Annotated in this window: 105 protein-coding genes and 2 tRNA genes (2 of these 107 running past the window's edge); 63 read left to right on the forward strand and 44 right to left on the reverse strand. The window is 65.1% G+C overall.

Going from position 1 to position 112,472, the window contains the following annotated elements:
• Together GA0071312_RS04710 and GA0071312_RS04715 are read left to right on the forward strand one after the other, a co-directional pair.
• A protein-coding gene (locus GA0071312_RS04710) for a response regulator transcription factor (RefSeq protein WP_074443790.1) crosses the window boundary here: on the forward strand, positions 1–446 show its 3' portion. Its footprint begins 169 nt before the window's first position; the window shows 446 of its 615 coding nt (coding positions 170–615); the start codon falls outside the window, past its left edge; the stop codon is at positions 444–446.
• A 140-nt stretch (positions 447–586) separates the two neighbouring features.
• Entirely contained in the window at positions 587–2,326 is a 1,740-nt protein-coding gene (locus tag GA0071312_RS04715; RefSeq protein ID WP_083204312.1) for an NAD(P)H-dependent oxidoreductase subunit E, read from the forward strand.
• 9 nt (positions 2,327–2,335) lie between these two features.
• Here the strand turns inward: GA0071312_RS04715 and GA0071312_RS04720 are convergent, their stop codons facing one another.
• Both GA0071312_RS04720 and upp read right to left on the reverse strand, forming a co-directional pair.
• The gene (locus GA0071312_RS04720; protein ID WP_165603952.1) at positions 2,336–2,875 is read right to left on the reverse strand and encodes a retropepsin-like aspartic protease family protein; all 540 of its coding nucleotides are present in this window, start codon (positions 2,873–2,875) and stop codon (positions 2,336–2,338) included.
• Between the two features lie 156 nt (positions 2,876–3,031).
• Positions 3,032–3,661, reverse strand: a complete 630-nt coding sequence (gene upp, locus GA0071312_RS04725; protein ID WP_238947098.1) for a uracil phosphoribosyltransferase — start codon at positions 3,659–3,661, stop codon at positions 3,032–3,034.
• A gap of 206 nt (positions 3,662–3,867) precedes the next feature.
• On the opposite strand from upp, the gene GA0071312_RS04730 reads away from it, so the two are divergent.
• From GA0071312_RS04730 to GA0071312_RS04760, 7 genes are all read left to right on the forward strand, one after another.
• A complete protein-coding gene (locus GA0071312_RS04730) occupies positions 3,868–4,509 on the forward strand; it encodes an I78 family peptidase inhibitor (protein ID WP_074443792.1) in 642 nt (213 codons plus the stop codon).
• A 329-nt stretch (positions 4,510–4,838) separates the two neighbouring features.
• A complete protein-coding gene (locus GA0071312_RS04735; RefSeq protein ID WP_074443793.1) occupies positions 4,839–6,830 on the forward strand; it encodes an AMP-dependent synthetase/ligase in 1,992 nt (663 codons plus the stop codon).
• Positions 6,827–7,723: an ABC transporter ATP-binding protein gene (locus GA0071312_RS04740; protein WP_083204315.1), complete on the forward strand. Its 897-nt coding sequence runs from the start codon at positions 6,827–6,829 to the stop codon at positions 7,721–7,723. Before GA0071312_RS04735 ends, GA0071312_RS04740 begins: the two co-directional genes overlap by 4 nt.
• A gap of 37 nt (positions 7,724–7,760) precedes the next feature.
• Positions 7,761–8,717 (forward strand): branched-chain amino acid ABC transporter permease, encoded by a 957-nt coding sequence (locus GA0071312_RS04745; protein ID WP_074443794.1) that lies wholly within the window; start codon positions 7,761–7,763, stop codon positions 8,715–8,717.
• Positions 8,718–8,802: 85 nt separating this feature from the next.
• Positions 8,803–9,888 (forward strand): branched-chain amino acid ABC transporter permease, encoded by a 1,086-nt coding sequence (locus GA0071312_RS04750; RefSeq protein ID WP_074443795.1) that lies wholly within the window; start codon positions 8,803–8,805, stop codon positions 9,886–9,888.
• Between the two features lie 80 nt (positions 9,889–9,968).
• The gene (locus GA0071312_RS04755) at positions 9,969–11,291 is read left to right on the forward strand and encodes an ABC transporter substrate-binding protein (protein WP_074443796.1); all 1,323 of its coding nucleotides are present in this window, start codon (positions 9,969–9,971) and stop codon (positions 11,289–11,291) included.
• Between the two features lie 93 nt (positions 11,292–11,384).
• Positions 11,385–12,242, forward strand: coding sequence for an ABC transporter ATP-binding protein (locus tag GA0071312_RS04760; protein WP_074444227.1), 858 nt, complete (start codon positions 11,385–11,387; stop codon positions 12,240–12,242).
• A gap of 16 nt (positions 12,243–12,258) precedes the next feature.
• Here GA0071312_RS04760 and GA0071312_RS04765 read toward each other — a convergent pair whose 3' ends face one another.
• Entirely contained in the window at positions 12,259–13,182 is a 924-nt protein-coding gene (locus tag GA0071312_RS04765; protein WP_165603953.1) for a protein-disulfide reductase DsbD domain-containing protein, read from the reverse strand.
• Between the two features lie 156 nt (positions 13,183–13,338).
• On the opposite strand from GA0071312_RS04765, the gene GA0071312_RS04770 reads away from it, so the two are divergent.
• Positions 13,339–13,941: a YqgE/AlgH family protein gene (locus GA0071312_RS04770; protein ID WP_074443798.1), complete on the forward strand. Its 603-nt coding sequence runs from the start codon at positions 13,339–13,341 to the stop codon at positions 13,939–13,941.
• Positions 13,942–14,094: 153 nt separating this feature from the next.
• Here the strand turns inward: GA0071312_RS04770 and GA0071312_RS04775 are convergent, their stop codons facing one another.
• Positions 14,095–14,283 carry a YdcH family protein gene (locus GA0071312_RS04775; RefSeq protein ID WP_074443799.1) on the reverse strand — a complete coding sequence of 63 codons (189 nt, stop codon included), beginning with the start codon at positions 14,281–14,283 and terminating at the stop codon, positions 14,095–14,097.
• Between the two features lie 254 nt (positions 14,284–14,537).
• On the opposite strand from GA0071312_RS04775, the gene GA0071312_RS04780 reads away from it, so the two are divergent.
• A complete protein-coding gene (locus GA0071312_RS04780) occupies positions 14,538–14,759 on the forward strand; it encodes a YdcH family protein (protein WP_074444228.1) in 222 nt (73 codons plus the stop codon).
• Positions 14,760–14,791: 32 nt separating this feature from the next.
• On the opposite strand, the gene GA0071312_RS04785 is transcribed toward GA0071312_RS04780, so the two are convergent.
• Positions 14,792–15,091, reverse strand: a complete 300-nt coding sequence (locus tag GA0071312_RS04785; RefSeq protein WP_131817708.1) for a hypothetical protein — start codon at positions 15,089–15,091, stop codon at positions 14,792–14,794.
• 240 nt (positions 15,092–15,331) lie between these two features.
• Between GA0071312_RS04785 and GA0071312_RS04790 the strand changes: the two genes are divergently transcribed.
• A tRNA-Thr gene (locus tag GA0071312_RS04790) sits at positions 15,332–15,407 on the forward strand.
• Between the two features lie 195 nt (positions 15,408–15,602).
• Here the strand turns inward: GA0071312_RS04790 and GA0071312_RS04795 are convergent.
• The gene (locus GA0071312_RS04795) at positions 15,603–15,845 is read right to left on the reverse strand and encodes a hypothetical protein (RefSeq protein ID WP_074443801.1); all 243 of its coding nucleotides are present in this window, start codon (positions 15,843–15,845) and stop codon (positions 15,603–15,605) included.
• A 207-nt stretch (positions 15,846–16,052) separates the two neighbouring features.
• On the opposite strand from GA0071312_RS04795, the gene clpB reads away from it, so the two are divergent.
• On the forward strand, positions 16,053–18,716 hold the full coding sequence (clpB, locus tag GA0071312_RS04800; RefSeq protein WP_083204387.1) for an ATP-dependent chaperone ClpB: 2,664 nt from the start codon (positions 16,053–16,055) through the stop codon (positions 18,714–18,716).
• A gap of 196 nt (positions 18,717–18,912) precedes the next feature.
• The gene (locus tag GA0071312_RS19875) at positions 18,913–19,056 is read left to right on the forward strand and encodes a hypothetical protein (RefSeq protein WP_165603954.1); all 144 of its coding nucleotides are present in this window, start codon (positions 18,913–18,915) and stop codon (positions 19,054–19,056) included.
• A gap of 291 nt (positions 19,057–19,347) precedes the next feature.
• On the opposite strand, the gene GA0071312_RS04805 is transcribed toward GA0071312_RS19875, so the two are convergent.
• A tRNA-Gly gene (locus tag GA0071312_RS04805) sits at positions 19,348–19,422 on the reverse strand.
• A 209-nt stretch (positions 19,423–19,631) separates the two neighbouring features.
• On the opposite strand from GA0071312_RS04805, the gene GA0071312_RS04810 reads away from it, so the two are divergent.
• From GA0071312_RS04810 to GA0071312_RS04825, 4 genes are all read left to right on the forward strand, one after another.
• Positions 19,632–20,186: a prolyl-tRNA synthetase associated domain-containing protein gene (locus tag GA0071312_RS04810; RefSeq protein WP_420819949.1), complete on the forward strand. Its 555-nt coding sequence runs from the start codon at positions 19,632–19,634 to the stop codon at positions 20,184–20,186.
• A gap of 104 nt (positions 20,187–20,290) precedes the next feature.
• Complete coding sequence (gene trxA / locus GA0071312_RS04815) at positions 20,291–21,226, forward strand: thioredoxin (RefSeq protein WP_108721800.1); 936 nt, start codon at positions 20,291–20,293, stop codon at positions 21,224–21,226.
• Between the two features lie 12 nt (positions 21,227–21,238).
• Complete coding sequence (locus tag GA0071312_RS04820) at positions 21,239–21,934, forward strand: LON peptidase substrate-binding domain-containing protein (protein ID WP_074443803.1); 696 nt, start codon at positions 21,239–21,241, stop codon at positions 21,932–21,934.
• Between the two features lie 29 nt (positions 21,935–21,963).
• Positions 21,964–22,203, forward strand: coding sequence for a Trm112 family protein (locus tag GA0071312_RS04825; protein ID WP_074443804.1), 240 nt, complete (start codon positions 21,964–21,966; stop codon positions 22,201–22,203).
• On the opposite strand, the gene GA0071312_RS04830 is transcribed toward GA0071312_RS04825, so the two are convergent.
• The 3 genes from GA0071312_RS04830 to GA0071312_RS04840 all read right to left on the reverse strand — a co-directional run bounded on the left by GA0071312_RS04830 (position 22,188) and on the right by GA0071312_RS04840 (position 24,799).
• Positions 22,188–23,090, reverse strand: coding sequence for an HpcH/HpaI aldolase/citrate lyase family protein (locus tag GA0071312_RS04830; protein ID WP_074443805.1), 903 nt, complete (start codon positions 23,088–23,090; stop codon positions 22,188–22,190). The genes GA0071312_RS04825 and GA0071312_RS04830 overlap by 16 nt on opposite strands.
• Positions 23,091–23,150: 60 nt before the next feature.
• Positions 23,151–24,083, reverse strand: a complete 933-nt coding sequence (locus GA0071312_RS04835; RefSeq protein WP_074443806.1) for a DMT family transporter — start codon at positions 24,081–24,083, stop codon at positions 23,151–23,153.
• An 86-nt stretch (positions 24,084–24,169) separates the two neighbouring features.
• A complete protein-coding gene (locus tag GA0071312_RS04840; protein ID WP_074443807.1) occupies positions 24,170–24,799 on the reverse strand; it encodes a MarR family winged helix-turn-helix transcriptional regulator in 630 nt (209 codons plus the stop codon).
• Between the two features lie 273 nt (positions 24,800–25,072).
• Here GA0071312_RS04840 and ureC point away from each other — a divergent pair, with 273 nt between their 5' ends.
• Positions 25,073–26,788 carry an urease subunit alpha gene (gene ureC, locus GA0071312_RS04845; protein ID WP_074443808.1) on the forward strand — a complete coding sequence of 572 codons (1,716 nt, stop codon included), beginning with the start codon at positions 25,073–25,075 and terminating at the stop codon, positions 26,786–26,788.
• A 36-nt stretch (positions 26,789–26,824) separates the two neighbouring features.
• On the opposite strand, the gene GA0071312_RS04850 is transcribed toward ureC, so the two are convergent.
• From GA0071312_RS04850 to GA0071312_RS04880, 7 genes are all read right to left on the reverse strand, one after another.
• Entirely contained in the window at positions 26,825–27,490 is a 666-nt protein-coding gene (locus GA0071312_RS04850; RefSeq protein ID WP_074444230.1) for an alpha/beta hydrolase, read from the reverse strand.
• On the reverse strand, positions 27,490–28,428 hold the full coding sequence (locus tag GA0071312_RS04855; protein ID WP_074444231.1) for a VOC family protein: 939 nt from the start codon (positions 28,426–28,428) through the stop codon (positions 27,490–27,492). Before GA0071312_RS04855 ends, GA0071312_RS04850 begins: the two co-directional genes overlap by 1 nt.
• A gap of 124 nt (positions 28,429–28,552) precedes the next feature.
• The gene (locus GA0071312_RS04860) at positions 28,553–29,356 is read right to left on the reverse strand and encodes a GNAT family N-acetyltransferase (RefSeq protein WP_074443809.1); all 804 of its coding nucleotides are present in this window, start codon (positions 29,354–29,356) and stop codon (positions 28,553–28,555) included.
• Between the two features lie 276 nt (positions 29,357–29,632).
• Complete coding sequence (locus GA0071312_RS04865) at positions 29,633–30,433, reverse strand: enoyl-CoA hydratase/isomerase family protein (protein ID WP_074443810.1); 801 nt, start codon at positions 30,431–30,433, stop codon at positions 29,633–29,635.
• A gap of 121 nt (positions 30,434–30,554) precedes the next feature.
• Positions 30,555–34,007: a DNA polymerase III subunit alpha gene (gene dnaE / locus GA0071312_RS04870; protein ID WP_074443811.1), complete on the reverse strand. Its 3,453-nt coding sequence runs from the start codon at positions 34,005–34,007 to the stop codon at positions 30,555–30,557.
• A gap of 203 nt (positions 34,008–34,210) precedes the next feature.
• Entirely contained in the window at positions 34,211–35,155 is a 945-nt protein-coding gene (locus tag GA0071312_RS04875; RefSeq protein ID WP_074443812.1) for a flagellin N-terminal helical domain-containing protein, read from the reverse strand.
• A 236-nt stretch (positions 35,156–35,391) separates the two neighbouring features.
• Positions 35,392–36,249, reverse strand: a complete 858-nt coding sequence (locus GA0071312_RS04880) for an EipB family protein (RefSeq protein WP_074443813.1) — start codon at positions 36,247–36,249, stop codon at positions 35,392–35,394.
• A gap of 190 nt (positions 36,250–36,439) precedes the next feature.
• On the opposite strand from GA0071312_RS04880, the gene GA0071312_RS04885 reads away from it, so the two are divergent.
• From GA0071312_RS04885 to GA0071312_RS04895, 3 genes are all read left to right on the forward strand, one after another.
• Complete coding sequence (locus tag GA0071312_RS04885; RefSeq protein ID WP_074443814.1) at positions 36,440–36,925, forward strand: RidA family protein; 486 nt, start codon at positions 36,440–36,442, stop codon at positions 36,923–36,925.
• Positions 36,926–36,949: 24 nt separating this feature from the next.
• On the forward strand, positions 36,950–37,909 hold the full coding sequence (gene tal / locus GA0071312_RS04890; RefSeq protein WP_074443815.1) for a transaldolase: 960 nt from the start codon (positions 36,950–36,952) through the stop codon (positions 37,907–37,909).
• A gap of 134 nt (positions 37,910–38,043) precedes the next feature.
• Positions 38,044–38,352 (forward strand): hypothetical protein, encoded by a 309-nt coding sequence (locus GA0071312_RS04895; RefSeq protein WP_074443816.1) that lies wholly within the window; start codon positions 38,044–38,046, stop codon positions 38,350–38,352.
• On the opposite strand, the gene GA0071312_RS04900 is transcribed toward GA0071312_RS04895, so the two are convergent.
• Complete coding sequence (locus GA0071312_RS04900; protein ID WP_074443817.1) at positions 38,334–40,049, reverse strand: PHA/PHB synthase family protein; 1,716 nt, start codon at positions 40,047–40,049, stop codon at positions 38,334–38,336. The genes GA0071312_RS04895 and GA0071312_RS04900 overlap by 19 nt on opposite strands.
• A gap of 243 nt (positions 40,050–40,292) precedes the next feature.
• Entirely contained in the window at positions 40,293–42,719 is a 2,427-nt protein-coding gene (gyrB, locus tag GA0071312_RS04905) for a DNA topoisomerase (ATP-hydrolyzing) subunit B (RefSeq protein ID WP_074443818.1), read from the reverse strand.
• 286 nt (positions 42,720–43,005) lie between these two features.
• Between gyrB and GA0071312_RS04910 the strand changes: the two genes are divergently transcribed.
• Entirely contained in the window at positions 43,006–43,326 is a 321-nt protein-coding gene (locus GA0071312_RS04910; RefSeq protein WP_074443819.1) for a YbaB/EbfC family nucleoid-associated protein, read from the forward strand.
• A 16-nt stretch (positions 43,327–43,342) separates the two neighbouring features.
• Complete coding sequence (gene recR, locus GA0071312_RS04915; RefSeq protein WP_074443820.1) at positions 43,343–43,948, forward strand: recombination mediator RecR; 606 nt, start codon at positions 43,343–43,345, stop codon at positions 43,946–43,948.
• A 43-nt stretch (positions 43,949–43,991) separates the two neighbouring features.
• On the opposite strand, the gene pal is transcribed toward recR, so the two are convergent.
• The 3 genes from pal to GA0071312_RS04930 form a co-directional block, all read right to left on the reverse strand.
• Positions 43,992–44,501, reverse strand: coding sequence for a peptidoglycan-associated lipoprotein Pal (pal, locus tag GA0071312_RS04920; protein WP_074443821.1), 510 nt, complete (start codon positions 44,499–44,501; stop codon positions 43,992–43,994).
• Between the two features lie 264 nt (positions 44,502–44,765).
• Positions 44,766–45,926, reverse strand: coding sequence for an aminotransferase (locus tag GA0071312_RS04925; protein ID WP_420819950.1), 1,161 nt, complete (start codon positions 45,924–45,926; stop codon positions 44,766–44,768).
• Positions 45,927–46,075: 149 nt separating this feature from the next.
• The gene (locus tag GA0071312_RS04930; RefSeq protein ID WP_074443823.1) at positions 46,076–46,771 is read right to left on the reverse strand and encodes an SDR family oxidoreductase; all 696 of its coding nucleotides are present in this window, start codon (positions 46,769–46,771) and stop codon (positions 46,076–46,078) included.
• A gap of 352 nt (positions 46,772–47,123) precedes the next feature.
• On the opposite strand from GA0071312_RS04930, the gene tkt reads away from it, so the two are divergent.
• The 9 genes from tkt (at position 47,124) to GA0071312_RS04975 (ending at position 56,093) form a co-directional block, all read left to right on the forward strand.
• Positions 47,124–49,085 carry a transketolase gene (gene tkt, locus GA0071312_RS04935; protein WP_108721801.1) on the forward strand — a complete coding sequence of 654 codons (1,962 nt, stop codon included), beginning with the start codon at positions 47,124–47,126 and terminating at the stop codon, positions 49,083–49,085.
• A gap of 53 nt (positions 49,086–49,138) precedes the next feature.
• Positions 49,139–50,146 carry a type I glyceraldehyde-3-phosphate dehydrogenase gene (gene gap, locus GA0071312_RS04940; protein WP_074443825.1) on the forward strand — a complete coding sequence of 336 codons (1,008 nt, stop codon included), beginning with the start codon at positions 49,139–49,141 and terminating at the stop codon, positions 50,144–50,146.
• 90 nt (positions 50,147–50,236) lie between these two features.
• Positions 50,237–51,433, forward strand: coding sequence for a phosphoglycerate kinase (locus GA0071312_RS04945; protein ID WP_074443826.1), 1,197 nt, complete (start codon positions 50,237–50,239; stop codon positions 51,431–51,433).
• A gap of 46 nt (positions 51,434–51,479) precedes the next feature.
• The gene (locus GA0071312_RS04950) at positions 51,480–52,499 is read left to right on the forward strand and encodes a class I fructose-bisphosphate aldolase (RefSeq protein ID WP_074443827.1); all 1,020 of its coding nucleotides are present in this window, start codon (positions 51,480–51,482) and stop codon (positions 52,497–52,499) included.
• Between the two features lie 216 nt (positions 52,500–52,715).
• The gene (gene rplU, locus GA0071312_RS04955) at positions 52,716–53,138 is read left to right on the forward strand and encodes a 50S ribosomal protein L21 (RefSeq protein WP_074443828.1); all 423 of its coding nucleotides are present in this window, start codon (positions 52,716–52,718) and stop codon (positions 53,136–53,138) included.
• Between the two features lie 53 nt (positions 53,139–53,191).
• Positions 53,192–53,458 (forward strand): 50S ribosomal protein L27, encoded by a 267-nt coding sequence (rpmA, locus tag GA0071312_RS04960; protein ID WP_074443829.1) that lies wholly within the window; start codon positions 53,192–53,194, stop codon positions 53,456–53,458.
• A gap of 198 nt (positions 53,459–53,656) precedes the next feature.
• Positions 53,657–54,295 (forward strand): GNAT family N-acetyltransferase, encoded by a 639-nt coding sequence (locus GA0071312_RS04965; protein WP_074443830.1) that lies wholly within the window; start codon positions 53,657–53,659, stop codon positions 54,293–54,295.
• Between the two features lie 71 nt (positions 54,296–54,366).
• Positions 54,367–55,404, forward strand: a complete 1,038-nt coding sequence (gene obgE, locus GA0071312_RS04970; protein ID WP_074443831.1) for a GTPase ObgE — start codon at positions 54,367–54,369, stop codon at positions 55,402–55,404.
• Between the two features lie 47 nt (positions 55,405–55,451).
• Positions 55,452–56,093, forward strand: a complete 642-nt coding sequence (locus GA0071312_RS04975; RefSeq protein WP_074443832.1) for a non-canonical purine NTP pyrophosphatase — start codon at positions 55,452–55,454, stop codon at positions 56,091–56,093.
• Positions 56,094–56,121: 28 nt separating this feature from the next.
• Here GA0071312_RS04975 and GA0071312_RS04980 read toward each other — a convergent pair whose 3' ends face one another.
• On the reverse strand, positions 56,122–56,940 hold the full coding sequence (locus tag GA0071312_RS04980; RefSeq protein ID WP_074444232.1) for a metallophosphoesterase family protein: 819 nt from the start codon (positions 56,938–56,940) through the stop codon (positions 56,122–56,124).
• 51 nt (positions 56,941–56,991) lie between these two features.
• Complete coding sequence (locus tag GA0071312_RS04985; RefSeq protein ID WP_074444233.1) at positions 56,992–57,468, reverse strand: Lrp/AsnC family transcriptional regulator; 477 nt, start codon at positions 57,466–57,468, stop codon at positions 56,992–56,994.
• A 95-nt stretch (positions 57,469–57,563) separates the two neighbouring features.
• Between GA0071312_RS04985 and doeA the strand changes: the two genes are divergently transcribed.
• Together doeA and doeB are read left to right on the forward strand one after the other, a co-directional pair.
• On the forward strand, positions 57,564–58,745 hold the full coding sequence (gene doeA, locus GA0071312_RS04990) for an ectoine hydrolase DoeA (protein ID WP_074444234.1): 1,182 nt from the start codon (positions 57,564–57,566) through the stop codon (positions 58,743–58,745).
• A gap of 10 nt (positions 58,746–58,755) precedes the next feature.
• On the forward strand, positions 58,756–59,778 hold the full coding sequence (doeB, locus tag GA0071312_RS04995; RefSeq protein ID WP_074443833.1) for a N(2)-acetyl-L-2,4-diaminobutanoate deacetylase DoeB: 1,023 nt from the start codon (positions 58,756–58,758) through the stop codon (positions 59,776–59,778).
• 13 nt (positions 59,779–59,791) lie between these two features.
• On the opposite strand, the gene GA0071312_RS05000 is transcribed toward doeB, so the two are convergent.
• The 9 genes from GA0071312_RS05000 to GA0071312_RS05035 all read right to left on the reverse strand — a co-directional run bounded on the left by GA0071312_RS05000 (position 59,792) and on the right by GA0071312_RS05035 (position 66,757).
• Positions 59,792–60,490 carry an urease accessory protein UreF gene (locus tag GA0071312_RS05000; protein ID WP_074443834.1) on the reverse strand — a complete coding sequence of 233 codons (699 nt, stop codon included), beginning with the start codon at positions 60,488–60,490 and terminating at the stop codon, positions 59,792–59,794.
• Entirely contained in the window at positions 60,490–61,035 is a 546-nt protein-coding gene (ureE, locus tag GA0071312_RS05005; RefSeq protein ID WP_074444235.1) for an urease accessory protein UreE, read from the reverse strand. Before ureE ends, GA0071312_RS05000 begins: the two co-directional genes overlap by 1 nt.
• Positions 61,036–61,193: 158 nt before the next feature.
• Positions 61,194–61,763 (reverse strand): HNH endonuclease, encoded by a 570-nt coding sequence (locus GA0071312_RS05010; RefSeq protein ID WP_074443835.1) that lies wholly within the window; start codon positions 61,761–61,763, stop codon positions 61,194–61,196.
• Between the two features lie 163 nt (positions 61,764–61,926).
• Positions 61,927–62,169 carry a hypothetical protein gene (locus GA0071312_RS19570; protein ID WP_131817709.1) on the reverse strand — a complete coding sequence of 81 codons (243 nt, stop codon included), beginning with the start codon at positions 62,167–62,169 and terminating at the stop codon, positions 61,927–61,929.
• A gap of 114 nt (positions 62,170–62,283) precedes the next feature.
• Positions 62,284–63,159, reverse strand: coding sequence for a 3-hydroxybutyryl-CoA dehydrogenase (locus GA0071312_RS05015; RefSeq protein ID WP_074443836.1), 876 nt, complete (start codon positions 63,157–63,159; stop codon positions 62,284–62,286).
• An 83-nt stretch (positions 63,160–63,242) separates the two neighbouring features.
• A complete protein-coding gene (locus tag GA0071312_RS05020; RefSeq protein WP_074443837.1) occupies positions 63,243–64,187 on the reverse strand; it encodes an electron transfer flavoprotein subunit alpha/FixB family protein in 945 nt (314 codons plus the stop codon).
• A 2-nt stretch (positions 64,188–64,189) separates the two neighbouring features.
• Complete coding sequence (locus GA0071312_RS05025; protein ID WP_074444236.1) at positions 64,190–64,939, reverse strand: electron transfer flavoprotein subunit beta/FixA family protein; 750 nt, start codon at positions 64,937–64,939, stop codon at positions 64,190–64,192.
• Positions 64,940–65,243: 304 nt separating this feature from the next.
• A complete protein-coding gene (locus GA0071312_RS05030; RefSeq protein WP_074443838.1) occupies positions 65,244–65,825 on the reverse strand; it encodes a cob(I)yrinic acid a,c-diamide adenosyltransferase in 582 nt (193 codons plus the stop codon).
• A 188-nt stretch (positions 65,826–66,013) separates the two neighbouring features.
• On the reverse strand, positions 66,014–66,757 hold the full coding sequence (locus GA0071312_RS05035; RefSeq protein ID WP_083204320.1) for an acyloxyacyl hydrolase: 744 nt from the start codon (positions 66,755–66,757) through the stop codon (positions 66,014–66,016).
• Positions 66,758–67,070: 313 nt separating this feature from the next.
• Here GA0071312_RS05035 and GA0071312_RS05040 point away from each other — a divergent pair, with 313 nt between their 5' ends.
• The 5 genes from GA0071312_RS05040 to GA0071312_RS05060 all read left to right on the forward strand — a co-directional run bounded on the left by GA0071312_RS05040 (position 67,071) and on the right by GA0071312_RS05060 (position 72,896).
• Positions 67,071–68,384 carry an ArgE/DapE family deacylase gene (locus GA0071312_RS05040; protein ID WP_074443839.1) on the forward strand — a complete coding sequence of 438 codons (1,314 nt, stop codon included), beginning with the start codon at positions 67,071–67,073 and terminating at the stop codon, positions 68,382–68,384.
• A 209-nt stretch (positions 68,385–68,593) separates the two neighbouring features.
• Positions 68,594–69,640, forward strand: coding sequence for a TRAP transporter substrate-binding protein (locus tag GA0071312_RS05045; protein WP_074443840.1), 1,047 nt, complete (start codon positions 68,594–68,596; stop codon positions 69,638–69,640).
• A 75-nt stretch (positions 69,641–69,715) separates the two neighbouring features.
• Entirely contained in the window at positions 69,716–70,987 is a 1,272-nt protein-coding gene (locus GA0071312_RS05050) for a flavin-dependent oxidoreductase (protein WP_074443841.1), read from the forward strand.
• A complete protein-coding gene (locus GA0071312_RS05055; protein WP_083204321.1) occupies positions 70,984–71,577 on the forward strand; it encodes a TRAP transporter small permease in 594 nt (197 codons plus the stop codon). The genes GA0071312_RS05050 and GA0071312_RS05055 overlap by 4 nt, the downstream gene beginning before the upstream one ends.
• Positions 71,574–72,896: a TRAP transporter large permease gene (locus GA0071312_RS05060; protein ID WP_074443842.1), complete on the forward strand. Its 1,323-nt coding sequence runs from the start codon at positions 71,574–71,576 to the stop codon at positions 72,894–72,896. Before GA0071312_RS05055 ends, GA0071312_RS05060 begins: the two co-directional genes overlap by 4 nt.
• 79 nt (positions 72,897–72,975) lie before the next feature.
• On the opposite strand, the gene GA0071312_RS05065 is transcribed toward GA0071312_RS05060, so the two are convergent.
• Positions 72,976–74,154, reverse strand: coding sequence for a flagellin N-terminal helical domain-containing protein (locus tag GA0071312_RS05065; protein WP_074443843.1), 1,179 nt, complete (start codon positions 74,152–74,154; stop codon positions 72,976–72,978).
• 128 nt (positions 74,155–74,282) lie between these two features.
• Positions 74,283–75,068 carry an HAD family hydrolase gene (locus GA0071312_RS05070; RefSeq protein ID WP_238947099.1) on the reverse strand — a complete coding sequence of 262 codons (786 nt, stop codon included), beginning with the start codon at positions 75,066–75,068 and terminating at the stop codon, positions 74,283–74,285.
• Positions 75,069–75,269: 201 nt separating this feature from the next.
• Here GA0071312_RS05070 and GA0071312_RS05075 point away from each other — a divergent pair, with 201 nt between their 5' ends.
• The gene (locus tag GA0071312_RS05075; protein ID WP_074443844.1) at positions 75,270–76,349 is read left to right on the forward strand and encodes an Ldh family oxidoreductase; all 1,080 of its coding nucleotides are present in this window, start codon (positions 75,270–75,272) and stop codon (positions 76,347–76,349) included.
• 85 nt (positions 76,350–76,434) lie between these two features.
• Positions 76,435–78,075 (forward strand): CYTH and CHAD domain-containing protein, encoded by a 1,641-nt coding sequence (locus GA0071312_RS05080; protein WP_083204322.1) that lies wholly within the window; start codon positions 76,435–76,437, stop codon positions 78,073–78,075.
• 20 nt (positions 78,076–78,095) lie between these two features.
• On the opposite strand, the gene GA0071312_RS05085 is transcribed toward GA0071312_RS05080, so the two are convergent.
• Positions 78,096–80,777, reverse strand: a complete 2,682-nt coding sequence (locus GA0071312_RS05085) for a bifunctional acetate--CoA ligase family protein/GNAT family N-acetyltransferase (protein WP_074443845.1) — start codon at positions 80,775–80,777, stop codon at positions 78,096–78,098.
• Positions 80,778–80,909: 132 nt separating this feature from the next.
• A complete protein-coding gene (locus GA0071312_RS05090) occupies positions 80,910–81,803 on the reverse strand; it encodes an SDR family NAD(P)-dependent oxidoreductase (RefSeq protein WP_083204323.1) in 894 nt (297 codons plus the stop codon).
• Between the two features lie 89 nt (positions 81,804–81,892).
• On the opposite strand from GA0071312_RS05090, the gene GA0071312_RS05095 reads away from it, so the two are divergent.
• The 7 genes from GA0071312_RS05095 (at position 81,893) to cimA (ending at position 90,434) form a co-directional block, all read left to right on the forward strand.
• Positions 81,893–82,306, forward strand: coding sequence for a VOC family protein (locus GA0071312_RS05095; RefSeq protein WP_074443846.1), 414 nt, complete (start codon positions 81,893–81,895; stop codon positions 82,304–82,306).
• A 124-nt stretch (positions 82,307–82,430) separates the two neighbouring features.
• Complete coding sequence (locus GA0071312_RS05100; protein WP_165603955.1) at positions 82,431–83,939, forward strand: NfeD family protein; 1,509 nt, start codon at positions 82,431–82,433, stop codon at positions 83,937–83,939.
• 26 nt (positions 83,940–83,965) lie between these two features.
• Entirely contained in the window at positions 83,966–84,832 is an 867-nt protein-coding gene (locus GA0071312_RS05105; protein ID WP_083204324.1) for a slipin family protein, read from the forward strand.
• A gap of 170 nt (positions 84,833–85,002) precedes the next feature.
• On the forward strand, positions 85,003–86,352 hold the full coding sequence (gene hisD / locus GA0071312_RS05110; RefSeq protein WP_074444243.1) for a histidinol dehydrogenase: 1,350 nt from the start codon (positions 85,003–85,005) through the stop codon (positions 86,350–86,352).
• A 273-nt stretch (positions 86,353–86,625) separates the two neighbouring features.
• Complete coding sequence (gene cysS / locus GA0071312_RS05115) at positions 86,626–88,161, forward strand: cysteine--tRNA ligase (RefSeq protein WP_074443847.1); 1,536 nt, start codon at positions 86,626–86,628, stop codon at positions 88,159–88,161.
• A gap of 177 nt (positions 88,162–88,338) precedes the next feature.
• On the forward strand, positions 88,339–88,845 hold the full coding sequence (locus GA0071312_RS05120; protein ID WP_074443848.1) for a GNAT family N-acetyltransferase: 507 nt from the start codon (positions 88,339–88,341) through the stop codon (positions 88,843–88,845).
• A complete protein-coding gene (cimA, locus tag GA0071312_RS05125; RefSeq protein ID WP_074443849.1) occupies positions 88,842–90,434 on the forward strand; it encodes a citramalate synthase in 1,593 nt (530 codons plus the stop codon). Before GA0071312_RS05120 ends, cimA begins: the two co-directional genes overlap by 4 nt.
• Before the next feature lie 31 nt (positions 90,435–90,465).
• On the opposite strand, the gene arfB is transcribed toward cimA, so the two are convergent.
• Positions 90,466–90,885: an alternative ribosome rescue aminoacyl-tRNA hydrolase ArfB gene (arfB, locus tag GA0071312_RS05130; protein WP_074443850.1), complete on the reverse strand. Its 420-nt coding sequence runs from the start codon at positions 90,883–90,885 to the stop codon at positions 90,466–90,468.
• Positions 90,886–90,950: 65 nt separating this feature from the next.
• On the opposite strand from arfB, the gene GA0071312_RS05135 reads away from it, so the two are divergent.
• From GA0071312_RS05135 to GA0071312_RS05165, 7 genes are all read left to right on the forward strand, one after another.
• A complete protein-coding gene (locus GA0071312_RS05135) occupies positions 90,951–91,256 on the forward strand; it encodes a hypothetical protein (protein ID WP_074443851.1) in 306 nt (101 codons plus the stop codon).
• 531 nt (positions 91,257–91,787) lie between these two features.
• Positions 91,788–92,051, forward strand: a complete 264-nt coding sequence (locus GA0071312_RS05140; protein WP_074443852.1) for a DUF4212 domain-containing protein — start codon at positions 91,788–91,790, stop codon at positions 92,049–92,051.
• Between the two features lie 10 nt (positions 92,052–92,061).
• Entirely contained in the window at positions 92,062–93,834 is a 1,773-nt protein-coding gene (locus tag GA0071312_RS05145) for a sodium:solute symporter family protein (RefSeq protein WP_074443853.1), read from the forward strand.
• A 60-nt stretch (positions 93,835–93,894) separates the two neighbouring features.
• Positions 93,895–95,727: a DUF294 nucleotidyltransferase-like domain-containing protein gene (locus GA0071312_RS05150; RefSeq protein WP_074443854.1), complete on the forward strand. Its 1,833-nt coding sequence runs from the start codon at positions 93,895–93,897 to the stop codon at positions 95,725–95,727.
• Between the two features lie 73 nt (positions 95,728–95,800).
• On the forward strand, positions 95,801–96,322 hold the full coding sequence (locus tag GA0071312_RS05155) for a hypothetical protein (protein ID WP_074443855.1): 522 nt from the start codon (positions 95,801–95,803) through the stop codon (positions 96,320–96,322).
• Positions 96,323–96,336: 14 nt separating this feature from the next.
• On the forward strand, positions 96,337–98,661 hold the full coding sequence (locus GA0071312_RS05160) for an exonuclease domain-containing protein (protein WP_238947100.1): 2,325 nt from the start codon (positions 96,337–96,339) through the stop codon (positions 98,659–98,661).
• 356 nt (positions 98,662–99,017) lie between these two features.
• Positions 99,018–99,629: a TSUP family transporter gene (locus GA0071312_RS05165; RefSeq protein WP_074443856.1), complete on the forward strand. Its 612-nt coding sequence runs from the start codon at positions 99,018–99,020 to the stop codon at positions 99,627–99,629.
• A gap of 85 nt (positions 99,630–99,714) precedes the next feature.
• On the opposite strand, the gene GA0071312_RS05170 is transcribed toward GA0071312_RS05165, so the two are convergent.
• The 3 genes from GA0071312_RS05170 to GA0071312_RS05180 all read right to left on the reverse strand — a co-directional run bounded on the left by GA0071312_RS05170 (position 99,715) and on the right by GA0071312_RS05180 (position 102,797).
• A complete protein-coding gene (locus GA0071312_RS05170) occupies positions 99,715–101,364 on the reverse strand; it encodes an IS1634 family transposase (RefSeq protein ID WP_074443290.1) in 1,650 nt (549 codons plus the stop codon).
• Between the two features lie 145 nt (positions 101,365–101,509).
• A complete protein-coding gene (locus GA0071312_RS05175; protein ID WP_131817710.1) occupies positions 101,510–101,731 on the reverse strand; it encodes a hypothetical protein in 222 nt (73 codons plus the stop codon).
• 139 nt (positions 101,732–101,870) lie between these two features.
• Positions 101,871–102,797, reverse strand: a complete 927-nt coding sequence (locus GA0071312_RS05180) for a LysR substrate-binding domain-containing protein (protein ID WP_074443858.1) — start codon at positions 102,795–102,797, stop codon at positions 101,871–101,873.
• A gap of 151 nt (positions 102,798–102,948) precedes the next feature.
• Between GA0071312_RS05180 and GA0071312_RS19880 the strand changes: the two genes are divergently transcribed.
• Together GA0071312_RS19880 and GA0071312_RS05185 are read left to right on the forward strand one after the other, a co-directional pair.
• Positions 102,949–103,134, forward strand: a complete 186-nt coding sequence (locus tag GA0071312_RS19880) for a hypothetical protein (RefSeq protein WP_165603956.1) — start codon at positions 102,949–102,951, stop codon at positions 103,132–103,134.
• Between the two features lie 4 nt (positions 103,135–103,138).
• Positions 103,139–104,089, forward strand: a complete 951-nt coding sequence (locus GA0071312_RS05185; protein WP_165603957.1) for a DMT family transporter — start codon at positions 103,139–103,141, stop codon at positions 104,087–104,089.
• 114 nt (positions 104,090–104,203) lie between these two features.
• Here the strand turns inward: GA0071312_RS05185 and GA0071312_RS05190 are convergent, their stop codons facing one another.
• On the reverse strand, positions 104,204–104,653 hold the full coding sequence (locus GA0071312_RS05190) for a thiol-disulfide oxidoreductase DCC family protein (protein ID WP_074443860.1): 450 nt from the start codon (positions 104,651–104,653) through the stop codon (positions 104,204–104,206).
• Positions 104,654–104,860: 207 nt separating this feature from the next.
• Between GA0071312_RS05190 and GA0071312_RS05195 the strand changes: the two genes are divergently transcribed.
• The 3 genes from GA0071312_RS05195 to GA0071312_RS05205 are packed head-to-tail and all read left to right on the forward strand — an operon-like array spanning position 104,861 to position 107,006.
• Complete coding sequence (locus tag GA0071312_RS05195; protein WP_074443861.1) at positions 104,861–105,409, forward strand: sigma-70 family RNA polymerase sigma factor; 549 nt, start codon at positions 104,861–104,863, stop codon at positions 105,407–105,409.
• On the forward strand, positions 105,406–106,035 hold the full coding sequence (locus GA0071312_RS05200; protein WP_074443862.1) for an NrsF family protein: 630 nt from the start codon (positions 105,406–105,408) through the stop codon (positions 106,033–106,035). Before GA0071312_RS05195 ends, GA0071312_RS05200 begins: the two co-directional genes overlap by 4 nt.
• Before the next feature lie 44 nt (positions 106,036–106,079).
• Positions 106,080–107,006, forward strand: coding sequence for a 50S ribosomal protein L11 methyltransferase (locus tag GA0071312_RS05205; RefSeq protein ID WP_074443863.1), 927 nt, complete (start codon positions 106,080–106,082; stop codon positions 107,004–107,006).
• Here GA0071312_RS05205 and GA0071312_RS05210 read toward each other — a convergent pair whose 3' ends face one another.
• Entirely contained in the window at positions 107,007–107,684 is a 678-nt protein-coding gene (locus GA0071312_RS05210; protein WP_074443864.1) for a DUF3800 domain-containing protein, read from the reverse strand.
• A gap of 230 nt (positions 107,685–107,914) precedes the next feature.
• On the opposite strand from GA0071312_RS05210, the gene GA0071312_RS05215 reads away from it, so the two are divergent.
• Complete coding sequence (locus tag GA0071312_RS05215; protein WP_074444245.1) at positions 107,915–109,147, forward strand: NAD(P)/FAD-dependent oxidoreductase; 1,233 nt, start codon at positions 107,915–107,917, stop codon at positions 109,145–109,147.
• A 104-nt stretch (positions 109,148–109,251) separates the two neighbouring features.
• Positions 109,252–109,989: a hypothetical protein gene (locus GA0071312_RS05220; protein ID WP_074443865.1), complete on the forward strand. Its 738-nt coding sequence runs from the start codon at positions 109,252–109,254 to the stop codon at positions 109,987–109,989.
• A gap of 4 nt (positions 109,990–109,993) precedes the next feature.
• Here the strand turns inward: GA0071312_RS05220 and GA0071312_RS05225 are convergent, their stop codons facing one another.
• Positions 109,994–112,472 carry the 3' portion of a NahK/ErcS family hybrid sensor histidine kinase/response regulator gene (locus GA0071312_RS05225; RefSeq protein ID WP_338056803.1) on the reverse strand. 587 nt of this gene lie beyond the right edge of the window, so only the last 2,479 of its 3,066 coding nucleotides appear in the window; the start codon falls outside the window, past its right edge — the gene reads right to left on this strand; the stop codon is at positions 109,994–109,996.

Here is a 112,472-nt window from a genome sequence, read left to right on the forward strand (position 1 = left end):
TGCACATGCCGGGCCGCTCCGGTCTCGAAGTACTCGAAGCGCTGGGCGGCCACCATTACACGCCGCCGGTCTTCGTGATCTCCGGCCAGGGCGATATCCCCATGGCCGTGACGGCGATCAAGAACGGCGCGCATGACTTCCTCGAGAAACCCTTCGATGCCGACGAGGTGATCGCCGCGGTGCGCGAGGCGGTGGAGGCCACGCGCAAGCGCGCTGCACAGGGCAATGACAAGCTCAGCCTGAACTTCACCGGCGCCGACAGCCTCACCCCGCGCGAGAAGGACGTGCTGGCCCAGATCGCCCATGGGGCTTCCAACAAGGAAGCCGGGCGCACCCTCGGCATCAGCCCGCGCACCATCGAGGTGCATCGTGCCCGCATCATGGAGAAGCTGGGCGCGCGCAACACCGCCGATCTGGTGCGCATCGTCTTCACGGATGGCGGCTGAAGGCGCACTTGTGTCGCCTGCGGGCAGGTGCGATCGTCACACGGCCTTACCCTTTGCGCATGATGCCCGGGTAAGCGCGAATCGGGACCGATGACGCGCGCGGGCGTCGCGGATCGGCGCGGGTGACGCGGGAGGCGTGGATGAGCCAGGGCGAGACGGGCCGCAGCAATGGCGATGACGCGGGAGCGGAGCGGAGCGGGAAACGCCCCGGATTGCGTCCCAAACTGCGCCCAAAGGGCCGCGCCCTCGATCGTGATGCGCTTGTCCGGGTGCGGGGCCTCCTCGCCGAGATGCCGCGACGGCGCGATCTGCTCATCGAGGCGCTGCATCGCCTGCAGGACGGAACCGGCCATCTCGCGGCGCCGGATCTGCGCGCGCTGGCGGAGGAATTCTCGATCCCGCAGGCGGAAGTCTTCGAGGTGGCGAGCTTCTACCACCATTTCGATATCGTGAAGGAAGGCGAGACCCCGCCGCCGGCGCTGACCATCCGCGTCTGCGACAGCGTCGCCTGCATGATCGCCGGCGCCGAGGCGCTCGCCACCGCGCTCGATGCCAGCGTCGATCCGCAGACGATCCGCATCCAGCGCGTGCCCTGTATCGGGCGCTGCGCCGAGGCGCCCGCCGTGCATGTCGGCACCCGCGCCATCGCGCCCGCGACGACGGACAGCGTGCACGCGGCGATCGCGGCGGATGATATCCGCGAGCCGATCCCGGATCATGCCTGCGGCCTCGCCGCCTATCGCGCCGCCGGCGGCTATGCCCTGCTGGAGGCCTGTCTCGCAGGGAAAAAGACGCCGGAAGAGGTGATCGCCATGCTCTCCGATGCCGGGCTGCGGGGCCTCGGCGGCGCCGGATTTCCCGCCGGGCGCAAATGGGAATTCGTGCGCGCTGCGCCCGCCCCGCGCATGGTCACCGTCAATGCCGATGAAGGCGAGCCCGGCACTTTCAAGGATCGCCACCATCTTGAACGCGACCCGCATCGCATGATCGAGGGCGCGCTGATCGCTGCCTGGGCGGTGGGCGCCGCGCGCACCGTGATCTATCTGCGCGACGAATATGCCGGCGTGCGCGCGCTGCTGGAGCGCGAGATTGCTTTCCTGCGCGAAGCCGGGCTCGATTCCCACGCGCCGATCGATCTGCGGCGCGGGGCCGGGGCCTATATCTGCGGCGAGGAGAGCGCCATGCTCGAATCGATCGAAGGCAAGCGTGGCCTGCCCCGCCACCGCCCGCCCTATATCGCGACGAAGGGTCTGTTCGGGCGCCCCACCCTCAACCACAATGTCGAAACCCTGTTCTGGCTGCGCGACATCATCGAGGAGGGTCCCGCCTGGTTCGCCAGTCAGGGAAGGCGCGGGGCGAAGGGATTTCGCTCGTTCTCGGTTTCGGGGCGCGTGCGCGATCCCGGCGTCAAGCAGGCGCCGGCGGGGATCACCGTGAACGAGCTGATCGGCGAATATTGCGGCGGCATGCAGCCGGGCCATGCGCTCGCCGCCTGGCTGCCAGGTGGCGCTTCGGGCGGGATTCTGCCCGCGTCACTGGCAGACGAGCCGCTGGATTTCGGCCTGCTCGACCGGCACGGCGCCTTCGTCGGCTCGCATGCGATCGTGATCTTTTCCGATCATGATGATCTGCGCAGTGTCGCGCTCAACCTGATGCGCTTCTTCCGGCACGAGAGCTGCGGCCAGTGCACGCCCTGTCGCGCGGGCACGCAGAAGATCGTGCAGCTCCTCGAAGACGGGCGCTGGGAGGCGCCGCTTCTCGATGATCTCGCGCTGGTCATGCGCGATGCCTCGATCTGCGGGCTCGGCCAGGCAGCGGCCAACCCGGTGACGAGCATGCTGCGGCATTTCCCCGAATGCGCGCCGCAATCAACGAACTGACGCGCCGCATCAGCCCCGCAGCCAGAGCGCCCCGTCGCGCACCTCGAAGCTGCGCAGCCGGCGCAGGACGCTCATGCCCAGAAGGTTCTTGCCGAGTTGTGCGTCGGGCATGATCACGGCTTCGACGTCATGCAGGATGATCGGGCCGAGGCGGAATTCGCGGATCGTGGCGCCATGCGCCTCGACGACGCCATTGGCAGTCGAGAGGCGGTGAGGCGCGCGGGCGCGGTCGATCTGCAGGCCGGCGGCGCGGGCATCGCTCTCGCGCAGGGCGACGATGCTCGCGCCCGTATCCACCAGCATCGCCATGGGCATACCGTTAACCTGCGGGTCGGCATGGAAATGGCCGCGCGTATCCGCAGCAAGGCGCAGGTCGTGAGAGGGTGGGGCAGAGACTTCGCTGCGGCTCAGCGATGGCCTGTCCGGGGCCGTCACCCGTGCCGCCTCGCCGGCAACCGAACGGGTTTGTTGCGACAGGCGCTCGACCGTGGTCACCCCGGCGAACGCGCCACCGACCAGGACGAGACTCGCCCAGATGAGGGGGCGCATGATCAGACCTCTTTCTCGCTGCATTGAGCCCGACCATGGTCCCACCCGGTTAATCGCCGGCTTCGCGGGCTGCGAAACTGTCACCGATCAGGCAAAAGCGTCATACATGGTGAATGCAGCCCTGCCGTAACCCCGGCAATTCCATGGATCGGATCGTCAACGCGTGCCGAAGATGCGATCCCCCGCATCGCCCAGACCGGGGACGATATAGGCGTGGTCGTCGAGACGCGCGTCGATCGCCGCCGTCCAGATCGGCACGTCGGGATGCGCCTCGTGAAGGCGGGCAATGCCCTCCGGTGCCGCGAGCAGGCAGACGAAGCGCAGGTTCCTGGCGCCCTTGCGCTTGAGCAGATCGATCGCCGCCACCGCCGTGCCGCCGGTTGCCAGCATGGGATCGAGGACCAGGATGAGGCGCTGGTCGAGCCCGCCGGGCGCTTTGAAATAGTATTCCACTGCTTCGAGACTGTCCGGATCACGATAGAGCCCGATATGGGCGACACGGGCAGTGGGCAGAAGCGCGAGCAGCCCGTCGAGAAAGCCGATCCCGGCGCGCAGGATCGGGGCGAGAACGGGCTTCTTGCCGGCGAGCCGTGGCGCCTGCATGGTCTGCAACGGCGTCTCGATGGTGACCGTCTCCAGCGGCAGGTCGCGCAGGGCCTCGTAACCGAGCAGCATGCCGACTTCGCCGGCCAGCGCGCGAAATTCCCGCGTGGGCAAGTCCTTGTCACGCATCAGGGTCAGCTTGTGACGCACCAGCGGGTGTTCAACCACATTCACATCCTGCATCGACGGGCCTTCCATTCCGATCCGGGGTCCGGGATCGCTTCTGCTTCGGTACCGCTTGTGTCATGCGTCACATGGCTTCCAAGCGCACAGTCTGGCAAGCTTTTGCGCCACACTCAATCGCCGTTTCACGGACATTGTCCCGAACCATCCCGACGCTGAAGCGTTCGTTCATCCAGGGGTCATCTCACGCCCGGCATGATGTCGGCATGATCGAACGACACGCGAAAGGTGAAGCGATGACAATCATCACGCTCGATATCGGCAAGCGCCTGGCATCTGTCGCGCTGGTGGCCGCCCTGTTCATCCTGATCGGCGCAGGAGCGGCCATGGCCGCGTCCGCATCCGCCTCGGTCGACCTCAACATGCGCTCGGGACCCGGAACGCAGTATCGCGTCGTCGCGACCATCCCGCGCGGCGGACGGGTCGAGGTTCTCGGCTGCAGCCGTGGCTGGTGCGACGTGATCTGGCGCGGACGGCGCGGCTATGCCAGCGGTCGCTATCTGAGCCGTGGCGTGGCGCCGCGCAGCGGCGGCAGCTTCGAGATCATCATTCCCTTCCCCGGTATCGAGGTCCGCCCCGCCCCGCCGCCCCGGTATCGCCCGGCGCCGCCGCATCGCGACTGGCGGGATGATCGCCGGCATCGCGCCGAATGCACTGATCGCCGGCTGCGCCGTTTCCTCGGAGAGCGTGCGACACGCAATACGGTCGCGCGCGCACAGGACCGCTCACGTGCCCGTATCGTGCGCGTCGTACGCCCGGATGAATTCATTACACGGGACATGCGCCGCGATCGCCTGACGATAGAAGTCAACCGGCGCAACCGGATCGTTGATTTGCGCTGTTACTGAATCGGAGGACGAGCGCGTCGTTATCCCGATCCCCGCGCGGTTCGCCTAAAGTCGAACCCTGCGGTTTACGGCCTGGAATCACCAAAAAATCCTTTTATCGCAATGGCAACAAAGCAGCGCTCTCGGAGAATCCGGGTTTGGCCGCACAGATTGATGCTTGCAGTTGGAAAATTGCCGGTTACTAATAGCAACATTCGACGGTACGGCTTGGGGATAACGCAAGCACAAGCCGCAAAACAAGGGCGATAAAGCGGGAAAACCGCACCGTCCGGAGAGGAACGCATTAAGCCGCGCGAGATATTTGGTATCCGCCGGCGCCGAGGAGGGAGATGCCCGTGACGACGGTCGACGTCGCGCGCGAGGACACGTTTCCGAAACTGATCGCGCGGAATGCACGCCTGCGCCCGGACCGGGTGGCCTTTCGCCACAAGGATCTCGGGATCTGGCAATCCTGGAACTGGCGTGAGATGCACGAGACCGTGCGGGCCATGGCCATCGGCCTGCACAGGCTCGGTCTGGAGCGTGGCGACAGGATCGCCATCATCGGGAACAACCGCCCGCGTCTCTATTGGGCCATCGCCGCCGCGCAATGGATCGGCGTCGTGCCGATCCCGGTCTATTCCGACAGCGTCGCCGAGGAAATGGCCTATGTGCTCGGTCATGCCGAGGTGAAGCTCGCGGTGGTGGAGGACCAGGAGCAGGTCGACAAGGTTCTCTCCATCGCCGATGAGGTGCCGACCCTGACCCATCTGCTCTATGACGAGGAAAGGGGCCTGCGCGATTATGACCATACGCGCATGCAGGCGCTCTCGGCCTTCATTGATGACGGGCGCAAGATGCTCGCGGAGGATGCGAAATCCGAGGCCTGGCTCGGCGAGTCGCTCGCGGCGGGCAAGGGCGAGGATCTCGCCATCATCCTCTACACGTCGGGCACCACGGGGCGTCCCAAGGGCGTGATGCTCAGCTATGACAACGTCATTGCCGCAGCGAAGATCGGCTGCGATTTCGACAATCTCAACGACCATGACGAGATCATCGCCTATCTGCCACTGGCCTGGGTGGGCGATCACATCTTCTCCTATGCCCAGGCGATTCTCGCAGGTCTGTGCGTCAATTGCCCGGAAAGCCCGGAGACGATCGCGGAGGATCGCCGCGAGATCGGCACCACCTACGCCTTTGCGCCGCCGCGCGTGTTCGAGAACATGCTCACCCTCACCATGGTGCGCATGGAGGATGCCAGCCGCGTCAAGCGGGCGATGTTCAGGTATTTCATCGACCATGCCGGCAAGGTCGGCGAGCGCATCCTGAATAAAGAGAGCGTCAATCCCTGGGATCGCTTCGTCTATGCGATCGGTGATTTCCTGGTCTATGCGCCCCTGCGCAACCGCTTCGGTCTCGACAAGACCAAGGTTGGCTACACGGCAGGCGAGGCGATCGGCCCGGAGATCTTCAGCTTCTACCGCTCCATCGGGGTCAATCTGAAGCAGCTCTATGGCCAGACCGAGGCTTCGGTCTACGTCACCATGCAGCCCGACGGCGAGATCCATGCCGATACGGTGGGCCGCCCGGCGCCCGGCGTCGAGATCCGGATCGACGAAAACGGCGAGGTGCTGTTTCGCTCGCCGGGCGTGTTCCTGGGTTATTACAAGGATCCGGACAAGACCGCCGAGACCAAGACGGCAGACGGCTATGTGCGCTCGGGCGATGCCGGTTTCTTCGATCCGCAGACCGGCCACCTGCGCATCATCGACCGCGCCAAGGATGTCGGCAAGCTCAATGACGGTTCGCTGTTTCCGCCGAAATACGTCGAGAACAAGCTGAAATTCTATCCCAACATCAAGGAAGTCGTCGCCTATGGCCACGAGCGCGACTTCGTCACCTGCTTCATCAATATCGATCTCACCGCCGTGGGCAACTGGGCGGAGCGCAACAACGTCATCTACGCCTCCTATCAGGAGCTGGCGCAGCATCCGCGTGTCTACGAGATGATCGCGGCGCATGTGGACGAGGTGAACCGCTCGCTCGCCGCCGAGCCGCGCATGGGCGGCGCCCAGGTCAAGCGCTTCCTGATCCTGCACAAGGAGCTCGATGCCGATGACGGCGAGCTGACGCGCACGCAAAAAGTCCGACGCGGCTTCATCGCCGAGCGCTACGCGCCCCTCGTCACCGCTCTCTACGACGGTTCGGACGAGGCCGATATCCGCACGGAAGTGACCTTCGAGGACGGGCGCAAGGGCGTCATCGCGGCGCGGGTGAAGATCCGCGACATGCCGATCCACCCCGTCACAGCCGAAGCCGCCGCCATGGAGGAGGCCGCATGAGCGTGGATCAGACCAGCGCCGCAATTGCCGACAAGGCCGCCGAGAAATCCGCGGGCGAGACCCTCGAACCGCAGGGCGCCAGGGGTGATGAACCGTCAGCGGCAGCGCCGGCACCGCGCCATTTCGAGGAAGTCCTGCTTGCCGTCGACAATGTCTCGCTGGGTTTCGGTGGCGTGAAGGCCCTGACCGACGTCTCCTTCGATATCCGCAAGGGCGAGATACGGGCCATCATCGGGCCCAACGGGGCCGGCAAGACCTCGATGCTCAACTGCATCAACGGATTCTATCATCCCACCGAGGGCAGGATCACCTTTCGCGGCGAGACGCGGCGCAAGATGCGTCCGTATGAGGCCGCTGCGGGCGGGATCGCGCGCACCTTCCAGAACGTGGCGCTGTTCAAGGGCATGTCGACGCTCGACAACATCATGGCCGGGCGCTCGCTGAAGATGAAGGCCAACCTGTTCTGGCAGATCCTGCGCTTCGGCCCGGCCATGCGCGAGGAGGTCGCGCATCGTCGCGTGGTCGAGGATATCATCGACTTCCTGCAGATCCAGGCCATCCGCAAGACGCCGGTGGGCAAGCTGCCCTACGGGTTGCAGAAGCGCGTCGAGCTGGGCCGGGCCCTGGCCATGGAGCCCGATCTGCTGCTTCTCGACGAGCCCATGGCGGGCATGAATCTCGAGGAGAAGGAGGATATGAGCCGCTTCATCCTCGACGTGAACAACCATTTCGGCACCACCATCGCCCTGATCGAACACGATATGGGCGTGGTCATGGATCTGTCGGACCGCGTCGTCGTGCTCGAATACGGTCGCAAGATCGCGGACGGGACGCCGGATGAGGTGAAACGCGACCAGAAGGTCATCGACGCCTATCTCGGCGTGCCGCATTGAAGCCTCGAGCCAGAAGCAAAGCCGCGAGTCAACGCTCATGAACCTCCTGCACCAGATCTTCATCGAACCCTTCGCCTTCATGGGCGAGGCCCCGGACCTGCTTCTGCAGGTTCTCTGGGAGGGCTTCGTTTCCGGGATCCTCTATGCGCTGATCGCCCTCGGCTTCGTCCTGATCTTCAAGGCATCGGGCGTGTTCAACTTCGCCCAGGGCATCATGGTGGTGTTCGCCGCGCTGACGCTGGTGGGCTTCCATGCCATGGGCGTGCCGGCCATCCTCGCGCTGGCGCTGGCGATCGGGGTAATGTTCCTGCTTGCCGTCACGGTCGAGCGGGTGGTGCTGCGACCCCTGGTGAACCAGCCCGATATCATTCTCTTCATGGCCACGTTCGGGATCACCTATTTCCTGATCGGTTTCGGCGAGCTGATCTTTGGCGGCGAGCCCAAGCAGATGATCACCTCGGAGCTGATGCTGCCGGAAGGGCGGACCAGCTTCGACATGGCCGGTGGCTTCGTCACCATCCAGCACATTGATATTGCGGCTGCGGTGATCGCGGTGATCATGATCGCCACGCTCGGCGTTTTCTTCTCCAAGACCCGGATCGGACGTGGATTGCGGGCCGTGGCCGACAGTCACAAGGCCGCGCTCTCCGTCGGCATCTCGCTCAACCAGATCTGGGTCATCGTCTGGTTCGCCGCCGGCATCGTCGCGCTGGTCACGGGAATCATGTGGGGCGCGCGCTCGGACGTGTCCTTCGCCCTCCAGATCATCGCGCTGAAGGCGCTGCCGGTTCTGATCCTCGGCGGCTTCACCTCGATCCCGGGCGCCATTGTCGGCGGGCTGATCATCGGCTTCGGCGAGAAGCTGGCCGAGTTCTACTGGGGCCCGATCGTGGGCGGCGGCATCGAGAGCTGGTTTGCCTATGTGATCGCGCTTCTTTTCCTCGTCTTCCGGCCCCAGGGGCTGTTCGGCGAGAAGATCATCGAACGCATATGACGATGCGCAGGAAGAACAAGACGCATTGCTTGCAGCCGGGGCCGGTCCGGGCACCGCATAACGAGACCAGGAAGGGAATCGCGCCGTGATCTATCGTGAGGCCGGGCAATTCAAATCGAGCTATGCCGCAGACATGGCGGTGTTCCCGCTGAAGCAGGACCGGATCGGCATCCTTGTGATCATCCTGCTGGCCTATTCCATGGCCTTCTTCGGCTCGACCTTCATGCTCCAGGCAGTGCTGATTCCGTTCCTGATCTTTGCGCTCGCGGCGATCGGGCTGAACATGCTGGTCGGCTATACCGGCCTGCTGTCCCTCGGTACCGGCGCCTTCATGGGGGTGGGGGCCTATGCCTGCTACAAATTGATGACGATCTTCCCCGAGGTGAATGTCGTCATCTGGATACTGGTCTCGGGCTTCTTCTCGGCCGGGATCGGGATCCTCTTCGGTCTGCCGAGCCTGCGCATCAAGGGCTTCTATCTCGCCGTGGCGACACTCGCCGCGCAGTTCTTCCTGCAATGGACCTTCAACCGCGTTCCCTGGCTGGTGAACTATAATGTCTCCGGCGCGATCGAGGCGCCCCGGCGCACCCTGTTCGACGTCCAGATCGTGGGTGCAGCGGCCACACCGCAGGCGCGCTACATCGTGGTGCTCACCCTCGTCATCCTTCTCACCTGGATCGCCTCGAACATCGTGCATGGCCGCATCGGCCGGCAATGGATGGCGATCCGCGACATGGATATCGCCGCCGAGCTGATGGGCATTCGCCCGTTCAAGGCCAAACTCATGGCCTTTGCGGTCTCGTCGTATTATTGCGGCGTGGCCGGGGCGATGATGGTCTTTCTCTGGTATGGCGGGGCGGAATACAACGTCTTCAATATCGACCAATCCTTCGAAATCCTGTTCATGGTGATCATCGGCGGCCTCGGCTCGCTGATCGGCTCCTTCTTCGGCGCGGCGCTGATCTTCATGCTGCCGATCGCCATGGGCGCCCTGCTGCCTGCGATCTTCGAGCCGCTCGGGATACGGGTCGGCTCCGAGACGATCGAGCATCTGCGCTTCATGATCCTCGGCGCCATGATCATCTTCTTCCTGATCGTCGAGCCGCACGGCCTCGCGCGGCTATGGCAGATCGTCAAACAGAAGCTCCGGGTCTGGCCGTTCCCCTATTAGGGCGGCCGGAATCACAAGGAGACGTCGCAGCAGACTGAAACCGGCCGGTCAACGGCCACGACCCTGGGAGGGGAACGCTCATGTCACTCAGATTATACGGTATCGGCGCTCTGGCCGCTTCCGTCTTTGCCGCATCCGCTGCGGTGACGGCGGCGCAGGCGCAGGACGGCATCTATGTGCCGCTCCTGACCTATCGCACCGGCGCCTTCGCCGGCTCCGGCATTCCGATCGCTGACGGCATGCATGATTATCTCACCATGCTCAACGAGCGCGACGGCGGTATCGGCGGCGTGCCGCTGATCATCGAGGAATGTGAAACCGGCTACGACACCACGCGCGGCGTGGAATGCTACGAATCCGTGCGCGGCAACAATCCGGTGGTGGTGAACCCCTATTCCACGGGCATCACCCTGCAACTGATCCCGCGCGCAGCGGTCGACGAGATTCCCGTGCTGTCGATGGCCTACGGCCTTTCGGCGGCGGCGGATGGCACCACGTTCCCCTGGGTGTTCAACCCGCCGGTGACCTATTGGGACGGCGCTTCCGCCTTCGTCAAGCACGCCGCCGATGTCGAGGGCGGCTTCGAGAATCTCGCGGGCAAGACCATCGGCCTCCTGCATCTCGATGCCCCCTATGGGCGCGAGCCGATCCCGGTGCTCGAGGCGCTTGCCGAAGAACATGGTTTCGAGGTCAAGCTCTACCCGGTTCCCGCACAGGACATGCAGAACCAGTCCTCGGTCTGGCTCAATATCCGCCGCGATCGTCCCGACTGGATCTACCTGCAGGGCTGGGGCGCCATGAACCCCACCGCCGTGCGTGAAGCCGTGCGCACCAATTTCCCGGTGGATCGCCTGGTCGGTGTCTGGTGGGCCGGTGGCGACGAGGATGCCCGCGCCGGCGGGGCCGAGGCCGCTGGTTACAAGTCGCTGAACTTCCATGGTGTGGGCTCCGACTACCCCTTCATGGACGACATCATCACCTATGTGCACGAACGCGGCCTCTCGGAGTTCCCGCGTGAGCGCATCGGCGACAACCTCTACAATCGCGGCATCTACAACTCGATGCTGGTCGCCGAGGCGATCCGCACGGCGCAGGAAATCACGGGCAAGGACGTGATCGATGGCACCGATATGCGGCTCGGCCTCGAAGCGATGAACATCACGCAAGAGCGGATTGCGGAGATGGGCATGGAAGACTTCATGGCCCCGCTTGGCATCAGTTGCGAAGACCATAGCGGCCATAATCAGGTCTATGTGGCCCAATGGGGCGGTGACGCATGGACACAGGGCACCGACTGGATGTCGCCGATGACGGAATTCGTGCGGCCCCTGATCGAAGACGCTGCTCAATCCTACGCGGCGGCGGATGCCGGATGGCCCGAGCGGACGGAAGAATGCCCCTGAGGCAGGCCGTTTGCCACTGACGAATTCCCGGCGGAGCGCCATCTGCAGTTCCGCCGGGCCCCGATCGCGATGACCCTGCAGGATGAATCCGAGATGAGCGCCACGACCGAAACCGCGCCTGAACAGATCACGACCGATCCCGAAAAGAAGGATCTGATCCTGTCGGTCAACAATATCGAAGTGATCTACGATCACGTCATCCTGGTTTTGAAGGGCGTCTCCCTGAACGTGCCGCGGCGCGGCATCGTCGCCATTCTCGGCGCCAACGGCGCCGGCAAGACCACGACCCTCAAGGCCGTCTCCAACCTGCTCCATGCCGAGCGTGGCGAGGTGACCAAGGGTTCGATCGAATTCGAGGGCGAGCGCATCGAGCGCCTCTCTCCCAACGACCTGGTGCGGCGCGGCTGTATCCAGGTGCTGGAAGGCCGCCACTGCTTCGGCCACCTCACCATCGAGGAAAACCTCCTCACCGGCGCCTTCACCCGCAAGGACGGTTCCGCCGCCATCAAGGCGGATATGGAGAAGGTCTACAATTATTTCCCGCGCCTGCGCGAGCGCCGCAGCGCCATGGCGGGCTATACTTCCGGCGGCGAGCAGCAGATGTGCGCCATCGGGCGCGCCCTGATGAGCAAGCCCAAGATGATCCTGCTCGACGAGCCCTCCATGGGGCTGGCGCCGCAGATCGTCGAGGAAATCTTCGAGATCGTGCAGGATCTCAACGCCAAGGAAGGCGTCTCCTTCCTGCTGGCGGAGCAGAATACCAACATGGCGCTGCGCTACGCGACTTACGGCTACATTCTGGAGACCGGGCGCGTGGTCATGGACGGCGAGGCGAAGATGCTGCGCGAGAACGAGGATGTGAAGGAATTCTACCTCGGCATCTCGGATAGCGGCGCACGCTCATTCCGTAACGTCAAGACCTACAAGCGCCGCAAGCGCTGGCTCGCCTGAAGTCAGGCCCGCAGCATCAGTGTCCGGCAAGAGTGCGCAAGGCCTCCTGCGGGATCTCGATCAGCGTCTCGATGGCCGCGCCATCCCCGACCAGCGTGAAGCGGAAAGGCGTCGCGCCCGTGATTTCACGCGGGGTCTCGGCAAAATCGACCGTGAAGACCTGGCGGCCCGACGAATCGGGCCGGGCTGCCTCATCGGGATCGAGGAACCAGTGATAATCCGGGCCTTCCGCCATCAGCAGGGCATCAGGCGGGGCCTCGACGGTCAGTGCGAGCTTGCCGTCATCGGTCAGGTCGTGGTCATGGAAGGCGAGCCCGGCATAAGGCTCGCCCGGTGTGACGCGGCGGGGCACCTGCCTCGACGCGTCGGCGAGGCGGGGCGCATGACTCCCGCTCTGTGCCACGGGAATGGTCAGTTCGAAATCGGCGAAGGCGGGAATGCAGACATCCTTGCACACGCCGTAGCTGAGGCTGACGCTGAGCGTCACCGGCTCGCCGGTATCGGTCGGGGTGATCATCACCGGCAGGAGCACCTCATCCTGGTAACCGAAGAACGTGCCGCTCGCATCCCTGAAGCGCCCCGGGGCGGGAAATTCGAGTGAAAGATCCGCGACGTTGCGCGAGCCGGACCAATCGATCTCCGGCGGCAGGCCCGAATCACCGGCATGGCGCCAATAGGTCTTGTAGCCCTCAGTGAGTTCGATCTCGATACCGGCGAGCAGCTGTGTCCCGTCGCCGGCGCCGGCGATGAGCCGTGCGCGGGAGGCATGGCCTTCTTCCCAGGCGGTTTCCTGTGCGACGGCCGATCCGGCCATACCCGCCGACAGCGCGAGCAGCATCACCAATGCCGCTGCCGAGGCATACGATGGCTGAAACCGGTTGCGCCGCCCGGCGCGCGCCATGCCGCCATCAAAGAATTCACCACATCGCGCAAACGTCATCCGCATTGCCCTTCCGTTTTGAAATCTACAGGTAACCATCTCCCGCCCGGCCTCCAAGCCCGCCGCGCTCAAGGATGCGTGACCGGGGATCATAAATCGATGGACATCGGCATCCGGTTTCGCGATTCTGGCTCCTGCAGAGAGGATTGTGTCACCATGGACAAGGACCGGGTCAGCGCATTCGACAATCTCGAAGGGCATCTGCTCATCGCCATGCCCGGCATGCCGGATGAGCGTTTCATGCGTGCCGTGATCTATGTCTGCGAGCATTCCGCGCGGGGCGCGATGGGTATCGTCATCAACAAACCGGCCTCCGATCTGCGGCTGCCCGATCTCCTGGTGCAACTTGAGATCATCGGGGATGATGATGCGATGCATCTGCCTGATGCGCTCGATCGCGTGCCCGTCCTGATGGGCGGGCCGGTCGAGACCAGCCGCGGATTCGTGCTGCATTCCCCCGATTACCGCGTGGCGCAATCGACCCAGGCCGTCGCCCCCGGGATCTGCCTGACGTCAACGGTCGATATCCTGCGCGCCATCGCCCGCGGGCATGGACCACGCGATGCGGTGCTCGCGCTGGGTTATGCCGGGTGGAGTGCAGGACAGCTCGAGAATGAAATCCAGAGCAATGGATGGTTGAGTTGCCCGGCGGATCCGGATGTTGTCTTCAACCATGCTGCCGATGATCAATATGCGCGCGCTCTGCGCCTTCTGGGTATCGATCCGGCATTGCTGTCATCATCGGTGGGCCATGCCTGACCGGGCGCTCCCGATCATTGTCGGGCGCATCGGTTTTTTCATTGCGCCGGTTTCCGCCTGCTGAAACTCGTCCCTGAAACGAAACCGCCGCATCTCGTCACGGACGCGGCGGTCAGGCCCGCCGCGCGCGACGGGGCCGGTCATGAAACAATCTCAGTGGACGGTGGCCTTGCCATTGGCCTGTTGCAGGCGCGAGATCTCGTCCTTGAGCTGGAGCTTCTTGCGTTTGAGTTCGGCGACTTCGCGGTCATCCGAAGAGGGGCGGATCTGGGCTTCGTGAAGCGCCTTCTCCAATGCCTGATGCTTCTTTTCCAACTCCACGAGATGGCTCTGCAGCGACATGTCGGGTCCTCCATTCGTTCGTGCCGACGTCATCATACTGTCACACGAAACGTGGCGATTCAAAGATAATCGCATCATTCGGATTTGATCGATTTGCCGAATTCTGCGGGCTGGACGCCTGCTGTGGAAAGGCTTACTGTACGCTTCGACAGCAAGTGAGGCGTCGCGGAGCGAATATGGTCGGCGAAGAAGAGACTTACCGCAATGCGGGAGATTGCGGGAATGACAATGTCGACAATCTGGTCGCCGACAACATCGTCGCCTTCGGCGGTCCCCGTGACGAGGAGCGGGTGCTGCGCCGCGAACTGGCGCGTCTGCGCCAAGAGCATCGCGACCTCGATTCGGCGATCGACGCGCTCGAGACAATGAGCACCAGCGACAAGCTGCAGCTGCAGCGCCTGAAGAAGCGCAAGCTCGTCCTGCGCGACCGGATCATCGATCTCGAAGACCGGCTCAACCCCGATATCATCGCCTGAACGCGCCGTTATCGAAGGCGCCAGACAGCGCGTCAGCGCACGGCGCGCACGGCCTCGTCATCCTCGATGACATAAAGCACGGGTTCCGCGACGGGTGGCCGGCGAATGCCGGGGCGCACGGGATCGGCGATGACGATGCGGATCGTCTGATCGCTCCGGGTGCCGGCAAGCTCTGATTGATTTGCCTGCGCCCCGGTCAGGACCGTGATCCGGCTGGTCTCGGCAGTGGCCGGTGTGGCGACGACGGCAAGCGGGACGACAGCAAGGGAGAGCAGCGCGGCAGCGCAAAGGGCGGCGCCTGTCAGGCTGCGGCTGATCGGTGCAAGCGACATGGCATTCATCCTTCGATCCCCGATTTTCTGCAATACGGTTAACGAAGTGTAAACGCCATTAGCCATCGCGTCAGCACGAATCTGACCCGAATCACGCTTGCGATGAAACTATTGCGAATTGTATCGTGGCGCTCCGGACGCCCCAGCACACGGGAACTCCCACACATTTACGATCCTGGCCGGACACCCCATCGGAATTCTTGCATCCGGTACCGAAAACGGGGTAATGGCTTGCGCGATGCCGGTTTAGCTCAGTTGGTAGAGCAACCGCCTTGTAAGCGGTAGGTCGTCAGTTCGAGTCTGACAACCGGCACCATTGCCTCTCCCTCGGCCAACAACCCTCGTCCGCCCTGCGATCATCGGGGATCTGCTCCGCAGTCGCGGTTTCGCGCTTGCTATCCAGCGCCTTCTCCATGCTCTTCTGCATCCCGGGCTTCGGGGTTTGCGCGCTCATGGCGCCATATCCGCTGCCGGCGTTGCGCGTTCGGATCATCCTCGCACGCCGAGCGCCTCACTCCTTCGCCTTGTCGATTTCATCTTCGCCGGCGCTTTCGGGCGGCTTGTCCTTGCCGGTCACCAGACGTTCGGCCTCGCCGAGCCATTTTGAATGCGCGTGGCCCATCCGGGTATCGGCATGATGGAACCCGCCCTGCCCCGGGGAATTATCCGTGCCAGGCTGCTTGCGCTTTTCGCTTTCTGCAGGCGCTTGTGTTGCGGCGTCTTCCCTTTTCCTGCCGTCGGATTCCTCGGCCATGCACGCCTCCTCTCATGAACTTGCAATGCGTTTGATCAACGCGCCGACCGCGACCGCGTTCCATGATGACACCGGGTCTTGTGTGGCGCATCAGCAACACCTAGATCAGGGATGCCGGTCGCTTGTCAGGAAGGGCCGGCGCGACAGACGAGCATCATGAGGCGTGCCCGTTCGGGGCGTCGGTGGGTGGCTTGAAAGGACGAGATGATGAATATCGAAAAATATACCGAACGCGCCCGCGGTTTCCTCCAGGCGGCGCAGACCATTGCCCTGCGCGAGGGGCACCAGCAATTCGCGCCGGAGCATGTGCTGAAAGCCCTGCTCGACGATTCCGAGGGCATGGCCGCAGGCCTGATCGCGCGTGCCGGCGGCGACGCGAAAACCGCGCTCCAGCTCACCGACCAGGCGCTCGCCAAGCTGCCGAAGGTCGAGGGCGGCAGTGGCCAGCTCTATCTCCAGCCCGGCACGGTGCGCGTCTTCGACGCAGCGGAAAAGGCCGCCGACAAGGCCGGCGATTCCTTTGTCACGGTGGAGCGGCTCTTGCTCGCACTCGTCATCGAGAAGGATACCGAGGCTGGCAAGGCGCTCGCCAAGGCCGGGCTCAGCGCGCAGAATCTCAACGCCGCGATCAACGCCCTGCGCCAGGGCCGCACTGCCGACAACGCCTCGGCGGAGAACGCCTACGAGGCCTTGAAGAAATACGCCCGTGATCTCACCGAGGCGGCGCGCGACGGCAAGCTCGATCCGGTGATCGGTCGCGACGAGGAGATCCGCCGCGCCATCCAGGTGCTCTCGCGCCGCACGAAAAACAATCCCGTCCTGATCGGCGAACCCGGTGTCGGCAAGACCGCCATTGTCGAGGGGCTGGCGCTGCGGATCGTCAATGGCGACGTGCCCGAAAGCCTGCGCGACAAGCGCCTGCTGGCGCTGGACATGGGCGCGCTGATCGCGGGGGCGAAATATCGCGGTGAATTCGAGGAGCGGCTCAAGGCCGTCCTGCAGGAGGTGACATCGGCGGAGGGCGAGATCGTGCTCTTCATTGATGAAATGCACACCCTGATCGGCGCCGGCAAGGGCGACGGGGCGATGGACGCCTCCAACCTGCTCAAGCCGGCGCTGGCGCGCGGTGAGCTGCATTGCGTCGGCGCCACCACGCTCGACGAATATCGCAAGCATGTGGAAAAGGATGCAGCGCTCGCCCGCCGCTTCCAGCCCGTCTTCATCTCCGAGCCCACCGTCGAGGATACGGTCTCGATCCTGCGCGGGCTGAAGGAGAAATACGAGCAGCATCACGGCGTGCGCATTGCCGATTCGGCGCTCGTCGCGGCGGCAACCCTGTCGAATCGCTACATCACCGACCGCTTCCTGCCCGACAAGGCCATCGATCTCGTCGACGAGGCCGGCGCGCGGCTGCGCATGCAGGTGGATTCGAAGCCTGAAGAGCTCGATTCCATCGATCGGGAAATCATCCGCCTCAAGATCGAGGGCGAAGCGCTGAAAAAGGAGGCGGATACCGCCTCCAGGGATCGCCTCGCCCGGCTCGAGAAGGAACTTGCCGATCTCGAGGAGCAATCCGCGCAGATCACCGCGCGCTGGAATGCCGAGAAGAGCAAGCTCGGCGCAGCGGCGGAGCTCAAGCGCCGCCTCGACGAGGCCCGCACCGAGCTCGCCCAGGTCCAGCGCGAGGGCCAGTATCAGCGCGCCGGCGAACTCGCCTACGGGATCATTCCCGATCTCGAGAAGCAACTCGCCGAGACCGAGGCTGCAGAGGACGCCGCTCCCGCAGATGGCGCCCTGATGGAAGAGGCGGTGACACCCGATCACATTGCCGGCGTGGTCTCGCGCTGGACCGGCGTGCCGGTGGATCGCATGCTCGAAGGTGAGCGCGAAAAGCTGCTCGCCATGGAGACGGAGCTCGCCAAACGGGTCGTCGGCCAGCGCGAGGCGGTGCGTGCCGTCTCGACCGCCGTACGCCGCGCGCGCGCCGGATTGCAGGATCCCAACCGCCCGATCGGCTCGTTCATGTTCCTCGGCCCCACCGGCGTCGGCAAGACCGAACTGACCAAGGCGCTGGCGTCGTTCCTGTTCGACGACGAGAGCGCGCTGGTGCGCATCGACATGTCGGAATACATGGAAAAGCACTCCGTCGCCCGCCTGATCGGCGCGCCTCCCGGCTATGTCGGTTACGATGAGGGCGGGGCGCTGACGGAAGCGGTGCGCCGGCGGCCCTACCAGGTGGTGCTCTTCGACGAGATCGAGAAGGCCCATCCGGACGTGTTCAACGTGCTGCTCCAGGTACTTGATGACGGACGCCTCACCGACGGCCAGGGCCGCACGGTGGATTTCCGCAACACGCTGATCGTGATGACCTCGAATCTCGGCTCGGAATTCCTCGTGGCCCAGAGTGAGGGCGAGGATTCCGATGCCGTGCGCGACGAGGTGATGGGTGTGGTGCGCGGCCATTTCCGCCCCGAATTCCTCAACCGCGTCGATGAGATCATCCTGTTCCATCGCCTGCAGCGTGAGCAGATGGGCGCCATCGTCGCGATTCAGCTCAAGCGCCTGCAAAAGCTCCTCGACGAGCGCAAGATCAGGCTCGAACTGACCGAGGAGGCGCGCGACTGGCTCGGCCAGAAGGGCTATGACGCGGCCTATGGGGCGCGTCCGCTCAAGCGCGTCATCCAGAAATCGGTGCAGGATCCGCTGGCCGAGGCGATCCTCGCCGGCGCCATCAAGGATGGCGAGACGGTGCCCGTCAGCGTCGGTCCGCTGGGGCTGATGATCGGCGGAATCGCGGCGGCGCCGGGTGCGCTGCCGCCCGGCCCGGACAATCCGGTCGACAAGCCGGGCGACGGCTCCGCGCTGCACTGAGAGCCGTGTTGCGCTGCATCAACACACTGCGTCGGGAAACCGGCGCAGTGGTCGCAAAGCTGCGTGAAAGCTTGACAGGACGATGCAATCCTGCGCATTCATGCGGATATTGCGCCGCAAAAAATTTTGTTAAGGAATTCTGGAACCGATCTTGCTTCGGCAGTGTTGTCGGAATGCGAAACGGGAGGTCAGAATCATGAACGTGTTCAGGATAGCCAACAGGGATCTCATGCCGATGCTCGGCGTTTCCATTGTTTTCGGCGCGATCGGCGCGGCGGCCATGATCAGCCTCGCGACACTCTCCGCCCCGAGCTTCTCTCTGGCGGCATTGCTGCCCTGATAACGAGGTGCACAAACAGGCGGCATTTGCCGCCTTTTTATTGTCTATCGGACGGTGCAGCTGCTGGTTCGGCATGCGGGCGTGATTGAAATCCAAGTGGCCGGGCCGGTATATCCGGCGCGCGAATTCGGATAGTGGTGCTGCGCAAATCCGTCTCGCACCATAGTCGCGGTCGTGTGATTGCCGGATTGCGAGAAGCAATACCCGGGTACCGGGCCTCCACATGATGCACGAGGCCCACATTGCAGCAGCCCAAGCTGCATACGTCGAAATTTCATCAATGAGGGAAACTGGAGCGGGCGATGGGATTCGAACCCACGACCCCAACCTTGGCAAGGTTGTGCTCTACCCCTGAGCTACACCCGCACGCTCCGTGACGGCCCTGAAACCGTCTGCGGTGGTCGCCACCGCGTCGATGGCGTTGATATGAACCAGACGCGCGGGCTTTGCAAGAGGATTTTTTGAGGATTTTTTGAGGAATTTCTTGCGGATTTTCTGCCGATTTCCCGGCACAGGCGCCTGCAGAAACGCCGTACGCCTTGAGGCCGGGCCCTTGCATGGTTACAAGCGAAGCCATGATGACACCGCAACAGCTTCTCGACGCCCTTGATCAGCGCGGCTACGCGATCACCACCACCGAGCACGAAGCCGTGTTCACGGTGGCCGAATCGCAGCATGTCAAGGCCCGTATTCCGGGCGGGCATACGAAAAACCTCTTCCTGAAGGACAAGAAGAGCCGCATCTTCCTGGTGACGGCGGAATCGGAAAGTCCCGTCGATCTCAAGCGGCTGCATCCGGTGATCGGGGGCTCCGGCCGTCTGTCCTTCGGCTCGGCGGAACTCCTCGGGGAATTGCTCGGCGTCGCGCCGGGCTCGGTAACGCCGCTCGCGCTGGTGAATGCACCGCCGGAGAAAATCTCCTTCGTGCTCGACCGGCGTCTGGCCGACCAGGAGATCATCAACGCCCATCCGCTGATCAATACCATGACCACCTCGATGCGTGTGGCGGATCTGATCAGCTTCCTCGCGGAGCATGGCCACGAGACACGGATTCGCGATCTGCCGGTGCCGCCGGAAGAGGAATCCACTGATGCCGGGGCTGGTCAAAACGATGCGGCGATCCCATCTTGAGGGCAACCGGTTGCACGGCAACCTCGAACAACCCTGCGCCGATACCCGGCGCGATCACGCCAACGGACCGCGCAGCGGTTGAAGAGCCAGAGAGTGAGACGAGCATGTTCGGCAATTCGATGACGGGACAGGCGACCCCGGCCCCCGGCGCGGCGCAACAGGCGGGCGCCGATCTGATCAAGGAGACGACCACCGCGACGTTCCGCGAGGACGTGATCGCCGAATCGATGAACCAGCCGGTTCTCGTCGATTTCTGGGCGCCCTGGTGCGGCCCCTGCAAGCAGCTCACCCCGGTGATCGAGAAGGCGGTGAGCAAGGCGGCCGGCAAGGTCAGGCTCGTCAAGATGAATATCGACGATCACCCCGCCATTGCCGGCCAGCTCGGCATCCAGTCGATCCCCGCCGTGATCGCCTTCGACAAGGGCCAGCCCGTTGACGGCTTCATGGGGGCTGTGCCCGAGAGCCAGATCGATGCCTTCATCGCCAAGCTCGGCGGTGGCGCGCAGGGGCCCTCGCCCGTGGAGCAGGCTCTGGAGGAGGCGCAGAAGCTTGCGGCCTCGGGCGATGTGCAGGGTGCCGCGCAGCTCTTCGCCGCCGTGCTGCAGCAGGAAAACGACAATGCCCCGGCCATCGCCGGCATGGCGCGGCTGCATCTCGAGATGCAGGATGTGGAGGGCGCCCGGCGCTTCCTCGACATGACACCGGAAGACAAGCGCGACGACCCCGCCATCACCGCAGTGCGCAAGGCGCTGGAGCTTGCCGAGCAGGCCGGAAAGCTGGGCGATACCGCCGAACTCGAGGCGAAGCTCGCCGCCGATCCTGATGATCATCAGGCGCGTTTCGATCTCGCCACCGCCCTGGCCGGAGCCAACAGACGCATGGAGGCGGCGGAGCATCTTGTCGAGATCGTCAAGCGTGATCGTGAATGGAACGAGGACGGCGCGCGCAAGCAGCTCCTGGAATTCTTCGAGGCCTGGGGGCCCAAGGATCCCGCGAGCATTGCCGGACGCCGCAAGCTTTCGGCTGTGCTCTTCAAATAAGCGGAGGGCACCATGCCCACGAATATCGCCTATCGCGGTCCGCAGGATTGCCCCGACGTGATCCCGATCTTTCCCCTGCCCGGCGCGCTGCTTCTGCCGCGCGGCCAGATGCCGTTGAACATTTTCGAGCCGCGTTACATGGCGATGATCGACGATGCGCTGCGCGGCGAGCGGCTGATCGGCATGGTACAGCCGGAATCAGACGGTATTCCGGGCTCCGGCGAAGGCGGAAACGCCACGCCCGGGCGGCTCTATCGGGTCGGCTGTGCCGGACGCATCACCCAGCTCGCCGAGACCGGTGACGGGCGCTACCTGCTCACGCTCACCGGCATCGCGCGGTTTCGCGTGGTCGAGGAGCTCACGGTGATGACGCCCTACCGTCAGGTGCGCGCCGATTTCTCCACCTTCGAGACCGATTTCATCGCCCGTGCCGGCGAGAAGGAGGTCGATCGCGAACGCCTGATCGCGGCCCTTCGCCAATTCGTCAAGGTGATGGAGATCGAGGTCGACTGGCGCGGTGTCGAACAGGCGCCGAACGAGGCGCTGGTCAATGCGCTTTGCATGATGACCCCGTTCGGGGCGGCGGAAAAACAGGCGCTGCTCGAAGCGCCGGATCTGAAGAACCGCGCCGAGGCGCTGATCGCGCTCACCGAGATAGAGGTGTTGCGCGGTGGTGACGACGAAGATTCCTCGCCGACCATGCAATAGCCCGACCGGGCCTTCAGGGATATCGATCCATGTCCGAACACCAACCCGTCCCGGAACATCAGGACGCATCACCCGAGACTGCAGCGGCAGCCCCTTTCGGGATCGATCCCAAACTGCTGGAGATCCTCGTATGCCCGCTGACCAAGGCGACGCTGGAATATGATGCGGACAAGCAGGAATTGATCTCCAGACAAGCGCGGCTCGCCTATCCGATCCGCGACGGGATTCCGATCATGCTCCCCGAGGAAGCGCGTCAATTGCCTGATTGAGGCATGCTTGTCGCGCGTTCGGCGATGGCATCGGCGAGGGCGATGACGCGCTCGGCCATCCGCGCATGCAGCCGCTCGACCATGCGCCCCTCAAGCGCGATCACGCCCTTGCCGGCATTCTCCGGCTGCGCGAAAGCATCGCGGATCGCACGCGCCTGTGCGACCTCTTGCGGATCAGGCGCGAAGACCGTGTTGGCGGGCGCAATCTGGGCCGGGTGAATCAGGCTCTTGCCGTCGAAGCCGAGATCGCGCCCCTGCCGGCATTCAGCCTCGAAAGCCTCGGTATCGTGGATGGCGTTGCAGACACCGTCGAGAATATCGAGCCCATAGGCGCGCGCGGCGATCAGCGTGGTCTGCAGCCAGGACAGCATGCCCTCGCGTCCCGGCGTGAGCCGTGCGCGGGTCTCCTTGGCCAGATCGTTGAGCCCCATCACCAGACAATCGAGCCGCGTCGCGGGATCCTCCGCACAGGCTGTTATCTCGGCGATGCGCAGGATCGCCCCGGGCGTCTCGATCATCGCCCAGATGCGCATATGCGGGCTCGCATCGGCTTCGCGCAGCCGGATCGCGATATCGAAAAGGGTGCAGGCGGTTTCGACCTTGGGGATCAGGATCGCATCGGGCCCTGCCGCGCAAGCGGCCTTGAAATCCGTGTCGAACCACGCGGTTCCGGGGGCGTTCACGCGGATCACGGTCTCGCGTCCGGGCCAGGCGCGCGCCGCCACCATGGCGCAGACTGTCTCGCGTGCAGCTTCCTTCGCTGTCGGCGCGACCGAATCCTCCAGATCGAGGATCAGCACATCGGCATCGAGGCCGCGCGCCTTGTCGAGAGCGCGGGAATTGGCGCCGGGCATGTAGAGCGCGCTGCGACGAGGGCGAATGCTCATGATGCGATCAGTCTCCTGCCTGTTATTGCGGCGCAATGCCCGTGATGCCGTCAGGCCCGATCAGCCCGTTCGCCGCAGACGCTCACGATAGAGCAGGTAGAGCCCGGAGGCGATGACGATGCTCGCGCCGACAAGCGTCCAGGGATCGGGCCAGTCGCCGAAGACGAAATAGCCCAGGAGCAGCATCCAGAGAAGCTGGCTGTAGATGAAGGGTGCCAGAATCGGCGCCGGTGCGCGGGCATGGGCCAGAATCAGCAGCCAGTGTCCGAACCCGCCATAGAAACCGACGGCGCAGAGCAGGAACCAGATCAGCGGCTCGTCCGGCATCTGCCAGACGAAGGGCAGGATCGGCGTCATCAGCGCGACCCCGGCAAGCCCGGAATAGACCATCGTGGTGCGCGAGGAATCGGTGGCGGCCAAGAGGCGCGTCGAGATGCCGTAGAGCGCGTAGCAGATCGCCCCGGCCACCGAGAGGAAGGCGGCGGGATGCATGCCGCCGAAGCCCGGACGCGTCACCACGAGCACGCCGAGAAAGCCCACGCCGATGGCGATCATCCGGCGTGGGCCGGCCCATTCACCCAGGATCGGGCCCGCGAGCAGCGCCACGAGGAAGGGCGTGGCGAAGAGGATCGAGATGGTTTCGGCCAGTTGCAGATATTGCAGGGCGATGAAGTTGAGGATGGTCGAGGCCATCAGCAGGATCGAGCGTGCGACCTGGAGAACCGGGCGGCTGGTGCGCAGCACGCCGGGGCTGGTCCAGTGGTTGACGAAGAACGAGACCAGCACCACGCTGACCGTATAGCGCGCCCAGACCGTCTGGAGCGGATCGACCCCCTGGCTCGCGAGCCATTTCGCGGTCGCATCGAGGCAGGAGAAACAGGCCAGAGCGCCGCTCATCAGGGCGATGGCGATCAGCCTGCTGCGGCGCTCCTCGGGGGAGGCGGGCGCATCGAGATTGCCGGAAGATGCGGGGTGGCGGGCTGGTTCGTCCATGAGGCGAGCATAAACCTGTGCGCAATGTGCTGGCCTTGCGATTGCGCACAGGGCGATCGGAAAGTTTCGAAAGGCCTGCTGCAGCGTCAGGCGGAAATCGGATCCCGATCCGGCGCCCCGGAGGCGAGGGCGATCGCTTCCGGGCTGTCGGCATCGACGGCGTCGTCGCCATCCTCGTCATCATCGCCATCGGCCAGTGCGGAATCATCGGCGGCGGCAAGGCGCGCGAGATTACGCCCGACCTTGCGCAGGAGCTTGCGCAGGCGCTTGCGATCCTTGCCGTCGAGCCCGGCGAGCAATTCGTCCTCGACCTCGTCCCAGAGCCCCGTGATCGCCTCGGCGCGGTCTTGCCCCGCCTCGGTCAGCGCAACGCGCACGACACGACCATCGCGATCACGGTCCTGGCGCGCGACGAGGCCCATCGCCGAGAGGCGCGAGACCGTCTTCGAAGCGGTGGGCGGACGCACCTGCAGGATGGCGGCGAGTTCGCCCATGCTCATGCCGGCGGGAGTGTTCACGCCATCGGTTCCGGTCTCGTCCTTGACAATATTCTTTGCAGTATCCTTGCCGGCGCCTCTGCCAGCCAGCGCCTGAAGCACCTGCTCCTGGCCCGGATACAGCCCGAGTGCGACGAGTTTCTCGCCCATGCGGGCACGATGCAGACGCGCCGCCCGCATCAGCACCCAGCCCACGCTCTTTTCGCCCGGATGTTTCATTCCAAACCCGCCGATATCTCCGGTCCGCCCTTCGTATCAGGGCGCCCGGTTCAAAGCATGTCACGGCAATCCTTTGCCGCATACAGTTTGTCACGGCCACGATGACGCCCGCATGACAATGCAGGCCATCATCCGCCATGGCAGGAGTCGATTCTTCTCATCCGGCATGGCAGGGGCCGGATCGTGCCGGATTTCTGGCACGGTTCGTGTATGCTCCTGTTGCCAAAAAAGCGACCAGAGCAAGCCGCCAGAGCAAACCGCCGGAGAAACCCCATGCCTTATTCCATCCCGCGCGCCGATTACGCCGCCATGTTCGGCCCCACCACCGGCGACACGGTGCGGCTGGCCGATACCGATCTCGTCATCAGGATCGAGCGCGATTTCACCAGCTATGGCGAGGAGGTGAAATTCGGCGGCGGCAAGGTGATTCGCGACGGGATGGGCCAGAGCCAGCGCACCCGCGCCCAGGGCGCCGTCGATACGGTGATCACCAATGCCACCATCATCGACCATTGGGGGATCGTCAAAGCGGATATCGGCATCAGGGACGGGCGCATCGCCGGCATCGGCAAGGCTGGCAATCCGGATATCCAGCCGGGCGTCGACATCATCATCGGCCCGGGCACCGAGGCGATCGCGGGCGAGGGCAAGATCATCACCGCAGGCGGCTTCGACGCGCATATCCATTTCATCTGTCCGCAGCAGGTGGAAGATGCGCTGATGTCGGGGCTGACCACCATGCTCGGCGGCGGCACCGGCCCCGCCGACGGCACCAACGCCACCACCTGCACGCCGGGCTCCTGGCATATCGCGAAGATGCTTGAAGCGGCCGATGGGCTGCCCATGAACCTCGCCTTCGCCGGCAAGGGCAATGCCGCCCTGCCCGGCGCCCTTGTCGAGATGATCGAGGCGGGCGTCTGCGCCATGAAACTGCACGAAGACTGGGGCACCACGCCGGCTGCGATCGACAATTGTCTTTCGGTCGCCGATGAATACGATGTGCAGGTGATGATTCACACCGACACGCTGAATGAAAGCGGCTTCGTCGAGGATACCGTGGCCGCCTTCAAGGGGCGCACCATCCACGCCTTCCATACCGAGGGCGCCGGCGGCGGTCATGCGCCGGACATCATGAAGGTGGCGGGGCTCGAGAATGTCATCCCCTCCTCGACCAATCCGACGCGCCCCTTCACGGTCAACACGATCGACGAGCATCTCGACATGCTGATGGTCTGCCACCATCTCGACCCGTCGATTCCGGAGGACCTCGCCTTCGCCGAGAGCCGCATCCGCAAGGAGACGATCGCGGCGGAGGATATCCTGCACGATCTCGGCGCGCTCTCGATCATGGCTTCAGACAGCCAGGCCATGGGCCGGGTCGGCGAGGTGATCACCCGCACCTGGCAGACCGCCCACAAGATGAAGACGCAGCGCGGCGCGCTTGCCGAGGATGCCGGCACCGGGGCGGATAATTTCCGGGTCAGGCGCTATATCGCCAAATACACCATCAACCCCGCCATCGCGCACGGCATGGACGCGCATATCGGCGCGGTCGAGGTCGGCAAGCTCGCCGATCTCGTGATCTGGGACCCGGCCTTTTTCGGCGTGAAGCCCAAGCTCGTGATCAAGGCCGGCACCATCATCGCGGCGGCGATGGGCGATCCCAACGCCTCGATCCCCACGCCGCAGCCCGTGCATTACCGCCCGATGTTCGGCGCCTTCGGCAAGGCGCTGCAACGCACGAGCTTCACCTTCCTCTCGCAGGCAGGCATCGACAAGGGCGTGCCGCAGGCGCTCGGACTGGCAAAAACCTGCCTGCCCGTGCGCAACGTGCGCTCCGGCATCTCCAAGAAAAGCATGATTCACAACGATGCCACGCCGCAGATCGCGATCGATCCGGAAACCTATGCGGTGACGGCGGACGGGGAACTGCTCGTCTGCGAGCCGGCGAAGGCGCTGCCGCTGGCGCAACGATATTTCATGTTCTAGCGTATCATTCCGTCAGGTCGGACGCTCCAATCAGGATCAGTCCGCGCCGGCCTTGCCCACGCTTGCCAGAAAACGCGCGGTGATCGTGATATCCGCCTGGGTCAGGCCATGGCTTGCGGGCAGGATCTCGAGGCTGACGGCGGCGCCGGCTTCGCCCAGCGCTGACGCCAGTTCCTGCGAACGCGCAGCCGGGATCAGCGGATCGGCGGCGCCAGCCACAATCAGCACGGGTTTGTCGGCAAGCGCTATTCCCGGTGCTTGCGGAAACGGGCGCATGACCCGCCACAGGGCCGCACCCGCGAGTCGATCCGGGGCGAGCCAGAGCAGGGATGCCGCGATGTTGGCGCCGTTGGAAAAACCCAAAGCGACGGGCCGGGTCAGCGCATAGGCCTCGCAGGCCTGATCGATGAAGGCTGCGAGCGCCTGCGTCTGCGCGCGCAGATCCGCTTCGTCGAACACGCCTTCAGCAAGGCGCCGGAAGAAGCGCGGCATGCCGTTTTCGCTGACGTTTCCGCGCGGCGACAGGATCGCGGCACCCGGCGCGATCTGAGCGGCCAGCGGCAACAGATCGCGCTCATCGCCACCGGTGCCGTGCAGAAGCAGCAGCGGCGGCGCCTGTTCCCCGCCCTCCGAGGCCGGCACGAATATGTGCCGGAAGCCGAAAGCATCGCTCACCTGTGAACTGGAGGGTATCGCATTCATCACGCGTCCTCCCGCTCCAGCGAGGGCAGCCTCGCCGCGATCGTCTCGCGACGCGCTTCGAGGCCCGGTGGCAGCTTCAGGCTCTCTCCGAGATGACCCGGATCCTCGTCCACGGCGAAACCCGGACCGTCGGTGGCGATCTCGAACAGCACGCCGCCGGGTTCGCGGAAATAGATCGAGCGGAAATAGTTCCGGTCGCGCTGCTCGGTGGCTGCGATCCCGAAACGCTCACGCAGGGTCTGCGCCATCGCCGCCTGCGCCGCATCGTCGGCGGCGCGGAAAGCGACGTGGTGCACCGATCCGGCGCCGAGACGCGGACGGGTGCCGTAAGCGGATTGCGCGATCTCGACGGCGGTCAGCGGCGAATCGCTGCCGGCGAGGCCGAGATAGCCGGGACGCGCTTCGCTGTGGCGAAAACCGAGCACGTCGCGCAGGATGGCGGCCGTGGCTTCCGGATCGGGCACGGCGAGGGTGACGCTCTCGAAACCGCGCAGCGCCTGCGCCTCATCGATCCCGGGGACGGTCCAGGCCGGCTCGTCCTCGGCGCCCGCGACGCCGATAATGGCGAAAGCCATACCGTCGGGATCGCGAAAGGTCAGGGCGCGGCGTCCCTGGCGTTCGTCTTCGGCGCAGGCGACGCCATGCGACTCAAGCCGTTCGCGCCAGAACCCGATTGCCCCTGCCGGCGCGCGAAACGCCGTCTCGACGGTCTCGCCGTCACCAGGGTGACCGGGCGCGATATGGGGCCAGGGAAAGAAGGTCAGCGCCGAACCGGGGCGCCCCGCCGCATCGCCGTAATACAGATGCCAGGTGGAAGGATCATCGAAATTGACGGTGCGCTTGACCAGACGCTGGCCGAGGATCTCGGCGTGAAAATGCCGGTTGCGCCAGGGCGCGCCCGCCATCGCCGTGACATGATGAATACCCGCGACGCTCATGGCCGTCTCCCGAAGCGTGGCGCCCATGCGCCTCAACTGATGCTCTACAGATCGTCAGCCGATTGCGCATCGGTAAGCAGAGCAAGCGAAATCTTGCAAAAATGCAAGATGCGACCCGCGTAATTCACCCCGAGCTTGTCAAAGCCGCAAGGACGGGCGACAAAGGCGTGTTCGGGAGCACCTCCCGCAGGCGGCGCGCGCGGCGTGGCGGGATCCGGTCAATTTCGAGCCCTGTGAAGACATGCAAGGTATCGAGATCGGTATCGATCACCGCGTGATCCGATACCCGGCCGCCCAGCCCGAGATATGAGCGCAGGAGCGGCGGAAGCGCCGCAAACGCCTCACGGGGATCGCCTTCGTGATGGCGCGCCCTTTCTGCAAAAGAGACGATGCGCGGCGCCTTGATGCCCGGCATCCAGTGCGCCGGAGCCTGATAACGGGCGGCGAGCAGGTCGAGTGCCGCAGCATGCGCTGCATGGGAGGCGCCCGTGAAGGAGCTGCAGCCGAACAGGAGGCCGGCATCGTACTCATCCACGACATTCGCGACCGCACCCCAGGCCAGCCGCAGGATCGCGGGATCGCGCCAGCCCGGACGTGTGCAGAATCGCCCCATCTCGATAACCGGTGCACCATAGTTGCGCAGCGCGGAGAGATCGTAGAACTGCGCCGTGTAACTGCGCCCGATCTCCTCCCCGCAGTGCAGCGGCAGCAAACGGAAACACGCAACGAGCGTTCCGCTGACCTCGTCCTCGATCAGGAGATGCCGGCACATGTCATCGAAGGCATCCCGATCGAGCCCGTCGGGGCGTGGGCGCGCACCGGGTCGGTTCGCGATGAAGGCAACGTGGCGCAGTTCCTGGGCACGCACGAGATCGGCGTGGTCCTCGGCGAACCGGATCCGGTAATGGCTGCGGTGGATCGCATGCATGCCGCGCCCTCCGGGCTGGTGACGGATTTGTCGCCGTGCCAAGATGCGCCGGGCCAATGTGCGCGGGCCAAGATGCGCCGGGAAAAACCGATCCGCGCGCATGACCATGCAAGTCAGCGACGGTCCGAGGTGTCCGACTACCGTCAATCCGAACACCAGACTTTCAATCTACAGCAATTCCAGTCGAATCGCGACAGGAATCAGCTTTCTTGCCTTGCAGTGCGCAAAACGCACGCCCTTGCGCAAAATCAGCATTCTCGCGTCGAAGATCGCCCTTCACGCCCCGCGAAATTGCGGATCGCGCTTCTCGGCGAAGGCCTTGCGGCCCTCTGTATGATCGGCGGTGGCGAAGAGCATCGGCTGGCCGTCCAGCTCACAGGCGAGCACGCGGTCGAGATCATCCGTGCCGCGCGCGAAGGCGGCCTTCGTCATGGCGATGGAGAGCGGCGCGAGGCGGGCCATGTCGCGGGCGCGGGCGAGCGCGATGTCGCGCACGGTGCCGGCGGGGGCGAGCACATCGACGAGCCCGAGCGCTTTCGCCTCCTCGCCGCCGATGACGGGGGCTTCGAGCATCATGCGTTTGGCCGTGCCGAGCCCGACGCGCGGCGGCAACGACCAGATCAGTCCGGCATCGGGCATAAGCCCCACCTTGGCGAAGGAGGCGCAGAATTTCGCACCCGGATCGGCCACCACCACGTCGCTTGCCGTGGCGAGCGCGAGTCCGGCGCCGAAAGCCGCGCCCTCGACGGCGGCGATGACGGGTTTCGGCCCCGCCGCGATGCGGCGCACGATATCATGGATGATGCCGATGCGCCGGCGCGCGCCCATCGGATCGTCTGGACGCATGGCGGAGAGGTCTCCGCCCGAACAGAAAGCCCCGCCCTCGCCGGTGAGCACAATGGCGCGGCAGGCGGGATCTGCGATCAGTTCGTCGAGCGCTTCGAGCAAGGCAAGCCGCAGATCCATGGACAGCGCGTTGCGCTTGGCCGGCTCGTTGAGGGCGAGGATGGCGACGGCGCCGTCACGGTTGACGAGCAACGGTGCACTCTTGGAAGAATCGGCGGGTTTCTGGCTCATGGCTGAGGGTCCGGACTGTGACGGCAGATGCCAGGACGATAACCCGGACGCGCCGCCGCGCCAGCGTCATTGGCCCACATCCGTTGCGGGATTATGCCTGTGATGCGCCCTGCAGCCCGCCTCAGCTGATCTCCACATCGACCACGCCGGGCACGGCGCGCAGCGCGCCTGCGATCTGCGGCGTGGCGAGATACTTGCCCGGCAGCCTGACCTCGACCTCCTGCGCACCCTCGTCGAGGATCAGCACCAGCGAGACCTCGCCCTCGCCGCGCGCCGCAAGCCGCTGCTGTACGGACGGGATCGGACGCGCGTCGCGCAGATAGATGCGCATGCCCTTCTGGTGCTTGGCAATGGCCTCGTCGAGGGGCTCCGCCGTGCCGATCCGCGCGCGCACCTCCTCGCCCTCGATGCCCGCCTGCATCATCAGGATCACGGCGGCGCCGGGTTCGAGAATGTCGCGATAGCGTTGCAGGCCTTCGGAGAAGATGATCGCCTCGAAATGGCCGCTCTGGTCCGAGAGCTGGTAGATCCCCATTTTCGAGCCACTCCTGGTGCGCCGCTCCTGCTTGTCCAGCACGGTGGCGGCCACCCGCCCGACGCTGGAGCCGCTCTTGACGGCGCGCACGAAATCGCTCCAGCGCTGCACCCTGAGCTTGTCGAGCAGGCCTTCATATTCGTCGAGCGGGTGGCCCGAGAGGAAGAAGCCGACCGCGTCGTATTCGCGCTGCAGCCGCTCTGATGCGGTCCAGGGCGTGTATTCGGGGATGCGCAAGGCGACATCGGCGGAGGCGACGCCGCCGAACATGTCGATCATGCCGCCGGCTTCCGCCTCGCTCGCCTGCTGGGCCAGCGCGAAGATCGGATCGACCGCCGCCATGGCGCGGGCGCGGTCGGGCTCCAGCGCATCGAAGGCGCCGGCGGCCACGAGATTTTCCAGGGTGCGCTTGTTGAGGGCGCGCGGCTTGATGCGCCGGGCAAAATCCGCGAGATCCTTGAAGGGCTCGTCCCCGCGCGCCGCGACGATGCTCTCTACCGCCTGGCGCCCGACGCCCTTCACCGCAGCCAGCGCATAGATGATGGTGCCCTCGCGGACGGCGAATTCCACCCCCGATTCGTTGATCGAGGGCGGCGCCACGGTGATGCCGAGCCTCTGCGCCTCGCGGCGGAATTCGGAGAGCTTGTCGGTATTGTCGATATCGAGCGTCATGGAGGCGGCCATGAACGCGACCGGGTAATTCGCCTTCAGCCAGGCGGTCTGATACGAGACCAGCGCATAGGCGGCTGCGTGGGATTTGTTGAAGCCGTAATCGGCGAACTTGGCCAGAAGGTCGAAGATCTCGTCGGCTTTCTCCTTCGCGATCCCGCGCTCGGTGGCGCCGGAGACGAAGCGCCCGCGCTGGGCATCCATCTCCGCCTTGATCTTCTTGCCCATGGCGCGGCGCAACAGGTCGGCATCGCCGAGCGAATAGCCGGCGAGCTCCTGAGCGACCTGCATCACCTGCTCCTGATAGACGATGATGCCGAAGGTCTCGCGCAGGATCGGGGCGAGTTCGGGCAGCGGATACCACTTCGCCTCGGGCTCGCCGCGCCCGTGCTTGCGCTCGCAATAGACCGGGATATTCGCCATCGGGCCCGGACGGTAGAGTGCCACCAGCGCGATCAGGTCCTCCACCCGGTCGGCGGCCATCTCGACGAGCGCCTTGCGCATGCCCGCCGATTCCACCTGGAAGATGCCGATCGTCTCGCCCCGGCGCAGCATGTCGTAGGTGGTCTTGTCATCGAGCGGGATGGAGGAGATGTCGATGCGCTCCCCGCCATCCTGCGCGATCAGGCCGATGGCGCGGTTGATCACGGTGAGCGTCTTCAGGCCGAGGAAATCGAATTTGACGAGGCCGGCCTGCTCCACCCATTTCATGTTGTACTGCGTCACCCGCATCCCGGTCTTCGGGTCGCGATAGAGCGGCACGAGCTCCTGCAGCGGGCGATCGCCGATGACCACGCCCGCCGCATGGGTCGAGGCATGCCGGTGCAAGCCCTCGAGCTTCTGGGCGATGGCGAGCAGGCGCTGCACCACCGGCTCCTCCTCCGCCGCAGCCTGGAGGCGGGGTTCGTCGGCGATGGCCTGGGGCAGGGTGACAGGCTTGGCCGGGTTCTGCGGGACGAGCTTGGTCAGCTTGTCGACCTGCCCGTAGGGCATTTCGAGCACGCGCCCGACATCGCGCAGCACGCCACGTGCCAAAAGCGTTCCGAAGGTGATGATCTGCGCGACATTGGTCTCGCCATAGCGCTCCTGCACGTAACGGATCACGTCCTCGCGGCCCTCGACACAGAAATCGATGTCGAAATCCGGCATCGAGACGCGCTCGGGATTGAGGAAGCGCTCGAACAGCAGGCCGAAGCGCAGGGGGTCGAGATCCGTGATGGTGAGCGAATAGGCCACCAGCGAGCCCGCACCCGAACCGCGCCCGGGGCCGACCGGGATATCGTGATCCTTGGCCCATTTGATGAAGTCGGCCACGATCAGGAAGTAGCCGGGAAACTGCATGTTCTGGATGATGCCGATCTCGTAATCGAGCCGGGCACGATAATCCTCCTCGGTGAAACCCTCGGCCAGGCCATGGGCCCTGATGCGGCGGGCGAGGCCCTCCTCGGCCTGGCGGCGCAGTTCCGCATTCTCGTCCGCGCCCGGTTCACCGGGCCGCGCGAAATTCGGCAGGATCGGCTTGCGCGTGCGCACCCGCCAGGCGCAGCGCATGGCGATCTCGACGCTGTTCGTCAGCGCATCGGGCAGATCGGAAAACAGCGCCTGCATTTCGGCGCGGGTCTTGAAACCGTGTTCCGGCGTCAGCTTGCGGCGCTGATCCTGCGAGACGACCTGGCCTTCCGCCACGGCCATGAGCGCATCATGCGCCTCGTAATCGTCGGGGCCGGGGAAGAACGGCTCGTTCGTGGCGACGAGCCCCACCCCGTGCCGGTCGGCCATGGCGATCAGGGCGCCCTCGACCGCGCGCTCCTCCTCCATGCCGTGACGCTGGATCTCGACATAGAGCCGGTCACCGAAAATGGCGTGCAAGGTCGCAAAGCGCTGCTCGGCCAGCTCCGAGCGCCCGTGAAACAGCGCCCGGTCGAGCGGTCCGCGCAGGCCTCCGGTCAGCGCGATCACGCCTTCGCCATGCGCGCGCAGGGCCTCAATCGCGATACAGGGCTCGGCGCCGAGATCGACATCGAAATAACCCCGGCTGACGAGGCGCATGAGATTGACATAGCCCTCCTCGCAGGTGGCGAGCAGAACGAGATCGGCGGTGCCGGGCGCGCTGATGCGCTGCGTCGGATCGGCGGGCTCGAAGGCGGTGGTGATCTGCACGCCGGGAATCGGCTGGATGCCGGCGCCCGAGAGCTTTTCGGAGAATTCCAGCGCGCCGAAGAGGTTGTTGGTATCGGTCAGGGCGAGCGCGGGCTGACGGTCGGCCTCGGCGAGTTTCGCGAGTTTCGCGATGGGCAGCGCACCCTCCAGCAGAGAATAGGAGGAATGCACATGCAGGTGAACGAATCCCACTTCGCGCAGCACGCTCATTTCCGCTCTCCCCGATCCGCGACGCCCAGCCGTTTGTGACAAAGCGGGAAGGCGAAGTCGAGGGGGCGCGGGAGGCCCGTCCCGCTCGCCTGTGGACGAAAGCGGCCGCGATCGCGCATCAAAGAGGGGCCGCGTCGGTGTGACGCGGCCCCCAAGTTCAAGGTATCGAAGTCCAGGGTATCGAACCAGTGAGGCGTTTTCGATCAGCGGAACAGCGAGAGGATGTTCTGGCTGTTGCCATTGGCGATCGAGAGCGCCTGGATACCAAGCTGCTGTTGTGTCTGAAGGGCCTGCAGACGCGTGGATTCGGCGTTCATGTCTGCATCCACCAGCTGGCCGACGCCGCGATCGATGGAGTCCTTCAGTTCGGAGACGAAGTCCTGCTGCAGGCCAATGCGGTTCTTGATCGCGCCGAGATTGGTGGCGGCATCGGTGATGTCGGAGAGAACCGCATCGACGAGGCCCACGGCCACTTCCATATCCGCCGAGAAGTCGCCATCGGCGGCGGCCGCATTGACGTCGATATCCACCAGGCTGGTACCCGTCACCGAAGCGCCGGCGAAGGTGAAGGTCCCCGAGCGATCCTCATCGAGAATGCCGGCATTGGCGCCACCGGTATCGACAAGCTGCGTCCCCGTGATCTCGACGGTCGTCGTCTCAAGGCTCACGGCACCCGTAGCGGTGCGTGTGAACGAGCTGACGATCTCGCGATCGGCGGCAGCGCCCGCATCGGTGGAGTCGAATTGCAGCCAGTTCTCGCCGTTGAACACGGCCGAGGCGGCGATGTTCTGCAACTGGTTCTGCAATTCGTCGATCTCGCCCTGGATCTTGCCGCGATCGACGCCGGGCTGCGCGGCGGCGGTGACCTTGGCCTTGATTTCGGAGACGACATCAACCGTCGAATTGAGGGCGGTATACATCACATCCACGGTCGCGGCGCCGAGGCCGAGGGCGTCCTGGACGGCGCCGAGTGCCTTGTTGTCCGAGCGCATGGTGGTTGCAATCGACCAATAGGCGGCGTTGTCGGCGGCATCGGACACACGGTAACCGGTCGAGATCCGGTTCTGCGTGGTATCCATCTGTTTGTTGGTGCCCGACAGCGTCTGGAGGGCGGTCATTGCGGCGGAGTTGGTGAGAAGGCTAGACATGGTAAGTCCCTTTCAAGAAATGCAGAGCGAAGGGACATGCCGGGTTTTCACCGGTATGGCGGGAGCGGCGTCATGCCTTTGAGCCGGTCTTCATGCTGCGGCCCAACCCGTCATGGGAAAGAGATTGCCAGCCGAAGCTTGCGCGAAGCTTAAAAGTCGTCGCGCAATTCGACGGGTCGGTCGATTTCGCGCCCTTCGGCACGCGCCGGCGAGCGTATCACCTTGACGAGCAAGGCTTACGGGCAGGGGCCGGTCTCGAGGAACTCGATCGACGTCATCGTGCCCGCCAGCGCGAAATCGCCGAAATCCATCGTCAGATCGGTGGTGACCCCGTTCTCGTGCAGATCGAAACCGGCCACATAGCCCGGCATACCATCGCCAGCTTCGCCGCGATCGAAATAGCTCAGGGTGACGCGCCAGCGCTGGGTCCGGGTGAGCCGGGAAAATGCGCTGCCCTCATCGGGGCCGAGCGGGGCGCCGATCACGGCGAGGGTGTCGTGAATGTCGTCGCCTTCATCGCCACCGTCGAACAATGCTGATTCGAGGATCGCCTCACCGCCTTGCGCGGCATCGAGGATCGCGATGATGTGCTGCGCTGGGAAGGCGGGCGCCTCCGCATGCATGACCTCGTCGCTGCGCGGCTCCTCGAGCAGGATCCGCAGCCCGCCATCGATGATTTCCGCCTCGCCCTGCGTGCGCATCGTCGGCATGCCGTCGAGCAGGGTGCGGGTGTGGAAGCTGAACGCGCCCGCCTCGCCATCCTCGAAGGTCGTGACGTTGGTGTCGAGGGTCATCGCGCCGGCCTCGCCGATCAGCGTGGTAAGCTGGCGCACATTCGTGGTGTAGCCCTCGCAGGCGCTGCCGACGAATTCATAGACGATCCGCCCCTCGGCATCGATCACGTCGCCGCCACCGCGCAGGAGGCTCAGATCATAAACCGCCCGGTGCGAGGCGAGGGCGACAGCCTCCTGCGGCGCCGACCAGGCTCCCGAGGGGGCGACAAGCGCGCCGCCGAGCATTGCGGCGGCGATTGCGATCCGGGCGGAGCGCGAGAGCAGGGGGGATGACCCGCGTGACGGCAGGGAAACGGACATGCGCAAACAACCTTCGATTCGACGCGCCGACTGTAAGCGGCGTGCGGGTGCGGCGCAAACACCATCGTATCGCGCAGCGCTTTCTCCTCTCTTGCTCTGCCCTCTTGCTCTCGCGCCCGCGATCCGCCACAAGCGCAGATCAGGCGGGACGCTGTTCCGCAGCGGAGAGCCAGAGCAACGGGAGCGCATCATGAGCAACGCCACGCAGGGCCGGATCGAGGCCCGACTCGCCGAAATCGGCATCAGCCTGCCTACACCCGCCGCACCGGTCGCGAATTACGTGCCCTTCGTGCGCAGCGGCAATCTGGTGATCATTTCCGGCCAGATCTGCCTGGGCCCCGACGGCAAGATCGCGCCTGCGCATCAGGGCAAGCTCGGCGATGTCGTGGACGAGACCGCCGGACGCGCGGCGGCGCGGGCCTGCGCGATCAATCTGCTGGCGCAGCTGCGCGCCGCGATCGGCGATCTCGACGCGGTGACCCGCGTCGTGCGCCTTGGCGGCTTCATCAATTGCGTGCCCGATTACGGCGCGGTCGCCCAGGTCATGAACGGCGCCTCGGATCTGATGGTTGAGGCCTTCGGCGATGTCGGGCGCCATGCCCGCTCCACCATCGGCGTCGCGCAACTGCCGCTTGATGCCGCCGTCGAGGTCGAGGGCATGTTCGAGGTGCGCTGAGCGCCGCCATCCGGGGAGACAATCATGACATCCAAGCTCGAGCGCCTGCGCGAGATGACCGTGGTCGTGGCCGATACCGGCGACATCGCGGCGGTGCGCCGCCTGAACCCGCAGGATTGCACCACCAATCCGACACTGCTTCTGAAAGCCGCCGGCGATCCCGCCTCCGCGCCGCTGGTCGACGAGGCGATCGCCTGGGGACGGAGCCTGTCGGGGCCGATCGAGGCGCGGGCAGAAGCGGTCTGCGACCGGCTGGCCGTCTCCTTCGGCGCGGAGCTCGCCGGGATCGTGCCGGGCCGGGTCTCGACGGAGGTCGATGCCGATCTCTCCTTCGACACGCAGGCCACGCTCGCCAAGGCCCGCGCCATCATTGCCGCCTATGAGGCGCGCGGCATCGGACGCGAGCGCATCCTGATCAAGATCGCCGCGACCTGGGAGGGCATCCGCGCTGCCGAGATCCTCCAGAAGGAGGGAATCGACTGCAATCTCACGCTGCTCTTCTCGCTGGTCCAGGCGGTGGCCTGCGCCGATGCAGGCGTCTTCCTGATCTCGCCCTTCGTCGGGCGTATTCTCGACTGGCACAAGGCGCGCGGCGGCGGGCCCTATACGCCCGATGACGATCCCGGTGTGGTCTCGGTGCGGGCCATCTACGCCTATTACAAGGCGCATGGCATCGACACGGTGGTGATGGGCGCCTCCTTCCGCAATGCCGGCGAGATCGAGGCGCTGGCCGGTTGCGACCGGCTGACCATCTCCCCCGCCCTGCTCGACGAACTCGCCGCCGATGAAGGCGATCTGCCCCGGCGCCTGTCGCCTGACACGATTGCCGAGGCCCCGGCCCGGCTCGCGCTGGACGAGCCGCATTTCCGCTATCTCCTGAACGCGGATGCGATGGCCACCGAGAAACTCGCCGAGGGCATCCGTGCTTTCGTCAAGGATCTGCACGCCCTGCGCGCCCTGGTGACGGAGCGCCTCGCCGGCTGATGTCGCGGACCGGCCCCGCAGATTCCGCGCTTGCGCAGGATCAATGCGCGGAGCGCCGCCCCGTGATCATGTGTCGCTCTCGAGCCCGGCCCCCGCGGGCTGATCCCGGACATGCGACATGCGGGGGAAAGACGATGAGCGATCAACTGACGCGGCGGGTCGTGGCGCACCGCGATTATCTCGACGACATGCTGCGCAGCCTCGGCTACGCCATGACCGATCTCGACGGCACACCGGCGCTGCCCGTGGCCTGCGGCGATTGCGGGCAGAGCCGTGATTGTGGCACCTGGCGCGATGCGCGCGTGGCGGATAGGGTCATGCGCCGGTCCGGTGTGACCGATTGCGCGGATGTTCCGGCATCGGTCTGGCCGCGTTTCTGCCCGAACCGCGATGCCGGGGAGGGCCGCGTAAGCCCCCTTCCGGTTCAGCGTTGCAGCACGTAGGTTCCCGGCGCATCGCAAAGTGGCGGATAGCCATTCTCCGGAGCGCCGGTCGCGGGTGGCGTAACGGGTTCTGCGGAACGCGCGGCAAGCCATTCCGCCCAGGCCGGCCACCACGAGCCCTGCCGGACCGGCACCTGCTCCATCCAGCTCTGCGCATCAACGAAGGGCGCATCGTGCTCGGTGGTATGGATGCGGTAATGACGGCGCGGATGGTCGGGACGCGAGACGATCCCGGCATTATGGCCGCCATTGGTGAGAATGAAGGTCGTCTGCGTTTCGGTCAGGCGCTGGAACTTGTAGACCGAGGACCAGGGTGCGACATGATCCGTCTCGGTGCCGACGCCGATCACCGGGATGCGCAGATCATTGAGTGCGACCGGGCGCCCGTCCACCTCGTAACGCCCGTGCGCGAGCCGGTTCTCGAGGAAGAGCCAGCGCAGATATTGCGCATGCATGGCATAGGGCATGCGCGTCGCATCGGCATTCCAGGCCATCAGCGCATTGGGGCTGACCCGCTCGCCCAGCAGATAATCACGCACCATCCGCGTCCAGAACAGGTCGTTTGAGCGCAGCATGGTGAAGGCACCGGCCATCTGGCTGGAATCGAGATAACCCTGGCGCCACATCATGTCCTCGAGCAGCGCCACCTGCCCCTCGGTGATGAACAGGCTCAGTTCGCCCGCTTCGGTGAAATCGGTCTGGGCGGCGAAGAGCGAGAGTGAGGCGAGGCGTTCATCCCCGTCCCGCGCCATCGCGGCGGCGGCGATCGCCATCAGCGTGCCGCCCAGACAATAGCCCGCCGCATGCACGCGCTCGGCCCCCGTGATCGCGGTGATCGCGTCGAGCGCCGCGCGCGGGCCGAGATCGAGGTAATCCGCCATGCCGCAATCGCGATCATCAGCATCGGGGTTGCGCCAGGACAGCATGAACACGCTAAAGCCCTGATCGACGAGATGACGCACCAGTGATTCCTGGGGCGTCAGGTCGAGAATGTAGTATTTCATGATCCAGGCCGGGACGATCATCACCGGCTCTGGATGCACCTTCTCCGTTGTCGGCGTGTACTGGATCAGCTCCATCAGCCGGTTGCGCGCCACCACCTTGCCCGGTGTCGTGGCCATGGTCTCGCCGACACGGAAATCACCGGCCTCCGGCGCCACATCCGCCTTTGCCTGCACCGCGCGCGTCGCATCCTCGATGGCATGCAGGGCGCCCTCGACGAAATTCGAGCCGCCGGTCTCGCGGGTGCGGGCGAGTACTTCCGGGTTGAACGGCACGAAATTCGACGGCGCGACCGCGTCGAGCATCTGCCTGACCATGAAGCTCAGCATGGCTTCGTTCTGCGGCGCCACACCGCGCGTCTGCGTCGTCGCCACGCGCCACCAATCCTCACTGGCGAGGAAACTGTCGCGCATCAGGCGAAACGGCGCATCGTCCCAGGACGGCGCAGCGAAGCGGCGGTCGGTGCCGGTCGCGGTTTCCGGCTGCATGCCGAGGGCGAGGCGGGATGCGTCACGCCATGCCTTGTCGACCAGATCGGCCTGTTTTCCGGGCGAAAGCGCGAAATGCAGGGCCCAATCCGTCCAGGCATTGATCAGCGCCGTCGGCGCGATCCCGCCCGTTGCCTGTGCAATCCCGGCGCCGGCCATCCGGTCCAGGATCTGTGCGCGTTCTGCGTTCTTCTGAAAATTGACCATGTGTTGCCTCTTCCCGCAGCATCCTGCTGCCGTTCATGCCTTCAAAGCATGGTTTCACGACGCTTTTGCGTCATCGGCGCCGCCGGAATGCGAGTCAGGCAAGATCGACGCCACTTTCGTTGTCGCCCGGGCGCCATGACGGGAGAGCCCGAGCCGCCGGTTCGAGGCCGACCGCGCGCGCAACGCCAACGGTCGCTCTGCCGGGGAAAGCGACCGGTTCGTCATGTCGGGGGCGATATGCCGTCAGATGTCGAGATTGGCCACGGTGAGCGCGTTGTCCTGGATGAATTCGCGGCGCGGCTCGACCACGTCGCCCATCAGCTTGACGAAGAGATCATCGGCATCGGCGACGTCCTTGACCTTCACCTGCAGCAGCGAGCGCGCATCGCGATCAAGCGTCGTCTCCCAGAGCTGATCCGGGTTCATCTCGCCCAGACCCTTGTAACGCTGCAGATTGACGCCACGCGCACCGAAACTGGTGGCGGCCTCGAACAGGGCCATCGGGCCGTAGATCGCCTTGGCATCGCCCTTGCGCACGAGCTTCGCCGGCTGGCCGTAGACTTCCTGCAGGGTGGTGGCGAATTCGTCGATCCGCTTGGCTTCCTGCGATTCCAGCAGTGCGGCATCCAGCACCTGGGCTTCGGTCACGCCCCGCACCATGCGGGTGAAGACGTAGCCGCCATTCTCGATGCGCCCCTGCCAGCCGCGCTCGGTCTCTTCCGAGAGGATGTCGAGGCGCCGCGCGACATATTCCGCCGCCTGGGGCCCGCGCTCGGGATCGTCGACGATGTCGGCGCGCAGAACACCCGCGATCGCCGCCTGCTCGACGACGAAATGCGAATAGCGCGAATGCAGGGCGCGGATGGTGTTGCGCACGATGCGCGCCTCCTCGACCAGCTTCACCAGCTGCTGGCCCTGGAAGGAGGTGCCGCTGGCGAGATCGAGGCTGGCTTCGACGGTGCCGAGATCGATCAGGTAATCCTCGAGCGCGCGCTCGTCCTTGACGTAGATCGCGTTCTTGCCACGCGAGACCTTGTAGAGCGGCGGCTGGGCGATGTAGAGGTGCCCGCGCTCGATCAGTTCCGGCATCTGGCGGAAGAAGAAGGTCAGGAGCAGGGTCCGGATATGGGCGCCGTCGACATCGGCATCCGTCATGATGATGATCTTGTGGTAGCGCAGCTTGTCCGGATTGAATTCCTCGCGCCCGATGCCGGTGCCCAGCGCCGTGATCAGCGTGCCGATCTCCTGGGATGAGAGCATTTTATCAAAACGCGCACGCTCGACATTGAGGATCTTGCCCTTGAGCGGCAGCACCGCCTGGTATTCGCGTGCGCGGCCCTGCTTGGCCGAGCCGCCTGCCGAATCACCCTCGACGATGAAGAGCTCGGATTTGGCCGGGTCGCGCTCCTGGCAATCGGCGAGCTTGCCGGGCAGGGAGGCGATGTCGAGCGCGCCCTTGCGCCGGGTGAGCTCGCGGGCCTTGCGTGCCGCCTCGCGGGCGGCGGCGGCCTCGACGATCTTGCCGATGATGATCCGCGCTTCCTGCGGATTGAGCTCCAGCCAGTCGCGCAGGGCTTCGTTGACGCCATTCTCCACAGCCGGGCGCACTTCCGAGGAAACCAGCTTGTCCTTGGTCTGGGAGGAGAATTTCGGATCCGGCACCTTCACCGAGACCACCGCAGTGAGCCCCTCGCGGCAATCGTCGCCGGTGAGGGAGACCTTTTCCTTTCTGGTCAGACCCGAACTCTCGGCATAGCTTGTCATCTGGCGCGTCAGCGCGCCGCGGAAACCCGCCAGATGGGTGCCGCCGTCGCGCTGGGGAATGTTGTTGGTAAAGCAGAGCACGTTTTCGTGGTAGCTGTCGTTCCACCAAAGCGCGACCTCGACGCCGATCCCGTCGCGCTCGGCGCGCAGCATCAGGGGCTCCGACACGAGCGGCTGCTTGGCCCGGTCGAGATAGCGCACGAATTCGACGACGCCGCCCTCATACATCATGTCCTCACGCTTCTTTTCCGCGTGGCGGTTATCGGTGAGGATGATGTGGACGCCGGAATTCAGGAAGGCGAGTTCGCGCAGGCGGTGCTCCAGCGTGTCGTAATCGTATTCCGTCATGGTGAAGGTTTCGGGGCTGGCCAGGAAGGTGAGTTCCGTCCCGCGCTTGCCCTCGGAATCCCCGACCACGACGAGCGGCGAGACCGGCACGCCGTGGCGGAATTCGACGAAATGCTCCTTGCCGTTGCGCCAGATGCGCAGTTTGAGCCAGGTGGAGAGCGCATTCACCACCGACACGCCCACCCCGTGCAGGCCGCCGGAGACCTTGTAGCTGTTCTGGTCGAACTTGCCGCCCGCATGCAGCTGGGTCATGATCACCTCGGCCGCCGAGATGCCCTCACCCTTGTGAATGTCGGTGGGGATGCCGCGCCCGTTATCGTTGACCGTGACCGAACCATCGGCATTGAGGATGACGTTGACCTCCGTGGCGTGGCCCGCCAGCGCCTCGTCGATGGCGTTGTCCACCACCTCGTAGACCATGTGATGCAGGCCCGAACCGTCATCGGTGTCGCCGATATACATGCCCGGACGTTTGCGGACCGCGTCGAGCCCCTTGAGGACCTTGATCGATTCCGCGCCATAGGCGTCGTCATTGGGTGATACTGCTGGTTCAGCCATCAATCTTTCCCTGGGAAGCATCCGCGCAACTGCGCTGCCCGGCGGGCGCTTCGTCTGATTCGCTTACGCTCAATCTAATCATGGATCACGACTTTTTCACGGTCTCAAGCCCTGACGAACCATGCTCGGAGCGCAGGTTCAACAGCTTTCTTTCACCGAAGCGTCATTCCATCCCCTCGCAATGCGCCCCGGCGCCCCCGGCGCGGCCTCGCGCCCCCTCGACCGGCCCGGCGCGAGCGCGTATAGCTGTCCCGAGGGCCGGTCACGGCGCAGGCGGAGAATCGCGATGAAGGATCTGATGGGTTTGATGAAGCAGGCACAGGCCATGCAGGAACGCATGCAGTCGATGCAGGCGGAGATGGACGAGATCGAGGTCGAGGGCCAGGCCGGCGGCGGCGCGGTCAAGGTGACGATGAGCGCCAAGGGCATGATGCGCGGCGTTTCCATCGATGCCAGCCTGATGAATGCCGACGAGAAGGAAATCGTCGAGGATCTCGTCGTCGCCGCCGTCAACGATGCCCGGGCCAAGGGCGAGCGTCAGGTGCAGGAGCGCATGGCCGAGATCACCGAGGGCCTGCCGCTGCCTCCGGGCATGAAGCTGTTCTGAGGCACGCGCCAACGCCATGCCGAAAGCCTCTGCCGGGCCCGAAATCGAGCGCCTGATCCAGCTGCTCGCGCGCCTTCCCGGGCTCGGGCCCCGCTCGGCCCGGCGCGCGGCGCTGCATCTGGTCAAGAAGCGCGAGCAATTGCTGACCCCGCTCGCGGACGCCACGCGGGCGGCGGCGGAACGGATCGTCACCTGCTCGGTCTGCGGCAATATCGATACCAGCGACCCCTGTGCCATCTGCGCCGATGGTGAGCGCGATGGGCGTATCATCGTGGTGGTAGAGGATGTCGCCGATCTTTGGGCGCTCGAGCGCGCCGGCATCCTGAATGCGCGCTATCACGTGCTCGGCGGCGTGCTCTCGCCCCTGGACGGAATCGGCCCGGAAGAGCTCAGCATTGCCGGCCTCGTCGCGCGTGCATCCGAGCCGGGCGTCGAGGAGATCATCATCGCCCTCAACGCCACCGTCGACGGGCAGACCACGGCGCATTATCTCACCGATTCCCTGCGCCACCTGCCGGTGAAGATCACCCGGCTCGCCCACGGAGTGCCCGTGGGCGGCGAGCTCGATTATCTCGACGAGGGCACGCTCGGGGCGGCCTTGCGCGCCCGTACCGCCTTTTAGAGAGCCCCGGGCATGCATTCGCGCCCCGGGGCGTCATGCCTGATCAGGAACCCGCAGCACCGTCGAGCAGGGTCACGGCGCGGCGGTTCTGGGCCCAGCACCCCGGTTCGGCGCAGGCGACGACGGGGCGCTCCTTGCCGTAGGAGACCACGCGCATGCGATCGGCATCGACGCCGCGCGAGGCCAGATAATCGCGCACGGTCTGGGCGCGGCGGGCGCCGAGGGCGAAATTGTACTCGCGGGTGCCACGCTCGTCCGCATGACCCTCGATCAGGAAGGTATAGCGCGGATAGCGGTTGAGCCATTCCGCTTGCTGGTTCAGCGTGGCGATGGCGCTGGCATTCAGATCGGTCGAATCCGTGTCGAAGAAGACGCGATCACCGACATTGACGGTGAAATCCTGCGTCGAGCCGGGCGTGCCCGCCCCGCCCGCACCGAACCCGCCGGCGCCGGCGATATCCTCCGCACCGCGCGCACAGGCGGCGAGTGTCAGACCGAGGGCAAAGAGCGCGGCGATACGCAGGCCGCGCGACAGGGTGATGGAAGCAAACATGACGAGACCGACTCCTTGACGCAGGTCCGATGGGGCGTCGCGGCTGTTGTAGCGTGAAGACGTTAAGCGAAGATTTCATCAACCTTGATGAAGTGTTTCCCGCAAGCGTTGCGGCAGTCACTTTGTCGTGAAACCGCAATAGCATGGCTTTCGCTCGGCTTTGCGGCAAAAGCGCGACGGTTTCCGGACCGGCATCGGGCGGGGGCGGGGCGAAGTTCCGGCAGGGGCTCTTCCGCCTCCCTGCAGCAGCATGCCGGCGCCCTGTCAGGCGGCGTCGACGCCCAGACCCTGCAAGCGCGCGAGGGCGGCATCGAGGGTCGCATCGCGTTTGGCAAAGCAGAAGCGCACGACATTGCGCACCGCGCCCTCGGCATAGAAGGCCGAGACGGGAATCGCCGCCACACCGTATTCGCTGACCAGCTGCCGGCAGAAGGCGACGTCGTCTTCCCCGCCGATATCGATATTGAGGAAGTAGGTGCCCTGTGCCGGGATCACGCGATAGCCGAGCCGCTCCAGCCCGGCGGCGAAGAAGTCGCGCGAGCGTTGCAAGTCGCGGCGCAGCCCATGGAAGAATCCGTCTTCCTTCGATAATCCGTAAGCCACCGCCTCCTGCAGGTTGGGGGGCGTGGTGAAGGTGAGAAACTGGTGGGCTTTCGCCAGCACCTTGAGGATCTCGGGCTGGGCGCAGACGAAACCGACCTTCCAGCCGGTGAGGCTGAAGATCTTGCCGGCAGAGCCGATCTTGACGGTGCGATCACGCATGCCCGGACGCGCGATCAGCGGCAGATGCTGCAATCCGTCGAAGACGATATGCTCCCAGACCTCGTCGCACAGGGCGATCGCGTCGAAAGCGACGCAATAGCGCGCCAGCAGATCGAGCTGCGCGGCGGGAAACACGGTGCCCGTCGGATTGAGCGGGTTGTTGAACAGCACGACCTTCGTTTTTTCCGAGAAGACCGCGGCGAGCGCTTCCTCGGTGATGGCGAAATGCGGTGGCTGCAGGGTGACGAAGCGCGGTACACCACCGGCGCGGCGCACCAGCGGCAGATAGGCGTCATACATCGGCTCGAACAGAACCACTTCGTCGCCCGGTTCGATCAGCGCCATCAGCGCCCCGGCCAGAGCCTCGGTGGCGCCGGAGGTGACCATCACTTCGTTCTGCGGATCGAGATCGAGGCCCTGCCAATGCTTGTAATGCGCCGCGATGGCCTCGCGCAGGACGGGCAGGCCGAGCATGGGCGGATACTGGTTCCAGCCCTCGATCACGGCTTTTGCCGCGCGCTCGCGCACATCCTGCGGGCCCGGATCATCGGGAAAGCCCTGGCCGAGATTGACCGCATCGGTCTCGCGGGCGACGCGCGACATTTCCTCGAAGATCGTCGTCGGCATGCCGGAGAGAACCGAATTCATGCGTGGCTGGACCATGGCCTCGTTCCTTCATTCAAACGCCGGGTCCGTTATATCGAACGCATCGCCTCCATGCCAAGTGGAAATTCTCGTCGGATGGAAATTCTTATCGCCGTGAAATACTCACCCGGAGTCCCGCCACCGACGCCAATGCAGGCTCGCGCCCGTCACAAACTCGCCGATCCCACCGTCATGCCGCCGCAGACATAGAGCACCTGCCCGGTGATGAAGCCGGAGCGGGCATCAAGCAGGTAGCTCGCCGCATGCGCGATATCCTCCGGCTCGCCGACACGGCGCACCGGCACCGCGTCGATGATCGCCTGGGTGCGCGGATCACCGGGCGGGTTGGCGCGCTCGAACAGTTCCGTGCGGATCGGGCCGGGGCCGATCGCGTTGGCGGTGATGCCGTGCGGGCCGAGCTCCAGCGCCCAGGTCTTGGCCATGCCGACCAGGCCGGCCTTGGTCGCGGCATAGGCGGTGCGCAGTTCCTTGCCGAGCGCCGCGCGCGACGCGATGTTGACGATGCGCCCGAACCCTGCGGCCTTCATCCCCGGCAAGAGCGCCTGCGCGCATTGCATGGCACAGCGCAGATTCAGCTGCACCGTGGCATCGAGATCGGCGAAGGTCTGCTCTTCCAGCGTCGCGGGGCGCACCACGCCGACATTGTTGACGAGCCGGGTGATGGAGCCGCCCGATAATGCTTTCTCGATCGCCTGCGCCGTCGCCTCCGGATCGGACAGGTCGGCCTGGATGTCCCCGCCGACGCGATCGATGACGATCGGCTCGTATCCGTCCTCGCGCGCCCGCTTTGCGCAGGCCGCGCCGATGCCTGAGGCGCCGCCCGTGATCAGAATCCGTTCCATATTACCGTCCTCCCGCTGGATTTTTCGCAAGCAGGATAGACGCTCACAAGCCGGGGTCACCGCGCGCGCTGAGACAGGCCGCATGCGTGCTATCCCCATCCGCAGGCCGTGGATCGGTCGATCACGGGCCTGCGACCGGTTTTCGCGTTTGCGGCACCGGTTTTCGTGCGCGCGGCGTTGACTCGCGCCCCGGCCATGCTAATCACCCCGCACGCCTTGCAGCGCCGCGATTTGCAGCGCCGCGATCTGCGAGGATCAGGCGGCAGCACCGGATGCGCCGCGCCACGCGAGCAAAACGGATAGCGAACCAGTGACCGACCAGACCTCTTCGACGCCCGTCTCCCATTCGCAGATGGCCAATGCCGTGCGCGCTCTTGCCATGGATGCCGTCGAGAAAGCCAGATCCGGCCATCCCGGGCTGCCCATGGGCGCTGCGGATATTGCCACCGTGCTGTTTGCCGAGCATCTGAAATATGATGTCGCCGATCCCGCCTGGCCCGATCGCGACCGTTTCGTGCTCTCTGCCGGCCACGGCTCGATGCTGCTCTACGCGCTGTTGCATCTGACCGGCGTGAAGGGCGTAACCATCGACGAGCTGAAGAATTTCCGCCAGCTGCATTCGCTGACGCCGGGGCACCCGGAGAATTTCGTCACTCCGGGTGTCGAGACCACGACCGGCCCGCTCGGGCAGGGCATTGCCACCGCCGTCGGCATGGCCTTGGCCGAGCGCATGCTCGCCGCCGAATACGGCGCCGATCTCGTCGATCACCACACCTTCGTGCTGGCTTCCGATGGCGATCTGATGGAAGGGGTGAGCCAGGAATCGATCGCGCTCGCCGGCCATCTCAGGCTGAATCGGCTGATCGTGCTCTTCGATGATAACGGCATCTCCATCGACGGGCCGCTCTCGCTCGCCGATTCCACCGACCAGATCAAGCGCGTCGAGGCTTCCGGCTGGCGCGGTATCCGCGTCGACGGGCATGATCCGGAGGCGATTTCGCAGGCCATCGCGGAGGCGAAGACCTCCGACCGCCCGGTCCTGATCGCCTGCAAGACCACGATCGGCTACGGCGCCCCCAACCGCGCCGGCACCTCCAAGGCCCATGGCGAGCCGCTCGGCGCCGAGGAGATGGAGGGCGCGAAGAAGGCGCTCGACTGGCCGCACGCACCGTTCGAGATCCCGCAGGAGATCAAGCAGGCCTGGGAAGCAGCCGGGCGCCGCGGCGCACAGGCCCGCGCCGACTGGCAGGCCCGGATCGGCAAGCTGGAATCGTCTGCGCGCGCCGAATTCGAGCGTCGCCTGAAGGGCACGGTTCCCGCCGGTCTCGCCGGTGCGGTCACCGCGCTCAAGGACAAGCTCGCCGCCGAGCCGGCCAAGGTAGCGACCCGCAAGGCCAGCGAGATGGCGCTGGAAGCGATCACCCCGGTCATGCCGGAACTGACGCTGGGCTCCGCCGATCTGACGCCGTCGAACAATACGAAGACCAAGGCCGCCGTGCCGGTGAAGCCCGGTGATTTCGCCGGTCGCTATATCCACTACGGCATTCGCGAGCACGGCATGGCTGCGGCGATGAACGGCATCGCCCTGCATGGCGGGCTGCGTCCCGCCGGCGCGACCTTCTTCGTCTTCACCGATTACGCCCGCCCGGCGATCCGCATCGCAGCGCTTTCCGGGCTGCCTTCGGTCTTCATCATGACGCATGACTCCATCGGTCTGGGCGAGGACGGGCCGACGCACCAGCCGGTCGAGCATCTCTCCGCCTTCCGCGGCATGCCCAATATCAGCGTGTTCCGCCCCTGCGACGCGATCGAGACGGCGGAATGCTGGCAGCTCGCGCTGGAGCGCACGGACGGGCCGAGCATTCTGGCGCTCACCCGTCAGGGTCTCTCCCAATCGCGTGAGACGGGCGGGGCGGATAATCTGTGCGCTTTCGGGGCCTACGAGATCGCGCCGGCGAAGGGCGAGGCACAGGCGAGCCTGTTCGCTTCCGGTTCCGAGGTCGAGATCGCCTTGCAGGCAAAGGCGGTTCTGGATGAACGCGGAACGCCGACGCGCGTTGTCTCGGTGCCTTCGCTTGATCTCTTCCTGGCGCAGCCCGAAGAGGTGCGCGCACGCATCATCGGCAAGGCGCCGGTGCGGGCGGCGGTGGAAGCGGGTGTGCGGTTCGGCTGGGATGCCGTGATCGGGGAAGACGGCATCTTCGTCGGCATGGCGAGCTTCGGTGCGAGCGCGCCCTACAAGGATCTCTACCAGCATTTCGGCATCACGCCGGAGAAGCTGGCGGATGCGGTGACGGCGCGCCACAACGGCTGAGGGCCGGTTGAGCGCAAAGCGGTTGAGACAGATTTGACAGGGAGATTGACGTCATGACGGTTAAGGTCGCCATTAACGGCTTCGGGCGCATCGGGCGCAACATCCTGCGCGCCATTGCCGAGAGCGGGCGTACGGATATCAAGGTCGTCGCCATCAACGATCTCGGCCCGGTCGAGACCAATGCGCATCTCCTGCGCTATGATTCGGTGCATGGCCGCTATCCCGGCGAGGTCAAGGTCGATGGCGACACCATCGATGTCGGCTCCGGCCCGATCAAGGTGACGGCGGTGCGCAATCCCGCCGAATTGCCGCACAAGGAACTCGGCGTCGACATCGCACTCGAATGCACCGGCATCTTCACTGCCCGCGACAAGGCGGCGGCGCATCTGGAAGCGGGCGCGAAGCGCGTGATCGTCTCCGCGCCGGCATCGGGGGCGGATCTGACGCTGGTCTATGGCGTCAACCACGACAAGCTGACGAAGGATCACCTCGTCATCTCGAACGCATCCTGCACCACCAACTGCCTCGCGCCGGTGGCCAAGGTGCTCAATGATGCGGTGGGGATCGAGCATGGTTTCATGACCACGATCCATTCCTATACCAACGACCAGCCCTCCCTCGACCAGATGCACAAGGATCTCTATCGCGGACGCGCTGCGGCGGTCTCGATGATCCCGACCTCGACGGGCGCGGCCAAGGCGGTCGGGCTGGTCCTGCCGGAACTCGACGGCAAGCTCGACGGAGCTGCAATCCGCGTGCCGACGCCGAATGTCTCGGTGGTCGATCTGAAATTCGTCGCCGCGCGCGAGACCACGATCGACGAGATCAACGACGCGATCAGGCAGGCCGCAGACGGCCCGATGAAGGGCGTGCTCGGTTACACGCTCGAGCCCAACGTCTCCATCGATTTCAACCATGATCCGCATTCCTCGGTCTTCCACATGGATCAGACCAAGGTGACGGGCGGCAAGCTGGTGCGCGTCGTTTCCTGGTACGATAACGAATGGGGCTTCTCCAACCGTATGGCCGATACCGCCGTGCTGATGGGCAAGACCCTCTGAAGCCGTGAACGTGCCGGGCGGCCTGCAGGTCGCCCGGAAGCCTGCGCCGGCCCGCTTCCCTTTTCCGCTGATAGTTCCGGAGCCCTGTTGATGAGCGATTTCAAGACCCTCGACGACGTCTCGTTTCAGGGCAAGCGCGTATTGCTGCGCGTCGATCTCAACGTGCCCATGGAGAAAGGCCGCGTCACCGACAAGACGCGGATCGAACGTGTCGCATCCACCATTCGCGAGATTGCCGGCAAGGGCGGGCGTGTGGTGCTGCTGGCGCATTTCGGACGTCCCAAGGGGAAGAAGGTCGAGAGCGAGAGCCTCGCCCCGGTCGCGGACGCAGTGGGCAAGGTGCTCGACCGCAAGGTCGCCTTCGCCGACGATTGCATCGGCGAGGCGGCCAGGGCCGCCGTCGATGCGCTGGATGACGGCGAGATCGTGCTTCTGGAGAACACCCGTTTTCACGAAGGCGAGGAAAACAACGACCCGGACTTCGCCAAGGCACTGGCTGCAAACGGCGATCTTTACGTCAATGACGCCTTCTCGGCGGCCCATCGCGCCCATGCCTCGACGGAGGGTCTCGCCCATCTGCTTCCGGCCTATGCGGGCCGCGCCATGCAGAAGGAGCTCGAAGCCCTGACCAGGGGGCTCGAAAAGCCGACGCGTCCCGTCTGCGCCATTGTCGGCGGCGCCAAGGTCTCCACCAAGATCGACCTTCTGGAAAATCTCGTCGGTCGGGTCGACAAGCTCGTGATCGGCGGCGGCATGGCCAATACTTTCCTGCATGCCAACGGCGTCGCCGTCGGCAAGTCGCTGGCCGAACGCGATCTGGCCGAGACCGCGCAAAAGATCCTGGCGCGGGCGAAGGAGACCGGCTGCGAGGTCATCCTGCCCGTCGATGCCGTGGTCGCAAAGGAATTCAAGGCGGGTGCCGCCAGCAATGTCCATATGATCGACACCATTCCGGAAGACGGCATGATTCTCGATCTCGGCCCCGCCTCGGTGGAGCGGGTCAAGGCGGCGATGAGCGATTCGCGCACCATCGTCTGGAACGGGCCGCTCGGTGCGTTCGAGATCAAGCCGTTCGACAAGGGGACCGTGGATGCCGCGCGCTATGCCGCAAGGCGCACCGAGGCGAAGGCGATCATCACCGTCGCGGGCGGCGGCGATACGGTTGCCGCGCTCAACCATGCCGGTGTGGCCGATGATTTTACCTATGTCTCGACGGCCGGCGGTGCCTTCCTCGAATGGCTGGAAGGCAAGGTGCTCCCCGGTGTCGCGGCCTTGCGCAAGAGTTGATGCCGGTTCCCGGCGCTGTTTTCGCTATTTGAGGGGATGAAACGTGATGAATCTGGATCAACTGACCGATATCGCCGAAAAGATGGTCGCCCCCGGCAAGGGCATTCTCGCCGCTGACGAGAGCTCGGGCACGATCAAGAAGCGCTTCGACGCGATCAAGGTGGAATCCACGGAAGAAACCCGCCGCGACTACCGCGAAATGCTTTTTCGCACCGAATCGGCGATGAAGGAGAACATTTCCGGCGTCATCCTCTATGACGAGACCATCCGCCAGAAGGCCGCCGACGGCACGCCGCTGGTCAGGCTGATCGAGGCGGCGGGCTCGATCCCGGGCATCAAGGTCGATGCCGGCGCCAAGCCGCTCCCCGCTTGCCCCGGCGAGACCGTGACGGAGGGCCTCGACGGTCTGCGTGAGCGGCTGAAGGATTATCATGAACTCGGCGCCCGCTTCGCCAAATGGCGTGCGGTGATCGACATCGCCGACGGCATCCCGACCTGGACCTGCGTCAAGACCAACGCCCATGCGCTGGCGCGCTATGCGGCGCTCTGCCAGGAGGCGAATATCGTCCCGATCGTCGAGCCGGAAGTGCTGATGGATGGTGATCACGACATCCAGCGTTGCGCTGATGTCACCGAATGGGTGCTCAAGACGGTCTATGAGGAGCTCTACGAGCAGCGTGTCGTGCTCGAAGGCACCATTCTCAAGCCGAACATGATCGTGCCGGGCAAGAAGAGCGCGAAGCAGGTTTCAGTCGAGGAGGTGGCCGAGCGCACCATCATGGTGCTGGAGCGCTGCGTCCCCGTCGCGGTGCCGGGCATCGCCTTCCTCTCCGGCGGCCAGTCCGACGAGCAGGCCACGGCGCATCTCGATGCCATGAACAGGATCGGCGGCTTCCCCTGGAACATGACCTTCTCCTATGGCCGCGCCCTCCAGGCCGCGCCGCAGAAGGCCTGGTCCGGCAAGAAGGAGAATATCCCCGCCGCACAGAAGGCCTTTGCGCATCGCGCCAGGATGAACGGGCTGGCCTCGCTCGGCGAATGGAGCAAGGATCTCGAGAGCGCCTGATCACGCGGCGTGCCGAGCCTGCGGGCAGGGCCGGCGCGGATCTTGACAACGCGAGCCACTTGTCGTAGCCACGGCGCTTCAGCAAGACTTGCACGTTTTGCATGCGCCGTGCGCCGCTTCGGTGGTGCGCATTCATGATAGCCGGAAACTGCAAAGAAGCCGGTCCCGACGGTCGCAAGCCGCCGGAGAGCCGGATCGAACACGAGGAAAAAAACGATGTTCGCAGTGATCAAGACCGGCGGCAAGCAGTACCGCGTCGCCGCCGATGATGTGATTACGGTCGAGCGCCTTCCCGCCGCTGCGGGCGAGAGCGTCACGATCACCGATGTGCTGATGCTGGCCAATGGCGACGACGTGAAGGTCGGTGCGCCCACGGTCGAAGGTGCTTCCGTCGTGGCCGAGGTGGTCGAGCTGACCCGCGGCCCGAAGGTCATTGCCTTCAAGAAGCGTCGCCGCCAGAATTCGAAGCGCAAGCGCGGTCACCGCCAGGACCTGATCACCCTGCGCATCACCGAGATCCTCGCCGACGGGGCCAAGCCCTCGGGCAAGAAGGCGACGGCGAAGAAGACTGCCGCGAAGAAAGCCCCCGCCGAGGCCGAGGTTTCCGGGGATGCCGCCGCTGAAGAGAAATCCGCGTAAGACGCGACCGTCACCGGGCGTCACACGCAAGTAGCATTGAGGGGAGTAGACCCATGGCACACAAAAAGGCAGGCGGCTCGTCCCGTAACGGTCGCGATTCCGAAGGCCGCCGTCTCGGCGTGAAGAAATTCGGCAACGAGCGCGTCGCGGCCGGCAATATCATCATTCGCCAGCGGGGCACGAAGGTGCATCCGGGGGTGAATGTCGGCCTCGGCAAGGATCATACGATCTTCGCGCTTTGTGAAGGGCGCGTGCAGTTCGGCAAGAAACTCGGCCGATCGATCGTATCCGTAGTACCGGCCCAGGAGGCCGCAGAGTAAACCGGCGAGAGCGAAGTCCGACGAAGGAGCTCCCGCCGGGTCCCACACCCCCCGGCGGTCGAGAAGCTCCAGATGCGGCACAATGCCTCGCCAGAGAGCTCCGACAGACCCCGGGGGAGGTGGAACGCCACCTCCCTTTCGTCGTTTTCAAGCGGCTTCCCCGGCCAATCCGGAATCCGCGAGATCGGAGCTGAATGCATGTTCCCCGACCTGACCCGTGATGACGTCTTTCGTCTCGAGACCGCCCGCCTCTGGCTGCGCTGGCCGCGCCATGGTGACGCCCGAGCCGTAGAGGATCTCGCCGCGGCCAAAGAGGTCGCGGACATGATGACCAAGCTGCCGCGTGCCTATCCGCATGGCGGCGCCGACGGTTTCATCCTTTCCGCGCGCCATGCCAACATGGAAGGCGCGGGGTTGATGCTCGCCATCGCACCGAAGGCGCGCCAGACCATGCCGATCGGGGTGATCGGGGTGTTTCCCGACCGGGATCCGGACGAACCGGAGCTCGCCTTCTGGATCGGTCGTCCCTATTGGGGTGAGGGCTTCATGACCGAAGCCGTCGAAGCGATGCGCGATGCCGCCTTCCGTTTCGCGGATACGCGGGTGCTGAAGGCGCGCGCCGCCCTCGACAACCCCGCCTCCCGGCGGGTTCTGGCCAAGTCCGGCTTCGAGCAGGCTCCCGGCGACGGCGCCGACACTTTCCGGATGACGCGGGCGCAATGGCGGCAGGAGGCGCAGGCGCAGCAGGAAAAGCCGCTGCGCGCGTCGCAATCGCTCCTTCGGGGCTTGACGGCGCGCGCGGGCACTGAAAACGATCTGCCGCAAGCGGCGGAATAAGCACAACGGCGCAAGCCACCCTCCACCGCCCCGGCTCGTCCGGGGCGGTTTGCATAGTGAAGACGAAGACGATGAAATTTCTCGACCAGGCCAAGATATTCATCCGTTCCGGCGATGGCGGGGCGGGCTGTGTCTCGTTCCGCCGCGAGAAATACATCGAGTTCGGCGGTCCTGACGGCGGCGATGGCGGGCGCGGCGGCGATGTCTGGGCCGAATGCGTCGAGGGGCTCAACACCCTGATCGACTATCGCTACCAGCAGCATTTCAAGGCGCAGAAGGGCGTGCACGGCATGGGCCGCAACCGCACCGGCGCCTCGGGTGAGGATGTGGTGCTCAAGCTGCCGGCCGGCACGCAGATCCTCGACGAGGACGGTGAGACGGTGATCGCCGATCTCACGGAGATCGGCCAGCGCATCCGGCTCGCACGTGGCGGCAATGGCGGTTTCGGCAACGCGCATTTCGTCTCCTCGACCAACCGCGCCCCGCGCCGGGCCAATTCCGGTCAGGATGGCGAGGAGCGCTGGATCTGGCTGCGGCTCAAGCTGATCGCCGATGCGGGGCTGGTGGGCCTGCCCAATGCCGGCAAATCGACTTTCCTCGCCACCGTCACGGCGGCGAAGCCGAAGATCGCGGATTACCCCTTCACCACCCTGCATCCCGGGCTCGGCGTGGTGCGGATCGACGGGCGTGAATTCGTGCTCGCCGATATTCCCGGTCTGATCGAGGGCGCGCATGAGGGCGTGGGGCTGGGCGACCGCTTCCTCGCCCATGTCGAGCGCTGCCGGGTGATCCTGCATCTCGTTGAGGGCACCAGCGAGCATGCCGGCAAGGCGTATAAGACCGTGCGCGAAGAGATCGAGGCCTATGAGCACGGGCTCGCCGACAAGCCCGAGATCGTGGCTCTGTCGAAGACCGATGCGCTCGACCCGGATACCTTGAAGAAGCAGCGCGACCGCCTGCGCCGCGCCTGCGGCAAGACCCCGTTGCTGCTCTCCTCGGCGACCGGGACCGGTGTCACGGAGGCCTTGCGGGCCTTGTCCGGCACCATCGAGGAAACCCGTGGCGACGCGATCCGCTCGGAAAAGGAGGCGACCTGGTCGCCGGTCTGAGAGCACCGCCCGCATCTCCATCACGCAGACATCCTGAGGGAAATTTCATGGCCCGCAAGCTCTCTGGAACCATCATCATCGCCACCCACAATGCCGGCAAGCTGCGCGAGATGCGCGAATTGCTTGCGCCTTTCGGGATCGAGGCGACATCGGCGGGGGAGCGCGGACTGCCGGTACCGGATGAGACCGGGCACATGTTTTCCGAAAATGCCGCCATCAAGGCGCATGCCGCAGCCCAGGCGACGGGGCTGCCGGCGCTGTCCGACGATTCCGGCCTGTGCGTCGCCGCGCTCGATTGCGCGCCGGGCCTTTTCTCTGCCGATTGGGCGGTCAACAAGGATTTCGCCCCGGCCATGGAGAAGGTCGAGCGCGAATTGCAAAAGCGCGGCGCGACGGCGCCCGAACAGCGGCGCGCGTACTTCGTCTCCGCCCTCGTCGTCGCCTGGCCCGACGGGCACGAGGAGATCTTCGAGGGGCGGGTGCATGGCGCAGTCATCTGGCCGCCGCGCGGCGAGAAAGGTTTCGGCTATGATCCCATGTTCGTGCCGGACGGGTCCGCGCGCTCGTTCGGCGAGATGAGCGCGCAGGAAAAGCACGGAATCGACTGGCTGGCCGCGCCCGACAACGCGCTCTCGCACCGCGCCCGCGCCTTCGTCGCGCTGGCCCGCGCCTGCCTGGAGCCGCGCTGAACCGCGCAAAAGCTGCCGACAGGCTAAGTCACGGCAGGACCTGCCGCAGATACGGCGCGATGCCGCGTCGCGGCTGCCATTGTTTCGGATAGCCCAGCGAGACTTCCTCGAAACGCGTGCCGTCGCGGATATCGCTGCGGCGCACATGAAGATGGCCGCTGATCGCGACGCGGGCATCGAAGCGGCGGTGCCAGTCATGCGTCGCGCGCGTGCCGCACCACGGTGTGAAGCGCGGGATCCGGGGAATGTGGATGAGATCGGCGCGAAGCGGATAGTGATTGACGAGGATCGTCGGCAGCCCGTGCGGGCGCGCTTCAAGGCGCCCGGCACTGATGGCGACACGCGCGGCGCACCAGTCCTCGCGCGACGCGTAAGGGGCAGGATCGAGCCGGATCTCGTCGGCGCAGACGGCGCGGCCCTCGCGCGCCCAGGCAACGACATCCTCTCTCGCGAGACCGGGCGGACGGAAGCTGTAATCATAGAGCAGAAACAAGGGCGCGATCAGGCACGGGCCGCCCGCCCCCTCCCAGACCGGCCAGGGGTCTTCCGGCGTGACGATCCCGGCGCTGCGGGCGATTTCAACCAGCGCACGATATTTCGCGTCACCTGCAAGCGCCGGGCGACCGCTTTCCGGCGCGCTCGTCCAGAGTTCGTGATTGCCGGGCACCCAGATCACGCGGGCAAACCGTGCAGCCAGTGCCGCGAAGGCGTCGGCCACGGTTTCCGGCTTTTCGGCAACGTCTCCGGCGATGATCAGCCAGTCCTGCGGATACGCCGGCAGCGCGTCCAGCGCTTCGCGGTTGGTCGCATGCGCGAGATGCAGGTCACTGATGGCGAGGAGACGCATGTTGATCCATGGGTGCATGGGGGAATGCGGTCGGTTTTCCTGGTGCCGCAATCATGAAAGCATGCCCGGTGACGGCACGAAGGCTTCGTCCTGCTTGACCACCTTGGTGACGACATAGGTGAAATAGCGGTCGATCCCGAGATCCCGGGCAAGCCAGCCGTCGATGATATCCTGGTATTCGCCGATATCGCGCACGACGATACGCAGGAGATAATCGATTCCGCCGCCCAGCGACCAGCAGGCCGTGACCCGTGGATCGGCACAGATGACGGACTCGAATCGCTCGAAATCCGCGCGCGTATGGCTGCGCAGGGTGACTTCCAGCATCACCGTGGTGAGCGGGCCGAAAGCATCGGGGGCGATGCGTGCATGATAGCCGGTGATCAGCCCGGCCTTCTCCAGCCGCGCAAGCCGTGTCCAGCAGGGTGTCGGTGACAATCCCACGGCTTCGGCGAGCGCCCGTTTGGTGATCCGGCCCCGGCGTGCCACGGTGGCGAGAATGCGCAGATCGTAGGTGTCGAGCTTGATGCTTGTCATCGCTGCATCTCATAGCCACACTGGCCCCATTCAGGAATCACAGCATCCGTCCGGGCGGACCGGGCGTGAAGCGTATCGGAGCGAGCATGAGCGATGCGCATCTGAAATTCAGCCGCGCGGAATATGCCGGGCGGCTGGCCCGGACCCGTGCGTCCATGGCCGAGAAGGAACTGGATCTGCTGATCGTCAGCGATCCCTCCAACATGGCCTGGCTCACCGGTTACGACGGCTGGTCCTTCTACGTTCACCAATGTGTCCTCGTTTCGCATGAGGGGGAGCCGGTCTGGTACGGTCGCCTGCAGGATGCCGCCGGTGCACGCCGTACGGCCTATCTGCAGGATGACAACATACTCTCCTATCCCGACCATTATGTGCAATCCACCGACCATCATCCGATGGACCTTCTGGCCGCGATCATCGAATCGCGCGGCTTCGACAAGGCGCGGATCGGGGTCGAGCTCGACAATTACTATTTCACCGCCGCCGCCTATGCCGCATTGACCACGCATCTGCCCAATGCGCTCTTCCTCGATGCCACCGCGCTGGTGAACTGGAACCGCGCCATCAAGAGCGAGGCCGAGATCGGCTTCATGCGCAAGGCCGCGCGGATCGTCGAGGCGATGCACCAGCGCATCCTGGAAAAGGCCGAGCCGGGCATCCGCAAATGCGACCTCGTGGCCGAGATCTACGATGTCGGGATACGCGGGGTTTCGGAGACCGGCGGCGATTATCCCGCCATCGTGCCACTGCTGCCCTCGGGCCCCGACGCCGCCGCGCCGCATCTTACCTGGAATGACCAGCCCCTGCGGGCCGGGGAGGGGACCTTCTTCGAGATCGCCGGCTGCGTGAACCGTTATCATTGCCCGCTTTCGCGAACGGTCTTCCTCGGCAAGCCGCCCCCGGCCTTCCGGGATGCGGAGAAGGCCGTGCTCGAAGGCATGGAGGCGGGGCTCGAGAATGCGCGTCCGGGCATGACCTGCGAGGATATCGCCTTCGGTTTCTTCAGCGTGCTGGAGCGCTACGGCATCATCAAGGACAACCGCACCGGCTATTCCATCGGGCTGAGCTATCCGCCCGACTGGGGCGAGCGCACCATGAGCCTGCGCTCGGGCGACCGCACCGTGCTCGAACCCGGCATGACCTTCCATTTCATGAGCGGGCTCTGGCTGGCCGATATGGGGCTCGAGATCACCGAGAGCATCCTGATCACCGAAACCGGGGTGGAATGCCTTGCGAACGTGCCGCGCGAACTCTTCATCAAGGAATGACCTCGCAGCGATGACCGACAGCCTGCCCCCTTCCCCGATCAGCTGTGACCTCGATCTTGCGCGTGACGGCGCGCAACACGGGTTCCTGCGCCTGCCCTGGAGCCGTGACGATTCTGCCTGGGGCGCGGTAATGATCCCGATCAGCGTGATCCGCAACGGCGCCGGTCCCACCGCGCTCCTCACCGCCGGCAATCACGGGGACGAGTATGAAGGGCTGATCGCCCTGCATGATCTCGCCGCGACGCTCGACCCCGCGCAGATCACCGGGCGGATCATCATTCTCCCGGCCATGAATGCCCCCGCCTTCCGCGCCGGCACGCGCACCTCGCCGATCGACGGGGGCAATCTCAACCGGCTCTTTCCCGGTCGCCCTGATGGCACGCCGACGCAGAAGATCGCCGATTACGTCACCCGCCATCTGCTGCCGCTGGCCGATTGCGTGCTCGACTTTCATTCCGGCGGCAGGACGCTGGATTTCCTGCCGCTGGCCGCCTGCCACATCCTCCCCGACAAGGCGCTCGAAGCGCGCTGCCGGGAAGCTGTGGCGGCTTTCGGCGCGCCCTATGCGCTGCAGATGATCGAGATGGATGCGGTGGGCATGTTCGACACGACCGCCGAGGCGATGGGCAAGACTTTCGTCACAACCGAACTCGGCGGCGCCGGCACGGCGACACCGCGCAGCATCGCGATCGCCAAACGCGGCCTGCGCGGCTTTCTCGCCCAGGCGGGAATTCTCGCCGGGGATGAAGGCGCAACCACACAGGCGGCCTGGCCGGAAACCATCTGGCTCGACATGCCTGATGGCGACTGCTTTCTGGTCAGCGAGGAGGAAGGGCTGATCGAGCCGCTGGTGACCCTCGGCGACCCGGTCATGCGCGGCGATGTCGTCGCGCGGATCTATCCGTTCGGGCGCTCCGGGCGCATGCCCTTGTCCTGCCATGCGCGCCGCGACGGGATCGTGATGGCCCGCCATGTGCCGGGGCTCGTCAAGCCGGGGGATTGCATCGCCGTCTTCGCCGTTCCCGTCAGCTGAAACCGCCGGCTGATCAGGAGCGAAACAGCCGCGTATACTGGGTTTCGTGGAGAATCGCTCCGAGATCCGAGGCGAAGACGCAGCCGCCGAGGCTTTCATCGAGGCCCTCACCGTCATGGGCGCTGATCAGCGCGGCGGCGCGCGCCGGCAGGCCGGGAAGCAGGCCCGCGATGATACGCTGCCCGTCCGTCTGGCCGATGGCGCCGAGGCGGATCGCGGCGGAGACGAGATTGCCGATGAAGCCCGCGAGATAGGCTTCGAGCAAGGCCTGCAGCGGCAGCCCATGGCCTTGCCCTGCCATGCCGACGGCGACCGGATAGGGCGTTGCTTCCGCGCCGTCCAGCACCGGACGCTTCGTCTGCCACGTCTCCACCGTTGCGCAGGGCCAGGCGCTCGCGATCGCGGTGAGGAAGGCATCGCCCTGCATGCAGGTCTCGAGCCGGCGCTCGCGCGAACCGGCGAGCGAACGCGCCAGCGCCGCGAGTTCTGCAAGCCGCACCGGTTCATCGCTGGCCCGATGGGCGGCGATCAGGAACAGCGCGTCGTTGCGCCCCGATCCATGATCGAGAAGAGCGTTCAGCCACGCGGCCAGATCCTGCGCCTGCAAAATCTCGCCGCTCTCGCAGGCCCATTCGAGCGCATGCGAATAGGCGAAGGCGCCGACGGGAAAGCCCGGCGAGAACCAGATCATCAGGGGCAGATGCGCGCTCATCAGCCGTGCCGGTCGTGGTCATGATCATGCGTATGGGCATGGTCATGCGTATGGTCATGTCCGTGATGGTGGTGTGCGTGCCCGTGACCATGTCCGTGATCATGCCCGCAATCGTGATCATAGGCCCCGCGTTCCGGCTGAAACGGCCGTTCGACGCGGGTCGCCGTGCCGCCCTGCCCGCGCACCATCTCGGCCAGGACGTGATCCTCCTCGATATAGATCGCATCCGCCGTGATCTCGGCGGGCGTGTGCCGGTTGCCGATATGCCAGGCGAGGCGCAGCAGCCGCAGCGGGTTCTCGGCGCGGATTGCCAGAAGCGGCTGCGGCGCGGCGATGATGCGCACCAGCTGCCCGTCCTCAAGCCTGAGCGCATCGCCGTCATTGAGGATCACGGCCTTGTCGAGATCGAGCAGGAAGGCGAGCCCGCCATCGCCCGTAAGCGTCACACGCCGACGGTGGCGGCCCTCGTGATCGAGGGTGACGCTGTCGACGACCTTCTCGGCCTTCACGGCGGGCTTGCGGATAACGGCGGTGGCACGCAGCATCGGGACCTCGTTGCGGCTTTTCATGACATGGCGCCGACAGGTTAGGCGAGGCGGCGACGGAAGGGAAGGGCGCAGCGTTCATCGCGCCGGCGCTGCGTTGGCAATATCGCCTCACCCCCAACGCTTCTCCACCGGGGAGGGGCGCGCCTGCGCCTGCCTTACGGTTCGAGCTCGGTATCCCAGTAGAGATAATCGAGCCAGCTCTCGTGCAGATAGTTCGGCGGGAAATGGCGACCGTTCTGGTGCAGCTGGAAGACGCTGGGCGCGAAAGGGGCCTGACGGGGCAGCATGTCCGCCTGCCGGGGCATCCGGTCCGCCTTCCTGAGATTGCAGGGTGCGCAGGCGGTAACGACGTTTTCCCAGGTGGTCTGGCCACCCCGGGATCGGGGAATCACGTGGTCGAAGGTGAGATCGTCGCGGGCGCCGCAATACTGGCAGGTGAAGCGATCGCGCAGGAAGACGTTGAAGCGGGTGAAGGCGGGATTGCGGGAGGGCTGGATGTAGGTCTTGAGTGAAACGACGGATGGCAGGCGCATTTCGAAGCCCGGACTTCGCACGCTGCGATCATAATGCGAGACGATGTTGACCCGCTCGAGAAACACCGCCTTGATCGTATCCTGCCAGCACCAGACCGAAAGAGGGTAATAGCTCAACGGTCTGAAATCCGCGTTGAGCACGAGTGCCGGACAGGCTTCCGGCGAGACGGTCCGCTGAACATGAACGTTCACACCACCTCCTCCGACAGATGGCGAAGTGCATCTGCGTGAGAGTATTAAGCCCCAGTACGACAGGAATGTGAAGCCTCCCGATGGTCGCAGGCGAAATCATGCACAGGGACAAGGCAGTAGGTGATCCTGATGGCAGATGCCGCGGAGCCGGCCCGGGCCCGCGTCAGACCGAGATATCGAGATTGCGGCCCTGGCCAGGCGGCGGTGCCGGACGGGCAGGCTCATCGCTGATTCGGGAGGGGGCGGGCTCGCGGGACGGCGTGATCTCGGTCGGCCCCGTTTCAACCCCGCCCCGCTCGGAACGAGCCTCCTGGGCGCTGGAGACTTGTTGCGCAGCCGCAGATGCGGAATCTCGCGGCTGCGTTGCCCAACTGGCACTCATTCCGGCGGTGGCGTCGATCGACATGACAACTGGCTCCGTGACAATGCCACCATGCCAGCTTCGCTTTACGACGAGGTTTGCGCGCGCATTCGGATTTGATTCAAATGCGCGCCAGTTTTGCGTCGTGCGCGCCGCATTTCAGCGCGTGGGAACCGGTGTTTCGCCGCGATAATCGTAGAAACCGCGCTTGGCCTTGCGCCCGAGCCAGCCAGCCTCGACATATTTCACCAGCAGCGGGCAGGGGCGGTACTTCGTATCGGCCAGCCCGTCATGCAGCACCTGCATCACCGAAAGGCAGGTATCGAGTCCGATGAAATCGGCGAGCTGCAAGGGCCCCATCGGATGGTTGGCACCGAGCCGCATGGCGGTGTCGATCGATTCGACCGAACCGACACCCTCGTAGAGCGTATAGATTGCCTCGTTGATCATCGGCAACAGGATGCGGTTGACGATGAAGGCGGGAAAATCCTCCGCCACCGTCGCCGTCTTGCCCAGTCGCGCGATGAAGCCCTTGGCGGCCTCGAAGGTCGGATCCTCCGTGGCGATGCCGCGGATCAGCTCGACGAGCTGCATCAAGGGCACCGGATTCATGAAATGGATGCCGATGAAGCGCTCGGGCCGATCCGTGGCCGCGGCGAGGCGGGTGATCGAGATCGAGGAAGTGTTGCTCGCCAGAATCGTGTCGGGCCCCAGCGCTGGGCACAGCGACTGGAAGATCCTGCGCTTGATTTCCTCGTTTTCGGTGGCGGCTTCGATGATCAGATCGCAGGACGCCAGATCCTCATAGGACGGCGCAGGCTTGACCCGCTCCAGTCCGGCCTGACGCTCGCCCTCCTCGATGATCCTCTTGGAGACCTGGCGCTGCATGTTGCCGTTGATCGTGGCGAGGCCCGCAGAAATGCGCTCCTCGTCCAGATCGTTGAGCATCACATTCATGCCTGCGAGCGCGCAGACATGGGCGATGCCGCTGCCCATCTGACCCGCGCCGATAATGCCGACAGTCTTGATCTCCATGGTTGCGCGCCCCGTTTGTCGTCTGTGGCGAAGCCGGGCCGCATGGCACCGGCTTCGCGGGTTTCAGGAATGAACGCTCGCCTTCAGCGCCCGGCCTTGCCGAGTTCGTCCTGCAATTCCGGCAGCAGTTGGAACAGATCGCCCACCAGGCCGTAATCGGCAACCTGGAAGATCGGCGCTTCCTCGTCCTTGTTGATGGCGACGATGACGCGCGAATCCTTCATGCCGGCCAGATGCTGAATGGCGCCTGAAATGCCGACAGCGATGTACAGATCCGGCGCCACGACCTTGCCGGTCTGGCCGACCTGCCAGTCATTGGGTGCAAAGCCCGCATCGACGGCGGCGCGCGAGGCGCCCATGGCGGCACCAAGCTTGTCTGCGATCGGTTCGATGTACTTCTCGAAATTTTCGGCAGAGGCGAGCGAGCGACCGCCGGAGATGATGATCTTGGCCGAGGCGAGTTCGGGACGATCGGACTGAGCGATTTCCTGGCTCTTGAACTGCGAGAGGCCGGGATCATCCGAGGGTGTCGCATCCTCGACGGTGGCGGAGCCGCCCTCGCCGGTCGCCTGGAAGGAGGAGGTGCGCACCGTGATCACCTTCTTGGTGTCGGTCGATTGCACGGTCTGGATGGCGTTGCCGGCATAGATCGGACGCTCGAACGTATCGGCCGAGATCACCTTGGAGATGTCGGAGACCTGCATCACGTCGAGCAGCGCCGCAACGCGCGGCATCACGTTCTTGCCCGTCGTGGTGGCCGGGGCCATCAGCACGTCATAGCCCTCGGCGAGACCCGTGATCAGGGCCGCGAGCGGCTCGGCCAGACTGTGCTCATAGGCCGGCGCATCGGCGACGAGCACCTTCTCGACGCCTTCGATCTTCGCGGCTTCCTCGGCAGCGGCCTTGCATCCGGCGCCGGCGACGAGAATATGAACCGGGCCGCCGATCTGGGTGGCTGCGGTGACGGATTTGTGGGTCGCGTCCTTGAGGGCGGAATTGTCGTGTTCCGCGAGGAGAAGGATGGCCATGGTCAGATCACTCCCGCTTCGTTCTTCAGCTTCTCGACGAGTTCGGCGGTGGAGCCGACCTTCACACCGGCTTCGCGCTTGGGCGGCTCGGCGGTCGAGAGCACCTTGAGGCGCTGGGCCACATCGACGCCGAGATCCTCCGGCGCGGTCTCGTCGAGGGGCTTCTTCTTGGCCTTCATGATATTGGGCAGCGAGGCATAGCGCGGCTCGTTGAGGCGCAGATCCGTGGTGATGATGGCCGGCATGTCGAGCGTCACGGTCTGGAGGCCGCCATCGATTTCGCGCGTCACATCGACCTTGCCGTCGGCGATCTCGATCTTCGAGGCAAAGGTGCCCTGGGCCCAGCCGAGCAGGGCGGCGAGCATCTGGCCGGTCTGGTTCGAATCGTCGTCGATCGCCTGCTTGCCCATGATCACGAGGCCCGGCTCTTCCCTGCCGATCAATTCCTTCAGGATCTTGGCGACGGCGAGCGGCTCGACGGTCGCATCGGTCTTCACCAGGATGCCGCGATCGGCGCCCATGGCGAGCCCGGTGCGGATCGTCTCCTGGGCCTGCTGCGGCCCGATCGAGACCACGACGATCTCCTCGGCGACGCCCTTTTCCTTGAGGCGAATGGCCTCCTCGACGGCAATTTCGTCGAAGGGGTTCATCGACATCTTCACATTGGCAAGCTCCACGCCCGATCCGTCAGGCTTGACGCGGATCTTGACGTTGTAATCGACGACCCGTTTGACAGGTACGAGGATCTTCATCGGTTTCCATCCCTTCGACTGTTGGCGGTTCCCGTGACGGATACCCGGCATCGCGTCGGTCATCGCGACGGAGGTGCCCCGCTGGCGCAGATCCGGATGATGCTGTCCGTTCTCCGCCGGAAACCGCTGGCTTCGAGCGCGCGCGGACCGTAGCGAGGCGCATCAATGCTTGTCAACGCGACAACGGATCGGGCCCAATGCCGATTCGCATCAGGCATTTCGGCACCGCAACACGCGCGCCGCAGCATCGGCCCGTGCCATGCTCCCCCCGATATCATTCAACGATATCATTCAACGATATCATTCAACGATTCTTGCCCGGCACCCACAGCACGTCACCCGCGCCACCATTATTGACATAGCGCGACGCAACGAAGAGGAAATCCGAGAGCCGGTTGAGATACTGGATCGACGCATCCGAGACGGTCTCGTCCTGGCGATGGGCGAGTTCGACGACGCAGCGCTCGGCGCGGCGGCAGACGGTACGCGCGAGATGCAGGGCGGCAGCGGCGGGAGCCCCGCCGGGAAGCACGAAGGAGCGCAGCGGCTGCAGTGAGCCGTTGAGCGTATCGATCTCCTTTTCCAGGCGCTCGACCTGCGCCGGTACGATCCGCAGCGGTTCGTATTCGAGCTTTTCGCCGGTCTCCGGCGTGGCGAGATCGGCGCCGAGATCGAACAGGTCGTTCTGGATGCGGCCGAGCATCGCATCGACATCAGTGTCGCTCTCACCGGTATGCAGGCGCGCCATGCCGATACAGGCATTGGTTTCGTCCACCGTGCCATAGGCCTCGACCCGCAGATCGTATTTCGGGCGCCGTGACCCCGTGGCCAGCGCGGTATCTCCGCCATCTCCGGTGCGGGTATAGATCTTGTTGAGAACGACCACGTCCGTCTCCCTGTCTGCATGCGCGTTTGCGTTACGGGGCAGTTAGGCAGACTGCGCGATCAAGGCAAGGTGTGCAAGGTCGGGCCGGGCAGGATCAAGCGGTAAAGGCACATCGCTCTCCACCGGGGCAAACGGAGTGCCGGCGCGGCCCTCATGACGAGACGCGCGGCGGAGCGGGCTGCTCCGCGTCAGAAGCTGTAGCCGAAACGCGCGCCGATATTGGTCAGGCCGCGATTCTGCGAGCAGAGCCCGGCATTGCCGTAATGCTCCACCGTGGCCATGAAGGAGAGCCGCTCGCTGAAGCGATAGCCGAGCGAGGCGCTTTCGCGAAACAGCGGGGCGCAACCCAGAGCGGCCTGGTTGTCACGCAGGACGCCGCCGCGATGACCGTCATGCAGGGCGCCGCCGAAGCTCGCCTCGACGAAGACGCGCGGCGACAGATCGATGTTCCAGCTCAACCCGGCAAAGACGAAACTGGTGCGTGAACCCAGATTGAACGATGCGCCGATATGTGGCTGCGGCGTGAAATAGCGCATCAGCGGATCGCTCGGTCGGACGGGGCGGGCGAACAGCACCTCGCCATGCAATGCGCCGGTCTGGGCCTCGGGGCTCCACGGATCCTGCGCGAGCAGCCCGAGCCGGGTTTCGGAGATGAAGGAGGTGCGCAGCGCGACAGGCTTCTCGGGCGCTTTCGCCATGCTCGCGGGCATAGCGCCCGCGTGTCGGGAAACCGGATCGGCGCGGTGCTCAGCCGCCATGGCGGGCAGGCCCGCTGCGCTTGCGACGTGAACGGCGATGGTGGTCGCGGCCACCAGCAAAGGGAAGCGCGAGCTGGAGTCATTGCTGATCCCGCGATGCGTGGCAATGCCGCCCGGGCTGAATCCGCGCCCGATCATTCTGCCGGTGTCGTCGGAATCCATTCCGGTCAGCATATGTGCTGGCACTCCCTCACGCTGCGCAAGACTTCAAGCGATCATGCCGAAAATCTTGCGCGCTGGTTACGCATAACCGCCTCAATTGAGGCAAAAACAGGGCAATGGCTAGCATGTCCCCTCCTTGCGGGCAATCAAAAGAAGCCATCAAGGATGTGAATCATCTTTGAATTGTGGCATGCGAAACCGCCCGCATGCTCTGGCCATGCCCGCACCCGCTGCGGCATTGGCAGCCGGGCGGACGGCTTGCATCATGACGCCACGTTGTCCCGGCGCCCCCCCCGAGGCGCGCCGATCATCAAGGAAGCCGCCCATGAGCCGGAATGCCCCGTCAGCCAACCCTTTACCGGTCGATCCCGACCTTCAGGAGAAGATCGCGCGCGCCGTCGCCGACGGATTCGCCGAGCAGGTCGCCTTCACCCGGGAACTCGTGCGCAAGCCGTCTCTGCGCGGCGAGGAGCACACGGCGCAGGATCTGATGTTTCGCGCAATGCGTGAGCGCGGGCTCGTCATGGACCGTTTCCACATGGACCACGAGGCCATTGCCGCCCATCCCGGCGGCTCGGCCATCGCGCCGGAGCATTCGGACGCGCCCATCGTGGTGGGCACGCACCACCCGCGCGACGAGCGGGGGCACTCGCTGATCCTGCAGGGCCATGTCGATGTGGTGCCGCCGGGTCCTGCCGACATGTGGGCATCGTCGCCATTTGATCCTCAGATCCGCGATGGCTGGATGTACGGACGCGGCGCCGCCGACATGAAGGCGGGCGTCGCGGCCAATCTGTTCTGCCTCGATGCCCTGCGCCGGATCGGCATGCAGCCCGCCGCGACTTTGCATGTCGAATCGGTAGTCGAGGAAGAATCGACCGGAAACGGCGCGCTGATGACGCATCTGCGCGGCTATCGCGCCGATGCGGCCCTGATCCCCGAGCCCGAAGACGAGATGCTCGTGCGCGCCAATGTCGGCGTCGTCTGGTTCACCGTGGAAGTGCGTGGCGTGGCCGTACATGTGCGCGAGATGGGAGCGGGCGCCAATGCCATTGACGCCGCCTATCGCGTGATCGGGGCCCTGCGCGGGCTGGAACAGGACTGGAACGCGCAGAAGGCCGATCACCCGCATCTGTGCGATGAGGCCCATCCGATCAATTTCAACATCGGCAAGATCGAGGGCGGCGACTGGGCCTCCTCGGTCCCCTCCTGGTGCCGCGTCCACGGGCGGATCTCGCTCTATCCGGGCATGGACAAGCACATGGCGATGCGCGCCATCGAGGAATGCGTTCTCAAATACTCGCGTGAAGACGCCTTTCTCGCCAACAACCCGCCGCGCGTCGTCTTCAACGGTTTCACAGCGCAGGGTTTCGTGCTGGAAGAAGGCTCGGCGGCGGAGGCGGTGCTGGGGCAGGCGCATCGGGGCGCGACCGGCAAGGCGCTGCAGAGTTTCGTTACTCTCGGCTACCTCGATGCGCGGGTGCATGCGCTTTATGACGCGATTCCCGCGCTCTGCTACGGCCCGATCGGTCGCAACATCCACGGCGTCGACGAATGTGTCGACCTCGCCTCGGTGCAACGCATCACCACCGCGATGGCCCTGTTCGTGGCGCAATGGTGCGGCCTGGAGCGCGCCTGAGCGGCGGGCCTAACGCGCCTGGGCGGCGGGCTCAACGCGCCTGGGCGGCGGGCTCAACGCGCCTGGGCGGCGGGCCTGCCTCGGCCCGCCACCGCACTCCTTGACTTGTGGTCGCACCCGGATAGCATTGATTGCGTGCGCAACCAATAACAGCCCGGGCCATGTCCCCGGGGAGGGAACGGCCACATTCAACCAGGGAGGGAAAATTCATGATCAGGAATCTGTTACTCGCCGCCGGACTCGCGGGCGGCGTCGCGCTGGGTGCGCTCGTCACCGCGGCACCGGCACAGGCGCAGGACGTCACCCTGCGCGTGCATCACTTCCTGCCGGCGCCGGCGCCGGTCCCGGCCAATTTCATCACGCCCTGGGCGGAGAAGGTCGAGGCGGAATCGGATGGGCGCATCGCGGTGGAAGTCTATCCCGCCATGCAGCTCGGCGGTGCGCCACCCAATCTGATCGACCAGGTCCGTGACGGGATCGTCGATGTGGTCTGGACGCTGCCCGGCTACACGCCCGGGCGGTTCCCGCGTGCGGAAATCTTCGACCTACCCTTCGTCGCCGCCGATGCCGAGACCACCTCGCGCGCGGCCTGGCGTTTCTATGAAGAGCATATGCAGGAGGATTTCGCCGATATCCATCCGATCGCGGTGCATGTTCACGGGCCCGGCAATTTCCACATGAAGGCGCCGGCGGTGGAGAGCCTCGAGGATCTGGAGGGTCGTGCCGTGCGCGGACCCACCCGGATGATCACCCGGCTGCTGGAGACGCTCGGCGCAACGCCGGTCGGCATGCCCGTGCCGCAGGTGCCGGAATCCTTGTCGCGCAACGTCATCGACGGCACGGTGATTCCCTGGGAGGTGACGCGCGCCCTGCGCGTGGCGGAGCTCGTCGACACGCATACCGAATTCGGCGGTGATCGCTCCTTCTACACCACCCTCTTCGTCTTCGCGATGAACCGGGACAGCTATGAAGGCCTGCCCGATGATCTCAGGGCGGTGATCGACGCCAATTCCGGCATCGAGACCTCGGCCTGGGTCGGGCGCGTGATGGATGAGGGCGATGCCCCGGCCCGCGCGATCGCGGTGGAGCGCGGCAATACCATCGCCACCATCGACGGCGAGGAACTCACACGCTGGCAGGAAGCCGCCGAGCCGGTGGTCGCGAGCTGGATCGCGGATATGGAAGACCAGGGCATCGATGCGCAGGCGCTGATCGATTCGCTGGCCACCATCCTTGCCGAGGAAGAGGCCCGCTGAGGCCCTGATCGAATCGGCGGCGGCGCATTCCGTGCGAACGCGCCGCCGCAGGCCCTGGAGCAGGGAGCGTTTTGCATGACGGTCATCATCGCCGGCGCGGGTATCGGCGGGCTCACCCTGGCACTCAGCCTGCATCAGGCGGGTATTCCCGTGCGCATCGTCGAGCAGGCCGAGGAAATCCGGCCGCTTGGTGTGGGCATCAACGTGTTGCCGCATGCGGTGCGCGAGCTCGATGAACTCGGCCTGCTCGCAGATCTCGCCGCCACTGCGATCCCCACCGCCGAACTCGCCTATTATTCTAAACGCGGCCAGCTGATCTGGTCGGAGCCGCGCGGGCGCGAGGCCGGTTATCTCTGGCCGCAATTCTCGATCCATCGCGGCGCGCTGCAGATGATCCTGCTCGAAGCCGTGCGCGCGCGGCTCGGGGATGGTGGCATCATGACCGGGCGCCGGCTCGTCGCGGCGCAGCAGGATTCGGCAGGTGTGCGCATTGATCTCGCTGATCGCCACGGCAACCCGCAGGGCAGCCTTGAGGGCGACGTCCTGATCGCCTGCGACGGCATTCATTCCACCATCCGCGCGCAATTCTATCCGGATGAGGGCCCGCCGATCTGGAACGGCGCGATCCTGTGGCGCGGCGTCACCGAGGCGAAGCCGTTCCTGACGGGGCGCTCGATGATCATGGCGGGCCACGAATTCCAGAAATTCGTCGCCTATCCGATTTCGCTGGCGGCTGCGCGCGCGGGCAAGGCGGTGATCAACTGGATCGCGGAGAAGAAATTCGCCCCCGACCATCAATGGCGCCGCGAGGACTGGAACCGCCCCGGCGATCCGGCGGATTTCCTGCCCGATTTCGAAAGCTGGCGCTTCGACTGGCTCGATGTGCCGGATCTGATCCGCCGCGCCAGCGCGATCTACGAATTCCCCATGGTCGATCGCGATCCGCTGCCGCACTGGACGCGCGGGCGCATCACGCTTGCGGGCGATGCCGCGCATCCGATGTATCCGATCGGCTCCAACGGCGCGAGCCAGGCTATCCTGGACGCGCGCGTGCTCTCCGAGGCCTTCCTGCGCGAGGGGATCGGTGAAGCGGCACTCAAAGCCTACGAGGCCGAGCGGCGTCCGGCCACGGCGGCTGTGGTCGCGGCCAATCGCGCCAATGGCCCCGAGCAGGTGATGCAGGCGGTGGAGAGCCGTGCGCCCGACGGTTTCGACGATATCGACGCCGTCATCAGCCGCGAGGAGCGCGAGGAGACCGCGCGCGGCTACAAGCGCATCGCCGGTTTCGACGTCGAGACCCTCAATGCGCGTCCCTCCATTGTCCAGGTTGCGGGAGCCGGTTCATGAATGCGCGGGCGTCCCGCGCGCCCGGGCCGGCGGGGCTGTTTCCCCGGGCTGAGGCCATGGTCGGCCTGTGGATCGGGCGCTTCGCCGGCGCGCTCGCCGTGCTCGGCGGTAGCGTGCTCACGCTGGTCACGATCCTGGCGGTGGTCTCGATCATCGGGCGTTATGCCTCGCGCACGCGCTGGCCGGTCTTCGACGGGCTCGGCCCGATACCGGGGGATTTCGAGCTGGTCTCGATGGGGGCGGGCTTCGCGGTGTTCAGCTTCCTCGCCTGGTGCCAGTTCAATCGCGGCCATGTCACCGTCGATATCTTCGTCTCCTGGATGGGCCCCCGCGCGCGCGCCGCGCTCTCGACCTTCACCAATCTGGTCCTGACCGCAATCGTGGTGCTGATCGCCTGGCAGCACGGGCTCGGTCTGCATGACAAGATGCGGTTTCGCGAGACCACGACGATCCTGCAGATCCCGCTCTGGTGGGGCTATGCCGGGGGGCTCGTCGGGCTATGGAGCTTCGCGCTGGTGAGCGCCTATACTGTCTGGCGCAGTCTGAACGAGGCGCTGGGCGCCGGTGAGCCCGACGGGGACGGCATATGAGCGGGCTGGTCATTGCAGGGCTTTTTTTCGGGTTGCTGCTCTTCCTCATTTTCGCGCGCATGCCGATCGGGCTGGCGATGCTGGTCTGCGGATTGCTCGGCTCTTACACGATCTTCGGGCGCTGGGCGCCGGTTTTCGCCCAGCTCAAGCATCATGCCTTCGAGACCTTTTCGAGTTATTCGCTCTCGGTGGTGCCGCTGTTTCTGCTGATGGGGGCCTTCGCCATGAAGGGCGGCCTCTCGGAAGCCCTGTTTCGCGCTGCCGCCGCCTGGCTCGGGCACCGGCGCGGCGGCGTCGCCATGGCGGGGGTGGGAGCCTCGGCCGGTTTCGGTGCGATCTGCGGCTCCTCGCTCGCCACCGCCGCCACGATGGGCCGCGTCGCGCTCCCCGAATTACGCAAGCACGGCTATTCCGGCGCGCTCGCCACCGGATCGCTGGCTGCCGGCGGCACGCTCGGCATCCTGATCCCGCCCTCGATCATCCTCGTGATCTACGCCATCCTCACCGAACAGAACATCGCCAAGCTCTTCGTCGCGGCCATGATCCCGGGCCTGCTCGCCGCGCTCGGCTACATGATCACCGTGGCGATCACGGTGCGCCTCAACCCGGATGACGCAATGCGCACGCCGCGCCTGCCGCTGATGGCCCGGCTCAAGGCCCTGGGCGAGATCTGGCCGGTCGTGGCGATTTTCGTGGTGATGATCGGCGGCATGAACATGGGCGTGTTCACCCCCACCGAGGGCGCGGCTTTCGGCGCGGCGGGGACGGGGCTGGTCGCGGCCTTGCGCGGCAAACTCGGATTTGCCGCGCTGATCGATTGTTTTCGTTCCACGGCGGCGTCGACGGGAATGATCTTCTTCATCATTCTGGGGGCGGGCTCCTTCAACAGCTTTCTCGCCATCACGCGCCTGCCCGTCTTCGCCGCAGACTGGGTGGGCGGCCTCGCCGTGGCGCCGGTGATGGTGCTCGTGGTGATCCTGCTGATCTATCTGGTCTTCGGTTGCGTGATGGATTCGCTGTCGATGATCCTGCTCACCGTGCCAATCTTCTTCCCCATCATCATGACGCTGGATTTCGGGCTCACCCCGGAAGAGACGGCGTTGTGGTTCGGGATTCTCGTGCTGATCGTGGTGGAGGTGGGGCTGATCACACCCCCGGTGGGGATGAATCTGTTCATCATCAATTCCATGGCGCCGGGGGTGAGCATGATGCAGACTTATCGCGGCGTCATACCCTTTGTCGCATCCGACATCATCCGCACCGGCATCCTCATCGCCCTGCCGCCGCTGACACTGGGCCTCGTCTGGCTGCTGTTCTAGATGCAGTCGCGCTCATGAAAAATCCCCGGCGCCGAAGGCACCGGGGATTGCGATCTTCGAGGCAAGCCGCGCCTGATGATCAGCGCAGGAGCTGGAGCACCGACTGGTCGTTCTGGATGGCGAGGCTGAGCGCGGACTGGCCGAGCTGCTGGCGCGTCTGCATCGCCAGATTGTTGGCCGCTTCCTCGTTCATATCGGCCAGGGTGAGCCCGTCCGAACCGGCCTGGAGCGTATTCACCATTTCCTTGGTGAAACCCTCGCGGTTCTCGATGATGGTCTGGGCGGTACCCATCTGGGCTGACAGGCTGCGCAACTCGCCGATGCCGTTCTGGAGCGCCTGAAGACGCTCCTCGAGGCGCGCCGAAGAGCCAAACATGTCCGCATCCGCCTCGATGGCGCCGAGGCGATCGGCTTCGACATCGCCGAAGGCGGTGCCGTCGGCCTGGCGGGTATTCACGGTAAAGCTGGTGCGCTGGTCGCCGGTGAGCTCGTTGAAGACGACTTCCAGAACATCGCTTTGCAGCAGATTGTTGCCGTTATAGCCCGAATCCTGCGAGAGCTGGTTCAACTCGTTGCGCAGATCGTTGAAATTGTTCATCAGCGAGCGGCGGGTATCGCTCATTTCAGCGGTGTCGGGGGCCGTGAGCGGAGTCGCCCCACCCCAGGCGCCACCCGCATCGAAGCTCACATCCTGGCCCGACTCGTTGACGAGGATGATCTGATCGGCATCATCCGGGTTGATCTTCGCGGATACCCCGGCGGCGCGGGCATCGGCATTGGTGTTGATGGTGTTGACGAAGGCGTTGGCACGTTCGGCAGCGGTGTTGATGTCCGTATCCGAATCATAGTTCAGAGCGCCGAGATCAAAGGTTTCACCGTTGATCGTGATCTCGTTGGTGCCGAAATCCGCATCCGCGATCGTGATCGCCGTGCTTTCCCGGCTCACCCCGCCCGGGTCACCGAGCGCCTGGCGCACCGTCCCGACGAGGTTCTCCATCGTCGTGGTGATTGACGACAGGCCCTTGGAGGCGGCGTCGATCGTCTTCATCCCGTTCTGCATGCCCTGCATGATCGAGGAGAGATCGTTGGCGCGACCGCTCAGCCCGCGCGCTGTGAAGAAGGCAGCGGCATCATCGAGCGGACCATTGACCTTCTTGCCTGTTGAGAGGCGCTCCTGCGTGCGATCCAGCAGTGAGGCCGTTCCTTGCAGGGAGAGGAGATTGGAGCGGACGCCGGCGGAAAGGGTGATATCCGACATGGGATTCCTCGTGGACGCATGATCGCGGCGCCATTCGCCGCGTGGTTACGAAACATGATGAATCCAATCTTCCCGATTAACCTTACGATTTCGTAAAGCCCGGGCGTCGGGCGCGTTCTTGTGTCGGTTCACGACGAAGGGCTGCGCACGCGTTTCGAGCGGGCATTGCCCTCCACGCCGGCGAGATCGTCGAGCAGGGAAGGCAGATCCGTGATCGACGGGATCACGTGATCGGCGAACGGCGCCACCTCCGCCCGTGCCGCCTCCGCGCGCGGCCCCGAGAGCACGGCGATCGCACAGACGCCCGCAGCGCGCGCCGCATGCAGATCGTGCAGCGAATCGCCCACCAGCGCCACACGCGCCGGGGTGAAGGCATACGCTGCGACGAAGGCGCTGATCATGCCGGGCGCCGGCTTGGAGCCATGGCCCGAATCATAGCCGGCGATGAAGTGCATCGCCTCGGCAATTCCCAGCGCCCTCGCCTGCGCCACCGCCGAGGCTTGCGAATCATTGGTCGCGATCCCCAGCACATGACCGCGCGCCGCGAGATCGGCACACAGGGCCTGCGGATCGCCGATCGGGGCGAGATGGGCGAGTCCGGCCTTCAGAAAGAGATCGTCCATCCGGGCGAGGAAATCCGCGTCGCAGCCGCGTCCCAGCGCCTGCGCCCAGAGCGGACCGTAATGCGCGGATGATCCCGCGACCAGCGGCGAACTCGGCAGGAATCTGCGCTCGGTGAGCACGTATTCGCTGACTCGCATCAGCCGATCCAGCGCCGCGCCGTCGCCATCGGCGAGGGTCTCCATCACCGAGAAGGCCGCAGGTCCCCAGGTCGCGTCGAAATCGATCAGGGTGCCGTCCTTGTCGAACAGGATTGCATCGAAGGCGGCTGCAATGAGACGGGGATTGCGCACGCGGCATCCTCTTCCAGCTGTATTGATGACGTGCAAAATCGCACCCGATCATCTGCGATGCTGCGCACTTGTGGTCAAGTTGCGAATACCCGATCCTCCGGCGCAACGAAGACAAGCGGTCTTCACCGCGTGATGATGATCGGGAGGGTGGGTGATGCAGGGCATTTTTCAAGTCGGGCGGCGGCTGCCGCAGGTGCGCCGATGAGCGCAGAGCTGATTGTACCCGCTTCCCTGCTGAAGCAGCAGCTCGTCGCCGTCCTGCGCGCCTGGGGCGTCCCCGACGACCAGGCCGACGTCACCGCCGAGACCCTGACCCGGGCAGACCTGCTCGGGATCGACAGCCACGGCATCACGCTCATCCCGCTCTATGCCGATCTGCTCGCCTCCGGCAAGGTCACGCCGGGCGCCGAGATCACGGTCGCGCGCGCCTTCGGCGCGACCGCCGTGATTGATGGCGGCGCCGGCTTCGGCGAGGCGCCTGCGGTGCGCGCCATGGATCTGGCGGTGGATCTGGCCGAGGCCCATGGCATCGGTGCCGTCGGCGTGCGCAATTCCAACCATTACGGTGCGGCGGGCGTCTACGCGCTGCAGGCGGCCAGCCGGGGCTTTATCGGTTTGTCGATGACGGCGGTCTACGGCGCCTCGATCGTCCCGACCTTCGGGCGCGAACCACGCATGGGCACCAATCCGATTGCGCTGGCGGCACCGGCGGCGCGCAATCAGCCCTTCCTGCTCGACATGGCGACGAGCACCATCGCCATCGGCAAGCTCAAACTCGCCATGCGCACCGGCAAGCGCCTGCCCGAGGGCTGGGCGCTGGATCGTGACGGGCGTCCCCAGCATGATCCGGAACAGGCGCTCTCCGACAAGCTGATGACGCCGCTTGGCGGGTCGCGCGAAATGGGCGGCCACAAGGGTTACGGGCTCGCCGCCATGGTCGAGGTTCTGTGTACCATGCTCTCGGGCGCGAGCTATGCGCCTCTGCGTCCCGCCGACGCAAAGGCGTATAATGTCGGCCATTTCCAGCTCGCCATTCACCCGGAAGCGTTCCGCGACAAGGGGGATTTCGAATCCGATCTCGACGATTTCCTCGATTGCCTGCGTGCCACCCGCCCCGCCGATCCCGATCAGCCCGTGCTGGCACCCGGTGACCCCGAGCACGCCGTCTTTGCACGCCGCTCACGTGAGGGGATTCCGATCCCGCACACGCTCATTGACCAGGTGCGGGCGATTGCCCGGAAGGCCGGGGCGCGGTTCACGCTGGACGAGGCGGGATCGTAAGCGCTTGTCGCATCACTGCGCGCTCGGCAAAAGATGCGGTTGCAGCGCTGATGGCGGTCGACTTTCGCGCCGGGATGGGGGATCAATGCCGCGTTCCGGTGCGGCGGGATTGTCACGCGGCATCGGGGCACAGATTGGCGACAGGGCCGGGATGATGAGCGACGCGATCGTGCAGGCGGTGACCGAGACGGAGCTGAAACTGCTTTGCAGCCCCGCTGATCTCGCAGTCCTGCGCCGGCATAAACGCCTGCGCGATGCTTTCGCCGGGCTGCGCCCCCGGCACTTGCGCGCCACCTATTACGATACGCCTGATCTGCGCCTGCGCGCAGCGGGTTTCGGCCTGCGCCTGCGCCGGGACGCGGCGACCGGCGCCGTGCATCAGACGCTCAAGGCAGAGGCTGCCGGGGCCGGGCTCTTCCAGCGCGACGAATGGGAGAGCGCCGTGGCGGGCGAGCATCTCGATCGCGCGGCGCTCGCCGCGACACCGCTTCCCGACATCCTCCAAACCGACGACCCCGCCGCCATGCTGCAGGCGGTCTTCGTCGTCGAGGTCGAGCGGCTGAGCGCGCCGATACGCATCCGCGACGCCGTCATCGAAGTGACCCTCGACGAAGGTGCAGCCATTGCGGGTTCCGCGCGCACCGCCATTTGCGAGCTGGAGCTCGAACTGGTCAGCGGCAAGCCGCGCGACCTGTTCGCCCTCGCGCGCAAACTGGCCCGCAAGGCGGATCTGCGGCCTGCTCTGCAGAGCAAGGCGGAGACCGGCTATGCGCTGGTGACGGGGGCGCGCCCGGCACCGGTGAAGGCCTTTGATGCCGGCCTGCACCCCGACATCCGCGTGGGCGAGGCGTTTCGCGCCATCGCCCGGGCGAGCCTGCGGCAGGTCCTCGCCAACGAGCCGGCGCTGGTGCAGATGCGCGATCCCGCAGCCGTTCACCAGATGCGTGTCGGGTTGCGCCGCCTGCGCGCTGCCGTGGCCCTGTTTCGCCCTGCCATCCGCGACCGTTATCGCAAGGCGATCACTGCGGAGCTGCGCTGGCTGGCAAGCAGCCTCGGCGATGCCCGCGAACTCGACGTGTTTCTGGGAACCGATGTCGCGCGCATGCGCCACAAGCGCCCGAAAAGCAAGGATACCGCCGCGCTCGCCGCCCATTTCGAGGGTGCGCGTGAGGAGGCCTATGCGCACATTCTGGAGATCCTGTCGGGGCCACGTTATCGCGCGCTGCTGTTCGATACGCTGGCCTGGATCGAGGCCGGCGCCTGGCAGGGCAAGGCGGCGGCGCGCAAGGCGCGTGCCATGCCAGTCGCGGTGCTCGCGCGCGACAATCTCGCCCGGCGCAGCAAGGATGTGCGCCGGCGCGCGCGCATTCTCTCCTCGCTGCAGGTCGAGGAGCGTCATGCCCTGCGGCTCGATGTGAAGAAGCTGCGTTATGCCGCCGAATTCTTCGCGCCGGTCTTTGCGGCCCGCGACGAGAAGAGCGCGCGGCGCGCGGCGAAATTCGTCAGGGCGCTGGCGCAGATGCAGGAGCGGCTGGGCGAGCTCAACGATGCGGCGACGAGCCTCTCGCTCACCGGGCGGCTCGACCGCAACGACGCGGCCGGGCGCCGCGCGGCGAAGCTGATCGAGGAGGACCACGTCGGACGCGCCGCCGAATCGCTCGCCGCCGCCCGTGACGCCTGCGCCGCCTTCATCAAGGCGAAGCCGTTCTGGAAGGCGCGCGACTGAGCCTGCGGATCCGGGCTCCGTCACTCCCTTGTCCGCGCCGCGCCCTCCGTCACCGCGAGCCGGACGACCTTGAGATCGGCATCGTCGGGATCGGTGCGCATGGAGAAGCCGAGTTTGCGGCACATCTCCAGCATCGTCGTGTTCTCGCGCAGGACCTGGCCCTCGATGACCGAGAGCCCCTCCGCTTCCGCCCAGGCGATGATCATGCGCATCAGCCGCCAGCCCAGCCCGATCCCCTTGAGATCGGAGCGCAGCAGGATGGCGTATTCGCCGGTCTCCATATTCGCATCCGCGTGCAGGCGCACGGCGCCCAGCATCTCGCCACTGGCCCGGTCGACGGCGGTGAAGGCGATGGCGCGGGCATAGTCGATCTGGATCAGGCGGGCGATGAAGGCGTGGGAGAAATCCCGCACGGGCGCGAAGAAGCGCAGCCGCAGATCCTCCGTCGTGATCTGCGAGAAGAAGGTCTTGAACAATTCCTCGTCCTCGGGCCGCACCGGGCGGATCAGCACCGCGCGCCCGTCGCGGGTGGTGAATGGCGTCTCCCATTCCTTGGGATAGGGGCGTATGGCGAGGCGCAGATGACCGGAGCCGCGCCGCAGGTTTTCCGGCACCGGCGCCACGGCGACCCGCGCATCCACCGCGATCACGCCGGCCGCATCGGCGAGCAGCGGGTTGATGTCGAGCTCGCGCAAGGCCGGCAGATCGGCCGCCATCTGCGACAGCGCCACCAGCACCTTCTGCACCGCCGCGATATCGGCTGCGGGCACATCGCGATAGGCGGCGAGGATCCGCGAGACACGGGTGCGGGCGATCATGTCGGCGGCGAGATTGGCATCGAGCGGGGGCAGGGCGAGCGCCTTGTCGTCGATCTGCTCCACCGCCGTGCCGCCGCGCCCGAAGACGATGACGGGGCCGAAGGTCGGATCATCGGCAATGCCGCAGATCAGTTCACGGGCGCGCGGGCGGCGCATCATCGGCTGCACACTGAGACCGGCGATCTGCGCATCGGGGCGCTTCTCACGGGCGCGGGCCAGGATCGCGGCGGCGGCCTTGCGCACCGCATCGGTGCTGGTGAGATCGAGCGCGACGCCGCCGACATCGGATTTGTGGGGGATGTCCTGCGACAGGATCTTCACGGCCACCGTGCCGCCATCGGCGATAATCGGCGCCGCGATCCGTGCCGCCTCATCCGGATCCGCCGCGCGCAGGGTCGGTGTGGTGGCGATGCCGTAGGTCTGGAGCAGCTCCATCGCCTCGACCGGATCGAGCCAGCGGCGCTCCTGCGTCAGTGCGCCGGCGATGATCGCCTCGGCACGGGCGCGATCGGGCGCACGTTCCTGCGCCAGCGTCTGCGGCGTCTGCATGAGCTGATGCAGGCCTTCGCGATAGCGCACCAGATGCATGAAGCCGCGCACCGCTTCCGATTCGCTGGCGAAACAGGGGATACCCGCCTCCTCGAGAGCGCGCATGCTCGATCTCTCCGCCCCGGGCCAGACGGCGAAGACGGGCTTGCGGCGAAATCCCTTGCGGCGATCCGTGCGCACCGTCTCGGCCAGGGCCTGCGCCGCCGCATCGGTATCGGCGAGCGCATTGGGCAGATTGAGCGCGAGCACGGCATCGACGCCGGGATCGGCCAGCAGCGCCTGCATTGCCTGCGCATAGGCTTTTGCATCGGCTCCGCCACCGAGATCGACGGGTTCCGCAACGCCGCTCTCGCCGTGCCGCGCCGCTTCTCCGCCCTCGGCCATCAGCGCATCCATGGCCAGCGCCCCGATTCCGCGCCCGTTGGTGAGGATCGCCAGCCGGCGCCCGTCGAAGGGTTTCGCGCGCCCCAGCGTTTCGGCGGCATCGAAGAGTTCGTCGAGGCTGCCGACACGCAGGAGCCCCGCGCGGCGGAACGCGGCATCGAGCACCGCATCCGGGCGCGCCAGGGCGGCGGTATGGGTCGCGGGTGCTCCCAGCGCATCGCTGCCATGGCGTGGCTTGACGATCACCACCGGCTTGACCCGTGCCGCCGCACGGGCGGCCGACATGAACTTGCGCGGCGCCGAGATTTTTTCGACATGCAAGAGGATGGCCCGGCTGTGGCGATCCGTGGCGAAATGATCGAGCAGATCGCCGATATCGACGTCGCGCTTGTCGCCGACGGAGACGATTGCCGAGAAGCCGAGATTGCGCCGTGCCCCCCATTCCAGCATCCCCGCCGCGATGGCGCCCGACTGGGTGACGAGCGCGAGATCGCCCGCTGCCGGCTTGCGCCGGGCGATGCCGATATCGAGGCCGATGCGCGGCACGATCACCCCGAAGGAATTGGGTCCCACCAGCCGCAACCCGTGGCGGCGCGCGATTGCGGCTGCTTTTGCACCGTTCGAGCCCGGCCCGCGATCATCCTCGGCGGCGATGATCACCGCCGCAGCGACGCCGCGTCGGCCCGCTTCCTCGAGGGTTTCCGGCCAGTATCGCCCCGGGGCGGTGATCACGACGAGATCGGGGACGACATCGAGGGAGGCGAGATCCGGCAGGCAGGGCTCGCCGTCGATTTCGCCGTAGCGCGGATTGATGCAGGCGATCCGCCCGGCAAAACCGCCGCCACGCAGGTTGTCGAGGGCGGCCCTCCCGAGCCCGCCCGCCCGGGCACTCGCGCCAACGAGTGCGATCGTGGCGGGGTTGAAGACCTTGTCGAGACGGTAAGTGCTCATCGCAGCGCATTCCTGTATGGGTCGGCGTCGATGTGAACCGGTCATGCGCCGCGGCGCATGACCGATCGAATACCTATGACGACCAACGCGGCGATACCCGGATATTCCCCCGGCTGCGGCGATCGGACGCTGTCACGGCGCGAATCGCGCGGGCTGTCTGCCGTCTGTATCGCGGATCGCGTAACGCTGCGCGAGATCGGCGGCATGCACGACCCGACCGGCATGAGCAGCGGCGTCGCCCTGCGCCAGCATGGCCGCGACCCCCCGTCCGAGATAGAGCGGGCTTTCGCCTTCATCGTCGCGCATCCCCGCCTCCAGCGCCCGCTCCGTGCGCACCCGGCCCGGGGCGAGGGCCAGCGCGGTGACGCCCGTTTCCGTGAGCTCCTGCGCGCAGGCATAAGCGAGCCGCGCCACACTCGCCTTGGCGATGTCGTAGGTGAGATCGCCGAGATAGCCGGAATCGGGATCGAAGGTGACGAAGCCGATCAGGCCGGCGCGGGCGGCCACCATGGCCGGTGTCACCGCATGGGCCAGCACCAGGGCCGCATGGAGCCCGGTCTCCATGGCGGGCGCGAAACGCGTCAGCGGGCGGCGCCAATAGGGATCGCCCCAGCGGGTACCGTCATCGTAACGCTCGCCGTCGAACCCCTCATTGCCGCCCCAGACGGCGCAGATTGCGACATCGATGCGCCCGAAGCGGCGCAGGCACCAGGCGGTGAGCCCGTCAACGTCACGGGGATCGGTATGGTCGCACCTGTAGGGATAGGCGGCCCCGCCCGCCGCGATGATCGTGCGGGCCGTGTCCTCGATGGTCTCGCGCCGCGCTTCCGTGATGCGCCCGCCCTCGCTGGAACGCGCGGTCACCACCACACGCATCCCCGCTTCGCCGAGGGCGAGCGCGATCCCGCGTCCCACCCCGCGCGAGGCCCCGGCCACGATCACGACGGGGGCGGTTGCGGGAGCTGGGGCGGGTGTGGTGACGTTTGCAGGGGCGACCTGCGAATCGGCGTCCGGGCTGTTCTCCATGCCGGGAGGCTAGCGGGCGCGCGCCTGCGCTGCAACGGAACACGCGCGCCCCCCGCCGAGTTGATGCGATTCATCAAGGGAGTGCGACCATGCCGAAGCTCGAACGGATCCTCGAAACCGTCCTCTATGTGAAGGATCTGGAGCGCGCCGCCGCCTTCTATGAGGAATTCATGGAATTGCCCGTGCTGTTCACCGATCAGCGCATGCGCGCCTTCGATGTCGGCGGCAACGGCACGCTTCTGCTCTTCATCACCGGCCAGTCCCTGCGCCCGGTCGAGACGCCGATGGGCACGATCCCGCCGCATGACGGGGACGGACCGGCGCATATCGCTTTCTCGATCACGAAAACCGAACTCGGAGCCTGGGAGAAGCATCTCGACAAGGGCGGCATTCCCGTCGAGAGCCGGATGGAATGGCCGCGCGGCGGCATCAGCATCTATTTCCGTGATCCGGACGATCATCTGATCGAACTGGCCACGCCCGGGCTGTGGAAGGGCTATTGACGGCCCTGCCTGCGGCAAACCCGCACGCGGACAACGATTTGCGTGATCTGCGCGTTAGCTGATCGGCAGTGGCTCTGCAGGGCTACGCTATCGAGGAGAGACACTGCGTGTTAAGCTCATGGGCATGAATGACCGGCACGAAAACCCGTTCGACATGATCGCGGAGGACACCGCCCCGCGCGGTGGCATTCTCACCCGGCTGCGCGGGGCGCCGCGTATCGTCTTTGCGGTGATCTGCCTGCTGGTCGGGCTGGGCATCGCGGTTGCCGACGAATTGCTGCGCGATGTCGAGCGCGAGGCCGAGCGGGCACAGGAAACGGCGGTCGAGGACGCCACCCCGCTCGACATCAGCCGCGCCGTCATCGCCGATCTCGAAGGCGGGATCGGCCCCGCCGTCACCATGCTGATCGAGGAGGGGCTGGAAGAGGCGCGCAATCTTGGCGATGCCATGCTCGTCATCCGCATGAACACGCCGGGCGGGCTCGATTCCGCCACCCGCGACATCATCCGCCTGATCCTCGCCAGCGACGTGCCCGTGATGACTTACGTCGCGCCCAGCGGCGCGCGGGCCGCGAGTGCGGGCACCTACATTCTCTATGCGAGCCATGTGGCGGTGATGGCGCCCTCGACCAATCTCGGGGCGGCGACACCCGTCCAGATGGGCGGTGGCGGCCTGGGTGGTGGCGGTGAAGACGAGGACGCCTCCGAAGACCCGATGACACGCAAGGTCGTCAACGATTCCGTCGCCTTCATCCGGGGGCTCGCGGAATTGCGCGGGCGCAATGCCGACTGGGCCGAGGAGGCCGTGCGCGAGGGTGCGAGCATCACCTCCAGCGTCGCGATCGAGCAGAACGTTGCCGATTACATCGCCGATGATCTGCGCGCCGCGATCGACGGGGCCGATGGACGCGTCGTCAATCTGCCGCGCGGGAGCGTCGTGCTGGAGAGCGCCGGGGCGGAACTGGTGCAATTCGAGCCGAATTTCATGACGCGCTTTCTCGGGGTGATCACCAATCCCAATGTCGCCTATATCCTCATGCTGATCGGGATTTACGGGCTGATCTTCGAATTCGCCAATCCCGGCATCGTGTTTTCCGGCGTGATCGGTGCGATCTCGCTCATTCTCGGCCTGTTCGCCCTCAATCTCCTGCCGGTCAACTATGCCGCCTTCGCGCTGGTGGGTCTGGGAGTGGCGCTGATGATCGCGGAGGTGTTCTCGCCATCCTTCGGGATCATGGGGATCGGCGGCGCCATCGCCTTCGCCCTCGGTTCGATGATGATCTTCGACGGTGACGTGCCCGGTTTCGAGCTCGATATCAGTGTCGTGATCGCCGCAACCGCCGTAACCGGGCTGATCATCTTCATTGCGCTGACCACGGCCTTGCGCTCGTTTCGCGCGCGCACCGTCAGCGGTGACGAGGGCTTGCAGGACGAGACCGGAACGGTGCTGAACTGGTCGGGCAAGACGGGCGAGATCATGATCCACAGCGAGCGCTGGCATGCGGTTGCCGACGAAGCACTCGCGCCCGGTGACAGCGTGCGCGTGCTCGCCCGTGAGGGCCTGAACCTGCGTGTCGCACCCATGGCGCAAGCCGGATCCGACGCAAGCGCGCCCAGAATTCGAACGACCTGAACGCGAATGTCCTGAGGAGGGCCCAGATGCCGATCGATTTCGCTGCCTATATCCTTCTCGCCGCCCTGATCATCGTCGTGATCGGCTCGGCGATCAAGATCATGCGTGAATACGAGCGCGCCGTGGTCTTCACCCTCGGTCGCTTCACGGGCGTGAAGGGCCCCGGTCTGATCATCATCATTCCCTTCATCCAGCAGATCGTGCGGGTCGATCTGCGCACCGTGACCCTCGACGTGCCGAGCCAGGACGTGATCTCGCGCGACAACGTCTCGGTGAAGGTGAATGCGGTGATCTATTTCCGCGTCGTCGACCCGGACCGTGCCATCATCCAGGTCGAGAATTTCATGGTTGCGACCAGCCAGCTGGCCCAGACGACGCTGCGCTCGGTGCTCGGCAAGCACGATCTCGACGAGATGCTTTCCGAGCGCGACAAGCTCAACGAGGATATCCAGGAAATTCTCGACAAGCAGACCGATTCCTGGGGCATCAAGGTCGCCAATGTCGAGATCAAACATGTCGATATCGACGAGAGCATGGTGCGCGCCATCGCCCGCCAGGCCGAGGCCGAGCGCAACCGCCGCGCCCGCATCATCAACGCCGAGGGTGAATCCCAGGCGGCCGAGAAGCTGGTTGACGCCGCCAAGCTGCTCGGCACGGCTCCCGAAGCCATGCAGCTGCGCCTGCTCAACACGCTCTACGACATTGCCGGCGACAAGAACTCGACCATCGTCTTCCCCGTTCCGATCGACATGCTCAGGGGCATCTTCGGCGAGAATGCCAACATACCCGGGCCCTTTGTCGCGGGTGGCGACCAGACCGGCCAGCCGGCCCGGGCTGCACCCGCATCCGGTGGCACCGCACCGGGTGAGGCCAGTGGGACGAAGGGCGGCTGATTTCCCGCGCAAATCGTGACCACCTCCTTGCAGCAGGCGGGATCGGGCAAAGCCCCGATCCCGCTTTTCATTTGTGCCGTCACCTGCACCGGCCCGACATGGCGACGCGGCGGAGCGGTGGTGCTAGCATCACGCAAAGGCCGATGAACGGCATGATCACGGGAGGTCACATGATCCGCTATCTCAAGGAAGGCGCCCCGGCTGAAGCGCTCGCCGCCGCCGACAAGAAGACCCGCCAGACCGTCGAGGCGATCCTGGAGGATATCGAAACGCGTGGCGACGAAGCCGTACGCGAATATTCGCGCAAGTTCGACAAATGGGACCCGCCGCAATTCCGCCTCGGCCAGGCCGAGATCGACGCGGCCATTGCCGAGGTGCCCGCCCAGGCCATCGAGGATATTCGCGTGGCCCGCGAGCAGGTGAAGCGTTTCGCCGAAGCCCAGCGCGCAAGCATGCAGGATCTCGAGATCGAGACGCTGCCCGGCGTGGTGCTCGGTCATCGCCATGTTCCGATGGATTCTGTCGGCTGCTACGTGCCCGGCGGCAAGTATCCGCTGATCGCCTCGGCGCTGATGTCGATCGTCACGGCGAAGGTCGCGGGCGTGCGCCGCGTCGCGGCGGCGGCCCCGCCGCACGGGGGCAGGCCGAACCCTTACGTGATCGCCGCAATGACCATGGCCGGGGCCGACGAGATCTACGCTTTCGGCGGCGTGCAGGCCATGGCGGCGCTCGCCATCGGCACGCAGGACATCGCCCCGGTCGACATGCTGGTCGGCGCCGGCAACGCCTTCGTGGCCGAAGCGAAACGCCAGCTCTTCGGTCGGGTGGGGATCGACCTGCTGGCCGGCCCGACGGAAACCCTCGTCATTGCCGATGATTCGTGTGATGCGCAGACCTGCGCCACCGATCTTCTCGGCCAGGCCGAACACGGCCCGACCTCGCCGGCGGCGATGATCACCGACAGTGAGGAGCTCGCCCGCGCCACTCTGGTCGAGATCGAAAAGCAGCTCGAAACCCTGCCCACGGCGGAAGTCGCGCGTCAGGCCTGGGCGGATTACGGTCAGATCATCGTCTGCGACAGCCGCGAGGAGATGCTCCAGGTGGCCGACGAACTGGCCTATGAGCATGTCCAGGTGATGACCCGTCACGATGACTGGTTCCTGGAAAACATGCGCAATTACGGCTCGCTCTTCATCGGTCACGAGACCAATGTCGCCTATGGCGACAAGGTGATCGGCACCAACCACACCCTGCCCACGAAGCGCGCGGCGCGCTATACGGGCGGGCTCTGGGTCGGCAAGTATCTCAAGACGATCACGCATCAACGGGTGAAGCCGCAAGCCACCGCGATTCTGGGCGAGTATTGCTCGCGGATCTGCGCCATGGAGGGCTTCGCCGGCCACAAGGCGCAGGCCGATCTGCGCGTGGCCCGCTATGGCAACCAGCGCGATCCCGCCGTGGCCGAGGCCATGGCCGCCGATCCCGCCCCCGCCGGCAAACCCGTCTACAAGCCGATCTGACGGCGATGCCCCAACGTCATGCACCGGCGGCTGTCAGGCGCCGCCGGTGCCGATTTGCCGATTGCACGATTTCTGCCCCGATTTCTGCGGTGATGGCGTTTGCGCGCTTGACGCATCCGCCCGATCCGGGCAAATCTCGCGTCATGACGAGGCTCACGCTCATTTGTCGCGAGATCATTATCAGCTAGCGCGCAACGCTGGCCGGAGCCGTCCTGTTTTCTTCACGCAAAGACAGACACTCTCCCGGGCCGGCGGCCAGACGGGGAAATGTTCATGTCGCAGGGTCTGACCCTCTACAACACGCTCACGCGCAGGAAGGAGCCCTTCGCGCCGATCGATGACAGGCATGTGCGCATGTATGTCTGCGGGCCCACCGTCTATGACTATGCCCATATCGGCAATGCGCGCCCGATCATCGTGTTCGACGTGCTGTTTCGCCTGCTGCGCCATCTCTACGGCGCCGATCACGTCACCTATGCGCGCAACATCACCGACGTGGATGACAAGATCAACGCCCGCGCCGCGCGCGATTATCCCGATCTGCCCCTCAACGAGGCAATCGCGAAGGTCACGGCGGCGACCGAGGCGCAGTTCAAGGCCGATGCGAGGGCGCTCGGCTGCCTCGAGCCGAGCATCGAGCCCCGCGCGACCGAGCATATCGCCGAGATGCGCGCCATCATCGAGCGGCTGATCGCGCGCGGCGCGGCCTATGTGGCGGAGGATCACGTTCTGTTTTCCGTCGCGGCGATGGAAAAGCTGCCGCGCATGCCGGCCTACGGATCGCTGGCGCGCCGCTCCCTGGACGAGATGATCGCCGGCGCGCGCGTCGATGTGGCGCCCTACAAGCGCGATGCCATGGATTTCGTGCTCTGGAAACCATCGAAGGACAACGAGCCCGGCTGGGACTCGCCGGGCGGCATTACGACGAAGGGGCGCCCCGGCTGGCACATCGAATGCTCGGCCATGTCGTGGAAACACCTGATTGACGCCTTCGATACCCGCATCCGGTGCGACGATGCCGACCGCAACGTCTTCGACATCCATGGCGGCGGCATCGATCTCGTCTTTCCGCATCACGAGAACGAAATCGCGCAATCCTGCTGCGCCTTCGAGACCGAGCGCATGGCGAATGTCTGGATGCATAACGGTTTTCTGCAGGTGGAAGGCGAGAAGATGTCGAAATCGCTCGGCAACTTCATCACCATTCATGAGCTGTTGGAGACGGATAGATTTGGTGGCCGTCGGTGGCCAGGGGAGGTGTTGCGGCTCGCCATGCTTAAGACGCATTACCGTCAGCCGATAGACTGGACGGTACGTGCACTAGAAGAGAGCGCTCGTACAATCGAGCGGTGGAGACGCGTTGTCGTCGAAGAAGGTGCAGAATTAGGCAATGTCGATTCCGCCTTTACCGACGCACTTGCGGACGATCTTAATACCCCCAAAGCGCTTAGCCAGATACATAAGCTTATGAACTTTGGTCGGTTGGCTGACCCGACGATCCCTGAAGAGGAAAAAGTCGGAGCGTTTGGTATCGGTGATGACTACTCAGGCTTTGCAAGTTCGACAGATCGCCAGGTGGCAGCCTCAAACGCACTGGCTTGCCTGATGCTGCTCGGGATCGATATCAGGCGCAAGGCCGTCGCCCCGGACCTGCGCGCGCGCATCGACGCCCTCGTCACCGCCCGCAGCGAAGCCCGTGCCACGAAGAACTGGGCCGAGGCCGACCGCATCCGCGACGAGCTCACCGCACTGCGCGTCACCGTCAAGGACAACAAGGACGGCACCGCGAGCTGGGAGATCAAGGAATGAGCGATCGCGTGATGCAGGCCGGCTCCCCTCTCCCGCTGCGGAGAGGGGATGGGGGTGAGGGGCGCTCATGAAGGGGCTTTCGCTCACCATGTCCGCACAGCGGTTCCACCCTCACCCCCGACCCCTCTCCACAAGGGAGAGGGGAGATAGCGTCGTGCTCTGTAAGGAGCAAAACCCATGACCCTTCCCACAGTCACGCTTCGCCCCTACCTGCCCGAGGATGCGCCGGTGCTCGCCGCGATTTTCCAGGCGGCCGTCATGGTGCTCACGGAAGACGACTATTCCGCCGATCAGCGCGAGGCCTGGGCAGCGGCGGCGGATGATGCAGACGCGTTCGGCGAGAAACTCGCGGCGCATCTGACCCTGATCGCCGCGATCGACGGCGACCCTGCGGGTTTCGCCACGCTCAGGGAGAACCGGATGGTCGAGATGCTCTATGTGCATCCCGATTGCGCCGGGATGGGGGTCGGCACGGCGCTGCTCGATGCGCTGGAAAAGCTCGCCGGGGCACGCGGGGCCCAAGAGCTTTCCGTCGATGCCAGCGAGACGGCTTTGCTCTTCTTCGAGAAGCACGGCTATACGCCCGAGCGGCGCAACACGGTGATGCGCAATGGCGAATTCCTGTCCAATACCACGATGACCAAACGGCTCGGCAGCGAGCCCTCACGGAAGGTGACGTCATGAGCGAGCGGCTTTATCTGTTCGATACCACCCTGCGCGACGGGGCGCAGACCACCGGGATCGACTTCTCCCTCGCCGACAAGATCGCCATCGCCAGCCTGCTCGACCAGATCGGCATCGATTACGTCGAGGGCGGTTATCCCGGCGCCAACCCCCTCGACACGGAATTCTTCGCGCAAAAGCGCACCCGCAAGGCGGCGTTTACCGCCTTCGGCATGACCAGGCGCGCGGGGCGCTCCGTGGCCAATGATCCCGGCATCGCTGCGCTGCTGGAGGCGGATGCGGATGCGATCTGCTTCGTGGCGAAATCCTGGGATTACCACGTGCATGTGGCGCTGGAGATCAGCCTTGAGGACAATCTCGCCGGTATCCGCGAGAGCGTGGCGGCGGCGAAGACGCGCGGGCGCGAGGTTATGCTCGATTGCGAGCATTTCTTCGACGGCTACAAGGCCAATCCGGATTACGCGCTCGCCTGCGCGAAGGCGGCATACGAAGCCGGCGCGCGCTGGGTGGTCCTGTGCGATACCAATGGCGGCACGCTCCCGGAGGAGGTGGCGCGCATCGTCACGGAAGTGCGCAAGCACGTGCCGGGCGAGAATCTCGGCATCCACGCCCATGACGATTGCGGCTGCGCGGTGGCGAATTCGCTCGCCGCCGTCGAGGCCGGCGTGCGCCAGATCCAGGGCACGCTGAACGGGCTCGGCGAGCGCTGCGGCAATGCCAATCTCGTCACATTGCTGGCCACGCTCGCCCTCAAGCAACCCTGGGCGGAGCGCTTTGCGCTCAAGGCCGGGGTGGATGAGCTTGCGCGGCTCACCCAGGTCTCGCGGGCGCTTGATGAATTGCTCAACCGCGCGCCCAACCGCCACGCCCCCTATGTCGGCGCCTCCGCTTTCGCCACCAAGGCCGGCATTCACGCCTCAGCCGTGATGAAGGATCCCAGGACCTATGAGCATGTCGATCCGGCACATGTGGGCAATCTGCGCCGGGTTCTCGTCTCCGATCAGGGCGGCAAGTCGAATATCCGTGCGGAGCTGGAACGGATCGGCATCAGCCTCGACAAGGATGATCCGCGCCTCAACCGTGTGCTGGAAGAGGTCAAGCGCAAGGAATCGCAGGGCTACGCCTATGAGGGGGCGGATGCATCGTTCTATCTGCTGGTCAAGCGCGTGCTCGGCGAGGTCCCGGGTTATTTCCTCGTCGATCGCTTCAGCGTCAATGTCGAGCGGCGCTACAATGCCGTCGGCGATCTGACCACCGTGGCCGAAGCCATCGTCAAGGTGATGCTCGACGGCGAGGTGATGATCTCGGCGGCCGAGGGCAACGGCCCGGTGAATGCGCTCGACGTCGCCCTGCGCAAGGATCTCGGCAAGTATCAGCGCTTCATCGACGATCTCGAACTGGTGGATTACAAGGTCCGCGTCTTCCAGGGCGGCACCGACGCCGTCACCCGCGTGCTGATCGAATCGCGCGACCGTGACGGTGATATCTGGGCAACGGTGGGCGTCTCACCGAATATCATCGACGCGTCCTTCGAGGCCCTGCTCGATTCCATCGTCTACAAGCTGGTGATGCGCGGCGCCCCGGCCTGAACAATCCGTCTCTGATCGACCCCGGCACGCCTCATTCCGGCGCCGGCTTGCCGCGCAAGGCCTTGATCCTTCCCTGCCGGGTCTTGCCGGCGAGGCGGCGTTTCTTCGAGCCGAGCGTCGGGCGGGTGGGAATACGCGGGCGTTGGCGCTGTGTCGCGCGGCGTATCAGATCGACCAGTCGCTCGAGCGCCTCGGCGCGGTTGCGCTCCTGGCTGCGATGGTTTTGCGCGGTGATCACGATCACGCCCTCGCGGGTCAGGCGATGGCCGGCGAGGCGCGCGAGGCGGCTCTTCACCGCATCGGGCAGCGCGGGGGAATTCTGCATGTCGAAACGCAGCTGCACGGCGCTCGACACCTTGTTGACGTTCTGCCCGCCCGGCCCGGAGGCGCGGATGAAGCGCTCCTCAATCTCATCCGGGTCGATCGCGATGCTCGGCGTGATTTGAATCATGCTTTCGCCATACCATATGAAGAGTATAGGCTCACGTCGAAGATTCTGGATACGGGACCCGGTCAATGCTGCGCTATGTCAAATACGTCAACGGTGAGCCGCGTGTGGTCACGATCCCGCGCTGGGCAATCGCGCTCGGCGTGCTCGCAGCTTTGCTCGTCGGTTTCCTCGTCCTGATCCTCGCCGCCGGTGTGGCGCTCGTCGTGATTCCGCTTGCCCTGATTGCCGCCGCCATCGCCGCCTGGTTCGGACGCGGGCGCCGGGTCATGCCGCAGCGCGAGCGCGATCCCGATATCGTCGATGCCGAATTCCGCGTCATCGACCGCTCCGAGCGTGAACGGGATCCGCGCCGCGACGCAGATCGCCACTGAGGCGCATCGCCACCGATGCGGCATCCGCGCTGACCGGCATCCGGACGGGCCCGGGACGGCTCACGATCACTCTGCGCCGGATCGTTGCCGACACACTTAAGTCTAATTGCACGAGACCGACGGGTGTAGTCGTATCGTCTTGTGTCGCGTCATGTCGTCGCGAGGTGCCATGCCTCGTCCAGACGGGATGGCCGCATCAATCGCAAGAACCCGCAACAAAGCGGGAGCACCAAATCGACGGGCGTCGGCAGCTTTGCTGAATTCGACTTGTGATCGCGCGTCCATTGGGTGCGTGAAGCCGGCGGCTCGTCCGAGGAAGATGGGGAGGGAAGCCGGCAGCTGCGCGAAAGAGCCGTCGCTGCGCCAGATGAATCACCAAAAATGGAAACGTCGCGAACGTGAGCGCTGGCATTGCTCCCCTTTCCGGGGCGAGGCATGGCGCGGACCGTTCGGTCAAAGGGAAGCTTTGGGCGGCTACCCTGATTCGATCAGGTAAACGGCGTCCTTGAAAAATAAAGGGAGTAAACGTTCATGTCTGACAAGTCGTCGTCCAACGACGCCTACTGGAAGGCCAATGTCCGGATCATCTTCATCTGCTTGATCATCTGGGCCTTTGTGTCTTTCGGCCTGGGCATCGTCTTCCGTCCGCTGATCTCCTGGATTCCGATCGGGGGCACCGATCTCGGATTCTGGTTCGCGCAGCAGGGTTCCATCCTGACCTTCATCGCGCTGATCTTCTATTACACCTGGTACATGAACCGGCTCGATCGCGAGTACGACGTGGACGAGCAGTGAGGGCGCAACGATGGATCAATTCACGCTGAATTTTCTCGTCGTCGGCGCGTCCTTCGCGCTTTATGTCGGCATCGCCATCTGGGCGCGGGCCGGCTCGACGGCGGATTTCTACGCTGCCAGCCGCGGCGTCAACCCGATCGTCAATGGTGCGGCCACCGCCGCCGACTGGATGTCGGCGGCTTCGTTCATTTCGATGGCGGGCCTGATCGCCTTCGTCGGCTACGGCAATTCGAGCTTCCTGATGGGCTGGACCGGCGGCTACGTGCTGCTCGCCCTGCTGCTTGCGCCCTATCTGCGCAAGTTCGGGCGCTTCACGGTGCCGGAATTCATCGGCGACCGCTTCTACAGCCAGACTGCGCGCATCGTGGCGGTGATCTGCCTTCTGGTGATCTCGATCACCTATGTGATCGGCCAGATGACCGGCGCCGGTGTCGCCTTCTCGCGCTTCCTTGAAGTGGAGAGCTGGCAGGGTCTGCTGATCGCCTCGGCCGTCGTCTTCTTCTATGCCGTGCTCGGCGGCATGAAGGGCATCACCTATACGCAGCTGGCGCAATATTGCGTGCTGATCACGGCCTATACCATCCCCGCCGTGTTCATCTCCCTGCAACTGACCAGCAACCCGATCCCGCCGCTGGGCCTGTTCTCGACCCATGCGGAATCCGGCATGCCGCTGCTGGGCAAGCTCAACGAAATCCTGCTGGAACTCGGCTTTCAGGACTATACCGGCCAGCATGGCTCGACCTTCAACATGTTCCTGTTCACCATGTCGCTGATGGTCGGTACGGCGGGTCTGCCGCACGTGATCATCCGCTTCTTCACGGTGCCGCGCGTGGCTGATGCCCGCAAATCGGCGGGCTGGGCCCTGATCTTCATCGCGCTGCTCTATCTCAGCGCGCCGGCGGTCGGCGCGATGGCGCGCCTGAACATCATCACCACGATCTTCCCCAATGGCACCCAGGAACAGCCGATCGCCTATGACGAGCGGCCGGACTGGATGCGCAACTGGGAGCAGACGGGCCTCCTCGCCTTCGAAGATAAAAACAATGACGGCTTGATCCAGTACTACAACGATGCTTCGGACGAGTTCCAGACCGTCGCCGCAGAGCGTGGCTGGGAGGGCAACGAGATGGTCACATTCAACCAGGATATCCTGGTGCTGGCCAATCCGGAGATCGCGCAATTGCCCGGCTGGGTGATCGCGCTGATTGCGGCAGGCGGGCTGGCGGCAGCCCTCTCGACGGCAGCCGGATTGTTGCTCGCCATCTCCTCCGCAGTCAGTCACGACCTGCTGAAATCCACCTTCATGAAGGATATCAGCGAGAAGAACGAGCTGCTTGCAGCCCGTATCTCCATGGCGGGTGCGATCGCGTTGGCCACCTATCTGGGGCTCAATCCGCCGGGATTTGCCGCACAGGTGGTGGCGCTGGCCTTCGGTCTGGCTGCGGCGACCCTGTTCCCCGTTCTGATGATGGGCATCTTCTCCATGAAGATGAACACCGAAGGCGCGGTCTCGGGGATGCTGGCGGGTCTCATCGCGACCCTGCTCTACATCTTCACCTATCTGGGCTGGTTCTTCATCCCGGGCACCAACATGCTCGCGAACACGCCGGATAACTGGCTGTTCGGGATCTCGCCGCTCTCCTTCGGTGCGGTGGGTGCCGTCATCAACTTTGCCGTGGCCTATGCGGTGATGAGCGTGACGCGCGAGCCGCCGAAGGAGATCCAGGAGCTGGTCTACTCGATCCGCGTGCCGCGCGGGGCTGCGGGTGCGATCGACCACTGACGAGATCGATGCGGGCCGGGTGATCCGGCCCGCATCACACGCCTTCTGGGGACCACCATCATGGCCGGGGATCGCGACGCGACGGATACGATCATCGCCTTTCTGGAGACGGTGCACCCCTATGATTCCCTGCCACGCGAGGAACTCTCCCGCGTGGCAGAACTGTTTGTGCCGGTGAGCCTCGCAGCCGGAGAGGCGGTCTACGCCTTCGGCGAGACGCTCGACGGGCTCTATCTGATCCGCAGCGGGCGCATCGAGATCCATGATCGCAACGGCGCACTGGTCTCGCTGCTGGGTCCGCGCAACAGTTTCGGCGAGCGTGGCCTCCTGCGCGACGGCAAGGCGGCGACCTCGGCCCGGGTGGCGGAAGATGCCGCGCTTTTACTGCTGCCCGCCGCCGATCTGCAGCGCCTGATCGCGGAGCAACCCGCCTTCGCCCGTTTCTTCTCGCGGCTGCGCCCGCCGGAGCCGCGCAGTGGCGATCTGACAACGCTCAAGGTCTCGCAGCTGATGACCCGCGAGCCGGTGACCTGCACGCCGGATACGCCGGTGGCCGCAGCGGCGAAACTGATGCGCGATCGGGGCATTTCCAGCATCTGCGTGGCCGAGAGTGGCAAGCTCGCCGGGATCCTCACCACCGGCGATCTGGCCGGGCGCGTCGTCGCGGAAGGGCTCTCCGCCGAGATTCCGGTCGCGCAGGTCATGACCCGTGACCCGCTGACCCTCACGCCCGACCAGCTTGGCTCGGATATCCTGCACCGCATGCTGGAGCGCCGGATCGGGCATTTTCCCGTGATCGCGCGCGGCAGGCTCGCGGGCATCGTCACCCAGACCGATCTCACCCGTTTCCAGGCAGTCTCCTCGGCGCAGCTCGTGCGCGACGCCGCCCGGGCAGAGAGCGTGGAGGCGCTCGCGAAGGTGACGCAGCGCATCCCGCAACTGCTCAGGCAGCTGGTGGGGGCGCATAACGCGCATGACGTCGTCACGCGGCTGATCACCGATATCGCCGATACCGCGACGCGCCGGCTTCTGGCCATGGCCGAGGCCGAGTTCGGCCCCCCGCCGGTGCCCTATCTCTGGCTCGCCTGCGGTTCGCAGGGGCGGCAGGAGCAGACCGGCATCTCCGATCAGGACAATTGTCTCTTCCTCGACGACAGCGTCAGCGATGCCGACATGCCGTATTTCGAGAAGCTCGCCCGCTTCGTCTGCGACGGGCTCGATGCGATCGGCTACGTCTATTGCCCGGGCGAGATGATGGCGGTGACGCCACGCTGGCGCCAGCCGGTGCGGGTCTGGCGCGAATATTTCCGCCGCTGGATCGCCAATCCGACGCCGGAAGCGCAGATGCTGGCTTCGGTGATGTTCGACCTGCGCCCGATCGGCGGGAGCTTCGCGCTGTTTGCCAATCTCCAGGAGGAGACGCTGGCCAAGGCGCGGCGCAACTCCATCTTCGTCGCGCACATGATCGCGAATTCGCTCACGCACAGCCCGCCGCTTGGCCTGTTGCGCGGCATCGCCACGATCCGCTCCGGCGAGCATCGCGACCATATCGACATGAAGCTGAGCGGGGTGATCCCCATCGTCGATCTGGGGCGCGTCTATGCGTTGCAGGGCGGCATCAGCGCGATCAATACCCGCGCACGGCTGATCGCGGCGGGTGAGCGCGGGGTGGTGAGCGGATCCGGCGGGCGCGAATTGCTCGCGGCTTATGATCTCATCGCCGGGACGCGGCTGCGCAACCAGGCGGCCCAGGTCGGGTCCGGCGGTGCGCCCGACAATTACATGGCCCCCGCCGCACTCACCGATTTCGAGCGCAGCCACCTGCGCGACGCCTTCGTGGTCGTACGGACCATGCAATCGGCGATCGGACAGGGCAAAGGTGGTCTGGTGTGATAGAATGCGCGCAAGGACCGGGAAAACGGCCTGCGAAATGATCCGGGAAGAAGCGTCCAGGGAGTGAGAGTGCATGATACTGGAATTTGTCGCGGCCGCCGCCGTCGGTCTTGCCGTCGGTGGCATCGTGCATCTGGTCCGGCGTGCCGCGCCGGGGCGGATCGCGCCCTGGGCCGTCCCCGCCGGGGCGGGCGCCGCGATGATCAGCTTCGCCGTCTATATGGAATACAGCTGGGCGAGCCGTACCGTGGCGGCCCTGCCGGATCAGGCCGTCGTCGCCTCGCAGAATGCGATCAATTCCTGGTATCGTCCCTGGACCTATCTCTTCCCGCTGACCAACCGGATGATCGTGGTGGATCACCGCTTCACCCGGCGCAACGACGCCCATCCCGACCAGATACTCACCGCCGTGGTGATGCTCGGGCGTTTCGAGCCGGGCCGTCAGATCCCGGTCGTCTTCGATTGCGCCGAAAACCGGCGGGCTGAACTCGATGCCGAGGTGCAGTTCGGTGAGGATGGCGCGCTGGAGGGGGCTGATTGGCGTGATCTCGCCGATGACGATCCCATCCTGCGCGCCGCCTGCCGCAGCGGATGAGGGAGGGACATGCGATGGAAAGCGCCGTGAAGCAGGGCACCCGCGACGATCAGGCCGGCAGGCACGATCCGCGCCCGTTTCCCGCCGGTCCGTTTCCGCATGATCCCGATACCGGAGACCTCCCGGCAGGGCGTCCCGCCGGGCCAGTCGGGCCGCTGCCTGCCTCCTTTGCCGCGCCCGCCGAACGGGCGTCCAAGCCGGCGCCGACCCCGCAGCCGGGCCTGCTCGACAGGCTCGCCCGGCGTTTCAGCCTGCGGCTGCGGGTCTTTGCCATGTTCGCCCTCGTCGCGGGCGGGACGATGGCGGCGCTTGCTGCGGGTCTCGCCTTCGGCTATGCCCGCCTGCCTACAGGCCTGCAGGATGATCCCGATCTGCGCGCCGGCTTCATGCAGGCGGCGATCCTCGGCGGCTTTCTGATTCTGGGCCTCGTCGCCTGGATCTGGTGGCTGTTCGACCGGCATGTGGCCGGCGCCGTGGAGAAACTCGCCGCGACCCTGCGGGTGAGCGCCGATGCCGGCGCGCCCGGCAGCATCGCTCCCGAAACGGCCCGCTATCTGGGCGATCTCGCCCCCGCCATCAGCGATGCCGCCCGCCATCTCGGGGAATGCCGCATTGCGCTCTGCGACGCGATCAGCGAGGCCACGCAGCAGCTCACCCGGGAAAAGGCCTGGCTCGAAACCCTGCTTGCCGATGTGCCGGCGGCGGTGCTGGTCTGCTCCGCCGATCACGAGATCGTCTTCTACAACGCCCCCGCCGCCGAGATCCTCGGGGCGGAGGTCGGGCCGGGTCTGGCCCGACCGGTGGGTGACTTTCTCGCCGATGAGCCGATCCGGCGCGCCCATGCGCGGCTCTCCGCGACGCGCGGGCCGCAGGCGCATGCGGATCTCCTGTGCACCAGCCGCGACGGCAGCCTCGTCCTCGAAGGGCGGATGCGGCTGGTCGGGCGCGAAGGGGAGGTGCAAGACGGAGGCGTGCAAGACGGGGAGGTGCAAGACGGGGGCGTGCAAGACCTGGAACCCGGACCCCGCCCGGATGCCGCCGGCGGCGGATATGTGCTCAGCCTCGCCGATGTTACCGCGACCCATGCCGCCGCCGCCGAGCGCGAAGCGCGCATCGCCCGCGCCCTGCCGCGTCTCCATGAGGCCCGGCGCGCCCTGCGTGACGGTGATGGTGACGCGGCCCGGATCACCCAGGACGCGGCGGCAATCCTCGCCGAACTGACGCATCTTCTGGCCGATGCGCCGACCCTGTCGGAACTGCGCTCGGCCGATCTCGCCGACGCCTTGCAGGCCCGGCTCGCCGGCCGCGGGATCGCGCTCTCGGTGGCGGGGCCGGATCTGTTCCTGCGCGTCGATGGCTACGGCTTCCTCGCCATGCTGGCCCATATCCTGCGCCGGCTCGCCGATGATGCTGCGCGGGCGGGTTTCGTGCTCACCACGATCGAGGAGGACGGGCCCGGCGCGGCGCTCGCGCTCAGCTGGCAGGGCGCGCCGCTTTGCGAAGAGGCGCTCGCGGATTGGTGCGCTGAGCCGATCGATCCGGAAACGCCTGAACTCACCGCCGCCATGGTGCTCGCCCGCCATGGCAGCGCGCTCGCGCCCGTGGATGACGGGTGGGGCCTGCGCATCGCCCTGCGCCGGGCGCGGCGTGCCGTGGCCCCGCCCGCGCCGCTGCGCCGCTCGACCGTTTATGATTTCGCCCTGCTCGACCGCGCCCGCAGCGCCGGGATCGCGCAGAGCGCGCTCAATGATCTGGCCTATGTCGTCTTCGATACCGAGACCACCGGGCTCGATCCCGAGAGGGACGAGATCGTGCAACTCGCCGCCCTGCGGGTGGTCAATGGCCGCATCGTCGATGGCGAGGTGTTCGAGACGCTGATCGACCCGCAGCGCCCGATCCCGCCGGGCGCCACCGCCGTCCACGGCATCACGCCGCAGATGGTGATCGGCGCGCCGCATATCGGCGAGGCCGGGGCGCGGTTCCACCGCTTCGCGGCGGGCGCCGTGCTGGTGGCGCATAACGCGCCCTTCGACATGGCCTTCCTGCGCCGGCACGAGGCAATTATCTGCCAGCGTTTCGACAATCCGATCCTCGATACGGTGCTGGCCTCCGCCGTTCTCTTCGGCCAGGGCGAGAGCCATTCGCTGGACGCGCTCGCGTCCCGCTTCGGCATCATCATCCCGGAAGCCGCCCGCCACACCGCGCTCGGCGATGCGGAGGCCACCGCCCAAGCGCTGGTGCGCATGCTCCCCATGCTGCGCGCCCGCGGCTTCACCCGCTTCGGCGATCTCGTCGGCGAAATGCGCAAACACGGGCGGCTGTTGCAGGATCTGAATTGAGGCAGCCGGGACGCGCCGCTGGCCCGAGGGTTAAAGTGTTCCCGGAAGTCCCCATTCACAGCAAGGGTGCTCGATGCGGACGCCCTGCCAGACCGTGGTTTGTGTCTCCGGAAGTCTGCTATGGGGGGCGGAGTGGTCGTGCGCTTATTGGTTGGGGTGACCGTTCCTGGATAGGATTGGAAAACTTCAATGGTCAGACTTGTGCCGTTCAAAGATTTGTATAATAGTATAATATAAAAATAACAATTAAAAATTGCTCTAAATGAGCTACAGTGTGATAGCGCAGCGAGTAAATGTAACAAAATAATTTCGGTGAGCAAAATCATGATGTTCCTGGTTTATAGTCTAATAGCTTTTTGTTCGTTTTTTTCATTGTAGTTCCAATTACAGGTGGTGTTGTTCTCAATCCACTTTTGGCGCTAATTGTTGATCCACATTCGGCAATTGGAATGAGTGTATTCTTTTTCATGGTGAACAGTTCAATAAAAGCATTCATTTTTAGGGATAAGATCATATTGCGATACGTTTTAGATATGTTGCCGATATCAATAATATTCACTGTAATTGGCTCGATTATGATCGGGATCATATCTGATTTTTGGTTGTATATAGCCATGTTGAGCATGACTGTTTATTTTCTCTACAAAAAGATCATCCGGGCATTGGGCAGTGGCAAAAAAATCTCGAAAAACGGAAATTTTACAGGAAACATTTTGGTAAGTGCTGCAAGTGGATTCATGCAGGGTGCCGGTCTTGGCGGTGGGGGCTCCTTGCGGAAAAGCTATTTTCTGTCAAACGGACTGTCACTTGTCGAAATGCACGGAACGACTGCCGTGTTGAGCATGGTGCTGGGTGGAGTCGCGACACTCCTTCGACTGGGAACCGATCAGGTGCAATTTGGCGAGTTGCTCCCGATAGTCTATCTGTCCCCGCTGCTCGTTGCTGCGACGTTGCTTGGCCCAACTTAAACACCTGATTTCCGATAATTATGAATTTTCAATGGGATAGGGGGCGCCTTCGCGCTTTTAGCACCACGGTCGGAGGGTCGTGCGGTCAAGCAGCTTCGGTTTCGGCGATGTTCGGCGGCAGCGCCACGCCGACGGCGCGGAATACCGGCCCGACCTGACCGCTTACCGGGGTACGGATGGCAATGCTGCGTCCGTCCTTTTCGATTTTGCCGCTCTGCAGGCGGTCGAGATCACGCAGGAGCGGGCGCCACTCGGGTTTGATCCCGGCTTCGGTGCAGCGGTCGAACAGCTCCTTGTGCAGCATCAGGGCGAGGAAGGAGCAGAAGACGTGGCCGCGGATGGCGGCATCGGATGAATGGAAGATCGGACGTGTCGAGAGCGTCGCCTTGGCGACACGAAACAGCGTCTCGACGGTGAGCAGGTCCCGGTAGCGCAGCATCGCCTGAAGCGGAGAAATCCTCGCGTTGGTGCGCAGGACGAAGATCCCGTCATAGCGGGCTTCCTCGGCGATCTTGCCGGCATCGATCTCGAAGGCATCACGCGTCGTGGTGTTGAGATAACGCCTGTAGGCGGAGTTGCCGACGAGGGCCTTGTCGCCCTTCTTCAACTGCGTATCGAGGGCAGCGATGATGGCCTGGCGGTCCTCGCGGTCCTTCTCGGCCTGCGCCTCGTTGCGGCAGACGATGTAGCGGACCCCGTCGACGACGACCTCCTTGGCGAAGAGCTGCGTCTCGCCCTGGCTGCGCTCGACGAGGAGCGGCGTGAGGGGTTGCGGATCGTCGAGAACCCGGCGCATGCGTGCGTCGGTGCGCTCGCGCACACCCAACACATATTCCAGACCCTGTTCCTCTAGCGCCGTGATCGTGGCCTGCGAGATCATGCCCCGATCCGCCACGATGCAGGCTCGGGTGATACCGAAACGGCTGCGCAGCCGCTGCACGATCGGCAGCAGGATGGCGACATCGGCGGTGTTACCTGGCATCATCTCGGTGCAGACCGGGCGGCCATCGGCATCGACGATGACGGCGAGGATCATCTGGTTGAGATCAGGGCGATGGTCCTTGGAATAGCCCCGTGCCCCCAGCGTCTCGCCGCCTTCGCCGTGGAAGGACAGGGAGGTCGTGTCCATGAAGACGATGGAGAGATCGGTAAACAGGTCGCGCCGGCGCGCAAACAGCGCCTCCTCGATCACGTCCTTGACGGTACGCGGCGAAAAGGGCGTCGCATCCTTCTGCTCGTCCTTTGGCAGATCTTCTCCGAGCCAGGCCATGGCCCGATAGAAATGGTGCAGCGACAGATCGTCGGCACCGGGAATGTCGTAATCCTGCATCCAGGACGCGCAGTCGCGATCCGAGCCGGAGACGAACAGACGGTGCAGCGTCGCGGTGAACACGGCCCGCTCCACCGGGAATTCGAAGCCGCGTTCCCCAAGCTGATCAGCGATCACCTGATCGATGCCGAGTTGCTGCCACAGGCGCCCGAAGAGCAGCGGCCCGCCGATGCGACGAGCTTCGTATCGCGCCACATCACCGTTGTTGATGGCATCCAGGACCATGGCCCGTTCCGTGAACCGTCCGACCGAGGCGGCCAGGCGATCGAGATCCTTGCTGGCGAGAACCGTTTCCTTGCGTCCGAGATTGCGGATGATGCGCTGCTTCGTGCGGCCACCCTCGCGGACATTCTCCACAAGGTAGATGTAGGTGTAGCCATTGATGGTCTTCTCGCGCACGAACATGCCGAATTAGCATCTCAGAAACCTCCATTCGTCAAGCAATGAAACGCCTATTCTTACATTATTTAGCACCACACAAACTGACGCCCACCGACCCCACCTCAATAACATCAATGGCTTACGGAAAAATGTTCCCGCTTCGTCCAATTCAACTGTTCAACTTGGGCTTGGCAGACATGCGGTCATTCGCCTGAATGAACGCCTCGCCGACAAGGTTATCATTGGAACCTTCCTGGCAACGATACTCCTGATCATCTATCAGATTGCGCAGGTGCTTTAAGGCAACGTGCGTAAATGACGTTGGTTTGACCGCCCACCGCTCCCCGCCCGGTTCTCTCCCGCGCCGCATCCGGCTGGTCTGCGCCGCCACGCCGCAATCAGCGCCGGCTCATCCCGAAGACGACTCCATTGACGAGATGCTGCGCCATACCCTTCCCGACGATGATCTGGCCACGCCCCGGAAACAGCGCAGACCGCAAGCGCGGCATCAATCAAGACGTGCGCAGCCGTCATACATGCGTGTGATCAGGAATCGCCGGCAAGGATGCATCCTCGCCCTCCCCCACCACGGGCGTGAGCGTCGCGGTGCCGACATTGCGTGCGATCTTCGAGAAAAACCGGTTCAGATCATAGGAAGAACTCTGGTTGAAGCGCATGATCAGCCGCGAATCATCCAGTGCGGGCAGACCCTCGTCGCGCCCCAGCGGGACAAGATCGCGCGGAACGGCGCGGCGTGGCAGGACGCCGATGGCCCCCTGCGTGAGCATCGTCGCCTTCAGGATCGAGAAGCTCTTCGAACTGAAGCCGATATGCCATTCCAGATTGCTCTTCCTGAGCGCCTTGAGCGCGTTGCTGCGCACACCGCAGCCATCGGGAAACAGGGCCAGGTTGAGCGGATCGCCCCGCTTGATCACCTCCCGGTTTCTCCCGACCCAGGTGAGACGTTCCTCGCACAGGCCGAGCCCGTCCAGTTCCTTGTCCTGGGTCATGATGGCCATGTCGAGTTCGCCATTGTCGATCATCACGTCGAGCGTCGTGGAGAGATCGGCGACGATCTGAATCTCGAGATGGTCCTCCACGCGTGACAGGCGTTCGACGATACCGGGCAGAATCAGCTCGGCATAATCATCCGGCACGCCCAGCCGCAGGACTTTCGGCTCTTTCTGATGCGCGATCTCGCGGATCATGGCATCGTTGAGTTCGAGGATCTCGCGGGCATATTGATAAACCAGTTGTCCATAGCTCGTCAGTGCCATGCCCTGACCGCTGCCGCGATCCAGGACCTTCTTGCCGAGAACATCTTCCAGCCGTTTCATCTGAAGACTGATGGCGGACTGGCTTCTCAGGAGCTGCTCACCCGCCGCAGTGAAGCTTTGACGCTCCACGATCACGATGAGGGTCCGCAGCAGATCGATATCGATATTGATCAGGCTCATTGGCAGTTCTCATCACTGAAATAGATCGAACTCATTTCCATTCACAGGGCCTCGCAACATATCATCTATGCAATCCAAGCGAACATGACTGAAAGTTACCGAATTTTGAATGACCGGACCAGCTCGAATCCGATCAATATGGAGCAACACCATGAATACCGGCCTGAAAATCGTTGTTGCAGGATCCTGTCTCCCTGAAACAAAAACCACAAATTACGCTATCGCTGCACAACTCAATCCGGCTGTTCGACCGGAATGGGCGCATGACAAGTCAGGTTCTGCGTCATCGACAATCGTGTTGTCCCATGCGCATCGCATGCCTGCGCTCGGAGGGTGATACCATGAGCGATATGCAGGCGGCAAAGATACAGCCGCATACGCTGCCGTCCACTGAATCCGGTCATGTCTGGTCCTGGATGATCCTCCTCGCGGGTGGAATTTCCCTCGGCACCGCTCCGATCCTGGTCAAGGGCATGCCGCTGTCGCCGGAAAGCTCGGCATTCTTCCGGGTGCTGTTGTCTGCGCCCTTCTTCATGGTGCTCGCGCTGTGGAGCAATCCGCGCCCGCGGCGCGAGGCGTCGCTGAAGACGACCGCGCCGCTCTATCTCTATCTGCTCGCCGCCGTTTTCTTTGCGGCGGATCTGCTTGCCATGCATGTCGCGATCAAGGCGATCAACACCTCGATTGCCACCTTGTTCACGAATGCGGCTCCCTTGTTCATCGCCATCTACGGCTTGCTGGGCCTGACGGACCGGCCCGATGCCCGCTTCGGGCGCGCATTGCCGCTGGCGCTTGCCGGTTTGTTCCTGCTCGTCGGCATTGCGGCCTTTGATCCCACCGCACCGCTCTGGGGTTATCTGGTCGGACTCGCCGCCGGTGGCTTTTATGCGGCCTATCTCGTCGCCGTGCGTGCGCTGAAGAGCCATGATGCGGGCAGTGCCGGCATCATGGTGTCCGTGACCATCGGGTCGACGATCATCCTGTCGCCGCTTCTGCTTGTGCCGGATTTCACCGTCCCGCAAGAGGCGATGGTCTGGCTGCAGGTGATGGCTCTCGTCATCTTCGGCCAGGTTCTCGGCCAGGGGCTCGTGACGGTGGCCCTGCGCCATCTTCCGGTCGCGTCGAGTTCCGTCGTCCTCATGATCCAGCCGGTCTTCGTCGCCGCCGTATCCTGGCCGATCCTGGGCGAGTTCCTGGGCGGCTGGCAGCTTATCGGCATGCTGCTGGTGCTGATTGCCATGTGGATCGTCGTCGATCCCCTTGCTGCGCGGCGGCAGCGCAGGGCCGGGTGACAATCCGCAGGGCACGGCGGCACATTCGACGCGGCTGTCAAGAAGCAATGTCAGGACGCTGCGCGGGCCGGTATGTCCGGGCAGTGCTTGATACCGATGATATCGATCAAGGCCTCACAGCAACAGCCGCCTGCGGAAGGCCGGGTCCGGGATGGCGCACATATCGGCGCGCCCGAACAGGGTATAGCGGTTGCGCGCGACCCAGAGATAGAGTCGCTCGCGTGCAGGCCGGGGCAGAAGCCGCAGGATATCGGCAATCCGGCCCCGGCCACCGAGCAGCCGTCCGACATGGATCACCGCCTCGAAATTGCGATACCCGACACCTTGATCGATGAAGAGCCAGGATGCGGGATTCTCCGGGCAGAGTCCGTAATGGCGCATCAGCGCGGCTCCGCGCGGCGTCTGTAGCGGACAGATCCGCACGGTCTGCTCAACATCGAGCCGATGGATCATGCGTGCGCCCCAGCTGCACATTGCACAACCGGCATCCATCACCGCGAGCGGGAAGGAATCGTCGAAGTCAGGGACATGCGGATCGTCGCGATAGGAATAGGCTTGCGGCATGGTGTTCCAGCATCGCGCGAGAATGGGGTGCGTTCAAGCGAAACTATCCTGAATTCATGCTGATGCAAATTCCGCAATCTGAAATAACGTGATTGCGCTGCCCTGCGCCGGTTCCCTCCACGCCCCGGTCCCGCTATCGTGCGCCGGCTCGTCGCATTCCGCACCGTGCGTAACAAATGCAGGGATCAATCGAACTGGGGGGATACAATGGCTCATCCGGACGAGGAGGTCTGGGCCGGGATGTTACGCGATGCCCTAGCCGGTGACGAAATCCGTTACCGCTCGTTTCTGGAGGCGATCACGCCGCCGCTGCGGCGGCTGGTATCCGTGCGCGCCGGAGGCATGGGGACGGCGGAATGCGAGGATATCCTGCAGGACACGCTGCTTGCCATCCATCTCAAGCGCCATACCTGGCGCGTGGATGAGCCGGTACGGCCCTGGCTGTTCGCCATTGCGCGCTACAAGATCGTGGATGCGTTCCGGGCACGCGGGCGACGGATCACGATCGATATCGCCGATTTCGCCGAGACGCTGCCCGCCCCGGCACAGGAGGACCCCACCGAGGCCGGGGATATCGCCCGCGTCATCGCCCATCTCGATTCGCGTTCCGCGCAGATCGTACGTGCCATCGGCCTTGAAGGGGCCGGTATCGCCGAAACCGGCGCACGTCTGGGGATGAGCGAGGGCGCCGTGCGCGTCGCTTTGCATCGGGGCCTCAGGAAACTCGCCGCCCTGCGCAGGAGTATGCTGGAATGAAGACGGATCACCTGATCGCCATGCTCGCGCGCGACGATACGCCGGTATCGCCGCTGCGCCGGGAACTGTTGCGCGCCGGTGCCATCGGTCTGGGCATGGCGGCTGTGCTGTTTGCGCTGATCTACGGGCTGCGCCCGGATTTCACTGCCGCCGCGCAGGATCCGCGTCTGTGGGTGAAGGTCGTGACGCCGCTGATGTTGCTCGCCGGCGCCGGATTGGCCGCATCGGCGCTGCTGCGTCCGGAGGGGCGCGCGCGCCGCGCCGCGCTCATTGCCGCCCCGCTCGTGCTCGGCCTCGCCGTCATCCTCGAACTCGTGGCGCTGCCCGCCGGGCGATGGGGAGTGGCGCTGATCGGCGACAATGCCCTGAAATGCATTGTCTCGATTCCGCTACTCGCGCTGGCACCCTTCATCGCGCTGATGCGCGCGGCACGCGAGGGCGCGCCGACGCGCCCCGGCCTGGCCGGTGCCGTGATCGGACTCGCGGCCGCGGGCGGCGGCGCGGCGCTCTATGCGTTGTATTGTCCCGATGACAGCCCGCTCTTCGTCGCCACCTGGTACAGCCTCGCGGCGCTGGCCATGGCCGGGATCGGCGCGCTCGTCGGGCAGCGTTGGCTGCGCTGGTGAAAAATCCGCTATTCTTCGCCCGCGCGCGGTGCTAATTCCCCGCCATGCTCGAAGGTCTGCACCCCAACCGCCCCACCCATGTCATGCGCATCGAGACCGATGAGCGCGCCGCGCGCGCGCTCACCGATCTCGTGGGTGAGATGTTCGATCCGACCGAGACCGCCGTCGCGGCTTTCGAGACCCATGATGACGGGCCGTGGCTGCTGGAGGTCTATTTCGCCAGCCCGCCGGACGAGACGGCGATGCGCGACCTCATCAGCATGATCATCGGCGAGCGCGCCCGCGATGCCGTCTTCATCGCGCTCGATCAGAAGGATTGGGTGAAGGCCTCGCTGGAAGGGCTCGCCCCGGTGCCAGCGGGACGCTTCGTCGTGCATGGCGCGCATGACCGCGACGCGGTGAAACCGAACCAGATCGGCATCGAGATCGAGGCCGCACTCGCCTTCGGCACCGGCCATCACGGCACGACGCGCGGCTGCCTGCTGCTTCTGGGTGATATCCTCAAGCGCCGCCGACCGCGCCATGTCCTCGATGTCGGCACCGGCACCGGCGTGCTCGCCTTCGCCGCCGCCAAAGCGACGCGGCGCAAGGTCATCGCTGGCGATATCGACCCGGTCGCGGTGGCGGTGGCGCGCGAGAATGCCCGGCTCAACGGCATCGGCAATCTCGTCGATCTCTATGTCGCGCCCGGCATTGATCACACCAAGGCGCGGCGCACCCGTCACTTCGATCTCGTTTTCGCCAATATCCTCGCCCGCCCGCTGCGGCGGCTCGCGCCCGATCTCGCCCGCGTGACGGCGGATGACGGCGTGATGGTGCTCTCGGGCCTGCTCGCGCATGACGTGCCCGGCGTGCTCTCGGCCTATCGCGAACACGGTTTCGCCCTCGCCGCCCGCCGCGATCTCGACGGCTGGGCCGCCCTGATGCTGACCCGCACCGGGCGCGATCCGAGGCCTTTGGCGGAGATCTGATCAGACGACCCAGGCGCAGCGCACTCCGAGTCGGGGCGTGATCAGCTTGCGAAACGCGCTGTCGCCGTGCTCGTAATGGCGGAAGAGGCCCCAGGAAATCATGTCGGCAGCCTGAAGCCCGAGCCATTCCCGCGAATCCTCATGCCTTACGGTGAAGGCATGGCGGTGATCGCATTCGGTGATGATTCTGGTCTGGACATAGGTGGTGAAGGGTACCCCGTTCTGTGGAGAGGTGTGCCTTTGATCGACGACGAGGCTGATCGGCTCCCTGATCTTGCCGGCGTGAATGCCGGACAAGAGTTTTCCGGCGAAATAGTTGTAGGCGACACCATAGGGTGCGGCGCGGAGGTTGTCCGTGATGCGCAGCCTGTTGACGACAGTGTAATGGACAGTGATGCCGGCGTTGATAATTTCTTGAATGAAATTCCCTATGTATGTCCGACGATCCCTCAGTAATTTCTCCGATACACCAGCAATATGCTGACATCCATGCAATACCGTTCCCTTGATTTCTTCATCTTTCGGCCAGCCAAGATCATGAAATATCTTCTTCTGGCGCCGAATGGCATTCTTCAGGCGATTGAGTTCCCTGGTTTGCAGGATCGTGAGGACGAAATATTGGCTGGTTTTTTCGGAAAGACCGAGCACGCCCGATTCGTCTAGAAAGAAATATTGCATCCACCGACTCCTGAGCCAAGAGTCTCAACGGGAACTCTTAAGATTTTGATATGAAAATCCTGTCTTTTGGTTGTGTGAATCCCACCCGGACACGCCGCAGACCCGGAATGCGCGTGCGCGCGCCTTCGCATCGCGCTGTCTCTGTGGCATTTTCCAGTCCCTGTGATCATGGGCGTGCCGCGACGGGCATGACCGATGACGTGCAGCGGCAGAGAATTCCGGGGCAGGCCATGAAAGAAGCGGGTAGCGCGATCGAAACAGCGGATGTCGTGATTGCCGGCGGCGCGGCGATGGGGTCGTCGCTGGCTTATCATCTTGCCAGCCATCCGGGTTTTTCCGGGCGCGTCATCGTGGTGGAGAAGGATCCCGGCTATGCGCGCTCTGCTTCGGCGCTCTCGGCGGCCTCGATCCGCCAGCAATTCTCGAGCCCCGTCAATATCCGCATCTCGCTCTACGGCATAGCCTTTCTGCGCGCCATCGGCACGCATCTCGCAGTCGATGGCGAGGCGCCGGTGATCGATCTGAAGGAGGGTGGCTACCTCTATCTCGACCATGAGGGCAGCATCAACGTGATGCGCGAGATCAACGCGCTCCAGCGCGCCGAGGGCGCCGATATCGCGCTGCTGGACGCCGATGCCTTGCGCGCGCGTTTCCCCTGGCTTGAACCCGGCGAGGATGTCGTGATCGGCTCGCTCGGGCTCTCGGGTGAAGGCTGGTTCGACGGCTGGGCCCTGTTGCAGGCCTTTCGCCGCAAGGCGCGATCGCTCGGCGTGGAATATCGCACCGGGGAGGTCGCAGCCGTCGAGACCACCGGCGGCGCCGTCTCCGGTGTTCGGCTTGCGGACGGCGCGCGCATTGCCTGTGGCAGCCTCGTCAATTGCGCCGGCTCGGGCGGGCGCGCGCTTGCGGCGACGGTCGGGATCGATCTGCCCGTGCATGCGCGCCGCCGCTATGTCTTCAGCTTCACCTGCAAGGCCGATATCCCCAACTGCCCCCTGATGATCGACACGACCGGCGTCTATGTCCGGCCTGAAGGCGAAAACGCCGAGGGACGGATGTTCATCTGCGGCGTCTCACCCTCTCCGGAGGAAGACGAGAGCCTTGGCTGGCACGATGCCGACGCGGACAGCCAGCAGGTGGATTACAGCTATTTCGAAGAGCGTATCTGGCCCTCGCTCGCCAACCGCGTCCCCGGATTCGAGGCGATCCGCCCGGGGCGCGCCTGGGCCGGACCCTATGACATGTGCCTGCTCGACCACAACGCGATCATCGGCCCCGCCGGCCCTGACGGATTCCATCTCTGCAACGGCTTCTCCGGCCACGGATTGCAGCAATCCCCGGCGGTGGGGCGCGGCCTCGCCGAGCAGATCGTGGAGGGGCGCTATGTGACGCTCGATCTCACTGATCTGGGCCATGCGCGTGTCGCCGGGAACCGCCCGCTGCGCGAGCGCAACGTGATCTGAAAGGCGTCCGCCCCGTGGCGCCGTATCGCGCCCGGCTTGCCCTCGCCGGCACCGGGGCGCTATGCCGGGTCACCCGTTACCAAGATCGCCCTCCGGAGAGCAGCATGCGCGGACGCGCCGTCCCCCTCACCCCCGCCCGCACCCTGATGGCGGATCTGTCCTGGATCGCGCGCAAGGTGCCGATCGGGGTGATCCGGCGCGAGGTCGATCTTTCACCGCTGATCGCGGCACGCCGGGCCAGTGCGCCGCCGCGTATGCCGTTCACGGTGATGACGGCGAAGGCGCTCGCCCTCGTGGCGCGCGACATGCCGGAACTGCGCCGCAGCTATGCGCTGTTTCCCCGCCCGCATCTCTACGAGGTTCCCGTCAGCGTCGCCTCGATCATGATCGAGCGTGAGATCGACGGAGAGCGCGCGGTGATTCCGGTGCGGGTGAGAGATCCCGCAGGCCAGTCGCTGCGCGCGATCGCGGCCATCCTCGACAATGCGCGGGCGGGCGAGGGCGGCGAAGCGGCGCATCTGGCCAAGCTGATGCGGATCTCGCGCCTGCCGCTGCCCCTGAGGCGGCTCGCCTGGCTCTGGGGCTTCAACAGCGGACGACAGCGCCCGAATTATTTCGGCACCTTCGGCGTCTCCGTGCTTGGCCATCTCGGCGGGGAGATCACGCGACCGGTCTCGCCGCTGACGAGCTTCGTCAGCTACGGCCCCTTCACTGCCGACGGCACCACGCAGATGAGCATGGCCTTCGATCACCGGGTGATGGACGGAGCGCTGATCGTCGAGGCGATGGGCGGGATCGAAGCCGCGCTCAACGGGGCGATCCGGGAAGAACTCGCGGGCTGAGCCCTCACTCCGCAGCATGGCGGCTGGTATGCCAGCGGGTGAGCAGGGCGCGCAGCGCAGCCGGTTTCAAGGGCTTGTTGAGCAGCTGGATCGCCTTGGCCGCCGCATCCTCGCGCACACGCGGCGAGCGATCCGCCGTGAGCAGTACGGCAGGCAGATCCGCGCCCAGATGCCAGCGCAGGGCGAGTATGGCTTCGATCCCGTCACCCTCGTCGAGATGATAATCGACGATGATCCCATCCGGCACCGCGCCGGCGCGCCGCAGCGTCTCGCGCGCCTGTGCCAGCCCGCGCGCGCCATGCACCGAGCAACCCCAGCCGCCGAGCAATTCCTGCATCCCGGCGAGAATCGCGGGCTCGTTGTCGATGGCGAGAACGGTCAGCCCGTGGAGCCCGCCGGCGGGCTGCCGCGACGGGATCTCGTCGCTCACGCTGACCGGCAGGGACGCTGCTTTCGGCAGGTTCACGGAAAAGCATGACCCATGCCCCGGATGCGAGACCAGAGTGAGCCTGTGCTCCAGCACTCGGGCGATGCGTTCGACGATGGACAGCCCCAGCCCCAGCCCCTGCGCGATCCGCGCGCCCTGATCGAGCCGCTGGAATTCCTGGAAGATCAGCCGCTGTTTCGAGGCGGGAATGCCCAGCCCCGTATCGTGAACCTGCAGCGCCAGCCTGCCGCCGCGCCGGCGCGCGCCGACGAGGATCTTGCCCGAGGGCGTATATTTGATCGCATTGGAGATCAGATTCTGCATCAGGCGGCGCAGCAATTTGCGATCCGAACGGACACTGACCGCCGGGGCGACGAAGCGCAGCCGTAACCCCTTCGCCGCCGCCGAGGGCTCGAATTCCCGCGCGAGCTGATGCAGGAAGGCATCGAGGCGAAAGACCGCGTATTCCGGCTTGAGCGCGCCGGTATCCAGCCGCGAGATATCGAGCAGCGCCGTGAGGATCTCCTCGACCGCATCCAGCGAGGCGTTGACGTTTTCGGCGAGTTCGCCCGTGCCGCTGTTTGCCGCTTGCGTGCCGGAGGCATCGCTTCCATCGCGATTGCGTTCCACCATCGCCGTTGCGTAGAGACGCGCAGCGTTGAGCGGTTGCAGGATGTCGTGGCTGGCTGCGGCCAGGAACTGTGTCTTGGAGGCATTGGCTTCCTCGGCCTCCGCCTTGGCCTGGCTCAGTGCCGCATTGAGGCGGGTGAGTTCTTCGGTGCGTTCGCGCACCCGCCGCTCCAGCTCTTCCGCGACACGTGCCCGGGCCTCTTCCGCTGCAACGGCCTCGGTGACATCGGTATAGGTGGTGACGAACCCGCCATCGGGGAGCGGGTTGGTGCGGATCTCGATGACGCGTTCATTCGGGTAGAGCCGCAGCCGCACCGGCTCGGTTTCATGGATGAAGCTGTCGATGCGCGCCGCGATCTGCTCATCCATCGCCCCCGGCCCATAGGCTCCGCGCGCGGCATTGAAGCGCACGATCTCGCCCAGTGAGATTCCGACACGCACGAATTCCGGTGGCAACTCGTAGAGATCGACGAAGGCCTGATTCCAGCATAGCAGGTGCAGATCCGAATCGAGCACCGTGATGCCCTGGCGGGCGTGGTCGAGGGCGTGCTGGAGCAGATCACGATTGTACTGGATTGCCGCCGAGGCGTCATCGAGCAGTTTCAGCGCATCGCGGGTCGAGACGTTGCGCCGCTTGAGCACGAGTGAGAGGGCGAGGCGTGCCGATGCCGCGCCGATCGCCGAGGCGAGCAGGTGCTCGGCATAGCGCAAGAGATGGATATCGGCGGGGCCCATACGCGCGAGATCAACCCCGCGCATGCGTGCGAAACCCTCGAAGGAGCGCGTGGCGCGTTCCTCGCCGAGATAGCGCGCCACGGTCGCCTGCAACTCGGCCACGGTGACGGCGGTACGAAACAGCCGGAAGGACTGCGTGACGGGTGTGTTCGCCTCGCCGATGAAGGCATCGGCCTGCATGCGTTCGAGCGATGTGGTGGGACGCATCAGCGAGACGGCGACATAGGCGGCGAGGTTGAGCCCAAGGCTCCAGAGCACACCATGCGTCAATTGCGGCAAATCGAGCCCCAACAGCGCGGTCGGCCGCAGCCAGGCGAGCCCGAACGGCCCATGGGCGATCAGCTCGGCAAAGGGGCGGATCTCCCAGGCGATCGAGGGCACAAGCAGGGTATAGACCCAGACGGCGAAACCGAGGGTCAGGCCGGCGACGGCCCCCGCAGCCGTGCCCCGCCGCCAGATCATCCCGCCGAGAAAGGCCGGTGCGATCTGGGCCACGGCAGCGAAGGAGAGCAGCCCGATCGCGGCGAGGGCCGCATCGCCGGCGGCGCGGAAATAGACGTAGCCGAGCAGGATCACGACGAAGATGGCGATGCGGCGTATGCCGAGCACCATCCCGCCCAGATCGTGCGGGAGGGTGCGCCCGGCAGCTTCCCCTTCCGGCACGGCGCCGCGACGGCGCAACATCAGCGGG

Source organism: Saliniramus fredricksonii, from assembly GCF_900094735.1.
GTDB lineage: Bacteria > Pseudomonadota > Alphaproteobacteria > Rhizobiales > Beijerinckiaceae > Saliniramus > Saliniramus fredricksonii.

Excerpts from the sequence above, each read along its gene's own strand:
- GA0071312_RS04875 (WP_074443812.1), bottom strand. The coding sequence starts at position 35,155 with ATGTCTAGCCTTCTCACCAACTCCGCCGCAATGACCGCCCTCCAGACG.
- doeB (WP_074443833.1), top strand. The coding sequence starts at position 58,756 with ATGACCGACAGCCTGCCCCCTTCCCCGATCAGCTGTGACCTCGATCTT.
- GA0071312_RS04980 (WP_074444232.1), bottom strand. The coding sequence starts at position 56,940 with ATGCGTCTCCTCGCCATCAGTGACCTGCATCTCGCGCATGCGACCAAC.
- GA0071312_RS04945 (WP_074443826.1), top strand. The coding sequence starts at position 50,237 with ATGAGCGATTTCAAGACCCTCGACGACGTCTCGTTTCAGGGCAAGCGC.
- GA0071312_RS04730 (WP_074443792.1), top strand. The coding sequence starts at position 3,868 with ATGATCGAACGACACGCGAAAGGTGAAGCGATGACAATCATCACGCTC.
- GA0071312_RS05135 (WP_074443851.1), top strand. The coding sequence starts at position 90,951 with ATGCTGCGCTATGTCAAATACGTCAACGGTGAGCCGCGTGTGGTCACG.
- GA0071312_RS04785 (WP_131817708.1), bottom strand. The coding sequence starts at position 15,091 with ATGTCGCTTGCACCGATCAGCCGCAGCCTGACAGGCGCCGCCCTTTGC.
- gap (WP_074443825.1), top strand. The coding sequence starts at position 49,139 with ATGACGGTTAAGGTCGCCATTAACGGCTTCGGGCGCATCGGGCGCAAC.
- GA0071312_RS05215 (WP_074444245.1), top strand. The coding sequence starts at position 107,915 with ATGAAAGAAGCGGGTAGCGCGATCGAAACAGCGGATGTCGTGATTGCC.
- hisD (WP_074444243.1), top strand. The coding sequence starts at position 85,003 with ATGATCCGCTATCTCAAGGAAGGCGCCCCGGCTGAAGCGCTCGCCGCC.
- GA0071312_RS04895 (WP_074443816.1), top strand. The coding sequence starts at position 38,044 with ATGAGCGATCAACTGACGCGGCGGGTCGTGGCGCACCGCGATTATCTC.
- GA0071312_RS04740 (WP_083204315.1), top strand. The coding sequence starts at position 6,827 with ATGAGCGTGGATCAGACCAGCGCCGCAATTGCCGACAAGGCCGCCGAG.
- GA0071312_RS04755 (WP_074443796.1), top strand. The coding sequence starts at position 9,969 with ATGTCACTCAGATTATACGGTATCGGCGCTCTGGCCGCTTCCGTCTTT.
- GA0071312_RS05210 (WP_074443864.1), bottom strand. The coding sequence starts at position 107,684 with ATGCAATATTTCTTTCTAGACGAATCGGGCGTGCTCGGTCTTTCCGAA.
- GA0071312_RS05015 (WP_074443836.1), bottom strand. The coding sequence starts at position 63,159 with ATGGAGATCAAGACTGTCGGCATTATCGGCGCGGGTCAGATGGGCAGC.
- GA0071312_RS04860 (WP_074443809.1), bottom strand. The coding sequence starts at position 29,356 with ATGCATGCGATCCACCGCAGCCATTACCGGATCCGGTTCGCCGAGGAC.
- ureE (WP_074444235.1), bottom strand. The coding sequence starts at position 61,035 with ATGCTGCGTGCCACCGCCGTTATCCGCAAGCCCGCCGTGAAGGCCGAG.
- GA0071312_RS04885 (WP_074443814.1), top strand. The coding sequence starts at position 36,440 with ATGAGCAACGCCACGCAGGGCCGGATCGAGGCCCGACTCGCCGAAATC.
- GA0071312_RS05035 (WP_083204320.1), bottom strand. The coding sequence starts at position 66,757 with ATGCTGACCGGAATGGATTCCGACGACACCGGCAGAATGATCGGGCGC.
- GA0071312_RS04830 (WP_074443805.1), bottom strand. The coding sequence starts at position 23,090 with ATGAGCATTCGCCCTCGTCGCAGCGCGCTCTACATGCCCGGCGCCAAT.
- GA0071312_RS04975 (WP_074443832.1), top strand. The coding sequence starts at position 55,452 with ATGGCCCGCAAGCTCTCTGGAACCATCATCATCGCCACCCACAATGCC.
- pal (WP_074443821.1), bottom strand. The coding sequence starts at position 44,501 with ATGTTTGCTTCCATCACCCTGTCGCGCGGCCTGCGTATCGCCGCGCTC.
- GA0071312_RS19875 (WP_165603954.1), top strand. The coding sequence starts at position 18,913 with ATGAACGTGTTCAGGATAGCCAACAGGGATCTCATGCCGATGCTCGGC.
- dnaE (WP_074443811.1), bottom strand. The coding sequence starts at position 34,007 with ATGAGCGTGCTGCGCGAAGTGGGATTCGTTCACCTGCATGTGCATTCC.
- GA0071312_RS04810 (WP_420819949.1), top strand. The coding sequence starts at position 19,632 with ATGATGACACCGCAACAGCTTCTCGACGCCCTTGATCAGCGCGGCTAC.
- GA0071312_RS04965 (WP_074443830.1), top strand. The coding sequence starts at position 53,657 with ATGTTCCCCGACCTGACCCGTGATGACGTCTTTCGTCTCGAGACCGCC.
- GA0071312_RS04950 (WP_074443827.1), top strand. The coding sequence starts at position 51,480 with ATGAATCTGGATCAACTGACCGATATCGCCGAAAAGATGGTCGCCCCC.
- GA0071312_RS05180 (WP_074443858.1), bottom strand. The coding sequence starts at position 102,797 with ATGAGCCTGATCAATATCGATATCGATCTGCTGCGGACCCTCATCGTG.
- GA0071312_RS04795 (WP_074443801.1), bottom strand. The coding sequence starts at position 15,845 with ATGGCCGAGGAATCCGACGGCAGGAAAAGGGAAGACGCCGCAACACAA.
- cimA (WP_074443849.1), top strand. The coding sequence starts at position 88,842 with ATGAGCGAGCGGCTTTATCTGTTCGATACCACCCTGCGCGACGGGGCG.
- GA0071312_RS05185 (WP_165603957.1), top strand. The coding sequence starts at position 103,139 with ATGAGCGATATGCAGGCGGCAAAGATACAGCCGCATACGCTGCCGTCC.
- GA0071312_RS05195 (WP_074443861.1), top strand. The coding sequence starts at position 104,861 with ATGGCTCATCCGGACGAGGAGGTCTGGGCCGGGATGTTACGCGATGCC.
- GA0071312_RS04715 (WP_083204312.1), top strand. The coding sequence starts at position 587 with ATGAGCCAGGGCGAGACGGGCCGCAGCAATGGCGATGACGCGGGAGCG.
- GA0071312_RS05055 (WP_083204321.1), top strand. The coding sequence starts at position 70,984 with ATGAATGCGCGGGCGTCCCGCGCGCCCGGGCCGGCGGGGCTGTTTCCC.
- GA0071312_RS05145 (WP_074443853.1), top strand. The coding sequence starts at position 92,062 with ATGGATCAATTCACGCTGAATTTTCTCGTCGTCGGCGCGTCCTTCGCG.
- GA0071312_RS04745 (WP_074443794.1), top strand. The coding sequence starts at position 7,761 with ATGAACCTCCTGCACCAGATCTTCATCGAACCCTTCGCCTTCATGGGC.
- GA0071312_RS05080 (WP_083204322.1), top strand. The coding sequence starts at position 76,435 with ATGCCGCGTTCCGGTGCGGCGGGATTGTCACGCGGCATCGGGGCACAG.
- tkt (WP_108721801.1), top strand. The coding sequence starts at position 47,124 with ATGGCCAATGCCGTGCGCGCTCTTGCCATGGATGCCGTCGAGAAAGCC.
- GA0071312_RS05020 (WP_074443837.1), bottom strand. The coding sequence starts at position 64,187 with ATGGCCATCCTTCTCCTCGCGGAACACGACAATTCCGCCCTCAAGGAC.
- GA0071312_RS04850 (WP_074444230.1), bottom strand. The coding sequence starts at position 27,490 with ATGAATGCGATACCCTCCAGTTCACAGGTGAGCGATGCTTTCGGCTTC.
- GA0071312_RS04760 (WP_074444227.1), top strand. The coding sequence starts at position 11,385 with ATGAGCGCCACGACCGAAACCGCGCCTGAACAGATCACGACCGATCCC.
- GA0071312_RS04775 (WP_074443799.1), bottom strand. The coding sequence starts at position 14,283 with ATGTCGCTGCAGAGCCATCTCGTGGAGTTGGAAAAGAAGCATCAGGCA.
- trxA (WP_108721800.1), top strand. The coding sequence starts at position 20,291 with ATGTTCGGCAATTCGATGACGGGACAGGCGACCCCGGCCCCCGGCGCG.
- GA0071312_RS05155 (WP_074443855.1), top strand. The coding sequence starts at position 95,801 with ATGATACTGGAATTTGTCGCGGCCGCCGCCGTCGGTCTTGCCGTCGGT.
- recR (WP_074443820.1), top strand. The coding sequence starts at position 43,343 with ATGCCGAAAGCCTCTGCCGGGCCCGAAATCGAGCGCCTGATCCAGCTG.
- GA0071312_RS04900 (WP_074443817.1), bottom strand. The coding sequence starts at position 40,049 with ATGGTCAATTTTCAGAAGAACGCAGAACGCGCACAGATCCTGGACCGG.
- GA0071312_RS05190 (WP_074443860.1), bottom strand. The coding sequence starts at position 104,653 with ATGCCGCAAGCCTATTCCTATCGCGACGATCCGCATGTCCCTGACTTC.
- clpB (WP_083204387.1), top strand. The coding sequence starts at position 16,053 with ATGAATATCGAAAAATATACCGAACGCGCCCGCGGTTTCCTCCAGGCG.
- GA0071312_RS04840 (WP_074443807.1), bottom strand. The coding sequence starts at position 24,799 with ATGAAACATCCGGGCGAAAAGAGCGTGGGCTGGGTGCTGATGCGGGCG.
- GA0071312_RS05100 (WP_165603955.1), top strand. The coding sequence starts at position 82,431 with ATGAATGACCGGCACGAAAACCCGTTCGACATGATCGCGGAGGACACC.
- upp (WP_238947098.1), bottom strand. The coding sequence starts at position 3,661 with ATGCAGGATGTGAATGTGGTTGAACACCCGCTGGTGCGTCACAAGCTG.
- GA0071312_RS05200 (WP_074443862.1), top strand. The coding sequence starts at position 105,406 with ATGAAGACGGATCACCTGATCGCCATGCTCGCGCGCGACGATACGCCG.
- GA0071312_RS04825 (WP_074443804.1), top strand. The coding sequence starts at position 21,964 with ATGTCCGAACACCAACCCGTCCCGGAACATCAGGACGCATCACCCGAG.
- GA0071312_RS19570 (WP_131817709.1), bottom strand. The coding sequence starts at position 62,169 with ATGTCGATCGACGCCACCGCCGGAATGAGTGCCAGTTGGGCAACGCAG.
- GA0071312_RS05105 (WP_083204324.1), top strand. The coding sequence starts at position 83,966 with ATGCCGATCGATTTCGCTGCCTATATCCTTCTCGCCGCCCTGATCATC.
- GA0071312_RS04930 (WP_074443823.1), bottom strand. The coding sequence starts at position 46,771 with ATGGAACGGATTCTGATCACGGGCGGCGCCTCAGGCATCGGCGCGGCC.
- GA0071312_RS05150 (WP_074443854.1), top strand. The coding sequence starts at position 93,895 with ATGGCCGGGGATCGCGACGCGACGGATACGATCATCGCCTTTCTGGAG.
- GA0071312_RS05170 (WP_074443290.1), bottom strand. The coding sequence starts at position 101,364 with ATGTTCGTGCGCGAGAAGACCATCAATGGCTACACCTACATCTACCTT.
- GA0071312_RS04910 (WP_074443819.1), top strand. The coding sequence starts at position 43,006 with ATGAAGGATCTGATGGGTTTGATGAAGCAGGCACAGGCCATGCAGGAA.
- GA0071312_RS05090 (WP_083204323.1), bottom strand. The coding sequence starts at position 81,803 with ATGGAGAACAGCCCGGACGCCGATTCGCAGGTCGCCCCTGCAAACGTC.
- GA0071312_RS05140 (WP_074443852.1), top strand. The coding sequence starts at position 91,788 with ATGTCTGACAAGTCGTCGTCCAACGACGCCTACTGGAAGGCCAATGTC.
- arfB (WP_074443850.1), bottom strand. The coding sequence starts at position 90,885 with ATGATTCAAATCACGCCGAGCATCGCGATCGACCCGGATGAGATTGAG.
- GA0071312_RS04770 (WP_074443798.1), top strand. The coding sequence starts at position 13,339 with ATGGACAAGGACCGGGTCAGCGCATTCGACAATCTCGAAGGGCATCTG.
- GA0071312_RS05065 (WP_074443843.1), bottom strand. The coding sequence starts at position 74,154 with ATGTCGGATATCACCCTTTCCGCCGGCGTCCGCTCCAATCTCCTCTCC.
- GA0071312_RS04865 (WP_074443810.1), bottom strand. The coding sequence starts at position 30,433 with ATGAGCCAGAAACCCGCCGATTCTTCCAAGAGTGCACCGTTGCTCGTC.
- GA0071312_RS05160 (WP_238947100.1), top strand. The coding sequence starts at position 96,337 with ATGGAAAGCGCCGTGAAGCAGGGCACCCGCGACGATCAGGCCGGCAGG.
- GA0071312_RS04735 (WP_074443793.1), top strand. The coding sequence starts at position 4,839 with ATGCCCGTGACGACGGTCGACGTCGCGCGCGAGGACACGTTTCCGAAA.
- GA0071312_RS04855 (WP_074444231.1), bottom strand. The coding sequence starts at position 28,428 with ATGAGCGTCGCGGGTATTCATCATGTCACGGCGATGGCGGGCGCGCCC.
- GA0071312_RS05060 (WP_074443842.1), top strand. The coding sequence starts at position 71,574 with ATGAGCGGGCTGGTCATTGCAGGGCTTTTTTTCGGGTTGCTGCTCTTC.
- GA0071312_RS05085 (WP_074443845.1), bottom strand. The coding sequence starts at position 80,777 with ATGAGCACTTACCGTCTCGACAAGGTCTTCAACCCCGCCACGATCGCA.
- GA0071312_RS04765 (WP_165603953.1), bottom strand. The coding sequence starts at position 13,182 with ATGACGTTTGCGCGATGTGGTGAATTCTTTGATGGCGGCATGGCGCGC.
- GA0071312_RS05095 (WP_074443846.1), top strand. The coding sequence starts at position 81,893 with ATGCCGAAGCTCGAACGGATCCTCGAAACCGTCCTCTATGTGAAGGAT.
- gyrB (WP_074443818.1), bottom strand. The coding sequence starts at position 42,719 with ATGGCTGAACCAGCAGTATCACCCAATGACGACGCCTATGGCGCGGAA.
- cysS (WP_074443847.1), top strand. The coding sequence starts at position 86,626 with ATGTCGCAGGGTCTGACCCTCTACAACACGCTCACGCGCAGGAAGGAG.
- GA0071312_RS04835 (WP_074443806.1), bottom strand. The coding sequence starts at position 24,083 with ATGGACGAACCAGCCCGCCACCCCGCATCTTCCGGCAATCTCGATGCG.
- doeA (WP_074444234.1), top strand. The coding sequence starts at position 57,564 with ATGAGCGATGCGCATCTGAAATTCAGCCGCGCGGAATATGCCGGGCGG.
- GA0071312_RS04720 (WP_165603952.1), bottom strand. The coding sequence starts at position 2,875 with ATGCGCCCCCTCATCTGGGCGAGTCTCGTCCTGGTCGGTGGCGCGTTC.
- GA0071312_RS04925 (WP_420819950.1), bottom strand. The coding sequence starts at position 45,926 with ATGGTCCAGCCACGCATGAATTCGGTTCTCTCCGGCATGCCGACGACG.
- GA0071312_RS04820 (WP_074443803.1), top strand. The coding sequence starts at position 21,239 with ATGCCCACGAATATCGCCTATCGCGGTCCGCAGGATTGCCCCGACGTG.
- GA0071312_RS19880 (WP_165603956.1), top strand. The coding sequence starts at position 102,949 with ATGAATACCGGCCTGAAAATCGTTGTTGCAGGATCCTGTCTCCCTGAA.
- GA0071312_RS05025 (WP_074444236.1), bottom strand. The coding sequence starts at position 64,939 with ATGAAGATCCTCGTACCTGTCAAACGGGTCGTCGATTACAACGTCAAG.
- GA0071312_RS05075 (WP_074443844.1), top strand. The coding sequence starts at position 75,270 with ATGAGCGCAGAGCTGATTGTACCCGCTTCCCTGCTGAAGCAGCAGCTC.
- rplU (WP_074443828.1), top strand. The coding sequence starts at position 52,716 with ATGTTCGCAGTGATCAAGACCGGCGGCAAGCAGTACCGCGTCGCCGCC.
- GA0071312_RS05205 (WP_074443863.1), top strand. The coding sequence starts at position 106,080 with ATGCTCGAAGGTCTGCACCCCAACCGCCCCACCCATGTCATGCGCATC.
- GA0071312_RS05220 (WP_074443865.1), top strand. The coding sequence starts at position 109,252 with ATGCGCGGACGCGCCGTCCCCCTCACCCCCGCCCGCACCCTGATGGCG.
- rpmA (WP_074443829.1), top strand. The coding sequence starts at position 53,192 with ATGGCACACAAAAAGGCAGGCGGCTCGTCCCGTAACGGTCGCGATTCC.
- ureC (WP_074443808.1), top strand. The coding sequence starts at position 25,073 with ATGCCTTATTCCATCCCGCGCGCCGATTACGCCGCCATGTTCGGCCCC.
- obgE (WP_074443831.1), top strand. The coding sequence starts at position 54,367 with ATGAAATTTCTCGACCAGGCCAAGATATTCATCCGTTCCGGCGATGGC.
- GA0071312_RS05040 (WP_074443839.1), top strand. The coding sequence starts at position 67,071 with ATGAGCCGGAATGCCCCGTCAGCCAACCCTTTACCGGTCGATCCCGAC.
- GA0071312_RS05050 (WP_074443841.1), top strand. The coding sequence starts at position 69,716 with ATGACGGTCATCATCGCCGGCGCGGGTATCGGCGGGCTCACCCTGGCA.
- GA0071312_RS05000 (WP_074443834.1), bottom strand. The coding sequence starts at position 60,490 with ATGAGCGCGCATCTGCCCCTGATGATCTGGTTCTCGCCGGGCTTTCCC.
- GA0071312_RS04880 (WP_074443813.1), bottom strand. The coding sequence starts at position 36,249 with ATGTCCGTTTCCCTGCCGTCACGCGGGTCATCCCCCCTGCTCTCGCGC.
- GA0071312_RS05120 (WP_074443848.1), top strand. The coding sequence starts at position 88,339 with ATGACCCTTCCCACAGTCACGCTTCGCCCCTACCTGCCCGAGGATGCG.
- GA0071312_RS05045 (WP_074443840.1), top strand. The coding sequence starts at position 68,594 with ATGATCAGGAATCTGTTACTCGCCGCCGGACTCGCGGGCGGCGTCGCG.
- tal (WP_074443815.1), top strand. The coding sequence starts at position 36,950 with ATGACATCCAAGCTCGAGCGCCTGCGCGAGATGACCGTGGTCGTGGCC.